The organism is Streptomyces sp. NPDC002734 (assembly GCF_040295685.1).
Taxonomy (GTDB): domain Bacteria; phylum Actinomycetota; class Actinomycetes; order Streptomycetales; family Streptomycetaceae; genus Streptomyces.
Map to the genome: position 1 here is coordinate 1 of NZ_JBEOVU010000012.1, position 114,546 is coordinate 114,546.

Annotated in this window: 105 protein-coding genes, 3 pseudogenes and 1 riboswitch (1 of these 109 only partly in view); of the genes and pseudogenes, 33 read left to right on the forward strand and 75 right to left on the reverse strand. The window is 72.5% G+C overall.

The window, feature by feature from the left end; all coding sequences use genetic code 11:
- Positions 1–153: 153 nt before the first annotated feature.
- From ABT026_RS12935 to hisI, 12 genes are all read right to left on the reverse strand, one after another.
- Entirely contained in the window at positions 154–1,050 is an 897-nt protein-coding gene (locus ABT026_RS12935; RefSeq protein ID WP_351114285.1) for an SDR family NAD(P)-dependent oxidoreductase, read from the reverse strand.
- Positions 1,051–1,221: 171 nt separating this feature from the next.
- A complete protein-coding gene (lgt, locus tag ABT026_RS12940) occupies positions 1,222–2,235 on the reverse strand; it encodes a prolipoprotein diacylglyceryl transferase (RefSeq protein ID WP_351114286.1) in 1,014 nt (337 codons plus the stop codon).
- Between the two features lie 84 nt (positions 2,236–2,319).
- Complete coding sequence (locus ABT026_RS12945) at positions 2,320–3,093, reverse strand: DsbA family protein (protein WP_351114287.1); 774 nt, start codon at positions 3,091–3,093, stop codon at positions 2,320–2,322.
- Between the two features lie 94 nt (positions 3,094–3,187).
- Positions 3,188–4,009, reverse strand: coding sequence for a tryptophan synthase subunit alpha (gene trpA / locus ABT026_RS12950; RefSeq protein WP_351114288.1), 822 nt, complete (start codon positions 4,007–4,009; stop codon positions 3,188–3,190).
- Positions 4,006–5,292, reverse strand: a complete 1,287-nt coding sequence (trpB, locus tag ABT026_RS12955; protein ID WP_351114289.1) for a tryptophan synthase subunit beta — start codon at positions 5,290–5,292, stop codon at positions 4,006–4,008. Before trpB ends, trpA begins: the two co-directional genes overlap by 4 nt.
- A gap of 13 nt (positions 5,293–5,305) precedes the next feature.
- Positions 5,306–5,620: a tryptophan biosynthesis modulator TrpM gene (trpM, locus tag ABT026_RS32155; protein ID WP_502967963.1), complete on the reverse strand. Its 315-nt coding sequence runs from the start codon at positions 5,618–5,620 to the stop codon at positions 5,306–5,308.
- 10 nt (positions 5,621–5,630) lie between these two features.
- Positions 5,631–6,440 (reverse strand): indole-3-glycerol phosphate synthase TrpC, encoded by an 810-nt coding sequence (trpC, locus tag ABT026_RS12960; protein ID WP_351114290.1) that lies wholly within the window; start codon positions 6,438–6,440, stop codon positions 5,631–5,633.
- Positions 6,441–6,598: 158 nt separating this feature from the next.
- Positions 6,599–6,991, reverse strand: a complete 393-nt coding sequence (locus ABT026_RS12965) for a DUF2752 domain-containing protein (RefSeq protein WP_351114459.1) — start codon at positions 6,989–6,991, stop codon at positions 6,599–6,601.
- A gap of 437 nt (positions 6,992–7,428) precedes the next feature.
- Positions 7,429–7,659, reverse strand: a complete 231-nt coding sequence (locus ABT026_RS12970; protein WP_351114291.1) for an HGxxPAAW family protein — start codon at positions 7,657–7,659, stop codon at positions 7,429–7,431.
- Between the two features lie 99 nt (positions 7,660–7,758).
- Positions 7,759–8,412: a TIGR02234 family membrane protein gene (locus tag ABT026_RS12975; protein WP_351114292.1), complete on the reverse strand. Its 654-nt coding sequence runs from the start codon at positions 8,410–8,412 to the stop codon at positions 7,759–7,761.
- A gap of 78 nt (positions 8,413–8,490) precedes the next feature.
- On the reverse strand, positions 8,491–9,984 hold the full coding sequence (locus ABT026_RS12980; RefSeq protein WP_351114293.1) for an anthranilate synthase component I: 1,494 nt from the start codon (positions 9,982–9,984) through the stop codon (positions 8,491–8,493).
- A gap of 11 nt (positions 9,985–9,995) precedes the next feature.
- A complete protein-coding gene (hisI, locus tag ABT026_RS12985; RefSeq protein ID WP_351114294.1) occupies positions 9,996–10,400 on the reverse strand; it encodes a phosphoribosyl-AMP cyclohydrolase in 405 nt (134 codons plus the stop codon).
- Positions 10,401–10,560: 160 nt separating this feature from the next.
- Here hisI and ABT026_RS12990 point away from each other — a divergent pair, with 160 nt between their 5' ends.
- A complete protein-coding gene (locus ABT026_RS12990) occupies positions 10,561–11,193 on the forward strand; it encodes a TIGR03085 family metal-binding protein (protein ID WP_351114295.1) in 633 nt (210 codons plus the stop codon).
- Between the two features lie 56 nt (positions 11,194–11,249).
- Here ABT026_RS12990 and hisF read toward each other — a convergent pair whose 3' ends face one another.
- From hisF to hisD, 8 genes are read right to left on the reverse strand one after another with little or no spacing between them, the layout of a single operon-like run.
- The gene (hisF, locus tag ABT026_RS12995) at positions 11,250–12,005 is read right to left on the reverse strand and encodes an imidazole glycerol phosphate synthase subunit HisF (RefSeq protein WP_351114297.1); all 756 of its coding nucleotides are present in this window, start codon (positions 12,003–12,005) and stop codon (positions 11,250–11,252) included.
- A gap of 49 nt (positions 12,006–12,054) precedes the next feature.
- Complete coding sequence (locus tag ABT026_RS13000; protein ID WP_351114299.1) at positions 12,055–12,453, reverse strand: RidA family protein; 399 nt, start codon at positions 12,451–12,453, stop codon at positions 12,055–12,057.
- Positions 12,450–13,184: a bifunctional 1-(5-phosphoribosyl)-5-((5-phosphoribosylamino)methylideneamino)imidazole-4-carboxamide isomerase/phosphoribosylanthranilate isomerase PriA gene (gene priA, locus ABT026_RS13005; protein WP_351114300.1), complete on the reverse strand. Its 735-nt coding sequence runs from the start codon at positions 13,182–13,184 to the stop codon at positions 12,450–12,452. Before priA ends, ABT026_RS13000 begins: the two co-directional genes overlap by 4 nt.
- Before the next feature lie 2 nt (positions 13,185–13,186).
- Positions 13,187–13,828 carry an imidazole glycerol phosphate synthase subunit HisH gene (gene hisH / locus ABT026_RS13010; RefSeq protein ID WP_351114301.1) on the reverse strand — a complete coding sequence of 214 codons (642 nt, stop codon included), beginning with the start codon at positions 13,826–13,828 and terminating at the stop codon, positions 13,187–13,189.
- 4 nt (positions 13,829–13,832) lie between these two features.
- Positions 13,833–13,988 (reverse strand): CG2302 family histidine operon protein, encoded by a 156-nt coding sequence (locus ABT026_RS13015; protein ID WP_351114302.1) that lies wholly within the window; start codon positions 13,986–13,988, stop codon positions 13,833–13,835.
- Between the two features lie 5 nt (positions 13,989–13,993).
- Positions 13,994–14,587: an imidazoleglycerol-phosphate dehydratase HisB gene (hisB, locus tag ABT026_RS13020; RefSeq protein ID WP_351114303.1), complete on the reverse strand. Its 594-nt coding sequence runs from the start codon at positions 14,585–14,587 to the stop codon at positions 13,994–13,996.
- Positions 14,584–15,735: a histidinol-phosphate transaminase gene (locus ABT026_RS13025; RefSeq protein WP_351114460.1), complete on the reverse strand. Its 1,152-nt coding sequence runs from the start codon at positions 15,733–15,735 to the stop codon at positions 14,584–14,586. The genes hisB and ABT026_RS13025 overlap by 4 nt, the downstream gene beginning before the upstream one ends.
- Positions 15,736–15,740: 5 nt before the next feature.
- On the reverse strand, positions 15,741–17,066 hold the full coding sequence (gene hisD, locus ABT026_RS13030) for a histidinol dehydrogenase (protein WP_351114304.1): 1,326 nt from the start codon (positions 17,064–17,066) through the stop codon (positions 15,741–15,743).
- A gap of 173 nt (positions 17,067–17,239) precedes the next feature.
- Between hisD and ABT026_RS13035 the strand changes: the two genes are divergently transcribed.
- The 3 genes from ABT026_RS13035 (at position 17,240) to ybaK (ending at position 20,348) form a co-directional block, all read left to right on the forward strand.
- Entirely contained in the window at positions 17,240–18,832 is a 1,593-nt protein-coding gene (locus ABT026_RS13035) for an oxidoreductase (RefSeq protein ID WP_351114306.1), read from the forward strand.
- Between the two features lie 147 nt (positions 18,833–18,979).
- Complete coding sequence (locus ABT026_RS13040) at positions 18,980–19,720, forward strand: LON peptidase substrate-binding domain-containing protein (protein ID WP_351114308.1); 741 nt, start codon at positions 18,980–18,982, stop codon at positions 19,718–19,720.
- Positions 19,721–19,847: 127 nt separating this feature from the next.
- The gene (gene ybaK / locus ABT026_RS13045) at positions 19,848–20,348 is read left to right on the forward strand and encodes a Cys-tRNA(Pro) deacylase (protein ID WP_351114309.1); all 501 of its coding nucleotides are present in this window, start codon (positions 19,848–19,850) and stop codon (positions 20,346–20,348) included.
- Positions 20,349–20,497: 149 nt separating this feature from the next.
- On the opposite strand, the gene ABT026_RS13050 is transcribed toward ybaK, so the two are convergent.
- From ABT026_RS13050 to ABT026_RS13065, 4 genes are all read right to left on the reverse strand, one after another.
- Positions 20,498–21,292, reverse strand: coding sequence for an AAA family ATPase (locus ABT026_RS13050; protein ID WP_351114310.1), 795 nt, complete (start codon positions 21,290–21,292; stop codon positions 20,498–20,500).
- 34 nt (positions 21,293–21,326) lie between these two features.
- The gene (locus ABT026_RS13055; RefSeq protein WP_351114311.1) at positions 21,327–22,169 is read right to left on the reverse strand and encodes an ABC transporter permease; all 843 of its coding nucleotides are present in this window, start codon (positions 22,167–22,169) and stop codon (positions 21,327–21,329) included.
- A 70-nt stretch (positions 22,170–22,239) separates the two neighbouring features.
- Positions 22,240–23,211 (reverse strand): ABC transporter ATP-binding protein, encoded by a 972-nt coding sequence (locus tag ABT026_RS13060; protein ID WP_351114461.1) that lies wholly within the window; start codon positions 23,209–23,211, stop codon positions 22,240–22,242.
- Positions 23,212–23,341: 130 nt separating this feature from the next.
- Positions 23,342–24,649: an NYN domain-containing protein gene (locus ABT026_RS13065; protein ID WP_351114312.1), complete on the reverse strand. Its 1,308-nt coding sequence runs from the start codon at positions 24,647–24,649 to the stop codon at positions 23,342–23,344.
- A 262-nt stretch (positions 24,650–24,911) separates the two neighbouring features.
- On the opposite strand from ABT026_RS13065, the gene ABT026_RS13070 reads away from it, so the two are divergent.
- Positions 24,912–25,079, forward strand: a complete 168-nt coding sequence (locus tag ABT026_RS13070) for a hypothetical protein (protein WP_351114313.1) — start codon at positions 24,912–24,914, stop codon at positions 25,077–25,079.
- Positions 25,080–25,207: 128 nt separating this feature from the next.
- Here ABT026_RS13070 and dnaE read toward each other — a convergent pair whose 3' ends face one another.
- On the reverse strand, positions 25,208–28,747 hold the full coding sequence (dnaE, locus tag ABT026_RS13075) for a DNA polymerase III subunit alpha (protein WP_351114315.1): 3,540 nt from the start codon (positions 28,745–28,747) through the stop codon (positions 25,208–25,210).
- Positions 28,748–28,925: 178 nt separating this feature from the next.
- Here dnaE and ABT026_RS13080 point away from each other — a divergent pair, with 178 nt between their 5' ends.
- Positions 28,926–29,609: a hypothetical protein gene (locus ABT026_RS13080; protein WP_351114316.1), complete on the forward strand. Its 684-nt coding sequence runs from the start codon at positions 28,926–28,928 to the stop codon at positions 29,607–29,609.
- Positions 29,610–29,779: 170 nt separating this feature from the next.
- Entirely contained in the window at positions 29,780–30,589 is an 810-nt protein-coding gene (locus ABT026_RS13085; protein ID WP_351114317.1) for a thioredoxin domain-containing protein, read from the forward strand.
- Between the two features lie 548 nt (positions 30,590–31,137).
- On the opposite strand, the pseudogene ABT026_RS13090 reads toward ABT026_RS13085, so the two are convergent.
- Positions 31,138–31,745 (reverse strand): annotated as a pseudogene (locus ABT026_RS13090) (transposase); the annotation flags it as partial.
- A 98-nt stretch (positions 31,746–31,843) separates the two neighbouring features.
- Between ABT026_RS13090 and ABT026_RS13095 the strand changes: the two are divergent.
- Positions 31,844–32,463: pseudogene (locus ABT026_RS13095) on the forward strand (phosphatidate cytidylyltransferase).
- A gap of 72 nt (positions 32,464–32,535) precedes the next feature.
- Here the strand turns inward: ABT026_RS13095 and ABT026_RS13100 are convergent.
- From ABT026_RS13100 to ABT026_RS32160, 5 genes and pseudogenes are all read right to left on the reverse strand, one after another.
- Complete coding sequence (locus tag ABT026_RS13100; RefSeq protein WP_351114318.1) at positions 32,536–33,285, reverse strand: ATP-binding cassette domain-containing protein; 750 nt, start codon at positions 33,283–33,285, stop codon at positions 32,536–32,538.
- On the reverse strand, positions 33,282–33,737 hold the full coding sequence (locus tag ABT026_RS13105) for a hypothetical protein (protein WP_351114319.1): 456 nt from the start codon (positions 33,735–33,737) through the stop codon (positions 33,282–33,284). The genes ABT026_RS13100 and ABT026_RS13105 overlap by 4 nt, the downstream gene beginning before the upstream one ends.
- 134 nt (positions 33,738–33,871) lie before the next feature.
- Positions 33,872–35,155 carry a DUF7224 domain-containing protein gene (locus ABT026_RS13110; protein ID WP_351114320.1) on the reverse strand — a complete coding sequence of 428 codons (1,284 nt, stop codon included), beginning with the start codon at positions 35,153–35,155 and terminating at the stop codon, positions 33,872–33,874.
- A 61-nt stretch (positions 35,156–35,216) separates the two neighbouring features.
- Positions 35,217–35,642, reverse strand: coding sequence for a hypothetical protein (locus ABT026_RS13115; protein WP_351114321.1), 426 nt, complete (start codon positions 35,640–35,642; stop codon positions 35,217–35,219).
- 262 nt (positions 35,643–35,904) lie between these two features.
- Positions 35,905–36,048 (reverse strand): annotated as a pseudogene (locus ABT026_RS32160) (IS1380 family transposase); the annotation flags it as partial.
- Positions 36,049–36,430: 382 nt separating this feature from the next.
- Here ABT026_RS32160 and ABT026_RS13120 point away from each other — a divergent pair.
- The 3 genes from ABT026_RS13120 (at position 36,431) to ABT026_RS13130 (ending at position 40,148) form a co-directional block, all read left to right on the forward strand.
- Positions 36,431–36,739, forward strand: coding sequence for a hypothetical protein (locus tag ABT026_RS13120; protein WP_351114322.1), 309 nt, complete (start codon positions 36,431–36,433; stop codon positions 36,737–36,739).
- A gap of 435 nt (positions 36,740–37,174) precedes the next feature.
- Positions 37,175–38,845, forward strand: coding sequence for an alkaline phosphatase D family protein (locus ABT026_RS13125; RefSeq protein ID WP_351114323.1), 1,671 nt, complete (start codon positions 37,175–37,177; stop codon positions 38,843–38,845).
- A gap of 328 nt (positions 38,846–39,173) precedes the next feature.
- A complete protein-coding gene (locus ABT026_RS13130) occupies positions 39,174–40,148 on the forward strand; it encodes a zinc metalloprotease (RefSeq protein ID WP_351114324.1) in 975 nt (324 codons plus the stop codon).
- A gap of 19 nt (positions 40,149–40,167) precedes the next feature.
- Here the strand turns inward: ABT026_RS13130 and ABT026_RS13135 are convergent, their stop codons facing one another.
- Positions 40,168–40,737 carry a dienelactone hydrolase family protein gene (locus ABT026_RS13135; RefSeq protein ID WP_351114325.1) on the reverse strand — a complete coding sequence of 190 codons (570 nt, stop codon included), beginning with the start codon at positions 40,735–40,737 and terminating at the stop codon, positions 40,168–40,170.
- Between the two features lie 60 nt (positions 40,738–40,797).
- On the opposite strand from ABT026_RS13135, the gene ABT026_RS13140 reads away from it, so the two are divergent.
- Positions 40,798–41,919 carry a mechanosensitive ion channel family protein gene (locus ABT026_RS13140; RefSeq protein WP_351114326.1) on the forward strand — a complete coding sequence of 374 codons (1,122 nt, stop codon included), beginning with the start codon at positions 40,798–40,800 and terminating at the stop codon, positions 41,917–41,919.
- Between the two features lie 39 nt (positions 41,920–41,958).
- On the opposite strand, the gene ABT026_RS13145 is transcribed toward ABT026_RS13140, so the two are convergent.
- The 4 genes from ABT026_RS13145 to ABT026_RS13160 all read right to left on the reverse strand — a co-directional run bounded on the left by ABT026_RS13145 (position 41,959) and on the right by ABT026_RS13160 (position 44,572).
- Positions 41,959–42,441: a GNAT family N-acetyltransferase gene (locus tag ABT026_RS13145; protein WP_351114327.1), complete on the reverse strand. Its 483-nt coding sequence runs from the start codon at positions 42,439–42,441 to the stop codon at positions 41,959–41,961.
- Positions 42,438–43,382, reverse strand: a complete 945-nt coding sequence (locus tag ABT026_RS13150; RefSeq protein WP_351114328.1) for an RluA family pseudouridine synthase — start codon at positions 43,380–43,382, stop codon at positions 42,438–42,440. Before ABT026_RS13150 ends, ABT026_RS13145 begins: the two co-directional genes overlap by 4 nt.
- 87 nt (positions 43,383–43,469) lie before the next feature.
- Complete coding sequence (lspA, locus tag ABT026_RS13155) at positions 43,470–44,048, reverse strand: signal peptidase II (protein WP_351114329.1); 579 nt, start codon at positions 44,046–44,048, stop codon at positions 43,470–43,472.
- A 68-nt stretch (positions 44,049–44,116) separates the two neighbouring features.
- A complete protein-coding gene (locus tag ABT026_RS13160) occupies positions 44,117–44,572 on the reverse strand; it encodes a TraR/DksA family transcriptional regulator (RefSeq protein ID WP_351114331.1) in 456 nt (151 codons plus the stop codon).
- A gap of 650 nt (positions 44,573–45,222) precedes the next feature.
- Between ABT026_RS13160 and ileS the strand changes: the two genes are divergently transcribed.
- Positions 45,223–48,375, forward strand: coding sequence for an isoleucine--tRNA ligase (ileS, locus tag ABT026_RS13165; protein ID WP_351114332.1), 3,153 nt, complete (start codon positions 45,223–45,225; stop codon positions 48,373–48,375).
- A gap of 170 nt (positions 48,376–48,545) precedes the next feature.
- On the opposite strand, the gene ABT026_RS13170 is transcribed toward ileS, so the two are convergent.
- From ABT026_RS13170 to rsmH, 16 genes are all read right to left on the reverse strand, one after another.
- The gene (locus ABT026_RS13170) at positions 48,546–49,769 is read right to left on the reverse strand and encodes a DivIVA domain-containing protein (RefSeq protein ID WP_351114333.1); all 1,224 of its coding nucleotides are present in this window, start codon (positions 49,767–49,769) and stop codon (positions 48,546–48,548) included.
- Between the two features lie 55 nt (positions 49,770–49,824).
- On the reverse strand, positions 49,825–50,109 hold the full coding sequence (locus ABT026_RS13175; RefSeq protein WP_108953862.1) for a YggT family protein: 285 nt from the start codon (positions 50,107–50,109) through the stop codon (positions 49,825–49,827).
- A gap of 47 nt (positions 50,110–50,156) precedes the next feature.
- Positions 50,157–50,816, reverse strand: a complete 660-nt coding sequence (locus ABT026_RS13180; protein ID WP_351114334.1) for a cell division protein SepF — start codon at positions 50,814–50,816, stop codon at positions 50,157–50,159.
- 128 nt (positions 50,817–50,944) lie between these two features.
- The gene (locus tag ABT026_RS13185; protein ID WP_351114335.1) at positions 50,945–51,679 is read right to left on the reverse strand and encodes a YggS family pyridoxal phosphate-dependent enzyme; all 735 of its coding nucleotides are present in this window, start codon (positions 51,677–51,679) and stop codon (positions 50,945–50,947) included.
- 6 nt (positions 51,680–51,685) lie between these two features.
- Positions 51,686–52,417: a peptidoglycan editing factor PgeF gene (gene pgeF / locus ABT026_RS13190; RefSeq protein ID WP_351114336.1), complete on the reverse strand. Its 732-nt coding sequence runs from the start codon at positions 52,415–52,417 to the stop codon at positions 51,686–51,688.
- Between the two features lie 10 nt (positions 52,418–52,427).
- A complete protein-coding gene (ftsZ, locus tag ABT026_RS13195; RefSeq protein WP_351114337.1) occupies positions 52,428–53,660 on the reverse strand; it encodes a cell division protein FtsZ in 1,233 nt (410 codons plus the stop codon).
- Between the two features lie 279 nt (positions 53,661–53,939).
- Positions 53,940–54,758, reverse strand: a complete 819-nt coding sequence (locus ABT026_RS13200; protein WP_351114338.1) for a cell division protein FtsQ/DivIB — start codon at positions 54,756–54,758, stop codon at positions 53,940–53,942.
- Between the two features lie 72 nt (positions 54,759–54,830).
- Positions 54,831–55,925, reverse strand: a complete 1,095-nt coding sequence (gene murG / locus ABT026_RS13205) for an undecaprenyldiphospho-muramoylpentapeptide beta-N-acetylglucosaminyltransferase (RefSeq protein ID WP_351114339.1) — start codon at positions 55,923–55,925, stop codon at positions 54,831–54,833.
- A 6-nt stretch (positions 55,926–55,931) separates the two neighbouring features.
- Positions 55,932–57,308, reverse strand: a complete 1,377-nt coding sequence (ftsW, locus tag ABT026_RS13210; protein WP_351114340.1) for a putative lipid II flippase FtsW — start codon at positions 57,306–57,308, stop codon at positions 55,932–55,934.
- 157 nt (positions 57,309–57,465) lie between these two features.
- Positions 57,466–58,926: a UDP-N-acetylmuramoyl-L-alanine--D-glutamate ligase gene (gene murD / locus ABT026_RS13215; RefSeq protein WP_351114341.1), complete on the reverse strand. Its 1,461-nt coding sequence runs from the start codon at positions 58,924–58,926 to the stop codon at positions 57,466–57,468.
- Entirely contained in the window at positions 58,908–59,978 is a 1,071-nt protein-coding gene (mraY, locus tag ABT026_RS13220) for a phospho-N-acetylmuramoyl-pentapeptide-transferase (protein ID WP_351114462.1), read from the reverse strand. Before mraY ends, murD begins: the two co-directional genes overlap by 19 nt.
- Entirely contained in the window at positions 59,978–61,396 is a 1,419-nt protein-coding gene (locus ABT026_RS13225) for a UDP-N-acetylmuramoyl-tripeptide--D-alanyl-D-alanine ligase (RefSeq protein WP_351114342.1), read from the reverse strand. Before ABT026_RS13225 ends, mraY begins: the two co-directional genes overlap by 1 nt.
- Positions 61,397–61,400: 4 nt before the next feature.
- Positions 61,401–63,074, reverse strand: coding sequence for a UDP-N-acetylmuramoyl-L-alanyl-D-glutamate--2,6-diaminopimelate ligase (locus ABT026_RS13230; RefSeq protein ID WP_502967964.1), 1,674 nt, complete (start codon positions 63,072–63,074; stop codon positions 61,401–61,403).
- A 46-nt stretch (positions 63,075–63,120) separates the two neighbouring features.
- Positions 63,121–65,100, reverse strand: a complete 1,980-nt coding sequence (locus tag ABT026_RS13235; RefSeq protein ID WP_351114345.1) for a peptidoglycan D,D-transpeptidase FtsI family protein — start codon at positions 65,098–65,100, stop codon at positions 63,121–63,123.
- Positions 65,097–65,669, reverse strand: a complete 573-nt coding sequence (ftsL, locus tag ABT026_RS13240) for a cell division protein FtsL (protein ID WP_351114346.1) — start codon at positions 65,667–65,669, stop codon at positions 65,097–65,099. The genes ABT026_RS13235 and ftsL overlap by 4 nt, the downstream gene beginning before the upstream one ends.
- A 25-nt stretch (positions 65,670–65,694) precedes the next feature.
- Positions 65,695–66,660, reverse strand: a complete 966-nt coding sequence (gene rsmH / locus ABT026_RS13245; RefSeq protein ID WP_351114347.1) for a 16S rRNA (cytosine(1402)-N(4))-methyltransferase RsmH — start codon at positions 66,658–66,660, stop codon at positions 65,695–65,697.
- A 428-nt stretch (positions 66,661–67,088) separates the two neighbouring features.
- On the opposite strand from rsmH, the gene ABT026_RS13250 reads away from it, so the two are divergent.
- From ABT026_RS13250 to ABT026_RS13270, 5 genes are all read left to right on the forward strand, one after another.
- Positions 67,089–67,640 carry a beta-class carbonic anhydrase gene (locus tag ABT026_RS13250; RefSeq protein WP_351114348.1) on the forward strand — a complete coding sequence of 184 codons (552 nt, stop codon included), beginning with the start codon at positions 67,089–67,091 and terminating at the stop codon, positions 67,638–67,640.
- A 279-nt stretch (positions 67,641–67,919) separates the two neighbouring features.
- Positions 67,920–68,903, forward strand: coding sequence for an AAA family ATPase (locus ABT026_RS13255; protein ID WP_351114349.1), 984 nt, complete (start codon positions 67,920–67,922; stop codon positions 68,901–68,903).
- A complete protein-coding gene (locus tag ABT026_RS13260) occupies positions 68,903–70,252 on the forward strand; it encodes a DUF58 domain-containing protein (protein WP_351114350.1) in 1,350 nt (449 codons plus the stop codon). The genes ABT026_RS13255 and ABT026_RS13260 overlap by 1 nt, the downstream gene beginning before the upstream one ends.
- The gene (locus tag ABT026_RS13265; protein WP_351114351.1) at positions 70,249–72,609 is read left to right on the forward strand and encodes a transglutaminase TgpA family protein; all 2,361 of its coding nucleotides are present in this window, start codon (positions 70,249–70,251) and stop codon (positions 72,607–72,609) included. The genes ABT026_RS13260 and ABT026_RS13265 overlap by 4 nt, the downstream gene beginning before the upstream one ends.
- 155 nt (positions 72,610–72,764) lie before the next feature.
- Complete coding sequence (locus ABT026_RS13270) at positions 72,765–73,991, forward strand: cytochrome P450 (protein ID WP_351114353.1); 1,227 nt, start codon at positions 72,765–72,767, stop codon at positions 73,989–73,991.
- A 161-nt stretch (positions 73,992–74,152) separates the two neighbouring features.
- Here ABT026_RS13270 and ABT026_RS13275 read toward each other — a convergent pair whose 3' ends face one another.
- The 8 genes from ABT026_RS13275 to ABT026_RS13310 all read right to left on the reverse strand — a co-directional run bounded on the left by ABT026_RS13275 (position 74,153) and on the right by ABT026_RS13310 (position 82,926).
- On the reverse strand, positions 74,153–75,415 hold the full coding sequence (locus ABT026_RS13275; protein WP_351114355.1) for a cytochrome P450: 1,263 nt from the start codon (positions 75,413–75,415) through the stop codon (positions 74,153–74,155).
- On the reverse strand, positions 75,412–76,029 hold the full coding sequence (locus ABT026_RS13280) for a GTP-binding protein (protein ID WP_351114356.1): 618 nt from the start codon (positions 76,027–76,029) through the stop codon (positions 75,412–75,414). The genes ABT026_RS13275 and ABT026_RS13280 overlap by 4 nt, the downstream gene beginning before the upstream one ends.
- Positions 76,010–76,366: a DUF742 domain-containing protein gene (locus ABT026_RS13285; RefSeq protein ID WP_351114357.1), complete on the reverse strand. Its 357-nt coding sequence runs from the start codon at positions 76,364–76,366 to the stop codon at positions 76,010–76,012. Before ABT026_RS13285 ends, ABT026_RS13280 begins: the two co-directional genes overlap by 20 nt.
- Positions 76,363–76,779: a roadblock/LC7 domain-containing protein gene (locus tag ABT026_RS13290; protein ID WP_351114358.1), complete on the reverse strand. Its 417-nt coding sequence runs from the start codon at positions 76,777–76,779 to the stop codon at positions 76,363–76,365. The genes ABT026_RS13285 and ABT026_RS13290 overlap by 4 nt, the downstream gene beginning before the upstream one ends.
- Positions 76,780–76,900: 121 nt before the next feature.
- Positions 76,901–78,703 (reverse strand): ATP-binding protein, encoded by a 1,803-nt coding sequence (locus ABT026_RS13295; RefSeq protein ID WP_351114359.1) that lies wholly within the window; start codon positions 78,701–78,703, stop codon positions 76,901–76,903.
- Positions 78,704–79,314: 611 nt separating this feature from the next.
- Positions 79,315–79,926, reverse strand: coding sequence for a TetR/AcrR family transcriptional regulator (locus ABT026_RS13300; RefSeq protein WP_351114360.1), 612 nt, complete (start codon positions 79,924–79,926; stop codon positions 79,315–79,317).
- 11 nt (positions 79,927–79,937) lie between these two features.
- Positions 79,938–82,022, reverse strand: coding sequence for a YhgE/Pip family protein (locus ABT026_RS13305; RefSeq protein ID WP_351114361.1), 2,085 nt, complete (start codon positions 82,020–82,022; stop codon positions 79,938–79,940).
- The gene (locus ABT026_RS13310; RefSeq protein ID WP_502967965.1) at positions 81,994–82,926 is read right to left on the reverse strand and encodes an ATP-binding cassette domain-containing protein; all 933 of its coding nucleotides are present in this window, start codon (positions 82,924–82,926) and stop codon (positions 81,994–81,996) included. Before ABT026_RS13310 ends, ABT026_RS13305 begins: the two co-directional genes overlap by 29 nt.
- Positions 82,927–83,148: 222 nt before the next feature.
- Here ABT026_RS13310 and ABT026_RS13315 point away from each other — a divergent pair, with 222 nt between their 5' ends.
- The 4 genes from ABT026_RS13315 to ABT026_RS13330 all read left to right on the forward strand — a co-directional run bounded on the left by ABT026_RS13315 (position 83,149) and on the right by ABT026_RS13330 (position 87,123).
- Positions 83,149–83,607, forward strand: coding sequence for an SAV_6107 family HEPN domain-containing protein (locus ABT026_RS13315; RefSeq protein ID WP_351114364.1), 459 nt, complete (start codon positions 83,149–83,151; stop codon positions 83,605–83,607).
- Positions 83,608–83,682: 75 nt separating this feature from the next.
- The gene (locus ABT026_RS13320; protein ID WP_351114365.1) at positions 83,683–84,450 is read left to right on the forward strand and encodes a methyltransferase; all 768 of its coding nucleotides are present in this window, start codon (positions 83,683–83,685) and stop codon (positions 84,448–84,450) included.
- Between the two features lie 675 nt (positions 84,451–85,125).
- Positions 85,126–85,524, forward strand: a complete 399-nt coding sequence (locus ABT026_RS13325) for an SCO2097 family morphological protein (protein ID WP_351114366.1) — start codon at positions 85,126–85,128, stop codon at positions 85,522–85,524.
- 96 nt (positions 85,525–85,620) lie between these two features.
- Positions 85,621–87,123 carry a phytoene desaturase family protein gene (locus ABT026_RS13330; RefSeq protein ID WP_351114367.1) on the forward strand — a complete coding sequence of 501 codons (1,503 nt, stop codon included), beginning with the start codon at positions 85,621–85,623 and terminating at the stop codon, positions 87,121–87,123.
- A 155-nt stretch (positions 87,124–87,278) separates the two neighbouring features.
- Here the strand turns inward: ABT026_RS13330 and ABT026_RS13335 are convergent, their stop codons facing one another.
- From ABT026_RS13335 to ABT026_RS13360, 6 genes are all read right to left on the reverse strand, one after another.
- Entirely contained in the window at positions 87,279–88,178 is a 900-nt protein-coding gene (locus ABT026_RS13335; protein WP_351114368.1) for a magnesium transporter, read from the reverse strand.
- Positions 88,179–88,218: 40 nt separating this feature from the next.
- Positions 88,219–89,157 (reverse strand): methylenetetrahydrofolate reductase [NAD(P)H], encoded by a 939-nt coding sequence (gene metF, locus ABT026_RS13340; RefSeq protein ID WP_351114369.1) that lies wholly within the window; start codon positions 89,155–89,157, stop codon positions 88,219–88,221.
- Between the two features lie 82 nt (positions 89,158–89,239).
- Positions 89,240–89,863 carry a thiamine phosphate synthase gene (thiE, locus tag ABT026_RS13345; protein ID WP_351114463.1) on the reverse strand — a complete coding sequence of 208 codons (624 nt, stop codon included), beginning with the start codon at positions 89,861–89,863 and terminating at the stop codon, positions 89,240–89,242.
- A 255-nt stretch (positions 89,864–90,118) separates the two neighbouring features.
- Positions 90,119–90,484: an Rv2175c family DNA-binding protein gene (locus ABT026_RS13350; protein ID WP_351114371.1), complete on the reverse strand. Its 366-nt coding sequence runs from the start codon at positions 90,482–90,484 to the stop codon at positions 90,119–90,121.
- Between the two features lie 83 nt (positions 90,485–90,567).
- A complete protein-coding gene (locus tag ABT026_RS13355; RefSeq protein WP_502967968.1) occupies positions 90,568–91,743 on the reverse strand; it encodes an NAD(P)/FAD-dependent oxidoreductase in 1,176 nt (391 codons plus the stop codon).
- A 65-nt stretch (positions 91,744–91,808) separates the two neighbouring features.
- The gene (locus ABT026_RS13360; RefSeq protein ID WP_351114373.1) at positions 91,809–92,183 is read right to left on the reverse strand and encodes an avidin-fold protein; all 375 of its coding nucleotides are present in this window, start codon (positions 92,181–92,183) and stop codon (positions 91,809–91,811) included.
- 49 nt (positions 92,184–92,232) lie between these two features.
- Positions 92,233–92,344: riboswitch (TPP riboswitch) on the forward strand.
- Between ABT026_RS13360 and thiO the strand changes: the two genes are divergently transcribed.
- The 8 genes from thiO (at position 92,341) to ABT026_RS13400 (ending at position 100,338) form a co-directional block, all read left to right on the forward strand.
- Entirely contained in the window at positions 92,341–93,684 is a 1,344-nt protein-coding gene (gene thiO / locus ABT026_RS13365; protein WP_351114374.1) for a glycine oxidase ThiO, read from the forward strand. It overlaps the preceding riboswitch by 4 nt.
- The gene (thiS, locus tag ABT026_RS13370) at positions 93,681–93,893 is read left to right on the forward strand and encodes a sulfur carrier protein ThiS (protein ID WP_351114375.1); all 213 of its coding nucleotides are present in this window, start codon (positions 93,681–93,683) and stop codon (positions 93,891–93,893) included. The genes thiO and thiS overlap by 4 nt, the downstream gene beginning before the upstream one ends.
- A 1-nt stretch (position 93,894) precedes the next feature.
- Positions 93,895–94,707 (forward strand): thiazole synthase, encoded by an 813-nt coding sequence (locus ABT026_RS13375; protein ID WP_351114376.1) that lies wholly within the window; start codon positions 93,895–93,897, stop codon positions 94,705–94,707.
- Between the two features lie 72 nt (positions 94,708–94,779).
- Complete coding sequence (gene pknB, locus ABT026_RS13380) at positions 94,780–96,711, forward strand: Stk1 family PASTA domain-containing Ser/Thr kinase (RefSeq protein WP_351114377.1); 1,932 nt, start codon at positions 94,780–94,782, stop codon at positions 96,709–96,711.
- Positions 96,712–96,810: 99 nt separating this feature from the next.
- A complete protein-coding gene (locus ABT026_RS13385) occupies positions 96,811–97,092 on the forward strand; it encodes a hypothetical protein (RefSeq protein WP_351114378.1) in 282 nt (93 codons plus the stop codon).
- A gap of 11 nt (positions 97,093–97,103) precedes the next feature.
- Positions 97,104–97,502, forward strand: coding sequence for a hypothetical protein (locus tag ABT026_RS13390; protein WP_351114464.1), 399 nt, complete (start codon positions 97,104–97,106; stop codon positions 97,500–97,502).
- 251 nt (positions 97,503–97,753) lie between these two features.
- Positions 97,754–99,859: a TerD family protein gene (locus ABT026_RS13395; RefSeq protein ID WP_351114380.1), complete on the forward strand. Its 2,106-nt coding sequence runs from the start codon at positions 97,754–97,756 to the stop codon at positions 99,857–99,859.
- Between the two features lie 122 nt (positions 99,860–99,981).
- Entirely contained in the window at positions 99,982–100,338 is a 357-nt protein-coding gene (locus tag ABT026_RS13400; RefSeq protein ID WP_351114381.1) for a hypothetical protein, read from the forward strand.
- A 400-nt stretch (positions 100,339–100,738) separates the two neighbouring features.
- Here the strand turns inward: ABT026_RS13400 and ABT026_RS13405 are convergent, their stop codons facing one another.
- The 5 genes from ABT026_RS13405 to ABT026_RS13425 form a co-directional block, all read right to left on the reverse strand.
- On the reverse strand, positions 100,739–101,701 hold the full coding sequence (locus ABT026_RS13405; protein WP_351114382.1) for an extracellular catalytic domain type 1 short-chain-length polyhydroxyalkanoate depolymerase: 963 nt from the start codon (positions 101,699–101,701) through the stop codon (positions 100,739–100,741).
- A 137-nt stretch (positions 101,702–101,838) separates the two neighbouring features.
- Positions 101,839–103,122: a hypothetical protein gene (locus tag ABT026_RS13410; protein WP_351114384.1), complete on the reverse strand. Its 1,284-nt coding sequence runs from the start codon at positions 103,120–103,122 to the stop codon at positions 101,839–101,841.
- A 2-nt stretch (positions 103,123–103,124) separates the two neighbouring features.
- Positions 103,125–103,409, reverse strand: coding sequence for a hypothetical protein (locus ABT026_RS13415; RefSeq protein WP_351114385.1), 285 nt, complete (start codon positions 103,407–103,409; stop codon positions 103,125–103,127).
- Entirely contained in the window at positions 103,406–106,102 is a 2,697-nt protein-coding gene (locus ABT026_RS13420; protein WP_351114386.1) for an SUMF1/EgtB/PvdO family nonheme iron enzyme, read from the reverse strand. The genes ABT026_RS13415 and ABT026_RS13420 overlap by 4 nt, the downstream gene beginning before the upstream one ends.
- Entirely contained in the window at positions 106,099–106,911 is an 813-nt protein-coding gene (locus ABT026_RS13425) for a class I SAM-dependent methyltransferase (protein WP_351114387.1), read from the reverse strand. Before ABT026_RS13425 ends, ABT026_RS13420 begins: the two co-directional genes overlap by 4 nt.
- A gap of 515 nt (positions 106,912–107,426) precedes the next feature.
- Here ABT026_RS13425 and ABT026_RS13430 point away from each other — a divergent pair.
- On the forward strand, positions 107,427–108,302 hold the full coding sequence (locus ABT026_RS13430) for a deoxyribonuclease IV (protein ID WP_351114388.1): 876 nt from the start codon (positions 107,427–107,429) through the stop codon (positions 108,300–108,302).
- A 9-nt stretch (positions 108,303–108,311) separates the two neighbouring features.
- Here the strand turns inward: ABT026_RS13430 and ABT026_RS13435 are convergent, their stop codons facing one another.
- Positions 108,312–108,959: a sulfite oxidase-like oxidoreductase gene (locus ABT026_RS13435; protein WP_351114389.1), complete on the reverse strand. Its 648-nt coding sequence runs from the start codon at positions 108,957–108,959 to the stop codon at positions 108,312–108,314.
- Between the two features lie 203 nt (positions 108,960–109,162).
- Between ABT026_RS13435 and bfr the strand changes: the two genes are divergently transcribed.
- Positions 109,163–109,657: a bacterioferritin gene (gene bfr / locus ABT026_RS13440; RefSeq protein WP_351114391.1), complete on the forward strand. Its 495-nt coding sequence runs from the start codon at positions 109,163–109,165 to the stop codon at positions 109,655–109,657.
- Between the two features lie 13 nt (positions 109,658–109,670).
- On the opposite strand, the gene ABT026_RS13445 is transcribed toward bfr, so the two are convergent.
- Positions 109,671–110,021 (reverse strand): (2Fe-2S)-binding protein, encoded by a 351-nt coding sequence (locus ABT026_RS13445; protein WP_351114393.1) that lies wholly within the window; start codon positions 110,019–110,021, stop codon positions 109,671–109,673.
- Positions 110,022–110,200: 179 nt separating this feature from the next.
- Complete coding sequence (locus tag ABT026_RS13450) at positions 110,201–111,553, reverse strand: class II 3-deoxy-7-phosphoheptulonate synthase (RefSeq protein ID WP_351114394.1); 1,353 nt, start codon at positions 111,551–111,553, stop codon at positions 110,201–110,203.
- Positions 111,554–111,852: 299 nt separating this feature from the next.
- Between ABT026_RS13450 and ABT026_RS13455 the strand changes: the two genes are divergently transcribed.
- Positions 111,853–113,826, forward strand: coding sequence for an anthranilate synthase family protein (locus tag ABT026_RS13455; RefSeq protein ID WP_351114395.1), 1,974 nt, complete (start codon positions 111,853–111,855; stop codon positions 113,824–113,826).
- Here the strand turns inward: ABT026_RS13455 and ABT026_RS13460 are convergent.
- Positions 113,772–114,546 carry the 3' portion of a 2-hydroxyacid dehydrogenase gene (locus tag ABT026_RS13460; protein ID WP_351114396.1) on the reverse strand. It continues 242 nt past the right edge of the window, so 775 of the gene's 1,017 nt are visible here — the last part of the coding sequence; its start codon lies beyond the right edge, outside the window; its stop codon occupies positions 113,772–113,774. The genes ABT026_RS13455 and ABT026_RS13460 overlap by 55 nt on opposite strands.

The window sequence follows — 114,546 nt, forward strand, 5'->3', positions numbered from 1 at the left end:
GGGGCGGGGGGGCGGGGCCATTGCGGCGGGGGGGGCGGGGGGGGGGGGGGGGGGGGGGGGGGGGGGCCGGCGGCCCCCCCCCACCGCGGGGCCGCCCACCGCGGGCCGGGGCCCTGCGGCCCGGGGCACTGCGGCCCGGGGCACTGCGGGACCTCACGCCACCGGTCCGGCCACCGCGGCCGTGTGGGTCTCGCTGAGCCGGCGCACGGCCTCGGCGATGCGGGGGTCGGTCGCCGCACGGAACGGTGCGACGGGGTGCGCCTGGGGGCCGATGACGAGACCGGTGCGGCCGGTCAGCGTGGGGTCGGTGGCTGCGGTGACCGAGGACCTGGCCGCGGCGGACGCCGTACCGGCCGTGGAGCGCCGGAACCGGCGGCGCACCAGCGGCCACAGCAGCCGCAGCGGCGGGGAGACGACCTTCGGGACCAGCGTGCCGTCGGTCATGGCGGTCGCCGCCCCTCCGGGATCGGCGGCGAAGACCGAGACGCCTGTGCCGTCCAGCCGCTTCGCCAGGTCGAGCGTGTAGGCGAGGTTCGCGAGCTTGGCGCGCCCGTACCGGTGGAAGCCGTAGTAGCCGCCCGGCGGCTCGACGGCGTCGAACACGCGCCTGGCGACACCGACCGCACCGGAGGTCACGTTCACGATCCGGCTCGGGGCTCCGGCGGTGAGCGTGGGCAGCAGCAGTTCGGTGAGCAGGTACGGCGAGAGGTGATTGACGACGAACGACGCCTCCAGGCCGTCCACCTGCCGCCGCTCGGCGAACATCGCACCGACGTTGTTGACCAGTACCGTGAGCGGTTCCCCCGACGTCGCGTGACCGGCGGCGAGGGTGCCGGCCAGTTCGCGGACCTGGTCGAGCGAGGCGAGGTCGGCGGCCAGGAACCGGGCCGGACGCGCCGGATCCGTCGCGTTGATCCGTTCGACCGCCCCGGCCCCGCGCCCGGCGTCCCGCCCGACCACGGTGACCGCGAATCCCGCCCGGGCCAGTCCCAGCGCGGTCTCCAGACCGATGCCTCCCGTGCCGGCCGTGACCACAGCTGTCTTCGACATGTGTCCCCTCCACCACCCGGAAAAACGGATGCTTCATCCGCTTGATCGGAGACTAGCACGATCGGATGACTCATCCGTTTCAGTGGGGGCGGCCGGGAGCGGACAGGAAACGACGACGCCGCGCCCCCGGGAAGCGGGGGCGCGGCGTCGGTGTCGTTCGGGGCGGGGTGGTTACTTGCCCTTGGCCTCGGTCGGGTCCGCGGCGGCCTTGGACGCCTCGGTGGCGCCGCCGGCGGCCGCGTCGGCGGTCTCGGCCTCGTCCTCCGCCGTGGCGGAGCTGTCCTCGTCGGCCTCGTCGGTACCGGCCGGGGAAGCGGCGTCGGAGTCGGCTCCGTCCTTCGCCTTCCCGTCCGCGCCGGTGCCGTCCGTCGCCCCGGGCTCCACGACCGCCTCGCGGCCCGGCCGCTTCCGCGCGGAGAGGACCAGGTACAGGACCGCCAGCAGGAAGACCGCCAGCGCGGTCCAGTTGTTCAGGCGCAGGCCGAGGACGTGGTGCGCCTCGTCGACCCGCATGTACTCGATCCAGAACCGGCCCACGCAGTACGCGGCGACGTACAGCGCGAACGCGCGCCCGTGACCGAGCGTGAAGCGGCGGTCCGCCCAGATGACCAGCAGCGCGACGCCGATGCACCACAGCGACTCGTACAGGAAGGTCGGGTGGTAGTAGCCCGGAACCCGGCCGTCGAGCGAGGAGGTGATGTGGACCGCCCACGGGAGGTCCGTCTCCCGCCCGTACAGCTCCTGGTTGAACCAGTTGCCCCAGCGGCCGATGGCCTGGGCGAGGGCGATGCCCGGCGCCACCGCGTCGGCGTACGCCGGCAGCGGGATGCCGCGCTGCCGCGCGCCGATCCAGGCGCCGACCGCGCCGAACGCGATCGCGCCCCAGATGCCGAGGCCGCCCTCCCACACCTTGAAGGCGTCCACCCAGTCACGACCCTCGCCGAAGTACAGCTGGTAGTCCGTGATCACGTGGTAGAGACGGCCGCCGACCAGGCCGAACGGCACGGCCCACACCGCGACGTCGGCGACCGTGCCCGGCCGTCCGCCACGGGCGACCCAGCGCCGGTTGCCGAGCCAGATGGCGACGAAGACGCCGATGATGATGCAGAACGCGTAGCCGCGCAGCGGGACGGGACCGAGGTACAGCACCCCGCGCGACGGGCTGGGAATGTAGGCAAGTTCCATGGCAGGGACGACGCTACCGTGCCGGGCCGCCGGGAGGGCGGGCGGCCCGGCTACGGCTCCATAACGGGCCGGACCCGGGACGGGTCACTGCGCGGCCTTCGCCTCCACCAGCTGCTTGAACTTGGCCGGCGTCATCGAGCGGTCCTCGTAGATGTTCTTGCCGTTGAGCAGGACCGTCGGCGTGCCGCTGAAGCCGCCCTCACGGAAGGCCTTGTCCGACTCGCGGACCCAGCTGTCGTGGGTGCCCTCGTTCACACAGGACCGGAAGGCGGCCGTGTCGAGATCGGGGACCTTGTCGGCCAGCTCGATCAACTTCTTGTTGTCGGCCAGCGCGTCGTCCGTCTCCTCGGGCTGGGCGTCGAAGAGCACGTCGTGGTACTCGGCGAACTTCCCGGCGTCCTGGGAGCAGGCGGCCGCGTTGGCGGCGCGCAGCGAGCCGCTGCCGCCGAGGTTGCCGTCGATCAGGGTGACCAGGTGGTACTCGGCCTTCAGGGAGCCCGCCTCGGTCAGCTCGTGCACCGTGGACCGGTAGGCCGTCTCGAAGGCCTTGCAGGCCGGGCAGCGGAAGTCCTCGTACACGACCATCGTCGACGGGGCGTCGGGGCGGCCGACCGGGATGGCCAGCTTCTCCTTGCCGCCCGCCCCGGAGGGCGCGACCGCGGGGCCCTCGGCGTCGCTGGTGTCGCCCCCGGAGTTGGCGGCGACCACGCCGACGACCGCCGCGAGACCGAGGACGCAGACCACGGCCGCACCGACGATCATGGCGCGGCGGCGCTTGTCCGCGGCCTTCTGCTTCTCGCGCTCCATCACCAGGCGCTGGCGCGCATTGCGCTTTCCGTCTCGGTTCTTCTCACTCACATGGGGCAGAACGAACCGGGGAGGCGCTGCGCGCCTCCCCGGTCCTATGTCCACCCGTTCGAGTGAGCGGCGTCGCCGCCGCTGACAGCGGGGGCTACGCCCGCCCGCGCACGCCCTCCGCCAGGTCGGCGGCGAGTTCCCGCACGGCCTTCAGCCGGGCCTCGGCGTCGTCGGCGGTGTCGAGCATCCGCTGCACGAACGCCGAGCCGACGATCACGCCGTCGGCGAAGCCGGCCACCTCGGCGGCCTGGGCGCGGTTGGAGACGCCGAGGCCCACACAGACCGGCAGGTCGGCCCTGGTGGCACGGGTGCGCCCCACCAGGTCCTGCGCCTGCGCGCCGACCGACGCGCGGGTGCCGGTGACGCCCATCAGCGAGGCCGCGTAGACGAAGCCGCTGCCGGCCGCGGTGATCTCCGCGAGCCGCGCGTCCTTGCTGGACGGGGCGACGACGAAGACGGTGGCCAGGTCGTGCTTCTCCGCGTGCTCGCGCCACAGCGCGGACTCCTGCACCGGCAGGTCGGGCAGGATGCAGCCCGCGCCGCCGGCCTCGGCGAGCTCGGCGGTGAACCGCTCGACGCCGTAGCGGTCGATCGGGTTCCAGTAGGTCATCACCAGCACCGGCTTCCCGGTGGCCTGGTGCGCCTCGCGGACGGTGCGCATCACGTCGGCGATCTTCACGCCGCCGCGCAGCGCGATGTCGTCGGCGGTCTGGATGACCGGGCCGTCGAGGACCGGGTCGCTGTGCGGCAGGCCCACCTCGACGACGTCGGCGCCGCCCTCGAAGACGGCCTTGATCGCGTCGATGCCGCCGTCCACGGTCGGGAAGCCGGCCGGGAGGTAGGCGATGAGCGCGGAGCGGCCCTCGGACCTCGCGGCGGCGAGGGTGTCGCTCAGCAGCTGTCGGTTGCCGGTCACTTGGCGTCCCCCTCGATCTCCGCGCCGTTGCCGGCCTCGTCCGCGGCGACCTCCGCGTCGGTGTCGTACAGCCCGAAGTAGCGGGCGGCGGTGTCCATGTCCTTGTCGCCGCGGCCGGACAGGTTGACCACGATCAGGCCGTCGGGGCCCAGCTCGCGGCCGACCTCGAGTGCTCCGGCCAGGGCGTGCGCCGACTCGATCGCCGGGATGATGCCCTCGGTGCGCGACAGCAGGCGCAGCGCCTGCATGGCGGCGTCGTCGGTGACCGCCCGGTACTCGCCGCGGCCGCTGTCCTTGAGGTAGGCGTGCTCGGGGCCGATGCCCGGGTAGTCCAGGCCGGCGGAGATGGAGTACGGCTCGGTGATCTGCCCCTCCTCGTCCTGGAGGACGTAGGAGCGGGAGCCGTGCAGCACCCCGGGCTCGCCGGCGGTGAGGGTGGCGGCGTGCTCGCCGGTCTCCAGGCCGTGGCCGGCCGGCTCGCAGCCGACCAGGCGGACGCCCTCGTCGGGGATGAAGGCGTGGAAGAGGCCGATGGCGTTGGAGCCGCCGCCGACGCAGGCGACGGCGGCGTCGGGCAGGCGCCCGGCGCTCTCCAGCAGCTGCCGCCTGGCCTCCACGCCGATGACGCGGTGGAAGTCGCGGACCATCGCCGGGAACGGGTGCGGACCCGCGACCGTGCCGAACAGGTAGTGCGTGTGGTCGACGTTGGCGACCCAGTCGCGGAACGCCTCGTTGATGGCGTCCTTGAGGGTGCGGCTGCCGGACTTCACGGCGACCACCTCGGCGCCCAGCATCCGCATCCGGGCGACGTTCAGCGCCTGGCGCTGCGTGTCGATCTCGCCCATGTAGACGGTGCACTCGAGACCGAACAGGGCGCAGGCGGTCGCGGTGGCGACGCCGTGCTGCCCGGCGCCGGTCTCGGCGATGACCCGGGTCTTGCCCATGCGCCGGGTCAGCAGGGCCTGGCCGAGGACGTTGTTGATCTTGTGCGAGCCGGTGTGGTTGAGGTCCTCGCGCTTGAGGAAGATCCGCGCGCCGCCCGCGTGTTCGGCGAAGCGGGGCACCTCGGTCAGCGCGCTGGGACGGCCGGTGTAGTGGGCCAGCAGGTCGTCGAGTTCGCGGGCGAACTCGGGGTCGGCCTTGGCCTTGTCGTACTCGACGGCGACCTCGTCGACGGCGGCGACCAGCGCCTCCGGGATGAACTTGCCGCCGAAGTCGCCGAAGTAGCCGGCGGCGGTGGGAACGGTGCCCTCGGGATCGGGCACGAAGAACTGACTGGACATACGAAGGATTACCTCACAGGTGATCACGGATGATGCCGGACGGACGTCGGGGTCTTCCCCCGCGCCATCGCATCCCGTTCACCTGTCCGGGTTCGTCGCCGATGACGTACCGGACCCGCCGGCCGTGGACGCGCCGGGCCGGCGCCCTGCAGCCGCGCGGCTTGCAGCCGCGGGCCAGCCGCGCGAAGCGCCCCTCGCCCGGACTGGCCGGGCAGCAGGAGCACGACGCTGTGCAGCACGCGGCCGGGCCCGGCTCCGGGGCGCGGGCCTGACGGCACGCGCCCTCGGACACACGGTCCTCGGTCGACGGCTGCACGGCGGTGGTCATGCGGGCTCCCTCAGGCGCGCCCGTGCCGGATGGCCGGGTGCTCGCCCGCCGCCACCAGGTCCGCGACCGCGGTTCTGGGGTCCTTGCCGATCACCAGCGACTCGCCGACCAGCACGGCGTCCGCGCCGGCGTTGGCGTAGGCGATCAGGTCGTGCGGCCCGCGGACGCCGGACTCGGCGACCTTCACGATGTGCGGCGGGATCTCCGGCAGCACCCGCTCGATGGTGGAGCGGTCCACCTCGAGGGTCTTGAGGTTGCGGGCGTTGACGCCGACGACCTTGGCGCCGGCGTCCAGCGCGCGCTCGACCTCGTCCTCGTCGTGCGCCTCGACCAGCGCGGTGAGCCCGATGGACTCGGCCCGCTCGATCAGCGACTCCAGGGCGTCCTGCTCCAGGGCGGCGACGATCAGCAGCGCCAGGTCTGCGCCGTAGGCGCGCGCCTCCCAGAGCTGGTAGGAGGAGACGATGAAGTCCTTGCGGAGCACGGGGATGTCCACCCGGGCCCGGACCGCCTCGAGGTCGGCCAGCGATCCGCCGAAGCGGTGCTTCTCGGTCAGCACCGAGATGACCGCGGCGCCGCCCGCCTCGTAGTCGGCGGCGAGAGCGGCCGGGTCCGCGATGGCGGCCAGCGCGCCCTTGGAGGGGCTGGACCGCTTGACCTCGCAGATGACCTTGACGCCGTCGCCGCGCAGGGCGGCGGCGCCGTCCTTGGCGGTGGGGGCCTTGGCCGCGCGCTCCTTGAGCTCGTCGAGGCCGACGCGCGCCTGCCGCTCCGCGAGGTCGGCCCGCACGCCCTCGATGATCTCGTCGAGCACACTCACGCGAGCGGCCCCCTTCCGTGACGGTGGTCGGTTCCGTTCGATACCGATGGTCACTTGCGATGGTATCCGCCAGGCGCCCCGCGTCCCGCATCAGGCGGCGGCCGGTCCCACTACCTGGACGTTTCCGGCCCAGGGGCATCAGGTGTGCGGACCCACCCTCATGGGTGCAGCCATCCCCCGAACGGCAGATTGCGCACGAGGGTGAACACGGCGAGCACGGTCCCGAGGGCCCACAGGTGTGCCGGCCGCACCGTGACCCGCGTCGGCAGGCCCCGGGCGGTGCGCACCGCCCACACGCTCCAGGCCACCGCGAACAGCAGGTAGCCGACGACGGCCGGGGCGTTGGCGTGCAGCGCCGCGACCAGGTCACCGTGGGCGAAGGCGTGGGCGCTGCGCAGGCCGCCGCAGCCGGGGCAGTACACGCCGGTGAGGGCGAGCAGCGGACAGGCCGGATAGTGCCCGGGCCGGTTCGGGTCCACGGCCCGCACGTATGCGAAGGCCCCGACGACCGCGCCGAGCACGGCGACGGGAGGGGCCAGCCGCCGCCACAGGGGCCCGGCGGGTGTGGCGGGCCGCCGGACAGCTCCCGTCTCGGAGGCTCCCCCCGCCGCGGCCTCGGCGGGCGCGAGGTGCCCGGCGGGCGCGGGGTGCACGGGGTGCGCGGCGGGGGCGGGCGTCGCGTCCGCGGCCTTGCGCGTGGGCGTGTCGCCGGGTCCGGCGGCGGCCGGCGGCGGCGCGACGGGCGACTCCGTGGCGGCCGACGGCGCGGCGGGCGGCTCCGCGGCGGGGCCCGCCCCCGGGGCGGGCGGCGCGTCGCCGGACGGCTGCTGGGCGAGGGGGCGCGGGGTGCCGGTGGTCACCCCGGCATTGTGCCCCGCACCGGCGCGCCGCGCGGCGCGGGAACGCGTCAGGGGCGGTCCGGAGGTCCGGACCGCCCCTGATCGGCGGTGTCGCGAGGTCGACGGGGCGCTGCCGCGCCCGGCGTGGCTCAGGCGTTCTCGGCGACCTGGTGCACCGGGTGCACGTGCTCCGCCTGGCCGAGGCCGGCGCGGCGCATCAGGCCGCCGACGACCGCGCCGAGCAGCGTGAGACCGATGCCGACCCAGAAACCGACCGGCTGCGCCATCACGATGAAGACGGATGCTACGCAGAACCCGACGAAGGCGATGATGACGCCGGTCCAGGCGGCCGGGGTGTGACCGTGGTTGCTGCCCGCCATGACTTGCTCCTCGTTGACGCGTGTACGTGTGGTGAGCGGGACGCTCACGTCACATTCTTCCCCACCCGTACCGCGGGGCGCGTCCCGGGGTGGGCGCGTTCAGGCCCCGGTGGGGTCCTCGCCGCGGTCGAGGGCCTTCCAGAGGTCCTCCGGACGCTCGGGGTCGGCGGGCGCCTGGGACGCCGCCGCACCGGCCGCGCGCCGGGGGCGCGGGACGCCGGCGCCGCGCTCGTAGCGGGACGACATGCCCGGCCAGCTGCTGCCGCGCCACAGCGCGAGCAGCCCGGCGATCAGGATGAGCAGGCCGCCGGCCGCGGCGACGTACGGCCAGGAGGTGTGGGTCAGCCCGGTGACGGCGGCGGTGGCGTCGCCGGAGACCTGGGCGGCCTTGTCCTCGAGCGCGGACCGGCCGGAGGCGCCGAGCAGGGCCGCCGCGACGGTGCCCGCGCCGCACAGGGCGAGCAGCGCGGCGACCAGGACTCGGCCGGCGCGGCGGACGGCGAAGACGGCGACCATCGCGGCCAGCCCCACTATCGCGAGAGCGGCGGGCGCGCCGGTGACGTCGCTGCCGGTGGCGGTCAGCGGGAAGTCGCCGCCGGCCACCTCCGCGGCGCCCTCGGCCCATGGCTGCCGGCTGGCGAGCAGCGCCACGGCCGCGCCGACGGCCCCGCTGAGCAGGGCGACGGCGAGACTGCGGCGGCCCGGGCGGGCGGACGCGGCGGTTTCGGGGCGGGAGTCAGCACTGGAGGTCACCCCTCCACTATGGCCCCGCCGGGCCCGCCCGTATGCCCCCCGTGGGCCGCCCGGGGGCCAGGTGTTAGCGACATCACCTCACGCGCCGGTCCGGCCGGCCCCCAGTCGGTTGGCGCTGTGGACGGCGCGCAGCACCGCGGCGGCCTTGTTGCGGCACTCGGTGTCCTCGGCCACCGGGTCGGAGTCGGCGACGACTCCCGCGCCGGCCTGCACGTAGGCGGTGCCGTCGCGCAGCAGCGCGGTGCGGATGGCGATGGCGGTGTCGGAGTCCCCGGCGAAGTCCAGGTAGCCCACCGCGCCGCCGTACAGGCCGCGGCGTGAGGGCTCCAGCTCGTCGATGATCCTCAGGGCGCTGGGCTTGGGCGCGCCGGACAGGGTGCCGGCCGGGAAGCAGGCGGTGAGCACGTCGAAGGCGGTGCGGCCCGGTGCGACGCGGCCGGTGACGGTGGAGACGATGTGCATCACGTGCGAGTACCGCTCGATCGACATGAAGTCGACGACCTCCACGGAGCCGGGCTCGCAGACCCGGCCGAGGTCGTTGCGCCCGAGGTCGACCAGCATCAGGTGCTCGGCGCGCTCCTTGGGGTCGGCCATCAGCTCGTCGGCGAGCGCCTGGTCCTCCTGCGGGGTGGCGCCGCGGTGGCGGGTGCCGGCGATGGGGTGCACCACGGCGCGGCCGTCCTCGACCTTGACGAGCGCCTCCGGGCTGGAGCCGACGACGTCGAAGCCCTCGAACCGGAAGAGGTACATGTAGGGCGACGGGTTGGTGGCGCGCAGCACCCGGTAGACGTCCAGGGCGCTCGCCGTGCAGGAGGTCTCGAAGCGCTGGGAGGGGACGACCTGGAAGGCGTCGCCGGCCCGGATGCGTTCCTTGATGTCCTCGACGGCCTTCTGGTACTCGACGCCGCCCCACAGCGCGGTGTACTCGGGCAGCGCCGCGTCGGGCAGCGCGACCGGCGGCTGGGCCAGCGGGCGGGCGAGGTCGGCCTCCATGGCGTCGAGGCGGGCGACGGCGTCGGCGTGGGCCTCGTCGACGCCGGTGTCGAGGTCGTTGTGGTTGATGGCGTTGGCGATCAGCAGGACGGTGCCGTCCCAGTGGTCGAGGACGGCCAGGTCGCTGGTGAGCAGCATGGTCAGCTCGGGCAGCTTCAGGTCGTCGCGTTCGCCGGGGCCGATCTTCTCCAGGCGGCGCACGATGTCGTAGCCGAGGTAGCCGACCATGCCGCCGGTGAACGGCGGGAGCCCGTCCTGGCGGGGGGTGTGCAGGGTCTCCACGGTGGTGCGCAGCGCGGCCAGCGGGTCTCCCTCGGCGGGGACGCCGACGGGCGGCGTGCCGAGCCAGTGGGCCTGGCCGCCGCGTTCGGTGAGGGTGGCGGCGCTGCGGACGCCGACGAAGGAGTAGCGGGACCAGGAGCGGCCGTTCTCGGCGGACTCCAGCAGGAAGGTGCCGGGGCGCTCGGCGGCGAGTTTGCGGTAGAGCGCGAGCGGGGTGTCGCCGTCGGCGAGCAGCTTGCGGGTGACGGGGATGACCCGCCGGTCGGCGGCGAGGGTGCGGAACGTCTCGAGGTCCATGGCCGTGGACCCTACTGATCCGCGGCGGCTCCCGCCTGCGTGTCTTCCTCCTTGAGCAGCACGTCGGCGTCGAAGCAGGTGCGGTCGCCGGTGTGACAGGCGGCGCCCCTCTGGTCGACGCGGATAAGCAGGGTGTCGCCGTCGCAGTCGAGGGCGACGGACTTGACGTGCTGGACGTGGCCGGAGGTGTCGCCCTTGACCCAGTACTCCTGGCGGCTGCGCGACCAGTAGGTGCAGCGGCCGGTGGTGAGCGTGCGGTGCAGCGCCTCGTCGTCCATCCAGCCGAGCATCAGCACCTCTCCGGTGTCGTACTGCTGGGCGATGGCGGGGACCAGCCCGTCGGGGGTGCGCTTGAGCCGGGCGGCGACGGCGGGGTCGAGACCGGTGGGGGCTGCGGGGGTGGCGCTGCTGCTCATGGGTCCATTCTGCCGCGACCGGCCGGCGGTGCGGGCACGGCGTCCGGGGGCCGGACAGGGACCTGACGCGGGCCGGACGGGGCAAAACGCGGGCGGGAACGCGGGCCGGACGCGCCGACGCGTCCTGTGCGGCGGGGGCCGGCCGCCGTAGGGTGGGGGCATGTCGACGTTTGCCAAGCGTGAACGGCTGCTTCTGGCCGACCTGTTGGAGACGGCGGGGCCCCAGGCCCCCACGCTGTGCGGGGAGTGGACGGCCCGCGACCTGGCCGCGCACGTGGTGGTGCGCGAGCGCCGCGCCGACGCGGCGGGCGGCATACTGATCAAGGCGCTGGCCGACCGTCTGGAGCGGGTGCGGGCGGAGTTCGCCGCGAAGCCGTACGAGGAACTGATCCAGCTGATCCGCACCGGGCCGCCGCGGATGTCGCCGTTCTCCCTGAAGCAGGTGGACGAGGCGTCCAACACGGTGGAGTTCTACGTCCACACCGAGGACGTGCGGCGGGCGGCGGAGGGCTGGACGCCGCGGGAGCTGGATCCGGTGTTCCAGGACGCGCTGTGGAGCCGGCTGGAGCGGATGGCGCGGCTGCTGGGGCGGCGCGCGCCGGTGGGTCTGGTGCTGCGGAGGCCTGACGGGCGGACGGCGGTCGCGAACCGGGGGGCGCCGGTGGTGACGGTCACCGGGGAGCCGTCGGAGCTGCTGCTCTTCGCCTTCGGCCGCCAGAAGGTGGCCGACGTCGTCCTCGACGGCGACCCGGACGCCATCGCGAAGGCCCACACCACCCCGCTCGGGATCTGACGCCGCGCCCGGCGCGTGCCGTCCCCCGGCGGGGAACGGCACGCGCGGGGCCGGGGTCAGCGGACGGGGTGGCCGGCCTCGGCGAGGGCGGACTTGACCTCGCCGATGCGCAGGTCGCCGAAGTGGAAGACGGAGGCGGCGAGCACCGCGTCCGCCCCCGCGCCCACCGCGGGGGCGAAGTGCTCCAGCCGCCCCGCCCCGCCGGAGGCGATGACCGGCACCGTCACGTGCTTGCGCACCGCGGTGATCATCTCCAGGTCGTAGCCGTCCTTCGTGCCGTCCGCGTCCATGGAGTTGAGCAGGATCTCCCCCGCTCCCAGCTCCGCCGCCCGGTGCGCCCACTCGACCGCGTCAATGCCGGTGCCCCGCCGCCCGCCGTGCGTGGTGACCTCGAAGGACCCGCTGTCGGTGCGCCGCGCGTCGACCGACAGCACCAGCACCTGCCGCCCGAAGCGCTCGGCGATCTCCCGGATCAGTTCGGGCCGCGCGATGGCCGCGGTGTTGACGCCCACCTTGTCGGCGCCGGCCCGCAGCAGCTTGTCCACGTCGTCGGCCGTGCGCACGCCGCCGCCCACGGTGAGCGGGATGAACACCTGCTCCGCCGTGCGCCGCACCACGTCGTAGGTGGTCTCCCGGTCGCCGGAGGAGGCGGTGATGTCGAGGAAGGTCAACTCGTCGGCGCCCTCGGCGTCGTACACCTTCGCCATCTCCACCGGGTCACCGGCGTCGCGCAGGTTCTGGAAGTTGACGCCCTTGACGACCCGGCCGTTGTCGACGTCCAGGCAGGGGATGACTCGGACCGCCAGGGTCATGGGAATTCACGGCTCCTCACACGAAGAAAAACGAAGAAAAGAAGAGGGCTCAGCCCGCGCGGTACGCCTCGAGTTCGACCTCGACCAGGATCCGCGGGTCGACGAACCCCTCGACGACCACCAGCGTCGTCACCGGCCGTACCGCGCCGAAGACCTCCTGGTGGGCGCGGCCCACCGCGTCGACGTCGCGGCGGTGGGTGAGGTACAACCGCGTACGGATCACGGAGTCGGGGCCCAGCCCGAACTCCTCGATCGCCCGCAGGGCGTTGCCGATGGCGGCCCGCGCCTGCTCGTAGGGGTCGCCCTCGCCCGCGAGGACGCCGCCCCGGAAGGCGGTGGTGCCGCCCACCAGCACGCGGTCGCCCGCCGCGACGGCGCGCGCGAAGCCGATCTCCTCCTCCCAGGGGGTGGGTTCCGGACTCTGCGCGCGCCGCACGGCCTCGGTCATCGGGACACAGCCTCCAGGGCCTCTTCGAGGGTGAACGCCTTGGCGTACAGCGCCTTGCCGACGATGGACCCCTCGACGCCGAGCGGGACCAGCTCGGCGATGGCACGGAGGTCGTCCAGCGAGGAGACCCCGCCGGAGGCGACGACCGGCCGGTCGGTGCGGGCGCAGACGTCCTTCAGCAGCTGCAGGTTGGGGCCCTGCAGGGTGCCGTCCTTGGCGATGTCGGTGACGACGTAGCGGGCGCAGCCCTCGGAGTCCAGGCGGGCCAGCGTCTCGTAGAGGTCGCCGCCGTCGCGGGTCCAGCCGCGGCCGCGCAGCGTGGTGCCGCGCACGTCGAGGCCGACGGCGATCTTGTCGCCGTGCTCCGCGATGATCTTGGCGACCCACTCGGGGTCCTCCAGCGCGGCGGTGCCGATGTTGACGCGGGTGGCGCCGGTGGCGAGCGCGGCGGCGAGCGAGTCGTCGTCGCGGATGCCGCCGGAGAGCTCCACCTTGATGTCCATGGCTCGGGCCACCTCGGAGATCAGCGCCCGGTTGTCTCCGGTGCCGAACGCGGCGTCGAGGTCGACCAGGTGGAGCCACTCGGCGCCGGCCGACTGCCAGGCCAGGGCGGCCTCCAGCGGGGAGCCGTAGGAGGTCTCGGTGCCGGACTCGCCGTGGACGAGGCGGACGGCCTGGCCGTCGCGCACGTCGACGGCGGGGAGCAGTTCGAGCTTGGCGGTGTCAGCCATGTCTAGAGGGTTCCGATCCAGTTGGTCAGCAGCTGCGCTCCGGCGTCGCCGGACTTCTCGGGGTGGAACTGGGTGGCCCACAGCGCGCCGTTCTCCACGGCGGCGACGAACGGCTTGCCGTGGGTGGACCAGGTGACCTTGGGCGCGGCGATGGACGGGTTGTGCGACTCCAGCGCCCAGTCGTGGACGGCGTAGGAGTGCACGAAGTAGAACCGCTCGTCCGGGCCGAGTCCGGCGAACAGCTCGGTGTCCTCGGGGGCCTGGACGGTGTTCCAGCCCATGTGCGGGACGATGTCGGCCTGGAGCGGCTCGACGGTGCCGGGCCACTCGTCGAGGCCCTCGGCCTCCACGCCGTGCTCGATGCCACGGGCGAAGAGGATCTGCATGCCGACGCAGATGCCCATGACCGGGCGGCCGCCGGCGAGCCGGCGGCCGACGATCCAGTCGCCGCGGGCCTCCTTGAGACCCTGCATGCAGGCGGCGAACGCGCCGACGCCGGGGACCAGCAGGCCGTCGGCGTTCATCGCGGTGTCGTAGTCGCGGGTGATCTCGACGTCGGCGCCGGTGCGGGCGAGCGCCCGCTCGGCGGAGCGGACGTTGCCGAACCCGTAGTCGAAGACGACGATCTTCTTGGGGCTGCTCATGCTCCTACTTCCAGTACAGGACGCCGGCGATGATGCTGATGGCGGCGCCGATGGAGAGGACGGCGATCAGGCTCGTCGGCATCTTCTGCTTGGCGAAGGAGATCACTCCTCCGAGCAGGAAGAGACCGAGGAGGATCAGCGCGGTGGAGAGTCCGTTCATCGCTGTTACAGCGCGCCCTTCGTGGACGGCAGGATGCCCTCGGCGCGCGGGTCGCGCTCGGAGGCGTAGCGCAGCGCGCGGGCCAGCGCCTTGAACTGGCACTCCACGATGTGGTGGGCGTTGCGCCCGTACGGCACGTGGACGTGCAGGGCGATCTGCGCCTGCGCGACGAAGGACTCCAGGATGTGCCGGGTCATCGTCGTGTCGTAGGAGCCGATCATCGGCGCCATGTTCTCCGGCTCGGTGTGCACCAGGTAGGGGCGGCCGGAGAGGTCGACGGTGACCTGGGCGAGGGACTCGTCCAGCGGCACGGTGCAGTTGCCGAACCGGTAGATGCCGACCTTGTCGCCGAGCGCCTGCTTGAAGGCGGCGCCGATGGCGAGGGCGGTGTCCTCGATGGTGTGGTGCGAGTCGATGTGCAGGTCGCCCTCGGTGCGCACGGTCAGGTCGAACAGGCCGTGCCGGCCGAGCTGGTCCAGCATGTGGTCGTAGAAGCCGACGCCGGTGGAGATGTCGGTGCGTCCCGTCCCGTCGAGGTCGATCTCGACCAGGACCTTGGTCTCCTTGGTGGTGCGCTCGACGCGCCCGACGCGGCTCATGAGTTCTGCTCCTCGTTCTGCTTCTTCACGTCTTCCTCTGCCAGCGTGCGTACCGCCGCCAGGAAGGCGTCGTTCTCGGCGGGCGTTCCCGCGGTCACCCGCAGCCACCCGGGCACGCCGTTGTCCCGCACCAGCACGCCGTGGTCGAGGATGCGCCGCCAGGTGGCGTGCGCGTCGTCGAACCGGCCGAACTGGACGAAGTTGGCGTCGGAGTCGGTCACCTCGTAACCGAGTCCGCGGAGCTCGGCGACCAGGCGGTCGCGCTCCTTCTTCAGCTGCTCGACGTAGCCGAGCAGGGTGTCGGTGTGTTCCAGGGCGGCGAGCGCCGTGGCCTGGGTGACGGCCGACAGGTGGTACGGCAGCCGGACCAGCTGGACGGCGTCCACCACGGCGGGGTGGGCGGCGAAGTAGCCCAGGCGCAGACCCGCGGCGCCGAACGCCTTGGACATGGTCCGGGAGATCACCAGGTGCGGGCGCCCCTCCAGCAGCGGCAGCAGCGAGCTGCCGTGGCTGAACTCGACGTAGGCCTCGTCGACCACGACGATCGACGGCTTGGCGGCCTGCGCGGCCTCGTACAGGGCGAGCACCGCCTCGGCCGGCACGGCGTTGCCGGTGGGGTTGTTGGGCGTCGTGACGAACACGACGTCCGGCCGGTGCTCGGCGATCGCCTTCTCGGCCGCGGGGACGTCGACGGTGAAGTCGTCGTTGCGGGGGCCGGAGATCCAGCCGGTGCCGGTGCCGCGGGCGATCAGGGCGTGCATCGAGTACGAGGGCTCGAAGCCGATCGCGGTGCGGCCGGGTCCGCCGAAGGTCTGCAGCAGCTGCTGGAGGACCTCGTTGGAGCCGTTGGCGGCCCAGACGTTCTCCGTGCCGACCGGGGGGCCCGCGGTGTCCGTCAGGGCCGTGTCGTTGAGGTAGTCGGCGAGCCGGGTACGCAGCTCGACCGCGTCCCGGTCCGGGTAGCGGTTGAGGTGGCGCGCGGCCTCGCGGACCCGCTCGGCGATGCGCTCGACCAGCGCGTCGGGCAGCGGGTAGGGGTTCTCGTTGGTGTTCAGGCGCACCGGCACGTCGAGCTGCGGCGCGCCGTAGGGGGACTTGCCGCGCAGCTCCTCGCGTACGGGCAGGTCGTCGATGCGGATCTCGCTCACGTCGCTCACTTGCCCCCGGGTACCTTCCAGTCGAACCGCGCCTTGATCGCCGCGCCGTGGGCCGGGAGGTCCTCGGCCTCGGCGAGGGTGACGACGGTGTGCGCCACGTCGGCCAGCGCGTCTCGGCTGTAGTCGACGATGTGGATGCCGCGCAGGAAGGACTGCACGGACAGGCCCGAGGAGTGGCAGGCGCAGCCGCCGGTGGGCAGCACGTGGTTGGAGCCGGCCGCGTAGTCGCCCAGCGAGACCGGGGACCAGGGGCCGACGAAGATCGCGCCGGCGTTCTTCACGCGGTCGGCGAGCGCGGCGGCGTCGGCGGTGATGACCTCCAGGTGCTCGGCGCCGTAGGCGTCGACCACCTTCAGGCCGTCCTCGATGCCGTCGACCAGGACGATCGCGGACTGGCGGCCGGCCAGCGCCGGGGCGATCCGCTCGGTGGTGTGCTTGCTCGCCTCGACCTGCGGCTTCAGCTCGCGCTCCACCGCCTCGGCCAGCTCCTCGGAGTCGGTGACCAGCACCGCGCCGGCCAGCGGGTCGTGCTCGGCCTGGCTGATCAGGTCGGCGGCGACGTGGACCGGGTCGGCGGTGTCGTCGGCGAGGATCGCGATCTCGGTCGGGCCGGCCTCGGCGTCGATGCCGATCTTCCCGGTGAAGTACCGCTTGGCGGCGGCGACCCAGATGTTGCCGGGGCCGGTGACCATGTCGGCGGGCGGGCAGGACTCGGTGCCGTACGCGAACATCGCGACGGCGGTGGCGCCGCCGGCCGCGTAGACCTCGTCGACGCCCAGCAGGGCGCAGGCGGCGAGGATGGTGGGGTGCGGCAGCCCGCCGAACTCCTTCTGCGCCGGGGAGGCCAGCGCGATCGACTCGACGCCCGCCTCCTGGGCCGGCACCGTGTCCATGATCACGGAGGACGGGTAGACCGCGCGGCCGCCGGGCGCGTACAGGCCGACCCGCTGGACCGGCACCCACTTCTCGGTGACCGTGCCGCCGGGGGCGACCTGGGTGGTGTGGGTGGTGCGGCGCTGGGCGCGGTGGACCATGCGGACGCGCCGGATCGACTCCTCGAGGGCGGCGCGGATCTCCGGGTCCAGGCTCTCCAGCGCCTCGGCGAGCGCGGCGGCCGGGACGCGCACGGACTCCAGGCGCACGCCGTCGAACTTCTCGGCGAAGTCGATCAGTGCCGCGTCGCCACGATGATGCACGTCCTCGCAGATCGGCCGCACCTTCTCCAGGGCGGCGGACACGTCGAAGTCGGCTCGGGGCAGCAGGCTGCGCAGGGCGGGGCCCTCGGGGAGGGCGTCGCCGCGCAGATCGATTCGGGAGATCACGGCTCCAATTCTCTCAGACCCGAAAGGTGGAACGGCGTCACGTATCAACCGCTGATACGGCCGCCGCCCGCCGGGGCGGACAAAAGATCACCGTTACGCAAGGTGTCCGCGCGGTCACGTTCGGGCATGACCGCTGTACGACCAGGGGGCACCGGGAGGAGGGAGTGAGTGCCGTGACCGAGGGTGGCCCCGTCGTTCCCGACGGAATCCGTGAGCCCGGCCCGCCGCGCGACCTGACGGCGGCGGAGTCGGGGATGTGGCTGGCGTTCCGCGACGGCAGCGTCTACGACCTGCGCCACGGCGACCCCGTAGTGGACGACCCGCACGGCCGTCACCCGTGGGGCCCCGAGCGCACCGTGCGTGCCCGCGTCGTCTGCTGGCTGCTGCTGGACGGCCCGCCCGCCCTGGCCGGGCGGGTGGCCGCGCTGAAGCTGGTCGGGGTGCGGGTCACCGGGTCCCTGGACCTGGCGGGCGGCACGGTCGAGCCCTACGTGGAGATGGCGGACTGCCGCTTCGACGACGAGATCCTGCTCCCGGAGGCCAAGTTCACCACCGTGCGGCTGGAGAACTGCGCGATCCCCCGCCTGGAGGCCGCCCGCCTGCACACCGAGGGCGACCTGCACCTGCCGCGGTGCCGCTTCGCCCGCGGCATCCGGCTCTCCGACGCCCGCATCGGCACCGACCTGCTGCTCAGCCAGGCGGTGGTGCGGCACGACCGGCACGGGCGCTCGGTGTCCGCGGACGGCATGAAGGTCGGCCAGGACCTGCAGGCGGACCTGCTGGAGTCGCACGGCGAGCTGGGGCTGCGTTCGGCGGAGGTGGGCGCCTCGCTGAGCCTGCGTGGCGCGCGCCTGGCCAACCCCTACGCGCGGCTCGCGCTCAACGCTCCCCAGCTGACGGTGGGCCGCGCCCTGTACCTGACGCCCGCGGGGGTCGGATCCGCCCTGCTCGGCGGGAACACCCCGGCGCGCGGGATCCGGGTCCAGCCGTTCGACTGCCTGGGCGGGGTCCGCCTCGACGACGGGCGGTTCGGCGACTCGGTGGACCTGCGGGCCGCCAGGTTCACCCTGACGGCCGAGCAGGAGCTGTCGCTGCGCCGCGTGCAGACGCCGGAGCTGCGGTTCCTGCCGGTGCGGCCGCGGCGGGGTCGGGTGGTGCTGTCCGGGGCGCGGGTGGTGAACCTGGTGGACCGGGCGGAGAGCTGGCCGGGGCCGGGCCGCCTGCACATGGGCGGGTTCTGCTACGAGAACCTGGTGCCCCAGGGCCCCTTCACCCTGGAGCAGCGCCTGGAGTGGCTGGTCGCGGCGACCCCCGAGTACAGCCCGGAGCCCTACGAGTTGCTGGCGGCCGTGCTGCGCGGCGGCGGCGAGGACGAGGACGCCCGCGAGGTGCTGCTGGCCAAGCACCGGCGCCGCCGGGAGACCCTCCCTCCGGCGGCGAAGCTGTGGGGCTACCTCCAGGACATCGCGGTCGCCTACGGCTACCGGCCGGCCCGGGCGGCGACCTGGCTGGCGGTGCTCTGGGCCGCCAGCACCCTGCTGTTCTCCCGCTCCGAGCCGACGCCCGCCCGGGCGGAGGAGCACCCGGAGTGGTCTCCGGCGCTGTTCTCGCTGGACCTGCTGCTGCCGGTGATCGACCTCGGGCATGCCACCGCCTGGCATCTGCGGGGCGTCTGGCAGTGGCTGGCCGCCGTGCTGATCCTGCTCGGCTGGGTGATGGCCACGGCGGTGGCCGCCGGGTTCACCCGGCTGCTGGGCCGGCTCTGAGGCCCGCCCGGCGGCCGGGTGGGGCTCGACCGTGACCGGCCGGACCGGGGCCGCGGCCGGCTTCCGGCGCCGCGCGCGGGGTCCGGCACGGCGGGCGGCCGACCGCGGCGCGGGGTCCGGCCGTCGCGCGCATTAGGCTTTTGCGCCGTGACCACCCTGCGGCTGCCGCTGTTTCCCCTGAACATGGTCCTGTTCCCCGGGCTCGTGCTTCCCCTGAACGTCTTCGAGGAGCGGTATCGCGCCATGATGCGCGACCTGCTCCTGGTGCCGGAGGAGGCGCCGCGCCGGTTCGCCGTGGTCGCCATCCGGGACGGCCACGAGGTGGCGCCCAGTGCTCCAGGCATGCCCGACCCGACCACGCCGCCGGAACGGGGCCCGGCCGCCGGTTTCGCCCCGGAGCCGGGCAACTCCTTCCACTCGGTGGTCTGCGTGGCCGACGTGGCTACCATCCGCGAGCGCGCCGACGGCACCTACGAGGTGCTGGCCACCGGCACGAAGCGGGCCAGGCTGCTCTCGGTGGACGCCTCGGGGCCGTACCTGACGGGCGAGCTGGAGGAGCTGCCGGAGGAGGAGGGCGACGGCGCGGGGACGCTCGCCGAGGGGGTGCTGCGCTCCTTCCGGCAGTACCAGAAGCGGCTGGCGGGGGCGAGTGAGCGGTCGCTGACCTCGTCGGCCGAGCTGCCGGACGAACCGTCGGTGGTGTCGTACCTGGTCGCCGCGGCGATGGTGCTGGACACCCCGACCAAGCAGCGGCTGCTCCAGACCCCCGACACGGCGTCGCGGCTGCGGGACGAGCTGCGGCTGCTGCGCCGGGAGGCCTCGATCATCCGCAGCCTGCCCTCCCTCCCGGCCGGCGACCTGACCCGCACCCCCACCAGCCTCAACTGATCCGGCGGCCGGTGCGCGCGGTTCGCACCGCGGACGGCCCCCGCGCGCACTCCGCGCCCGGCACTACGCTGCGCGGGGACGCGTCCCGGCCCTTCACCGGGCGCGCGGAGCCGCACAGGACGGGAAGATGGCGAAGAAGTCGAAGAAGCAGCAGTCCGGCGGCACGCCCGCCACGGTCGCGCTGACCGAGGCCGGCGTGGCGTTCACCGTGCACGCCTACGAGCACGACCCCGCGCACCCCTCCTACGGCGAGGAGGCCGCCGAGGCGATGGGCGTGTCGCCGGAGCGGGTGTTCAAGACCCTGGTCGCGGACGTGGACGGCTCGCTGGTGGTGGCCGTCGTGCCGGTGGCCGGGTCGCTGGACCTGAAGGCGCTGGCCTCCGCGGTGGGCGGCAAGCGGGCGGCGATGGCCGACCCCACGCTGGCCGAGCGCACCACGGGGTACGTCCGGGGCGGCATCTCGCCGCTGGGCCAGCGCAAGCGGCTGCGGACGGTGCTGGACGCCTCCGCCGAGGGCCACGTGACGATCTGCGTCTCCGCCGGCCGGCGCGGCCTGGAGGTCGAGCTGTCCCCCAAGGACCTGGCCACCCTGACCTCAGCGGTACTCGCCCCGATCGGGCGGGCGTAGGGACCAGGGCAGCAGGGCGGCAGGGCAGCAGGGCAGCAGGGCAGCAGGGCAGCAGGGCAGCAGGGCAGCAGGGCAGCAGGGCGATCCTCCCAGCCGTCGCGTCCGGCCCGGGCGGAACCGGGGGCCGGGCCCGAGCCCGGCGGCGGGGCCTACTTCTGGAGACTGACCGTCGGCGCCGGGTCGTCGCCGTCGTCCCGCAGGTCGCCGCCGGACTCCTCGTCCTCGCGCGGTACGAGGAGCGCCGTGAGGGTCAGGTGGGTCAGCAGGGCGACCACCGGCCAGGCGGCCAGCGCGCTGATGGCGTGGAGTTCCAGCGGCGCGTCGAACCGGACGCCCTCGCCCACCTGGCGGGCGTGCGCCGCCACGTCGCTCGTGGGTCCGAGCGACATGCCGATCTGCCAGGCCACCAGCGACCCCAGCAGCCCGCCGAGGCAGAGCCCCACGACCACCGGCACGCCGCCGCGCCGCGCGAGCAGGAACACCGGCACCGCGCTGAGCAGTCCGAACCCCGCGGCCAGCAGGGTGAACGTTCCGGCCGCGCCGACCGACTGCTCGCCCTCGATGTCCGCGAGGAAGGCCACCCACCGGCCGTCGGCCACCTCCCCCACCAGCGGCACCCGCGGCGCCAGCCAGACCCAGAGCAGCCCCAGCAGCAGTCCGGCCGCGGTGAGCGCGCCCAGCACCAGCGCGGCCTGCCGCAGCTCGGTGCGCAGGCCGGGGCCGTCCTCCAGGTACGCCCGCAGCGCGGAGCGCGGCGCGTACCGGTGGGAGCCGCCGGCCGGCTCGCCGGCCGTGGCGCCCTCGCCGTGCCGCTCGGCGGCCTGCGACCCGCCGGGCGCCGGGGAGTCGCCGTGCACCGTGGCGCCGTCGGCGGTGCCGTCCTGGGCGGTGCCGTCCTGGGAGGAGGACTGCGGGTGCGGAGGAGGAGTCAGAGGTGCGGTCACCCTGACATCGTGCCAGGCCGGGCCGGACGGCGCGTCACCGGACGGCGGCCCTGCGGTAGGCCCAGGTGGCCACGGCCAGCGAGATGACGCCGACGACGGCGCAGACGGCGAGGTCGCCCAGCACGAGGGCCCAGTCCGGCCGCGCCCCGAAGGAGCGGGTGAACGCCTCGACCGCGTAGGTGGAGGGCAGCAGGTCCCGGGCCAGGGCGACCGCCTGCGGCATCCGGGAGGCGGGCAGCACGCCCAGCAGCAGCGCCGCGGACATGCCGAGCTGCCCCAGCAGGGTGGCCAGCTCGGGCCGGGGCGCGAGCAACCCGCAGGCCGCGCCGAGCCCGGCGAGGGCGGCCCCGGCCAGCGGGACCACGGCGGCCAGCACCCACAGGTGGGTGAGCGGCAGGCCGAAGAGCAGGCACCCGAAGACGGCCGTGACCACGGTCCCCGGGACGGTGAACGAGGCGTAGGCGGCGGCCGCGCCCAGCACCACCGCGGCGGGCGGCACGGGGAGGGTGGCGTAGTGGTCGAGCCCGCCGCCGGCCCGCAGCTGGCCGAAGTACTGGGAGAGCAGGTTGAGCGCCACGAAGGCGACGACCAGCACGGAGGAGCCGGCGACCACGGCCCGCGCCTCGTCGCCGCCGTCCACCACGCCGCGCATCAGGATCATGATGCCGACGGACTGGAAGGTGGCCACGAACAGCAGCGGGATCCGCGCGACCCGGGCCCGGGAGAGCTGGGCCCGGTAGACGGCGTCGAGGGCCGGCCACAGCCTGGTCCGGGGCCCGAGCTCGGCGCACGCCATGGGGGCGGCACCCGTCGGCTGCGGGGCCGCCGCGGGCGCCGGTACCGTGCCCGGCCGCGTCTCGGCGGGTACGACGCTCACAGGCTGCTCCTCATCGTCGACGCGGTCGCGGGCGTGCCCGGGGCCGCGGTCCGCACGCCGTCCGGGGTCCTCACGCCTTCACCAGTCCCCGGGACTCGCCGCCGAGCGCCAGGTAGACGTCCTCCAGGCTCGGCGTGGCCAGGGTGAAGTCGTCCAGCGCGGCGAAGGCGGCCCCGCCGGTGACCGCTCCGACGGCGGCGCGCGCCTCGTCGGGGGCGAGCCGCAGGGTCCAGCGGCGCCCGGACTCGACGGCGCGGCCGCGCAGCGCGGCCACCTCGGGCACGTGCAGCGGGGCGTTCTCCCGCCAGACCAGGTCGACGCGGACCTCGTCGGCGACGCGCTCCTTGAGGCCGGAGGGGGTGTCGCAGGCGATGACCCGGCCCCGGTCGAGCACGGCGACCCGGTCCAGCACGGTCTCCGCCTCGATGACGTTGTGGGTGACCAGCAGCACCGTCGCCCCGCGCTCGGCGCGGCGGCGGTCGACGGCGGACCAGACGGCGCGGCGGGCGACCGGGTCCATGCCGGTGGTCGGCTCGTCGAGGACCAGCAGGGGGCGCTCGCCGACCAGCGCGGTGGCGAAGCAGGCGAGCCGGCGCTGGCCGCCGGACAGCTTGCGCAGGGCCCGGCCGGCGAGGGGGGCGAGGCCGAGTTCGTCGAGGACGGCGTCCCGCTCGGCGCGCGCGGCGCGTACGTCGAGCCCGCGCAGCCGGCCGGTGGTCTCCACGGCCAGCGAGACGGTCAGCTCGTCCAGGGCGGTGGACTCCTGGCCGAGGTAGGCGAGGATCCGCGAGGCGCGTTCGGGATGGCGGACGATGTCGTGGCCGTAGAGGGTGACGCTGCCGCGGTCGGGCCGCATCAGCCCGGTGATCTGCCGGACAAGGGTGGATTTGCCGGCGCCGTTGGGCCCCAGCAGGCCGAAGATCTCACCGCGCCGGATCTCCAGGCTGACGGCGTCGGTGGCCCGCACCTCCGGGGTGCCGGGCGCGCCGCGGCGGCCACGGCCGGCCGGGTAGGTCTTGGTGAGGTCACGCACCGCGCACACGGCCTCGGGGCGAGGGGACGGCGGTGCGGAGCGTGCGTTCACAAGGGATGAGCCTACGGGGTGCCCGACTCGGCCCGAAATTCAACCCCGCCGCCGACGGCGCCCCGCCCGGCGCCCGGCGGGGTGCGGTTCACTCGGCGACGGCCGGGCGCTCGGCCCCGGTGTGGCTGTCGACCTCGCGCCAGAACCCCGCACGGATGGCGTAACGGTCGTGCTCGTCGATCTGGTCGTCCTTGTGCGCGAGCAGCCCGAAGCGGGCGGCGTAGCGGAGCAGTTCGCCGTCGACGCGGTGCGGGATGCGGGGGTACTCCGCGGAGAGCTTTCCCAGGCAGGCGGTGTCGGTGACCCGCTGGATCCAGCGGCGGGCGAAGACCTGGCCGACCTCGTAGGCGTCGCCGCCGACGCTGGTGATGTCCTCCTCGTGGTCGGCCCACCGCTGCTCGGCGCTGGTGAGCTGGGCCAGCGTGGGCAGGGTGGCGGCCTCGGGGGACTCGGGCGGCGTGCCGGGGCGCTCGACCCAGCCGCGGTCGGAGGACCAGCGCAGGGTGGCGGTGGCGGGCTGCGGCGCGGGGGCGGCGGTGACCGGGGGGCCGGGGGCGCGCAGGGCGGCGAGGTCCTTCGGGGTGGGCACGCCCTTGGTGGCCGGTACCCGGTCGGCGCCCCCGTCGCCGTCGCCGTCGACGGCGTTGCCGTTGGGCGGGCTTCCGTTGAGGGCGCCGCCGTTGTGGGGGCCGCCGTTGTGGGGGTTTCCGTTGACGGGGGCGGGGTGGGAGCCGTCGGGGGCGGGGGGCCGCCGGTCGGCCTGGGCCGGGGGTTCGCCGGGCGGGGCGGAGAGGATGGCGGCGATCTCGGGCCGCGGCGCGGGCTGCGGCGGGCAGGCCCCGGTCAGGTCGCGGGCGCGGACGGCCTGGGTGATCCAGGCCCGGTCGAGGACACGGCGTTCGTCGGCCTCGGCGACCAGGTCCTCGGACTGGTTGTAGTTGTTGTCGGCGGCCTGCACGGCCCAGAGGTGGACGGCGACACCGTGCTCCTTGGCGGACATCATCCCGGGCAGCAGGTCGCCGTCGCCGGTCACCAGGACGATGTCGGAGCAGGCGCGGTTGCGGGCCAGTTCGGTCAGTTCGGCGTGCATGGCCGCGTCGACGCCCTTCTGTGCCCAGCGTCCCTCGGAGCGCGTGAGGGCGCCGAGGCGGACGGTGACCCGGGGCATCACCCGCAGTCTGCGGTGCTCCGGCTGCGGGACCCGGTCGGGGGCTCCGTCGAACCAGTAGATGCGCAGCAGGGGTTGCCGGGTGTCGGCCTCCGCGCGCTCGCGCAGGCCCTGGATGAGGGCGGCGTGGTCGACGGAGATGCGGGACCGCGAGGGCTCTCCGGCGAGGAGGCTGGCGGCGGCACCCAGCAGATATCCGGCGTCCACCAGGACGATGCAGCGGTCCACGCGGTCACCCTCTTTCCTCTGTCCGGGGAGGTGTGCTTCGGGCTCGCTTCGAGTCTGCCCCAGCACGGGGGTCCACACGGCCCGAACTCGATCTTCGGCGTGGCGTTTGGCCGTGCGGCGCCGGGCCGCCGCGCTCCTTGGCGGCGCTACGCCCCAACGGGCCTGTCACAGACGGTAGTCGCCCGACATGCGTGCGTGAGCGGCCTGTGTGAGTCTGAATTCGGCTCTGGCCCACCGATTCCCCCACAGGAGGAAGATCACCATGGCCAAGAACAAGAACACCCGCAAGCCCGCCCAGCGCGCCGCCCGGTCGGACCGTCCGCAGCACCGCTCGGACGAGGCCGCGCCGCACCAGTCCACGGTCGCGCAGGTCCAGGGCAGCCCGGCGGACGTCGCGCGCAACAAGCAGCGCCGTTTCGGCCACAACTGACGCACGTCTGACGCGCACATCGCGTCCTGAGGGGCCTGCCCGGGTTCGCACCGCGAGCCGAGGCGGGCCCCTGAAGCGTTCCGCGGCCGGAGCCGGGGAGCTCGCCCCGCCAGGCGGGGGGAGCCGGTTCAGCCCGCCAGGCAGGACGGGCCGAGCAGCACCTTGAGGTCGCCGTAGAGGGCGGGGTCGGGCTTCACCCGGTGCCGGTCCAGGCGCAGCACCGTCGTCTTGCGCGGGCCCTGGAGCTTGATCCGCACCTCGCTGTCGCCCTTGTGGCTGGAGAGGATCTCCCCGAGCCGGGTCACCATGGGCGGGGTGACGCGGGTGGCCGGGATGGTGAGCACCACCGGCGCGTTGGTCCCGGCGTTGGACAGGTCGGGGACCATCAGCTCCATGGCGACCAGCCGCGGCACGTCCTCGCGCTTGTCGAGGCGGCCCTTGACGAAGACGACGGCGTCCTCGACGAGCTGGGTGGAGACCAGCTGGTAGGTGGCGGGGAAGAACATGCAGTCGATGGAGCCGGCCAGGTCCTCGACGGTGGCGATGGCCCAGGCGTTGCCCTGCTTGGTCATCTTGCGCTGGATGCCGGAGATGATGCCGCCGATGGTGACGACCGCGCCGTCCCCGTAGTCGCCGCCGGTGAGCTGCGCGATACCGGCGTCCGCCTTGTCGGACAGGACGTTCTCCAGGCCGAAGAGCGGGTGGTCGGAGACGTACAGACCGAGCATCTCCCGCTCCTGGGCGAGCAGGTAGGTCTTCTCCCACTCGTCGGTGGAGAACTCGACGTCGAGCCCGAAGCCCGGTTCGTCGGCGCCCTCGTCGCCCATGCCGCCGAAGAGGTCGAACTGGCCCTCGGCCTCCTTGCGCTTGACCTGGACCACGTTGTCGATCATCGGCTCGTACTGGGCGATCAGCCCCTTGCGGGTGTGCCCCATGGAGTCGAAGGCGCCGGCCTTGATCAGCGACTCGGTGGTGCGCTTGTTGCAGACCACGGCCTCGACCTTGTCGAGGTAGTCGGGGAAGGAGGAGAACTTCCCCTTGGCCTTGCGGGTCCTGATCACCGAGTCGACGACGTTGGAGCCGACGTTGCGGACCGCGGAGAGGCCGAAGAGGATCACGTCGTCGCCCTGGGCGGCGAAGTTGGGCTCGGACTCGTTGACGTTCGGCGGGAGCACCTTGATGCCCATGCGGCGGCACTCGTTGAGGTAGACCGCGGACTTGTCCTTGTCGTCCTTCACCGAGGTGAGCAGACCGGCCATGTACTCGGCCGGGTGGTTGGCCTTGAGGTAGGCCGTCCAGTAGGAGACCAGGCCGTAGGCGGCGGAGTGCGCCTTGTTGAACGCGTAGCCGGCGAAGGGCACCAGCACGTCCCAGAGCGCCTGGATCGCCTCGTCGCTGTAGCCGTTCTTGCGGGCGCCGGCCTGGAAGATGGTGAAGTTCTTGGCCAGTTCGTCGGGCTTCTTCTTGCCCATCACGCGACGCAGGATGTCGGCCTCGCCGAGCGAGTAGCCGGCGACGATCTGGGCGGCCTTCTGCACCTGCTCCTGGTACACGATGAGGCCGTAGGTGACCGCCAGGACCTCCTCGAGGGGCTCCTCGAGCTCCTTGTGGATCGGCGTGATCTCCTGCTGCTTGTTCTTGCGGAGCGCGTAGTTGATGTGCGAGTTCATGCCCATCGGGCCCGGCCGGTACAGGGCCGAGACGGCGGAGATGTCCTCGAAGTTGTCGGGCTTCATCATGCGCAGCAGGGAGCGCATGGGACCGCCGTCGAACTGGAAGACGCCGAGGGTGTCGCCTCGCTGGAGGAGCTCGAAGGTCGTCGGGTCGTCGAGCGGGAGGCTCAGGAGATCGATGTCGATCCCCTTGTTGGCCTTCACCATCTTGACGGCGTCGTCCATGATCGTGAGGTTGCGCAGGCCAAGGAAGTCCATCTTCAGCAGGCCGAGCGACTCGCAGCTCGGGTAGTCCCACTGCGTGATGGTGACGCCGTCGGTGTGCCGGACCCAGACCGGGACGTGGTCGGTGATGGTCTCGCTGGACATGATGACGCCGGCGGCGTGCACGCCCATCTGCCGCACCAGGCCCTCGACGCCCATGGCGGTGTCGATGACCTTCTTGACGTCCGGCTCGTTCTCGTACATCGACCGGATCTCGCCGGCCTCCGAGTAACGGGGGTGCTTGGGGTCGGTGATGCCGGAGAGCGGGATGCCCTTGCCGAGGACGTCGGCGGGCATCGCCTTGGTGAGGCGGTCGCCCATCGCGTACGGGTAGCCGAGGACGCGGGCGGAGTCCTTGATGGCGTTCTTGGCCTTGATCGTGCCGTAGGTGCCAATCATGGCGACCTTGTCGGCGCCGTACTTCTCGGTGACGTAGCGGATCACCTCGACGCGCCTGCGCTCGTCGAAGTCGATGTCGACGTCGGGCATGGAGACGCGCTCGGGGTTGAGGAAGCGCTCGAAGATCAGGCCGTGCGGGATCGGGTCGAGGTCGGTGATGCCCATCGCGTAGGCGACGATCGAGCCGGCCGCGGAGCCGCGGCCCGGGCCCACCGCGATGCCGTTGTCCTTGGCCCAGTTGATGAAGTCGGCGACCACCAGGAAGTAGCCCGGGAACCCCATCTGGATGATGACGTCCATCTCGTAGTCGGCCTGCCGCTGCCGGTCCTCGGGGATGCCGCCCGGGTAGCGGCGCTCCATGCCGCGGCGGACCTCCTCCTGGAACCAGGTGACCTCGGTGTAGCCCTCCGGGATGTCGAACTTCGGCATGAGGTCGCGCTTCTCGAACATGCCGGTGGTGTCGATCTGTTCGGCGACCAGGAGGGTGTTGCGGCAGCCCTCCTGCCAGGCGTCGGAGGAGTCGATGGCGTACATCTCCTCCGTCGACTTCAGGTAGTAGCCGGTCCCGTCGAACCTGAAGCGGTCGGGGTCGGAGAGGTTCTTGCCGGTCTGGATGCACAGCAGCGCGTCGTGGGCGGTGGCCTCGTGCGCGTAGGTGTAGTGCGAGTCGTTGGTGACCAGCGGCGGGATACCGAGCTTCTTCCCGATCTCCAGGAGGCCTTCGCGGACCCGGTGCTCGATGTCGATGCCGTGGTCCATCAGCTCCAGGAAGTACCGGTCCTTGCCGAAGATGTCCTGGTAGTCGGCGGCCGCCTTGACCGCCTCGTCGAACTGGCCGAGCCGCAGCCGGGTCTGGACCTCGCCGGAGGGGCAGCCGGTGGAGGCGATCAGCCCCTCGGACCACTGGGAGATGGTCTCCTTGTCCATCCGGGGCCACTTCTGCAGCCAGCCCTCCTTGTAGGCGTCCGAGGAGAGCCGGAAGAGGTTGTGCAGGCCGGTGGCGTTCGCCGCCCAGATGGTCTTGTGGGTGTAACCGCCGGAACCGGAGACGTCGTCGCGCTTCTGGTGCGGCTGGCCCCACTGGATCTTGCGCTTGTTGCGCCGCGACTCGGGGGCGACGTACGCCTCGATGCCGATGATCGGCGTGATCCCGGCCTTCTTCGCGCTGTGGAAGAAGTCGTAGGCCCCGTGCAGGTTGCCGTGGTCGGACATGGCGATGTGCGTCATGCCCATGTCCTGGCAGGCCTGGAACATGTCCTTGAGCCGCGCGGCACCGTCCAGCAGCGAGTACTGGGTGTGGACGTGCAGGTGCGTGAAGGGCGGCTTCGACACGGGTGGGGCCTCCTGAGGAGCACGGGTCGGGGGGTGCGCGTGGTCCGACGGGTCGGTCTCGAATTCTATGCCCCGCCGCCGACAACCCGGGGCATCGGGAACCTTCCCGGCTCCGGCCGGTGGCCACCGTCACCTTTTACCAGTCCTTTAACCAGCGGCGTGCCAGACTTTCCGCGAGATGGACAGGTCCCGGGCCCCCCTGAGAGCCGCGCGCGCGGTGCTGTTCACGGCACTGGCCGTGACGGTCGGCAGCGCGTCCCACGTGCTGCTCTCGGGCGCGCCGCTGCCGCTGTCCACCGTGGCCGCGGTCTGCGCGGCCGTCTTCGTCGCGGCCTGGGCGCTGGCCGGCCGGGAGCGGCGTTTCGGGTCGATCGCGGCCCTGCTGGTCCCCCTGGAACTCGCCGTCGACACGGTCTTCACCTCCGGCCAGCACGCCTGCTACGGCGCGGCCGGGGGGCCGGTGACCGGTCCCCTGCACTCCGTCGGCCTCGACCTGCTCTGCGCCGGGACCCCGGTGGGCGCGTCCCTGACGCCCGCGGCCTCCCCGGAGGGCGCCGCCGCGGTGCTCGCCGGGAGCGGGCCGGGCGCGGCCTGGGCGCTGCTCGCCTGCCACGTCGGGGTGGGGCTGCTGGCCGCCGCCTGGCTGAGCCGCGGCGAGCGCGCGCTGGGCCAGGTGCTGCGTGCCGTCGCCGCGACCACCTTCCGTCCGCTGCTGGTGGCCTTCGCCACCGTCGCCGCGCCCGCCGTCCGCGTGCCGCGGCCCGTCGTCCGCGCCACCGCGGCCGGGGCCCCGCGGATCCGGTACCTGGTGCGCTCCCGCGGGCTGCGCGGGCCTCCCGCCGCGTACACCGCCGCCGCCTGACCCGCGGCGCTCCCGCGCGGTTCCCCCTGCCTGGCCCCGCCGGGCCTCGTCATCGGGTCGTCCCCGCGTACGAGCGCGCCCTGACGCGCCCGCGTACGCCGTCGGCCTCACCGGTTTCCGCAGTTCCTCAGCTTGATCAACTCCTTCCTTCCCCCTTACAGGAGAACCCCATGAGCCAGCGCAACTCCCAGGCCGCCAAGAACGCCGCCCGCGAGCGCCTGCGTCAGGAGCGCGAGCGCGATGCCAAGCGCGCGAAGACCAAGCGCCAGGTCGTCGTGGCCGTGTCCGTCGTGGCCGGCCTCGCGATAGCCGGCGGCGTCGCCTACGGCATCGCCCAGGCCAACAAGCCCGAGCGCTGGGACATCGCCGAGGACGCCAAGCTGATCGCACCCGCCAACACCAGTGGCAAAAACGGTCTTGAGGTGATCATCGGTGACACCGACGCCAAGAAGACGCTGAAGATCTACGAGGACCCCCGCTGCCCGGTCTGCGCCGCCTTCGAGCAGAACGCCGGCCCTGCGGTTAAGAAGGGTGCGGAGGACGGGCAGTACAAGATCCAGTTCATTGGGGCATCTTTCCTCGATGACAAGCTCACCGGCGAGGGATCCAAGCATGCTCTCAACGCTCTCGGCGCGGCGCTGAATGTCAGTCCCGATGCCTTCTTGGACTACAAGGCAGCGCTCTACTCCGCCAAGTGGCACCCGGAGGAGACGACCGACAAGTTCGCCGATGATGAATACCTGATTAAGATCGCCGACACCGTAGACAGCCTGAAAAGCAACAAGGAATTCCAGAAGGACGTCAACGAGGGGACCTATGATAAGTGGGCGCTCGAACTCTCTGACGTCTTCAAAAAGGACAAGATCCAGGGCACCCCTACGCTCAAGATGGACGGAAAGGTCATCACAGGCCCCGACGGCAATGCACCTATGACTGAGGCCGACTTCCGACAGGCTATCGCCACAGCCTTGAAGGATTGATTCCTCATCACGGGATGACTGGGTTCGTTGGTACGGCGTGCCAGGATGCCAAGAAGGATGTACGGATCCTTCATGGTGGGCCGCCGACCGAGTGGGCATCCCATCAGCACCGAAGAATAACTACGCTTGCCCATACGGCTACTGAGACCGTAGGGCGGTGTTGCGTGGAGAAGGGCAAGGCAGAGAGGTTGACCCGTGCTAGCAGACAGTCAGTTTGGAGCCCCGTACGGTCAACGGCCCTGTCCCGTAATCGGTGGCGCCTATGGGTGACCGGTCTTGTTGGTAAGACCTGCGGTCCGCGCAATGCAGGTGTTCTGGAATATCGGCCAGACTGAAGGTGCACGTCAGCGGGTTACAGTCTGGCAACGCGGCCGAATTCGCCTACCCTCGGTCTTGCATGACGGTCCGCCGACGGAGTCGGTGGACCGTTTCGCTTTCGGCGGTTGGTGGAGCGCAGGGGCCAACGACCCGAGTGTTGCCTGGGGTGGGCGCCGGGTTTCACGCTCCAGGGTGGGGCCGCTTTTCGTAGGGATAGGCGAATTCGCTGGTCAGGCGGAATTCGACAGAAGGGCGAGCCGTTCAAGGGCGCCGGCGATCTCACTGCCCCAGGGCCAGTGGCGGGCGAGGCGGAGGATGCGGCGCGGCCGGTGGTGACGAGCTGGGCGGCTGCCGCAAAGAGGCGAAGCCGCGGGCAACAGAGTTCTCCGAGCCTTGCCTGGCCGGTCAGGGGGAGCCTCGGCATCCAGGCCAGCGGGTCGAGCGCGATATGCACGATCGCCTGCCAGATCCGTTCTGGGCGGTGCGGTGTGGTGCGGTGCGGTGCAGGGACAGGTTGCGCTGGCCAGTAGCCCGGGCGGCCCTGATCCGGTCCTCCGCGCGGGCCCGTAGCCGGTGACGGGCCTCGAGCTCCGCGATCCGGCCGGTTGGCGGTGTTCGTCGCGAAGCAGGTCAGCCGGATGCCCCCGCGGACCGCGCCGTCCGCCTCACCGGCCGGCGTCCAGGCCGATGCGGGAACCTTCAGGACATGTTGATGGATCGCGGCCGTTGTCACCATGCCGACCGAGCAGGACAGCCACCGGCCCCGCCGGGTCAGCCAGTCGACGAACTCGCGCGTGCCACCCGCCGAGTCCGTGCGGATCAACGTCCACCGTCCCTGCACAGCACGGGGCCGCGCGTCAGAGCACCGCGGGGCATGCGATCCCGGAGCACGGGGCATTCGTGCCGCAAGGCGACGCCGTCCAGCACACCCGCCCCATGCCCGTCGTCCGAGAAGCCGCAGGAGCCTATGTCCGACGCCTCCCAGCCGCCCCCGCCACGCCGCACGGGCCCGAGGAACCGCGGCAGCGGAAGAAGAGCGCGGGACGCGACCTCGGCGCGGCGATAGGGTCGACCTCGGACTGGGCGTCGTCCTGGTCGCGCTCTTCGTCGTGAATGCCGTCTTCGTCGGGGCCGCGGTGGCCGTCGGCCTGTGGGAGCTGAACTCGCGGTTCGCCGAACGCAAGGGGATCAAGGCGCCGCAGGTGCCGTTGATCGTCGGCGGCGCGGCGATGGTGATCGCCGGATACGCGGCGGCCCCCGAGGGGCGGATGGCGGCCTGCTCGGCGCGATCGGCTTCTCCATGGTCGCCGGTGTGCTCTGCATGACGCTGCTGGTGGACGGAAGCGTCTGGTTGCAGGCCCTGCTGCTGGGCACGGCCGTCGCGATCAGCGCCACGCTGGGCGACCTCGGCGAGTCGATGATCAAGCCGGACCTGGGCATCAAGGACATGGGCGCGCTGCTGCCGAGTCACGGCGGCGGGCATAGGCCGCCTGGACTCCCTTCTCCCCACGGGCCCCGTGGTCTGGCTCCTGCTGGAGATCTTCGTCGGCATCTGAGCGTTCGCTCGCTGTGAAAGCCCCGTCACGCCCCAAGGGCGGAGCGGGGTTTCCGTCCTTCGCGAAGTTTCTTCAGATGGTGCCCTGGAGGCCCATGAGTATGGAGTAGGCGGACTCCGCCCGGCGGCCCGGAGCGGCGTCGGGGCCCGCGTGGTCCAGGAAGCTCCTGGTTCCGCCGTGGTGGATGATGCGGCCGCTCTTCATGAGGGAGACGGTGTTCGCCTCGTCGGCCAGGTCGGCCACATCGTGCGTAGACATCAGTACCGGTACGCGCCCGGCGACCTTACGCACCACGTCACGGAAAACCGTGCGCTGGTGAGGGTCAAGGCCGGCCGTGGGCTCGTCGAGAAGGATGACCAGCGCGTCGTGCGCAAGGGCGCAGGCGATGCCCACGCGGCGCAGCTGCCCTCCGGAGAGCCTGGCGGTCTTCTGACCGCTCTGGTCGCCGAGGTTCACCTGCTCAAGGGCCTCCCGGGCTCGTTCCCACGCGCCGGCGCGGCTCTCCCCCTTCAACCACGCCACGTACGCCACGTACTCGCGGGCGGTCAGCTGACGCGACGTCGGCACTCGCTGGGGCAGCCAGGCCACCTGACGACGGTATTCGCGGCTGGCCGAGGTGAGGGGTGAGTCCTTGAACCTCACCCTGCCGGCCAGGGGAGCGGCCGTTCCGGCCAGCAGGGACAGGGTGGTCGACTTTCCCGCCCCGTTGGGGCCGAGCAGGATCGTCAGGCCTTCGCCGGGGATCTCGTAGCTGAAGTCGATGAGGACCGGCCGCTCCCAGCGGTGGTAGCGGAAGGTGACGTGGTCGAGCAACAAAGTCATCGGGCGGTCCTTGGTGCGCAGCAAATGAGGGTGAGAACTCCGGCCAGGAAGACGGCGACGGATCCGACGGCGGCGTGGGTGACGTGGGGCCCCTCGGTGACCATGACCCACGGGTAGGGGTCGTTGCGGCTCCGACCGCCGACGAACATGGCCTGGATCGACCAGAACACAGGGAGCAGGGGAGCGCGGTGGCCGATCAGAGGCCAGGCGCACATCGAGAGCCCGCAGAAGAGCAGGTTGTTCCGTGCGGCCGCCAAAGTGGCCGGCGACCCCAGGAGTGACATCCCCGCCGCCACCGCTGTCGCCAGGAGCGCGAAACCGGATACCAGCAGGATGTCCCTGGTGTCGAGACGGCGGACGGCGGCGCGCTCCACCGCGGGCATCCGACGCTCGAGGCAGACGACCAGGGCAACGCTCGGAACGAGGGCGACGAAGTTGCTCAGTTCCGTCATCGTCCCGTGGTGCCCCAGGAAGGAGGGAAATGCGAGCACCACGCCGCTGGTCACGCCGACCCCCGCGAGAAAGGTGATCAACGCGCAGGGCAGCACACCGACGGCGCCACGTTGTCGTAGCCACCACAGCATGGTCAGTGACCTGCCGAGCAGGCGGACCGGATCTGCCGGGCATACCAGGCCTTCCGTTCCTCCAGAGACAATTCGTTCACCTTGTCCGTCTCCGAAAGGAGTTGCTCTCTGCTCTGCCCCTCACTGAATCCACCGGTCTCCCGGGAGAGCCATTCCAGGTAATGGTCCTGAACCCCGATGGTCTCGGCCACCCACAGGGTGGGGTAGTGCATGGTGTTCCAGTCGGGACTCTCGCAGGGCATACCGACCACGGAGATGGCGATGTTCTCGCGGAGCGCCTGATCGGCCTCTTCCGGTGCGAGCGCGAGAGTCCAGCTTTCCCCCTCGGTGTCGATCCGCTGGTTCGCGGCCACGGTGATATCGGTGATGCGCTCCGGCTCCTCCACTAGGACCCCAGCGGCTTTCAGGCGTTCCGTCATTCCCTTGAGCCCTGTCCGGACCTCGTTGATGTGAGCCGCTCCCGCTTCGGGCAGGCAGACTTCGGGTTCCTCTCCCACGCACGTCACGGGAGCCAATCCCTGGGACGCGGGAGGCATGGAGCGCCAGTCCATGGTGATGGCGTAGGCGGTGAGCAACCCGCCCGTCGCGACGACAAGAGCCAGGGCGACGGAACCCACCTTGAGACGGCGAGGGCCCGCCAACGCGACGCAAGCGACGGACAGGCAGACCGTGGGGAGGAGCACGGCCACGGTCATGGCCGGTGAATAGGCCTCACCGAAACCGAGCCAGGAGATCGACCCGGTGACATGGTGTGCCCAGTAGTGATCCGTGCCCAGCGGAAAGCTGGTGCCGACGAACACCGCCACCGAGAGCAGGGGAGCGGAGTACAGCGCGTGCAGCCGTCGGCCGACCACGAATCCGATGACGGAGTGCGCGATGAGCAGGACCACCACGATGGCCAGAAGCTGGAGGGTGTAAAAGTCAGGCGGGGCTCCGACCAGCCACAGTCCGGCTGCCATGATCCCGGCGGTGGGAACCGACAGGCACGCCACGGTAATAAGGACCGGTTGGAGCGCGACCCGCCAGGTCGGCACAGCGGCGCCCAGTTCCCATGTGCCAAGGGCCTTCAGCCGGGTCGCTTCCACGGCAGTCAGTCCGGCCGCGGCCGCGGCCGCCATTGGTGCGGGCGCATGGACCGCATACGAGGCAGCCTGGGCCGCCCAAGGCATGGCGACGAGCTGCTCGATGTGCCGCGTACTCGTGAGGAAGACGTACGAGAAGAAGAGGCCGACCAACGGGAGAGCAGGCACGGCCGGATGAGTGCGAAGAGCGGTGGGGAGTCGCATGAGGCCCTTGTAGAAGTGCGAAGCCGGGCCTCCGCGCGTCAGGCGCGGAGGCCCGGCGGGATCAGTCAGCCAGTGTGGTGTCGACTTCAACCTTGGTCACGATAAGGGCGCAGCTCATGCACCCGGAACCGATCTTGTCGATCTCGAAGTAGTAGCTGTCGTAAGGCAGGCCCGACTCGGTCGCAGTGCTCTTGTAGCCGTTGCCGTTGAAACAGTTGGTGAAGGTGGAGGTGTCGTGCTTGGTGTCGCTGCCCCAGTCGATCTGCTGCCAGAGCGCGATGTCGGTGCTCTTCCTGCCGTAGACGTCCGCGCAGTCGGTGAAGTTGATTTCGTTGTACGACTCGTCCACCCACTGCTGGGACAGCTTTCCTTCGGCCCCTCCCCAGTTGCTCGCAGTCCACGCCCATGCGCCGGTGGTGGTGCTGAACGCCAGAGCAGCGGCGGCACCGAGGACGACAGAGGCTCTGCGTAGACGTTTTCCAGCCATCGGAAAGTACCTCCCCTTCCTTCCGGCCGTCCGAGACGGGCCTCGAACTGAAGACCGAAAAGCGAGGAAACTGTAACAGTGATCTTAAGGTTGCGGGGAGGTTAACCTCGAAATTTTATGATGGTCCGCCTACTGAATCGGTGGCCCGCTTCTGTGCTGCGGGTAGGCTGAGGGCCCGAGTGTCGTCTCGGGTGGACGCCGGGTTCCATTGCTCCGGATGGTGCGGTGCTGTCGTAGAGGCGGCGACTCCGCTGGCCATCCGTGGTTCGGGAGGAGCGCTAACCCGGTCCCGAGCAGTGATGATGCGGCTGGTCCAGGGCCAGCGCCGGGCCAGGCGGAGGATCCGTCGGCGGCCGGCGGTCACGAGCTGCCTGGCCGCGGAGAACAGGCGAAGCCGCAGGCGGCGGAGTGCCTGCAAGCTGCCCTATTCACTTGCATGTGCCGAAGCCATGGCCGCCCAGCTTGACCAGCCAACTCGGACAGGATGCCTGAGTTGGCTGGTCACGGCCAATTGGGTGCACCCCGCACCTCAGACAACATACAGGTTAGCGGCTTGCCAGTGAATCATGGCGAGGAGTCCAGCATGGGGCTACAGATCACCTCAAGCGATCCCAATGCCCGGACGCGTGCAGGGTTCGACGCAAGGACTGATCAAACAAAATAGCGATCCATTACGCGATCGCAGTACCTCGGGCTATGTCCCGCGGATACCCGTCAGCCCCATCCTGGCGCCAAACGGCTATATATACGGTAATCCCCTCAGGTGCACTCCAATTGAATCCGTTGCAATGATCTTTACCCCCCGTCTCCTCACCCTTAAAAACCATATTTCCGGTGGAATCGGAATACATGACCTGAATTACGGCGCGGTAGCCATCAGCGGCCTTGTCGCAAATTTCGAGCAATTCCCCTTCGTGCATGAAGGCACCGTGAGCAAACTCGACAAATTCTCCGTTGAGACTGCCGGTACTGCCGACACCCACGTTGGTGCCCGCAAAAGCGGTTCCGGATCCAACCGTGACGGCAAGCGTAAGCGCACCGACGGCAGCAAGGGCCGTTTTCAACTTGAAGCCGAGCATATTCCCCCACATTCATGAACTGTTGGCTGGTTGACCCATGATGGCCACCCACCGGAGCAATTTATATACTGCCAAGTTGCACGGTCAAGGGGGCGGCATAAGGTTGTTTTGTAAGTCCGCATCTCGGCCCGCACATGACCACTGTGCTGTCTCCGCGCCGCTCTTGCGCCTATGTGGCGGTCGCTCCCCTGCCCCTCTGCGCAGACACTTCGGGACCGGTCCTGCGAGGACCGGACCAGCGCCACTGCGCCCTGCTTGCACCCTTCGGGGTAATCATTCCGCTTTGCCGCCTAAAATCACTGACGACACCGTGATGACCTCGGCGGAAAAGGTAGAACTCAAGCGTCTGCGGCTCACGCAACTCAGGGCCGGTGGCCGAATAGCTGTGGAAGAGCGGGCGAACTCTTGTGAGTTCGCTCGCTCTTGCATGTACGCGTCAGTAGCCTCCGGCCCATGAGCCGACAGAGACCGACCTCGGACGCCCTCGCCCCCGTCTTCCCCTCCCCCGCCGCCTCCCCCAGCCGCCGCACGGTGGTCAAGGCAGCCGCGGCCGGCGCCGTGCTGGCCGCGCCGCTGGCCGCCGCCGCGCCGGCCCTGGCCGCCACCGCCGCCCCCGCCTTCCTGCACGGCGTGGCCTCCGGCGACCCGCTGCCCGACGGCGTCCTGCTGTGGACCCGGGTCACCCCCTCGCCCGAGGCGACGCCGGGGTCCGGGGCCGGGGAGGACACCCCGGTGGAGTGGGTGATCGCCACCGACCGGGCCCTGTCCGGCGTGGTGGCCCGCGGCACGGTCACCGCCACCGCCGCCTCCGACCACACCGTCAAGGCCGACGTGCGCGGTCTGCGCCCGGCCACCGACTACTTCTTCCGCTTCACCGCCGGCGGCGTCCACTCCCCCGTCGCCCGCACCCGCACCGCGCCCGCCGCCGACGCCGCGGCGACCGGCCTGCGCTTCGGCGTGGTCTCCTGCGCCAACTACGAGTCGGGCTACTTCTCGCCGTACCGGCACCTGGCCGGCCGCGGCGACCTGGACGCCTGGCTGCACCTGGGCGACTACATCTACGAGTACGCCAGCGGCGCCTACGCCTACGGCGGGGTGGTCCGCCCGCACCGGCCCACGCACGAGATTCTCACCCTCGCCGACTACCGGATGCGCCACGCCCGGTACAAGACGGACCAAGACCTCCAGGCGCTGCACGCCACCGCCCCCTGCGTCGCCATCTGGGACGACCACGAGATAGCCAACGACACCTGGTCCGGCGGCGCCGAGAACCACACCGAGGGCGCCGAGGGGACCTGGGCGGCCCGCCGGGCGGCCGCCAAGCAGGCCTACTTCGAGTGGATGCCGGTCCGCCCGGCGATCGCCGGCACCACCTACCGCCGGCTGCGCTTCGGCAAGCTGGCCGACCTCTCGCTGCTGGACCTGCGCAGCTTCCGCTCCCAGCAGGTCTCCTCGGCGGGCGGTTCGGTGGACGACCCGGACCGCACCCTCACCGGCCGCGCCCAGATGGACTGGCTGAAATCCGGCCTCTCCGCCTCGGACACCACCTGGCGGCTGGTGGGCAACTCCGTCATGATCGCGCCGTTCTCGGTGGCGCAGCTGCCGGAGTTCGTCCGCGAGCCGCTCGGCGAGCTGCTGGGCCTGCCGGACCTCGCCATCAGCGTGGACCAGTGGGACGGCTACACCGACGACCGCAAGGAGCTCATCTCCCACCTGCGCACCGGCGGCATCCGCAACACGGTCTTCCTGACCGGCGACATCCACATGGCCTTCGCCAACGACGTACCGGTCGACGCCACCACCTACCCGCTGACCGCCTCGGCGGCCACCGAGTTCGTCGTCACCTCGGTGACCTCGGACAACCTCAACGACTACGTGGGCGTGTCGGAGGGGACGATCACGGCGGTCGCCTCCCCGGCCATCCGTGCCATGAACCGGCACGTGAAGTTCGTCGACACCGACCAGCACGGCTACGGCGTGTTCTCGGTGACGCCCGAGCGGGCGCAGATGGACTACTACCGCGTCTCCGAGCGCGCGGATCCGGCCGCCACCTCCCACTGGGTGCGTTCCTACCGCACGCTCAGCGGCACGCAGAAGGCGGAGCGGACCTATGACCCGGTGTAGTCGACGCGCGTAACATGCAGGGGCGATTTTCAGCCACCGCGACCGAGGGTCGCCCCCCGTTACAGGCACATGACAGGTCCGTACCACCTTCTTGTCATGACCGAACCAATTCGGACACTTGGGCCGCCCGCGGTCGCCCCACGCCGCGCCGCCCCCTCCCTCCACGGAGGCGGCGGCGTTCGGCATGCCCGATTTCCCCGGTCTGCACCCCGTCCCATCAGGCCGGATCCGCACCTGTCCGGCCTCGCCATGTCCACGTAATGTCCGGGCAGCGGCCAGGAAGATCCCTGCGCGCGCCCCGTCCCTTCGCACGAGCAAGGAGCTCACCATGCGTGCGTTCGCCCGGATATCCCCCCAGATGCGCCGTCGTCTCATCGGCGCCGCCGCCGTGGCCGGATCTCTCGTCCTGGCCCCGGTCTCCGCCCCCACCACGCTGGCCGCGGCCCCCGCCGCCAAGGTCGCCTCCGCCGAGAACTGCGCCGACACCGCCGGCGCGGCCGCCCGTGTCGCCAAGGGTCACACCGACAAGGTGGACCCGAACGGGGTCACCGCCGCCAAGGCCAAGGCCATGCAGGCCGACCTGGAGAAGGCGCTCGCCGACAAGAAGACGGCCCCGTCGGCCGCCGCGGTCTCCGCGACCATCCCGGTGTACTTCCACGTCATCACCGACGGCTCCAAGGGCGCGCTGACGACCACCGAGATCAACAACCAGATCAGCGTGCTGAACAACGCCTACGCCGGCCAGGGCACGGGCAACGTCTCCACCGGCTTCTCCTTCTCGCTGGCCGGCGTCGACACGACCAACAACGCGAGCTGGTACAACCTGGCCGACGGCTCCTCCGCGGAGAAGGCCATGAAGACGGCCCTGCGCAAGGGCGGCAAGAACGCCCTGAACATCTACACCGCGAACCTCAGCGGCGGCCTGCTCGGCTGGGCGACCTTCCCGACCTCCAGCATCGGCTCGCAGGACGGCGTCGTCATCCTGGACGAGTCGCTGCCGGGCGGCACCGCGGCCAACTACAACCAGGGCGACACCGCCACCCACGAGGTCGGCCACTGGCTGGGCCTGTACCACACCTTCCAGGGTGGCTGCAACGGCAACGGCGACTACGTCTCCGACACCCCGGCCGAGTCCAGCCCGGCGTACGAGTGCCCGACCGGCCGTGACACCTGCACCAAGGCCACCGGTGCCGACCCGATCCACAACTTCATGGACTACACGTACGACTCCTGCATGTACCAGTTCACCACCGGCCAGGTGACCCGCATGCAGCAGGCCTGGACCGCCTACCGCGCGGGCTGACCTGCCGGCTGAGCAAGAACTAGAGCGCGTCGAGGAAGCCGAGCGCCACCCTCCAGGTGGCCTCGGCCGCCTCGGCGTCGTGGTCCGGAAGACCGGGGTCGGTGTAGAGATGACCGGCCCCGGGATACCGGTAGATCTCCACGTCCGCGCCGGCCCGGCGCATCTGCAGGTACCAGGAGCTCAGCCAGTCGTCCGTCTCGAACGGATCGGGCTCCGCCACGTGGAGCTGCACCGGCAGGTCGTCCACCGCGGTGTTCGCCGCGAGGTCCGAGGTGCCGTGCAGGAGCAGCAGACCGCGCGCCTTGTCGTCGCCCAGCGCCAGGGTCTGCGCGGTGGCCGCGCCCAGCGAGAAGCCGGCGTACACCAGCCCGCGCTCCGAGTAGGGTGCCGCCGCCAGCACCGCCCGCTTCAGCAGTTCGTCCGCGCCGATCGCGGCGTGGTGGTCCATGCCCTCCTCGACCGTGTCGAAGACCCTTCCTCCGAAGAGGTCCGGGGTCCACACCTGGTGGCCCGCCGCGCGCAGCCGGTCGGCCGCCTCGTGGACGGCGGGGCGCAGACCGTAGGTCGAGTGGAAGAGCATCACGTTCATGAGTCAATGCTCACACGACCTTCGCGTTCGGCTCCTCCCGGTCCGGGATAAGCGCGCCGAATGGAGAACGTCATGCGCCCGCTCATCGTCATCGGCGGCTCGGTCCTCCTCACCCTCGTCATCGGGTGGGCCACGGACCTGCTGCTCCGCAAGGCCGACGAGCGCCACCCGGAGACCCCGGCCTGGGGTCTGCTGAGGCGCGCTCGTATCCCCTACCAGATCGCCCTGTGCGTCGCCCTGCTGCGCGCCACCTACGACGAGGCGCAGATCGGCGGCTCGTACCGGGTGCTGATCGGCCGCGCCATCACCCTGGTCCTCATCGGAGCCACCGCCTGGCTGCTGATCCGCATCGCGGCGGCGATCGTGGAGGCCACCTACGACCGGTACGCCAGGGTCCACCGTGATCCGGCGCGGGTGCGCCGGGTGCGCACCCAGGTCGAGCTGATCATGCGGGTGGTCACCGCGATCGTCGGTGTGGTCGCCGTCGCCGCGATGCTGCTCACCTTCCCCGCGATGCGCGCGGCCGGCACCTCGCTGCTGGCCTCCGCCGGACTCCTCGGCATCGTCGCCGGTGTCGCCGCCCAGTCCACCCTGAGCAACGTCTTCGCCGGTCTGCAGATCGCCTTCGGCGACATGGTCCGCATCGGCGACACCGTGGTCGTCGAGGGCGAGTGGGGCACCGTCGAGGAGATCACCCTGACCTTCCTGACCGTGCGCACCTGGGACGAGCGCAGCTTCACGATGCCGGTGTCCTACTTCACGTCCAAGCCGTTCGAGAACTGGTCGCGCGGCGGCAGCCAGATGACCGGCGTCGTCTACTGGCACCTGGACCACCGGGCCCCGGTGGAGGCGATGCGCGACAAGCTCCGCGACATCCTGCGCCACTGCCCCGCCTGGGACGGACGCGCCCACGGCGTACAGGTCACCGACACCACGCCGACCACCATGGAGGTCCGGGCGCTGGTCACCGCCAAGGACGCGGACGACATCTGGACGGTGCGGGTCACCGTCCGCGAGGAGATGCTGCGCTGGCTGGTGGCCGAGCACCCCTACGCGCTGCCGCGCATCGTCACGGCCACGCCGGAGACGCCGATGAACCTGCCGCTGCCCACCGCCGAGCAGAACGGGCGGCCGGAGCGCGCCGCGCGCGACGTCATGCCGAAGCCCCGGCTCGAGAAGTGAGCCGGGGCCGCGGGGGGCACCCCTGAGCGTTCGCGTGGGCTACAGCGTCCGCCGCATCGACCGGTGCGGGATGCCGGCGTCGTCGAAGACCGGGCCGTATGCCTGGTAGCCGAGCCGTTCGTAGAAGCCCAGGGCGTGCACCTGCGCCCCGAGGTCGACCACGCCCAGTCCGCGCTCGCGCGCCGCGTCCTCGATGCCCCGCACCAGCGCCACGCCGACGCCGAGCCCGCGGGCCTCGGGCAGCACCGCGAGCCGGCCCAGCGAGCCGACCGACGGGTCCCCGCCGGTCTTCTTCGCCGCCACCTCGCCGTACAGCAGCCGGCCGGTGCCCAGCGCGGCGCCGTCCTCCTCGCGGACGGCCAGCACGTGCACGGCGTGGGCGTCCAGCGCGTCGTACTCGATGTTCTCGGGGACACCCTGCTCGACGACGAAGACCTGCTTGCGGACCCGGAAGCAGGCCTCACGCCCGGCCGGGTCGTCGACGACCCGGACCACGACGGACCGCGCGGTGGGGGCGCTCACGCGTAGGTCTCCTCACGCACCCTGTCGAGGGCCTGGCTCAGGTCCTCGGGGTAGTCGCTGGCGAACTCGACCCACTCGCCGGTGCCGGGGTGCTCCAGGCCGAGGCGCACGGCGTGCAGCCACTGGCGGGTCAGGCCGAGCCGCTTCGCCAGCGTCGGGTCCGCCCCGTAGGTGAGGTCGCCGACACAGGGGTGCCGGTGGGCCGACATGTGCACGCGGATCTGGTGCGTGCGGCCGGTCTCCAGCTTGACGTCCAGCAGGGACGCCGCGCGGAAGGCCTCGATGAGGTCGTAGTGGGTGACCGACGGCTTGCCCTCGGCGGTGACCGCCCACTTCCAGTCGCTGCTGGGGTGGCGGCCGATGGGCGCGTCGATGGTGCCGCTGGTCGGGTCCGGATGGCCCTGCACCAGGGTGTGGTAGCGCTTGTCGACCGTGCGCTCCTTGAACTGGCGCTTGAGCGACGTGTACGCGTGCTCGGACTTGGCGACGACCATCAGGCCGGAGGTGCCGACGTCCAGGCGGTGCACGATGCCCTGGCGCTCGGCGGCGCCGGAGGTCGAGATCCGGTAGCCGGCCGCGGCCAGCCCGCCGATCACGGTGGTGCCGTTCCAGCCGGGCGAGGGGTGCGCGGCCACGCCGACCGGCTTGACGATCACGACGATGTCGTCGTCGTCGTGCACGATCTCCATGCCCTCGACGGGCTCGGCGACCACCTGCACGGGGGCGGGGGCCTGGGGCATCTCCACCTCGAGCCAGGCGCCGCCGGAGACGCGCTCGGACTTGCCGACGACCACCCCGTCGACCAGCACCTTGCCCGACGCGGCCAGCTCGGCCGCCTTGGTACGGGAGAAGCCGAACATCCGGGAGATGGCGGCGTCGACGCGCTCGCCCTCCAGGCCGTCCGGCACGGGCAGGGTTCGGATCTCGGGAATCGTACTCACCCGTCGAGTATGCCGGACAGGTGACGCGGCACGGCGCGCGGCCATGTGCGGCCTCTCCCCGGGGAGAGGCGGCCACCGCGTCGCGCGTCAGTCCTTGTGGACCGTGCCGTCCGGGTCCAGGCCCTTGAAGGAGAGCAGCACGATCAGGATGCCGCCGCAGACGATCGCCGCGTCCGCCAGGTTGAACACCGCGAAGTGCTTGGGCGCGACGAAGTCGACCACCGCGCCCTCGAAGACGCCCGGCGAGCGGAAGATCCGGTCGGTGAGGTTGCCCAGCGCACCGCCCAGCAGCAGTCCGAGGGCCACCGCCCAGGGCGCGCTGTAGAGCTTGCGGGCGAGACGGAAGATCACCACGATCACGGCGGCCGCGATCACCGTGAAGATGATGGTGAACGCCTCGCCGAAGCCGAAGGCGGCGCCCGGGTTGCGGATCACGTCCAGGCGCAGCCACTCGCCGAGCAGCTCGACGGAGCGGTTCCCCGGCTCCAGTTCGGCCACCACGATCAGCTTGCTGACCAGGTCGAGGACGTACGCCAGTACGGCGACGAGGACGAGCGCGGTGATGCGCCGCTTGCCCCGCGGGGGCTGCCGCTCCTCGTGCTCCTCCGGGGCTGCCGCCTCGTCCGGAGTCTCCGGCGTACCGATGATGCGCTCCGCCTCTGCCACGTGAGTCCTTCGACCTGGTTACCTGACTGGAAGGAGAGCGTACGACACGGCCGCGGCGACCGCTGTGGTCAGTGCCTCCTCTCCTGCTTCTGCTTGCACTCGACGCACAGCGTGGCGCGCGGGAAGGCCTGCATGCGGGCCTTGCCGATGGCGTTTCCGCAGCTCTCGCAGCGGCCGTAGGCCCCGGCGTCCAGCCGCTCCAGGGCGTGCTCGGTCTGGGTCAGCGTCTCGTTGGCCGCCGCCGCCAGCGCCAGTTCGTGCTCGCGGGTGATGTTCTTCGCACCGGTGTCGGCCTGGTCGTCGCCGGCCCCGTCGCCGGAGTCGCGCATCAGCCGGGCCAGGGCGCGCTCGGCCGAGGCGATCTCCTCGCGCAGTCTCGCGGCCTCGCCCTCGAGTTCGGAGCGGGCCTCCTCGACCTCTTCCCGGGTCCACGGGTCCTCGCCGGGGCGGACCGCCAGGTCTCCCGGCTCCACCCGGACCTTCGCCACCGCCGCCGCCGTGGCCGCACTCTTCCCGTTGGTCACGCCCCTGCCTCTCGTCCCGGGCGCGGCCGACGCCGCACCACGCTGCCCGACCCGCTCGGTCCGGCCGCCGCTCACGCGGCGGCGCCCTTCTTCCCGCCCTGCCGCGGTTCAGTCGCCCGCGGCCCCTCACGTGCTGTGATGCTGCTCGCGAATCGTGCTGGGACCATAGATCGGCCCGGCACCGGCGGCAACGGGGCTCGCCGCTGCATGCGTTGTGCCCATCTGCGGCCCCGGTATGCGCGGCACGGGGGCCGAACGGGTGCCCAGGCCGGCGGAGGCTCCCGGGGCCTGGGGAAAAGCCGTCACCGTCACCCGCTGTCGCCCCTTACACTGGCCGCAGCGACAAGGCGTGGATGGGACGAGTAGCGTCGCCCGCAGCCCAGAGCGACCCGGGGACGGTGGGAGCCCGGGGGCGAGCACGACGTGAAGATCACCCCGGAGCCGCCGGAAGAACGCCCGGAGCACCCACAGGCAGGACGCAGGGGCCCGGGCCGGTAGACCCGGCAGTCGTGACCCGAATGAGGGGGTCACCGGGCGCGCGCGAGCACGCACCGGCGGCCAAGGAGGGTGGTACCGCGGGACCGCGCCGACGGCGCACGGCTCTCGTCCCTCCGACGGAAGGCAGCAACGTCCGTTGGAGGAAGCCGCTGATGACAGCGCCGACGTACCGCCAGGTCCCCGCACAGGTCGACCTGCCCGCGCTCGAGCACTCCGTGCTCGACTTCTGGCAGGACCAGAAGATCTTCGCCAAGTCGCTGGAGCAGTCCGAGGGCCGCCCGGAGTGGGTGTTCTACGAGGGCCCGCCCACCGCGAACGGCATGCCCGGCGCCCACCACATCGAGGCCCGCGTCTTCAAGGACGTCTTCCCCCGCTTCCGCACCATGCGCGGCTACCACGTGGCCCGCAAGGCGGGCTGGGACTGCCACGGCCTGCCCGTGGAGCTCGCGGTGGAGAAGGAGCTCGGCTTCACCGGCAAGAAGGACATCGAGAACTACGGCATCGCCGCGTTCAACGCGAAGTGCCGGGAGTCCGTCACCCGTCACACGGACGCCTTCACCGAGCTGACGACCCGCATGGGCTACTGGGTCGACCTCGACGACGCGTACCGCACCATGGACCCGGAGTACGTCGACTCGGTCTGGTGGTCGCTGAAGGAGATCTTCAAGAAGGGCCACCTGGTCCAGGACCACCGTGTCGCCCCCTGGTGCCCCCGCTGCGGCACCGGCCTGTCCGACCACGAGCTGGCCCAGGGCTACGAGACGGTCGTCGACCCCTCGGTCTACGTCCGCTTCCCGCTGACCTCCGGCCCGCTGGCCGGCCAGGCCTCCCTGCTGGTGTGGACGACCACCCCGTGGACGCTGGTCTCCAACACCGCGGTCGCCGCCCACCCGGAGGTGACCTACGTGGTCGCCACCGACGGCAGCGAGAAGCTGGTCGTCGCCGAGCCGCTGGTCGCCAAGGCCCTCGGGGAGGGCTGGGAGACCACCGGCGAGAGCTTCACCGGCGCCGAGATGGAGCGCTGGACCTACCGGCGTCCCTTCGACCTGGTGGAGTTCCCGGCCGGTTCCGAGGCGCACTACGTCGTCAACGCCGAGTACGTGACCACCGAGGACGGCACGGGTCTGGTCCACCAGTCCCCCGCGTTCGGTGAGGACGACCTCAAGGTCTGCCGCGGCTACGGCATGCCGGTGGTCAACCCGGTCCGCCCCGACGGCACCTTCGAGGAGGACCTCCCGCTGGTCGGCGGCGTCTTCTTCAAGAAGGCCGACGAGGCGCTGACCGCGGACCTCCAGGAGCGCGGGCTGCTCTTCCTGCACCTGCCGTACGAGCACAGCTACCCGCACTGCTGGCGCTGCCACACCGCGCTCCTCTACTACGCGCAGCCGTCCTGGTACATCCGCACCACCGCGGTCAAGGACCGGCTGATCGAGGAGAACGAGAAGACCAACTGGTTCCCCTCCAGCGTCAAGCACGGCCGCTTCGGCGACTGGCTGAACAACAACATCGACTGGGCGCTCTCCCGCTCCCGCTACTGGGGCACCCCGCTGCCGATCTGGCGCTGCGAGGAGGACCACCTGACCTGCGTCGGCTCCCGCGCCGAGCTCACCGAGCTGACCGGCGCCGACCAGTCCGGGCTGGACCCGCACCGCCCGTACATCGACGACGTCACCTTCGCCTGCCCGGAGGAGGGCTGCGCGCACACCGCGGTCCGCGTCCCCGAGGTCATCGACGCCTGGTACGACTCGGGCTCCATGCCGTTCGCCCAGTACGGCTACCCGTACGAGAACAAGGAGCTGTTCGAGAGCCGCTACCCGGCGCAGTTCATCTCCGAGGCGATCGACCAGACCCGCGGCTGGTTCTACACGCTGATGGCGGTCGGCACGCTGGTCTTCGACAAGTCGTCCTACGAGAACGTGGTCTGCCTGGGCCACATCCTCGCCGAGGACGGCCGCAAGATGTCCAAGCACCTGGGCAACATCCTCCAGCCGATCCCGCTGATGGACCAGCACGGCGCCGACGCGGTGCGCTGGTTCATGGCGGCCGGCGGTTCCCCCTGGGCGGCCCGCCGGGTCGGCCACGGCACCATCCAGGAGGTCGTTCGCAAGACGCTCCTCACCTACTGGAACACCGTCGCCTTCCAGGCCCTGTACGCCCGCACCGCGGGCTGGGCGCCGAGCGCGGCGGACCCGGCGCCGGCCGAGCGGCCGATCCTGGACCGCTGGCTGCTCTCCGAGCTGCACGCCCTCACCGACGGCGTGACGAAGGCGCTGGAGTCCTACGACACCCAGCGGGCCGGCAAGCTGCTCTCCGCCTTCGTGGACGACCTGTCCAACTGGTACGTCCGCCGCTCCCGCCGCCGGTTCTGGCAGGGCGACAGGGCCGCCCTGCGGACCCTGCACGACGTCGTGGTGACGGTCACTCAGCTGATGGCCCCGCTCACCCCGTTCATCACCGAGCGGGTCTGGCAGGACCTGGTCGTCCCGGTGGTCCCGGACGCCCCCGAGTCGGTCCACCTGTCCGCCTGGCCCGAGGCCGACCTGGACGCGGTGGACGCCGAGCTCTCCCAGCAGATGACGCTGGTGCGCCGCCTGGTGGAGCTGGGCCGGGCCACGCGTGCCGAGTCGGGCGTCAAGACCCGGCAGCCCCTCTCGCGGGCGCTGGTCGCGGTCTCCGGCTTCGAGCGGCTCGGGGAGGAGATGCGGGCGCAGATCACCGAGGAGCTCAACGTGGCCGCGCTGGCCTCGCTCTCCGAGGTGGGCGGCTCGCTCGTCGACACCACGGTGAAGGCCAACTTCCGCGCGCTGGGCAAGCGGTTCGGCAAGCGGGTGCAGGAGGTCGCCAAGGCGATCGCGGCGGCGGACGCGGCGGCACTGTCCGCCTCGCTGCGGGAGACGGGCTCCGCCTCGGTGGACGTCGAGGGCGAGACGGTCGCCCTCTCCCCCGAGGAGGTCATCGTGACGGAGACGCCGCGCGAGGGCTGGTCGGTCGCCTCCGACTCGGGCGCGACGGTCGCCCTGGACCTGGAGATCACCGAGGAGCTGCGGCGGGCGGGCCTGGCCCGTGACGCGATCCGGCTGATCCAGGAGGCCCGCAAGAACAGCGGCCTGGACGTCGCGGACCGCATCGCGCTGCGGTGGACCTCCGCGGACGCCACGGTCGTCGAGGCGCTCACCGCGCACGCCGGACTGGTCTCCGACGAGGTCCTCGCCACGGACTTCGCCCAGGGTGAGGCCGACGACACCTTCGGCGCGGACTTCACCGACGAGGGCCTGTCCCTGACCTTCCGCCTCCGCAAGGCGTAGGACCCCGCCTGTACCGAGGCCCGGCTCCCCGCGACGGGGTGCCGGGCCTCGCTGCACCAGCGGCACGACGGTGCCCGCCGCACAGCGAAAAGGGCGGTGCCCCGAACCCTGAGGTTCGGGGCACCGCCCTACCGAACGCCGACGACAGGCGTACCGCTAAGCGCGGCCCGTCAGTTGTCGTCCTCGTCGATCAGGAACCCACGCATCGGCGAGGGAGCCTGGCCCATCGGGCCGGGACCCTGCGGCCGCACCGGCGCCATCGGCTGCGTCATGGCCGGCGACATCTGCGGCTGCCCGTTGCCCGGACCACCGCCGAAGGCGGAGGACGGACCCGGACCACCGTTCATCGGACTGCCGCCGAACGCGGACCCGGCGCCGGCCGGAGCCATCGACGGGGCCGGCGGCGGGGGCGGCAGCGACGGGGCGCCGCTGGGAGCCGGCGTCCGCGGCGGGGCCAGCGTGTCGTCCGCCTGGGACTCCAGCTGACGCAGCTGCGACTCCAGGTAGGACTTCAGCCGCGTGCGGTACTCGCGCTCGAAGCCGCGCAGGTCCTCGACCTTGCGCTCCAGCGTGGCGCGGGCGGACTCCAGGGAGCCCATCGCGACGCGGTGCTTCTCCTGCGCGTCCCGCTCCAGCGCGTCGGCCTTGGCACGGGCGTCACGCTCGAGACCCTCGGCGCGGCTGCGTGCCTCGCCGACGATCTTGTTGGCCTCGGAACGGGCCTCGGCGATCGCCTGGTCGGCGGTCTGCTGGGCCAGCGACAGGACGCGCGCGGCGCTGTCGCCACCGGGGCCCTGGCCGGGACCGCCCATCGGGCCGCCGGGACCGCCCATGGGGCCGCCCATCGGACCGGGGCCGTGCATCGGCTGACCCATGGGACCGGGGCCACCCTGGCCCATCGGACCCGGGCCGCCCTGGCCCATCGGGCCGGGACCCTGCGGACCGTGTCCGCCGGGGCCCTGAGGGCCGCCGTGGCCCTGGGGACCGCCGTGACCCTGAGGGCCGCCGCCCGGGCCGGCGGGAAGCTGCGGGGCACCGCTCGGCAGCTGCGGCGGGCCACCCATGGGGCCGCCGTGCTGCTGCGGGGGTCCTGATATCCCGGCGGGCACAGGTCCACCGGGACCGCGCATGCCCTGACCCTGGTCCTGGGGGCCGCCGGGGCCCTGCGGGCCGCCGGGTCCGTCGGGACCCTTGCGCATGCCCTGCTGGTTCTGCGCGGCGGCACGGGTCGCCGCGGCCAGCTTGGCGCGCAGGTCCTCGTTCTCCCGGAGCAGTCGGGTCAGTTCGGCTTCGACCTCATCGAGGAAGGCATCGACCTCGTCTTCGTCGTAGCCTTCCCTGAGGCGGACGGTCGTGAACTGCTTGTTCCGCACGTCCTCGGGGCTCAACGGCATCTCTTCACCTCAACGTAGTCGTCGGCTTTCGGCAGGAACGTCATTCACATCGCGCTCACAGCCGGCTCACGACGGAGATCAGGATGTAGACGATGATCATCAGTACGAAGAAGGACAGATCGAGCGCCACGCCCCCGAGACGCAACGGCGGGATGAACCGCCGCAGAAGCTTGAGCGGTGGATCGGTGACAGTGTAGGTGGCCTCCAATACGACCACCATCGCCCTTCCGGGCTGCCACGAGCGGGCGAACTGGAACACGTAGTCCATGACCAGCCGGAAGATCAGCACAAGGAGGAAGCACATCAGCGCGATGTAGACCACGTCCCAGAACACGCTCATGATTTGCTGCTTCCCTCTCCCCTGTGTCCTGCGTCACCCGATATGTCTCAGCTCTGGTTGAAGAACCCGCCCTCTGCGATGCGGGCCTTGTCCTCCGCCGTGACATCGACGTTAGCAGGAGACAGGAGGAACACCTTCTGCGTCACCCGCTCGATGCTGCCGTGAAGACCAAACACCAAACCGGCCGCAAAGTCGACAAGTCGCTTCGCGTCTGTGTCGTCCATCTCAGTCAGATTCATGATCACCGGCGTGCCCTCACGGAAGTGTTCCCCGATGGTACGGGCTTCGTTGTAGGTCCGCGGGTGAAGAGTGGTGATCCGGTAGGGCTCCCGCTCCGACACGACCTTGGGCATGACCACCGGCGCGCTCTTCTCCAGACTCTGACGTTCCTGTGTGATGGACGCCACGGGGGCGATCCGCGCGGGTCGGCTGGTTTCCGCCGCGGGGGCGGCGGTCACCGGAGCCGGTTCGCGCGGTGCCGGGGGCTGCACCACTCGCACCGATTCTTCCCTTTGGGGCTGGTGCGAACCATGGGACGAGTGTGAACTGTGCGACGTGTGTACTGATTCGTGTCGGTGACGGTCACGCTCCGGCTCGGGATCGAGCTCCGGTTCGAAGTCGTCGTCGGGGTCGAAACCCCGGCCGTCGTACCCATCGTCCTCCACGAGGCCGAGGTAGACCGCCATCTTGCGCATCGCGCCGGCCATGCTCTGAGTCCTCCGCTCTGTGGTGGATCGGCTGACGACTGCCACGTCCCCGCGATCCACGAGGTCGTTCTGCCCGCCATTCGGCGGTAAAGACCATATTTTCTGTTGTGGTCCGACTCTTGGCGACGTTACCCGAGCCCGGGACGGACTCCGAGCACCGCGCTGCCGACGCGTACGTGTGTCGCCCCGGCCGCCACAGCCTCTTCGAGGTCCGCACTCATCCCGGCCGACACCATGGTTGCAGTCGGATGGGCTCGGCGCAGGGCAGTCGACAAATCCATCAGTCTGTCGAACGCGGCCCGTCGACGTCCCGCGTACGGACCGCTGAGCGGGGCGACGGTCATCAGTCCGCCGAGCCGAAGACCCTCCGACGAGGCGATCAGCGCGGCCAGTTCCTCGACCCCGCCGGGCGCCACGCCGCCGCGTTCCCCGCGCTCCTTCTCCTCGGCGTCCAGCGCGACCTGGATCAGGCAGCCGATCTCCCGGCCTCGGCGCACCGCCTCCTTGGAGAGGGCGGTGACGAGCCGGGCGCGGTCGACGGACTGCACCATGTCGGCATAACCGGCCACAGAACGGACCTTGTTGGTCTGCAACTGGCCGACGAAGTGCCAGGAAAGGGGCAGATCGGCACAGTCCGCCGCCTTCGGGGCGGCGTCCTGGTCCCGGTTCTCGGCCACCTGCCGCACCCCGAGCTCCGCCAGGATCCGCACGTCGCTCGCCGGGTACGTCTTGGTGACCACGATCAGGGTCACCTCGTCATGTGCCCGCCCCGCGGCGTCGCACGCCGCGGCGATCCGGTCCCGGACCCGGGCCAGGTTCGCCGCGAGTTCCTCGCCGCGCTCTTTCGTTCCGCTCTCCGTCATGCCTCTTCAGTCCAGCCAGACGTACCCGGCGAGCCGGCCGGTGGTCCGGTCGCGGCGGTACGAGAAATGATCACGCGACTCCATGGTGCACACCGGCGACCGCCCGGCGTCACGCACCCCCAGCCGCGCCAGCTGTGCGTGCACCCCTGCGGCCACGTCGACCGCGGGCGTGCCCCAGGAGGTCTCGGCGTACGCGGCCGGTTCGACGGCGGCGACCTCATCGCGCATCCGCTCCGGCACCTCGTAGCACCGCCCGCACACCGACGGTCCGGTCCGGGCCACGATCCGGGAGGGGTCGGCGCCCAGCTTCGTCATCGCCTCGACCGCCGCCGGGACGACGCCGGCCACCATGCCCGGCCGCCCGGCGTGCGCCGCGGCGACGACGCCGGCCACCGGGTCGGCGAGCAGGACGGGGACGCAGTCGGCGGTGAGGACCGCCGGCGCCAGGCCCGGGCGGGCGGTGACCAGGGCGTCGACCGACGGGATGTCCGCACCCTCGCCCCAGGGCCCGTCGACCTCGGCCACGTCGGCGCCGTGGACCTGGTTCATCCAGACCACCCGGCCCGGGTCCAGACCCAGACAGCGGGCGGCCCGGCCGCGGTTGGCCAGGACGGCCGCGGGGTCGTCGCCGACCGCGCCGCCGAGGTTGAACTCCTCATACGGAGCGGCGCTCACCCCGCCCCACCTGTCGGTGAAGGCGAAGTGCGCGCCGCTGACGCTCTCGCGCTGATCTATCACTTGGGGAGTGTCACTTCAGGAAGTCCGGGACGTCGAGCTCCTCGGCCATGCTGTCCGGGTAGCTGCGGGACTGCGGGAGCGGGGGAACGACCGGCGTGACCGGGGTGGCGGCCGGACGCTGCTCGGCCACCGGCTCGGGGGCCGGGGCGGCCGGAGCCGGGGTCTCCTCCTTGGGCGTCACGCTGCCGAGCGACCCGAAGGACGGGCGCGCGGGCTCGGCGGGCCGCGACGGGGCGGCCGGCTCCTCGCGCTTGGCGGAGGCCGAGCCGAGGACGTTCTCCCGCTTGGCGGGCGGCTGGCCGCCGTCGAACCCGGCGGCGATCACGGTGACCCGGACCTCGTCGCCGAGCGCGTCGTCGATGACCGCGCCGAAGATGATGTTGGCCTCGGGGTGGGCCGCCTCGCTGACCAGCTGGGCCGCCTCGTTGATCTCGAACAGGCCGAGGTCGGAACCGCCGGAGATGGAGAGCAGGACGCCGCGGGCGCCGTCGATGGACGCCTCGAGCAGCGGCGAGGAGATGGCCATCTCGGCGGCGGCCACCGCGCGGTCGTCGCCGCGGGCGGAGCCGATGCCCATCAGGGCGGAGCCCGCCTCGGACATCACGGACTTGACGTCGGCGAAGTCGAGGTTGATGAGACCCGGGGTGGTGATCAGGTCGGTGATGCCCTGGACGCCGGAGAGCAGGACCTGGTCGGCCGACTTGAAGGCGTCGAGGACCGAGACCTGGCGGTCCGAGATGGACAGCAGCCGGTCGTTGGGGATGACGATGAGGGTGTCCACCTCGTTGCGGAGCTCGGCGATGCCGTCCTCCGCCTGGTTCGCGCGGCGGCGCCCCTCGAAGGTGAACGGGCGGGTGACCACGCCGATCGTCAGCGCACCGAGCGAACGGGCGATGTTGGCCACGACGGGCGCGCCGCCGGTGCCGGTGCCGCCGCCCTCGCCGGCGGTCACGAAGACCATGTCGGCCCCCTTGAGGACCTCCTCGATCTCCTCGCGGTGGTCCTCGGCGGCCTTGCGGCCGACCGCCGGGTTGGCGCCGGCGCCGAGTCCGCGGGTGAGTTCGCGGCCGACGTCGAGCTTGACGTCGGCGTCGCTCATCAACAGCGCCTGAGCGTCGGTGTTGATGGCGATGAACTCGACGCCCTTGAGACCGACCTCGATCATCCGGTTGATGGCATTGACACCACCGCCGCCGACACCGATGACTTTGATGACTGCGAGGTAGTTCTGCGGTGCTGCCACGTCGAAGGCCTCTCGCCTCGAGTTACGTGCCGGACGCCTCGCGGGTTCCCCGCGGTGCGCCGGCTGATGCCGAATGGGACGGTCCGAACGCCGACCCGAACCCTAACGGTGAAGTTTAGGGTTACCAGTGTGTCTGTTCCCTGGACTATTCCGAACAGGACACTAGGTCGACAAGTGGCGCACGTTCAACGAACACGCCGAACCTCCCGCTTTTCTTTTCACCCTATGTGATCAAGCGCGTGACTGCCCAGTCCGGGTGCTGGCCTGCGCTGATGTGCGTCAACTCGCTGATGACGCAGGGGCGGAGGGGACACTGACGTCGAAGTGCCGGGCCCGCGGGGTTGCCTTCATCAGGGCCTGCAGGGTACGGGCTTTCGCCGCGCCGTCCTCCGGGCTGCCCCAGCGGACGGTGCGTCCGTCCTTCAGTTCCAGCGAGAAGGCGTCGAAGGTACGGACCTTGACCCTCCGGGTGGAGCGGGCCACCTGGTCCGGGATGTCGCGGGCGACCCGGACCGCCTCGCGCACCAGCCGGTCGCGGCCGAACCGGCGCAGCGTCGAGGTGGCGGACCGCGCGGAGGACGGGTCGAGTTCGAGCAGCGGCACGGAGCCGGGGGCCTTGGGCAGGGTGGCGAACCGGACGCCGGTGGCGTCGACCTCGGTGAAGCCGTCGCCCTCCGCGAGGATCAGCACGGCGGTGCGCTCGGTCACCCGCAGGGTGACGCCGTGCGGCCAGTCCCGGTCCGCCTCCACCGACTTCACCCGGGGCAGCGCCCCGCGCACCCGCGCCTCGACCGCCTCGGTGTCCACGGAGGCCAGCGGCAGCCCGTCGGGGACGGCGGCCGCGCGGCGCACCTCGTCCTCGCCGAGCACGCGGGTGCCGGCGACTCCCACCTCGCCGACCCGCAGCCACGCGGAGCCGTACAGCAGCCAGACGACGCCGGCGGCCAGCAGCGCCGCCACCGCGCCGGCGACCACCAGGGTGCGCCGGCTCGGCGGGGCGGGGAGGCGGCCGCGCCAGGAGGGGCCGCCGGGCCCGGCCTGTTCTGCCGGGTCCGGGCGGCGGTCACCGCGTTCGGCCTCCGTCGTCGCTGCGGCCACGCTCCCTGCCCTCCGTCGTGCTGCGTCGTGCGTACTGCCGGGTCCGCTCCCCGCCCCACCGCCCGCGGGCGGTCAGGCGCGACGGGCCTCGGCGATGGCCTCGTGGACCATGCCGACGAGGAGCTCGTCGGCGTCCCGGCGGCCGAACTCCGCGGCGGCGCGGGACATCTGGTAGAGCTGGTGCGGGTCGGTGAGCACGGGCATGACGTTCTGCAGGACCCAGTCCTCCGTCAGCTCCGCGTCGTCGACCAGCATGCCGCCGCCCGCCTTGACCAGCGGCTGGGCGTTGAGCCGCTGTTCGCCGTTGCCGATGGGCAGCGGGACGTAGGCGGCCGGCAGGCCGACGGCGGAGAGCTCGGCGACGGTCATCGCGCCGGCGCGGCAGAGCATCATGTCCGCCGCCGCGTAGGCGAGATCCATCCGGTCCAGGTAACTCACCGGGATGTACGGGGGCATCCCCGGCATCTGGTGGACCTGGGGCAGTTCGTTCTTCGGGCCGACCGCGTGCAGGATCTGGACGCCGGACTGCTGCAGGCGCGGGGCGATCCGCTGGACCACCTCGTTGAGCCGGCGGGCGCCCTGGGAGCCGCCGGTCACCAGCAGGGTGGGCAGGTTGGGGTCGAGCCCGAACGCGGCGCGCGCCTCGGCGCGCACGGCGGCGCGGTCGAGGGTGGCGATGGAGCGGCGCAGCGGGATGCCGATGTAGCGGGCCCCGCGCAGCTTGCTGTCCGGGGTCGCGACGGCGACGCGGGAGGCGTACCGGGAGCCGATCTTGTTGGCCAGGCCCGGGCGGGCGTTGGCCTCGTGGACGACGATCGGCACGCCCAGGCGCTTGGCGGCCAGGTAGCCGGGCAGCGCGACGTAGCCGCCGAAGCCGACCACGGCGTCCGCCTTGGTGCGCTCCAGGATCTCCTCGGCGGCCCGGATGGTGCCGCGCAGCCGGCCGGGGACGGTGATCAGCTCAGGGGTGGGCTTGCGCGGCAGCGGGACCGCCGGGATCAGCGCCAGCTCGTAGCCGCGTTCGGGCACCAGACGCGTCTCCAGACCGCGTTCCGTGCCCAGGGCCGTGATGCCCACGGTCGGGTCCTGCCTGCGCAGGGCGTCCGCGAGGGCGAGCGCGGGCTCGATGTGGCCCGCGGTTCCTCCGCCGGCGAGTACGACATGCACCGAAATTCACCGCTCTCCGGACGAACGCGCCGTGGCGCGCCGTCGCATCGTGTTCCATCGACGGGGTTCCCGGACCGGCCGGTTCTTCCCCGCCCGCTTTTTACCAAAGCGGGGTTGGCGCATCGCAAGCGCCGCCCGCGCGGCGGGCTCGTCACGCGCGAACGCGATCAGCAGCCCGACGGCGAACATGGTTGGCAGCAGGGCGGATCCGCCGTAGGAGAACAGCGGGAGCGGGACGCCGGCGATCGGCAGCAGGCCGAGCACCGCACCGATGTTGATCATGGCCTGGGCCGTGATCCAGGTGGTCACGCCTCCCGCGGCATACCGTACGAAGGGGTCCTCCGTGCGTCCGGCCACGCGGATGCCCGCATAGCCTAGAGCGGCGAAGAGGGCGAGCACCGACAGCGTCCCCGCCAGACCCAGTTCCTCGCCGGTGACGGCGAAGATGAAGTCCGTGTGCGCTTCCGGGAGTTGTCCCCATTTTTCCACACTCGCGCCCAGGCCCGAGCCGAACAGGCCGCCGTTGGCGAGCGCGTAGAGGCCGTGCAGCGCCTGCCAGCACCGGTCGTCGGGGCCGGGGTCGGTGGCGCCGAGGCACGCGAGGCGGGCCATCCTGTTGTCGCTGCTGGTGATGAAGTAGACGCCGATGGCGCCGGCCACGGACAGCACCCCGGCGAACAGCCGGGTGGGGGCTCCGGCCAGCCACAGCAGGCCGAAGAGGACCGCGGTGAGGATGATGGCGGTTCCCATGTCCCCGCCGATCATGATCAGGGCGAGCAGCAGGAACGCCACCGGCACCAGCGGGACCAGCAGGTGCTTCCACTGGGTCAGCAGCCGCTTGTCCTGCTTGCGGGCCATCAGGTCGGCCCCCCACAGGACCAGGGCGAGCTTGCCGAGCTCGCTCGGCTGGATCTGGAAACTGCCGCCCAGCGGGATCCAGTTCTGGTTGCCGTTGACCGCCACTCCTATCCCGGGGATCTGCACCAGGATCATCAGGAAGACGGAGCAGGCCAGGGCCGGGTAGGCGAGCGCCCGGAGCAGCTTGGTCGGCATCCGGGAGGCCACGAGCAGGAGCACGCCGCCGATGACGGCGGCGAGCAGCTGCTTGCGGAAGAAGTAGGCCCCGGGCAGCGAGTAGCGCAGCGCGGTGATCTGCGAGGCCGAGTAGACCATCACCAGGCCGAGCACGGTGATCAGCGAACTGCCGCCCAGGATCAGGTAGTAGGCGGTCAGCGGCCGGTCCCAGGCCTTGCGGGCCCGGGTGACCGCGCGCCGCACCGGGTTCTCCCGCACCGGCTCGGCGGGCCTGGCCGCGACGGGCGCCGGCACGCGGGCGCTGCGGCGGCCCGGGCTCGCGGGTCGCTTCGTCCCGTTGCGTTCCATGGCACCCCTTCCGATCGGCGACCGATCCAACCACGCCTTCCCCGGCGCCCGTGTCCGACCCGCCGTGCCCGGCGGGCCCGGCGGTCGTCCGCCGGGTACGGTCCGGCGCGGCGGACGCCGAAGGGCGGCCGGGGAGTCCCCGCGACCGCCCTCCGGGTCAGGCCAGTTCGCCGACGGCCCTCTCGAACGCCTCGCCCCGGGCGTTGTAGTTGACGAACATGTCCATGGAGGCGCAGGCGGGCGCCAGGAGCACCGTGTCGCCCTCCTGGGCGAGGGCACGGGCCTCGGCGACCGCGGCGGCCATCGCGCCCTCGTCGGTGCGGTCGAGCTCGACCACCGGCACCTCGGGCACATGGCGCTCCAGCGCCTCGCGGATCAGCGCGCGGTCGGCGCCGATCAGCACCACCGCCCGCAGCCGGTCGGCGGCCCGGGTGACCAGTTCGTCGAAGGTGGCGCCCTTGGCGAGTCCGCCGGCGATCCACACCACGGAGCCGTAGGAGGCCAGGGAGGCCTCCGCCGCGTGGGTGTTGGTGGCCTTGGAGTCGTCGACGTAGGAGACGCCGTCCACGTCGGCGACGTGGGCGATGCGGTGGGCGTCGGGCCGGAAGGCGCGCAGCCCGTCGCGGACCGCCCCGGCCGGGACGCCGAAGGCGCGGGCCAGCGCGGCCGCGGCCAGCGCGTTGGCGATGTTGTGCGGCACCGACGGCCGGACGTCGGAGACCTCGGCGAGTTCCTGGGCGTTCTTCTGCCGGTTCTCGACGAAGGCCCGGTCGACCAGGATGCCGTCGACGACGCCGACCTGGGAGGGACCGGGGGTGCCGAGGGTGAAGCCGACGGCGCGGCAGCCCTCCTCGACGTCGGCCTCGCGGACCAGGTCCTCGGTGGCCTTGTCGGCCACGTTGTAGACGCAGGCGACCTGGTTGCCCTCGTAGACGCGGCCCTTGTCGGCGGCGTACGCCTCCATGGAGCCGTGCCAGTCGAGGTGGTCGGGCGCCAGGTTGAGGACCGTGGCGGAGTGGGCGCGCAGCGAGGGCGCCCAGTGCAGCTGGTAGCTGGAGAGCTCCACGGCGAGCACGTCGTACGCGGTGTCGCCGAGGACGGCGTCCAGCAGGGAGACCCCGATGTTGCCGACGGCGGCGGTGCGCAGTCCGGCGGCCTCCAGGATGGAGGCGAGCATCCGCGTGGTGGTGGTCTTGCCGTTGGTGCCCGTGACGCAGAGCCAGGGGGCGGGGGTGCGGCCGTCGAGGTCGCGCAGCCGCCAGGCGAGCTCGACGTCGCCCCAGACCGGCACGCCGGCCTCGCGGGCGGCGGCGAACAGCGGCTTGTCGGGCCGCCAGCCGGGCGCGGTGACGATCAGCTCGGCGCCGTCCGGCAGTGTGTCGCCGTCGCCGAGGCGGACGGTGACGCCCAGCTCGGCGAGCTCGGCGGCCTGGGCGCGGGCGCGCTCGTCGTCGCCGTCGTTGACGACGGTGACGTGCGCGCCCAGGTCCGCGAGGACCTTGGCCGCCGGGACGCCGGAGACTCCGAGCCCGGCGACCGTGACGTTCTTCCCCCGCAGATCCCCTCCCTGCCGCAGGCCCCGCCACTCCTGGCCGTGGGTCACTTGTTCGCCGCCCATCCCGCGTAGAAGACGCCCAGTCCGACGATGACGCACATGCCCTGGATGATCCAGAAGCGGACCACGACCAGGACCTCGGACCAGCCCTTGAGTTCGAAGTGGTGCTGCAGCGGCGCCATCCGGAAGACCCGCTTGCCGGTCATCTTGAAGGAGCCGACCTGGATGACCACCGACATGGTGATGAGGACGAACAGACCGCCCAGCAGCGCGAGCAGCAGCTCGGTGCGGGAGCAGATCGCCAGGCCGGCCAGCGCGCCGCCGAGGGCCAGCGAGCCGGTGTCGCCCATGAAGATCTTCGCCGGGGAGGTGTTCCACCACAGGAAGCCGAAGCAGGAGCCCATCAGGGCCGCGGCGACCACCGCGAGGTCCAGTGGGTCCCGTACCTCGAAGCAGGCGCCCGGGTTGGTGAGCGTGCCGGCGTTGGCGCAGGACTCCTGGAACTGCCAGATGCCGATGAAGGTGTAGGCGCCGAAGACCATCACCGAGGCGCCGGTGGCGAGGCCGTCGAGGCCGTCGGTGAGGTTCACGCCGTTCGACATGGCGAGGATCATGAACAGCGCCCAGACCACGAACAGCACCGGGCCGATCGACCAGCCGAAGTCCTCGACGAAGGAGATCCGGGTGGAGGCCGGGGTGTTGCCCCGGATGTCCGCGAACTGCAGCGAGAGCACCGCGAAGGCGACGCCCACGATGAGCTGGCCGGCCATCTTCGCCTTGGCCCGAAGGCCGAGCGAGCGCCTCTTGACGATCTTGATGTAGTCGTCGAGGAAGCCGACCAGGCCCATGCCGGCCATCAGGCCGAGGACCAGCAGACCGGAGAGCGTGAGCTCGTTGCCGGTGATCAGCTTGGCCGCGAAGTACGCGATGATCGTCGCCAGGATGAAGGCGATGCCACCCATGGTCGGCGTGCCGCGCTTGCTGTGGTGCTCGCGCGGGCCGTCGTCGCGGATGTACTGGCCGTAGCCCTTCTTGGCCAGCAGCTTGATCAGCAGCGGGGTGCCGATCAGAGTCAGGAAGAGGCCGATGACTCCCGCGAACAGGATCTGATTCATCATCGGGCGGCGACCTCACCCTCGAGCAGCGCCTCGGCGACCTTCTCGAGCCCCACCGACCGGGAAGCCTTCACCAGGACGACGTCCCCCGGTCGCAGCTCGCTGCGCAACAGGTCGATCGCCGCCTCTGCGTCGGACACGTGCACCGACTCCTCACCCCACGAACCCTCGTTGTATGCGCCCAGTTGCAGCCAGCGGGCCTCCTGGCCACCGACCGCGACGAGCTTGCCGACATTGAGCCGGACGGCGAGCCGTCCGACGGCGTCGTGCTCGGCGAGAGCCTCGTCCCCGAGCTCGGCCATCTGGCCGAGCACCGCCCACGTACGGCCCCCCTTGGCCCGTGCGGTCTCACCCATGGCGACGAGCGCGCGCAGGGCTGCTCGCATGGACTCGGGGTTCGCGTTGTAGGCGTCGTTGACGACGGTCACGCCGTCCGGGCGCTCGGTGACCTCCATCCGCCAGCGGGAGAGGGAGCCCGCCTCGGAGAGCGCGAGGGCGATCTCTTCCGCGGACATGCCCAGCTCATGGGCGACGGCGGCCGCGGCGAGCGCGTTCGACACGTGGTGCTCACCGTACAGGCGCATTGTCACATCGCTGCACCCGGAGGGTGTGTGGAGGCGGAACGCGGGGCGTCCGGTGTCCGTGAGTCGGACGTTCTCGGCACGGACGTCCGCTTCGTCCGCCTCGCCGAAGAAGACCGTCTTCGCCGTGGTTCGGGAGGCCATGGCCTTGACGTACGGATCGTCCATGTTCAGCACGGCGATGCCGCCGTCCTCGGCGGACGGCAGCGACTCGACCATCTCGCCCTTGGCCTGGGCGATCTGCTCCCGGCCGCCGAACTCGCCGATGTGGGCGCTGCCCACGTTGAGCACGACGCCGATCCGGGGCGGGGTGAGGCCGCACAGGTAGCGGATGTGACCGATGCCGCGGGCGCCCATCTCCAGCACCAGGAAACGGGTTTCCTCGGTGGCGCTGAGCGCGGTGAGCGGGAGTCCGATCTCGTTGTTGAGCGAGCCCGGCGTCCAGACGGTGGGCGCCTTGCGGCCGAGCACCTGGGCGATGAGGTCCTTGGTGCTGGTCTTCCCGGCGGACCCGGTCAGGGCGACGAGGGTGGCGCCGAGGCGGGTCACGACATGGCGGGCGAGGGCGCCGAGGGCGGCCTGGACGTCGTCCACGACGATCGCGGGCACGCCGACGGGGCGGGCCGCCAGGACGGCGACCGCACCCGCCTGGACGACCTGCGCCGCGAAGTCGTGGCCGTCGACGCGTTCGCCCGTGAAGGCGGCGAAGAGGCTTCCTGGCGTCACGTCACGGGAGTCGCGGACGACCGGTCCGGTGACCTGGACGGACGGATCCGGTATGTCGTGCGTCTGCCCGCCGACGGCTTCTGCGATCTCGGCGAGGGAGAGGGCGATCACTGGTTCATCCCTGGGTCTTCTGGGGTGCCTGGGTCTTCTGGATGGCTTCGCGGAGGACCTGGCGGTCGTCGAAGGGCCGGACGACGCCGGCGATGTCCTGGCCCTGCTCGTGGCCCTTGCCGGCCACCAGCACGGTGTCGCCGGGCCCGGCGAGGGCGACGGCGGCCGCGACGGCCGCGGCCCGGTCCTCGAAGACCCGGACCTCGCCGCGCTCGTGGGCGGGCACCGAGGCGGCGCCCTCCAGCATCGCGGCGAGGATCGCCAGGGGGTCCTCGGAGCGGGGGTTGTCGGAGGTGAGCAGGGCGGTGTCGGCGAGACGGGCCGCGGCGGCGCCCATCGGGCCGCGCTTGGTCGTGTCGCGGTCGCCGCCGCAGCCGATGACCACGTGCAGGCGGCCCTCGGTGACCAGGCGCAGGGCGCGCAGCACCGACTCGACGGCGTCGGTCTTGTGGGCGTAGTCGACGACCGCCAGGTAGGGCTGGCCGGCGTCGACGCGTTCGAGGCGGCCGGGGACGCCGGGCACCGCGGCGACGCCGTCGGCGGCGGCCTGCGGGTCGAGTCCGGCGGCGGACAGCGCGACGATCGCGGCGAGGGTGTTGGCCACGTTGAACCAGCCCGGCAGCGGGGCGCGGGCGGTGATCCGCTCGCCCTTGGGGCCGACCGCGGTGAAGGTGGAGTCCATGGCGCCGGTGCGGACGTCCTCGGCGCGCCAGTCGGCGTCGGGGCTGCCGTCGGCGGAGTAGGTGATCACCGGGACGCCGGCCTCACGGGCGAGGCGGCGGCCGTACTCGTCGTCGGTGTTGACCACGCCGAGGCGGCTGCGCTCGGGGGTGAACAGGCTCGCCTTGGCCTGGTAGTAGTCCTCCATGTCCCGGTGGAACTCCATGTGTTCCGGGCTGAGGTTGTTGAAGACCGCCACGTCGAAGACGCAGCCGTCCACCCGGCCCAGCACCAGGGCGTGGCTGGAGACCTCCATGGCGACGGCCTCGACGCCGCGTTCGCGCATCACCGCGAACAGGGCCTGGAGGTCGGTGGCCTCGGGGGTGGTGCGCTCGGACTTGATCCGCTCGTCGCCGATGCGCATCTCGACCGTGCCGATCAGCCCGGTGGACCGCGCGGTGCGCAGACCGCCCTCGATCAGGTAGGCGGTGGTGGTCTTGCCGGAGGTGCCGGTGATGCCGATCTGCAGCAGCGCGTCGCCCGGGCGGCCGTAGACGGTGGCGGCGAGTTCGCCCATCCGGCCGCGCGGGTCCTCGGTGACGAGGACCGGCAGCCCGGTGGCCGCGGCGCGTTCGGCGCCGGCGGGGTCGGTGAGCACGGCGGCCGCGCCGAGGGAGGCGGCCTGGGCGGCGAAGTCCGCGCCGTGGGCGCGCGCGCCCGGCAGGGCCGCGTACAGGTCGCCCGGCCGCACCGCGCGCGAGTCGTGGGTGATGCCGGTGACCTCGGCGCCGCTCGCCGGGTCCGGGGCGCCGAGCGCCCGGGCCAGCTCGCCGAGGGGGGTCGCGGCGACCCGCGCGGGCCTCGGCGGCCCCGCGGGTTTCTGGTTGTGGGGGGACTGATCAGCTTGTGGCACGGCGGTGAGCGTACCGGGCGCGGGGGTTCCGGAGCGAAGCGAGGGGCCGGGCGGGGCGTGACCGGATCCGTCGGCGGGGCCGGGACCGGAGGTGATCGTCGTCACGGGCGTTCCTGCTGTTCTGGGTCGTGCTGACGGTGTGCGGCGGAGCTCAGGGCTTGAAGGTGACGGGCAGTCGGGCGGGTTCCTTCCCGGTGGGCGGGACCTGGAGGGTCTTCAGGGCGAACTCCATGACCTGCTTGTACACGGGGCCGCAGATCTGTCCGCCGAAGTGGCTGCCCTCGGTGGGGTTCTGGATGACGCAGTAGACGGTGACCCTCGGCTTGTCGGCGGGCGCGAACCCGGCGAAGGAGGAGGTGTAGCCGCTGTAGTTGCCGGTCCTGGGATCCACCCGGTTGGCGGTGCCGGTCTTGCCGGCCACCCGGTAGCCGGGGATGCGGGCCCTGGTGCCGGTGCCCTCCTCGTCGTCGACCACGGACTCCAGCATCCTGGCGAGGGTCCTGGCGGTCTTCTCGCTGACCACGCGGGTCCTGCGCGGCTCCTCCGCGGGGGTGAAGCCGCCGTCCGGGCCGCGGGTGCCGCGGACCAGGGTGGGCTGCACCCGCACGCCGTCGTTGGCGACCGTGGAGTAGACGGAGGCCGCCTGCAGGGCGTTGACGGACACGCCCTGGCCGAAGGGGATCGTGTACTGCTGCGAGGTGGACCACTCCCCGGGCGGGGCGAGGATGCCGGAGGTGGCGCCGGGCAGGCCGAGCCCGGTGGGCTGTCCGAGGCCGAACTTGCGCAGGTAGGAGTGGAGGACCTGGTTGGCCTCCTTCTGAGTGTCGCCGAGCTGGCCGGTGGCCATGATGGTGCCGATGTTGCTGGACTTGGCGAGCACGCCGTTGAGCGTGAGGTGCCAGGTCTCGTGGTCGATATCGTCGCGGAAGAGCCGGTCGCCGCGGTGCAGCCGGTTGGGGACCGTGACGTGGGTTCCCGGGGTGGCCACGCCCTCGTCGAGCACCGCGGCCATGGAGATCACCTTGGCGGTGGAGCCGGGTTCGAAGGCGTCCTCCACGGCGGCGTTGCGCAGGGCCTCGGGGTCGGCCTTCGAGAGGTCGTTGGGGTCGAAGCCGGGGGCGTTGGCCATGGCCAGGATCTCGCCGGTGCGGGTGTCCTGGACGATGACGTAGCCGCGGTCGGCCTTCGAGGCGGCCACCTGGTCGCCGATGGCCTTCTGGGCGGCCCACTGGATGTCGCGGTCGAGGGTGAGCTCGACGGTGGAGCCGGGCACCGCCGGCTTCTCGCTCCCTCCGGCGGTGGGCACCTGCCGTCCGCCGGACTGCGCGTAGCGGATCTTCCCGTCCCGGCCGGCCAGGCTCTCCTGCATCTGCCGCTCGATGCCGCCGCCGCCCCGGCCCTCGGCGTCGACCCAGCCCAGCACGGAGCCGGCCAGGTCGCGGTTGGGGTAGACGCGCTTGCTGCTGGGCGCGGAGAAGACGCCGGCCAGCACGTTGACCACACCGGAGTCCTCGCCCTCCTGGCGGGCGAGTTCGGCCTTGAGGTCGGCGATCTGCTGCCACTCCTGCGGGGTGCGGCGACGGGCCAGGAGGACGTACATGGTGTTCTTCGTCCGCAGCTTGCGGGCGATCTCCGCCTGCTCCTCGTCGTCGGCCTCGAGCACCTGGGCCAGCAGCTCGGCGGCCCGCTCGGGCGCGTCGTCGATGCCGGTGGCCTTGCGGGTGAACATCGTCGGGTCGGCGGTGATGTCGTCGGCGTCGACGCTGCTGGCCAGGGCGACGCCGTTGCGGTCGGTGATGTCGCCGCGCTGCGCCTCGACCTTCTGGTCGACGTAGCGGTTCTGCTGGGCCTTGGCCGTGTAGGTGCTCGCGTCCACCGCCTGGACCTGGAGCAGCCGCACCAGGAAGGCGGACAGCACCAGGGTCAGGGCGAGGCCGATCAGGCGGAGCCGGGGGCGCGGGCTGCCGAGCCGCAGCGGCTTGGGGCCGGACGGGCGGCGCGGCGGCGTGGGCCGTCCGCCGCGGCCGCCGGACCCGGACGGGCGGCGGGCGGCCGACCCGGCGGACCGGGCCTGCCGCCCGGGCGCGGGGACGCGGCGTCGCTGGGCTTGCCTGTCGGGCACTTCCGTCACCTGCCGGGGGTCGGAGAACTCGGTTCGGTGGAGGCGGCGTTCGGGGAGGACGTGGCCGCCCCCGCCGCGGTTCCCGGCGCGGTGGGGGACGCCGGGCCGGAGGCCTTCGGTTCCCCGCTTCCGGACGGGGATGCCGATCCGCCGGGTCCGGCGGCCGCCGTCGCCGAGGCGGACGGCGATGCCTGCGCGGGCGGCGAGGGGACGCCGGTGGCGGCCTGCGGCCTGCCGCGGACGGTGCCGTCGGGCTGGAGGAAGGCGGGGTCGCCGCCGGGGACCATGCCGAGCTCCTGGGCGCGGCGGGCCAGCGCGTCGGGCGCCGCGTAGGCGTCGACGTCGCGCTGAAGCGCCTGCTCGTCGTCGGTCAGGGTCTTGGTCTCGCGGCGCAGGTCGGAGAGGCGGAACGAGCCCTCGCTGAGCGCCGAGTTGAGCAGCAGCAGGGTGATCAGCCCGCCGCCCAGCAGGGCGACCACCAGCAGCACGAACGGCGTGCGGGCGGCCTGGCTCCCCCGGGTGGGCAGCAGCGCCGCCAGCCGTGCCGCGCGACCCCGCAACGGTGGTTTCCCGCTCATCCGTCCTCCCCTTGCCCCTCGGTGGTCACCGGACGTCCTCCCTGACGCGCTCCGCCCCGCGGAACCGGGCCGGGGCGGCCCGCCGGTTCTCGGCGATCTCCTCCTCGGTGGGCAGCTCGGCCCCGCGGGTGAGCAGCTTCAGCCGGGGCTGGTACTCCTCGGGCACGACCGGCAGTCCGGGCGGCGCCGTGGAGGCGGCGCCGGCCGCGAAGACCTGCTTGACCAGCCGGTCCTCCAGCGAGTGGTACGACAGCACGCCGATCCGCCCGCCGACGGCGAGGGCCTTCACCGCGGCGGGGATCGCCCGCTCCAGGACGCTCAACTCGCCGTTGACCTCGATGCGCAGGGCCTGGAAGGTGCGCTTGGCGGGGTTGCCGCCGGTGCGCTTGGCGGCCTGCGGCAGGGCGTCGCGGATCAGCTGCACCAGCCGGGCGCTGTTGGTGAACGGCTCCTTCTGGCGTTCGCGCACCACGGCGGAGACGATCCGCTTGGCCTGCTTCTCCTCGCCGTACGCGCGCAGGATCCGCACCAGTTCGCCCGGCGGGTAGGTGTTGAGGACCTCGGCGGCGCTGATGCCGGTGGTCTGGTCCATGCGCATGTCCAGGGGGGCGTCCTGGGCGTAGGCGAAGCCCCGGTCGGCCTCGTCCAGCTGCATGGAGGAGACGCCAAGGTCGAAGAGGACGCCCTGGACGCCGTGCGCGGAGGGGATGCCTAGGCGGTCCAGGACCTCGGGGAGCTCGTCGTAGACGGCGTGCACCAGGGTGGCCCGGTCGCCGAAGGGGGCGAGCCGCTCGCCGGACAGGCGCAGCGCCTCCTTGTCGCGGTCCAGGCCGATCAGCCGGACCTCGGGGAACCGGGTGAGCATGGCTTCGCTGTGCCCGCCGAGGCCGAGGGTGCAGTCGACCACGACCGCTCCCGGCCGCTCCAGCGCGGGCGCCAGGAGATCCAGGCACCGCCGGAGCATCACAGGGACATGTCGGCTCTCGCTCAAGGGGCCCTCTCAGGTCCGCGTGGCGATACGCGCAACCGGGTCACCGCCCGCTCGCGGAGGGGAGGCCCGCCGGCGCCAGGAGCGTCGGCCGGCCAGGAGCGGGAGGAGGCCGAGCCGCACGTACGCGCCGCGCACGTGGGGAGATCCCGGGCGTCCTCGGCCCGGGTGCTCCGGAATTCGGTCCAGCGGGGAGGGCATCGCGTGTCTCGCCTCCCGCTTCGCGTCACTTTAGTCCACCCTGTCTGCCGGTCAATCAACTGCCCTGCGCGTCGTCCCGCCCGGGGGCGGTGCCGCCCCCGCCCTACAGGAATCACCCGTGCGGCGCAGTGCACTCCACCCTTGTGGGTTACCTCACACAGAAGATCGACGGTTCCGTTTGTCCCCTTCCGCAAGTGTCGGGGCGGGAAGCGGCCAGTAACGTCTTCCTCATGTCGACTTCTGCTTCTGCCGGCTCCGCCGCCCCCTCCCCCGGCGCCGACACCACCGGCCCCGTGACCGACCGCCTGGTCGAGGCGAACCAGAACTACGCCGCGGCCTTCACCGACCCCGGCATGGACGCCCGCCCGGTGCTGCGCGTGGCGGTCGTCGCCTGCATGGACGCGCGCCTCGACCTGCACGCGGCGCTCGGTCTCGACCTGGGCGACTGCCACACCGTGCGCAACGCGGGCGGCGTGGTCACCGACGACGTGATCCGCTCCCTGACCATCAGCCAGCGCGCGCTGGGCACCCGCAGCGTCGTGCTGATCCACCACACCGGCTGCGGCCTGGAGTCCCTCACCGAGGAGTTCCGGCACGAGCTGGAGATGGAGGTCGGCCAGCGTCCGACCTGGGCGGTGGAGGCTTTCCGCGACGTCGACCAGGACGTGCGGCAGTCCATGCAGAAGGTGCGCACCTCGCCGTTCCTGCTCCACACCGACGACGTCCGCGGTTTCGTCTTCGACGTGAAGACCGGTCTGCTGCGGGAGATCGACGGCTCCTGACGGCCCGGGCGGGCGTCCTGTCCGCCCCGTGCCCCGTGTCACCTCGGCTTTTCTCAGGCGCCCGGTCCGGGATTCCTCCCGGGCCGGGCGTTCGGCGTCCCCCGAACGGGTGGCAAACCCTGCGAAAGTCGCCCGAGTCGTCCCCAGGCCGCCCCCGGTCCGGACCGGTCTTGTCCACACGTCCTGACAGGCAGGACTCCGGCGAACAAGAATGCGGACGGGGGCACGCGAACACGCCGTTGCTCAGGGGACATGACATTGGGGCCGAAGGGGGCCGGGGTGACGACCTATGACGACCGAGGGAACCTTTCCGATCTGACCGCGACGACGGAGCGGATTCGCGGCGCGGTCGAGCAGGTGATCGAGGGCAAACCGGAAGTCGTGCGGCTGGCGCTGACGGTGCTGCTGGCCGAGGGGCATCTGCTGATCGAGGACGTGCCGGGCGTCGGCAAGACGATGCTCGCCAAGGCGCTGGCCCGTTCGGTGGACTGCTCGGTGCGGCGCATCCAGTTCACCCCGGACCTGCTGCCGTCGGACATCACCGGCGTCTCCATCTGGGACCAGCAGCGGCGGGACTTCGAGTTCAAGCCGGGCGCGATCTTCTCCCAGATGGTGATCGGCGACGAGATCAACCGCGCCTCTCCCAAGACGCAGTCGGCTCTGCTGGAGTCGATGGAGGAGCGGCAGGTCACCATCGACGGCCAGACCTATCCGCTGCCCAGCCCGTTCATGGTGGTGGCCACCCAGAACCCGGTCGAGATGGAGGGCACCTACCCCCTGCCGGAGGCGCAGCGGGACCGGTTCATGGCCCGCGTCTCCATCGGCTATCCGAGCGCGGAGGCCGAACTGCGGATGCTGGACGTGCACGGCGGGGCGCCCCCGCTGGAGGACCTTCAGCCGGTGGCGCACGCGCACGACATCGTGAAGCTGATCGAGGCGGTCCGCGAGGTGCACGTCTCGGATGCGGTCCGCCGGTACGCGGTGCAGCTGGTCGCGGCCACCCGCGTCCACCGGGACCTGAGACTGGGCGCCTCGCCGCGCGCCACGCTACACCTGCTGCGCGCGTCGAAGGCCGCGGCGGCGCTGGCCGGGCGGGAGTTCGCGCTCCCGGACGACGTGCAGGCGCTGACCGAGGCGGTGCTGGCCCACCGTCTGCTGCCGAACGCCCAGGCCCAGCTGGCCGGGCGGACGGCTGAGACGGTGGTGCGGGAGATCCTGGTGCAGACGCCGGTGCCCTCCGCTCCGGGCGCGCGGGGCCTGTGATGCAGCCGGGGGGCCGGCGGGCCGCGCGCGGCCCTGGAGGGATGCGGGTGGCGCTGGCGGGGCTGACCACCCGGGGGCGTTCGTTCCTCGCCGCGGGGGTGGCGGCGGGGGTGTGCGCGTACGTGCTGGGGCAGCAGGACCTGCTGCGGGTGGGGCTGCTGCTGGCGGCGCTGCCGCTGCTGTGCGCCGTCGCGGTGCACCGGACCCGGCACCGGGTGACGTCCTCGCGCACGCTGACGCCGGTGCGGGTGCCGACGGGCGCCGAGGCGCGGGTGCGGCTGCGGGTGGACAACGTCTCCCGGCTGCCCACCGGGCTGCTGATGCTCCAGGACCGGGTGCCGTACATGCTGGGCCCGCGGCCCCGCTTCGTGCTGGACCGCGTCCAGCCGGGCGGGCAGCGCGAGGTGTCCTACCGGGTCCGCCCCGACCTGCGGGGCCGGTATCCGCTGGGTCCCCTGGAGCTGCGGCTGGCGGACCCGTTCGGGATGTGCGAGCTCACCCGCTCGTTCGCCGCGCACGACATGCTGACGGTGGTGCCGCGGGTGGAGGCGCTGCCGCCGGCACGGCTGGGCCGCGGGGCCCAGGGGTTCGGCGACGGGCGGCAGCGTTCCATGGCGGTGGCCGGCGAGGACGACGTGCTGCCGCGCGGCTACCGGTACGGCGACGACCTGCGCCGGGTCCACTGGCGGTCCACCGCGCGGTACGGCGAGCTGATGGTCCGGCGGGAGGAGCAGCCGCACCGCGCCCGGTGCACGGTGCTGCTGGACACCCGGCGGGAGGCCTACCGGGGCGCGGGCCCGGGCTCGGCGTTCGAGTGGTCGGTGTCCGGCGCGGCCTCGGTGCTCACGCACATGCTGCAGCGCGGGTACGCGGTGCGGCTGCTGACCGACACCGGAAATCTGGTGCCCGGCGAGGCGGGAGCCTCCTTCGGGGCCGCCGGCGCCGAGACCGCCGAGGCGGCGGGGCTGCTGATGGACACCCTGTCGGTGATCGGCCACTCCGACGGCGAGGGGCTGACGGCGGCGCAGGAGGTGCTGCGCCGCAGCGGCGACGGACTGCTGGTGGCGTTCCTGGGCGCGCTCGACGAGGAACAGGCGGGCGCCGTCGCCCGGATGCGGCATCGCACCGGCGGCGCGCTCGCCTTCCTCCCGGAGGACGACGAGGAGGACGCCGAGCCGGACTCCCCGGTGGACGCGGGGGCGGCAGCCGCCGCCCCGGACGCCGAGCGGGTGCTGCGCGAGGCGGGCTGGACGGTGGTGCGGGCGCCGCGCGGGGCCTCGATGGCGGCCGTGTGGCGGCAGGCGGACCAGCAGCGGACGGGTCTCGTGGACGGCGGTGAGCGGCGATGAGCGTGCGGACGAGGACGACGCTGGCCGCAGCGGCGGCGACGCTGCTCACGGCGATCGCGCTGATACCGCTGACCGAGGAGGGCACCTGGTACGCCAAGGCCGTCGTCGCGGTCGCCCTGCTGGCGGGCGTGGGCGCGACGGCCAGGCGGTTCTCCGCGCCCCGGCCGACGGTCGTCGTCGTCGAACTGACGGCCTCGCTGTCCCTGTTGTCGTTGTTCTTCGCCCGGGAGCAGGCGGTGGCCTGGCTGCTCCCGGGCCCCGAGGCGGTGACCCGCCTCGCGGTCCTGGCGCGGCAGGGGCTGGCGGACGTCACCGAGTACGCGAACCCGGCGCCGCTGACCCCCGGCATCGCGCTGCTGCTGGTCGGCGGCGTGCTGCTGATCGCGGTGCTGGTGGACACCCTGGCGGTGACCTACGCGCTGGCCGCCCCTGCCGGGCTGCCCTTGCTGGCGCTGTACTCGGTGGCCGCGGGCCTCGCCGAGGAGGGCGGCGCGGGGGCGTTCGCGTTCGGCGCGGCGGCGGTCGGCTACCTGGTCCTGCTGCTGGCCGACGGCCGGGAGCGGCTCACCCGGTGGGGCCGCACCTTCGGTGGTCCCCCGGCGGACGCCGCGGGCCGCGGGCAGCGGCCCGGACGGGTAAGAGGGCAGCGGACCGGGCGCCGGATCGGGGCGGCCGCGCTGGGAGTGGCGCTGCTGGCTCCGGCCGCCCTGCCCTCGCTGGGCACCAGCCTGGTGAGCGGCCTCGGCTCGGGCAGCGGCTCGGGGACCGGGGGGCGCGGCACCGGCAACTCGGTGGACCTGCTGGTCGCGCTGCGCGACAACCTCAACGACTCCGACGACCGCACGGTGCTGACCGTGCGCACCACCTCCCGCCGCACCAGCGACATGTACCTGCGGATCGCCTCGCTGGACGAGTTCGACGGCACCACCTGGAAGGCCTCGCCGCGGCGGACCGTGCCGCTCCCGCCCCGCTTCCCCGACCCGCCGGGCCTGGGCCGGCAGGTGCTGCGCAAGGAGGTGACCAGCCGGATCACGGCCGCCGGCTGGTACGAGCAGCGGCACCTGCCGATGCCCTACCCGGCCACCTGGGCCGAGGCGCTCGGCCAGTGGCGGCTCGACCCGCTGAGCCTGACCGTCAGCGGCGACGCCGGCGCCACCACGGAGGGCGAGACCTGGCAGGTCTCCAGCCTGGAGGTCCTGCCGACGCGGGAACAGCTGGCCTCCGCCCCGGCGCCGGGCCCCGAGCTGCGGAACTTCACCGACCTCCCGTCGTCCCTGCCCGACGAGGTCGGCGAGACGGCGCGCGCGGTCACCGAGGACGCGGGCAACGCCTACGAGCAGGCGGTGGCCCTGCAGGAGTGGTTCTCGGTCACCGGTGACTTCACCTACGACACCGAGGTCGAGGTGGGCGAGGACCCGGACGCGATCACCCGGTTCCTGGACACCCGCCAGGGCTTCTGCGTCCACTTCTCCTTCGCGATGGCCGCCATGGCGCGTTCGCTGGGCATACCGGCCCGGGTCGCGGTCGGCTTCGCCCCGGGCGCCGAGCGGGGCGACGGGAGCGTGGAGGTGAACCTCCAGGACGCGCACGCCTGGCCGGAGCTGTACTTCGAGGGCGTGGGGTGGACCCGGTTCGAGCCCACGCCGACGCGGGGCACGGTCCCGGAGTACACCCGGCCGGAGACCACGCCGGGCGGTGCGACGCCGACGCCCTCGGCGGCTCCCGAGGACGACGAGCTGACGGCGCCCAAGCCGAAGCCCTCCAGCAGCGCGAGCTGCACGCCGGAGCTGCGGCGTCTGGACGCCTGTCCGGACGAGGACGAGCCGGCGGCGGCCGCCGGCGGCGGGCCCCGGTGGCCGCAGGTCCTGCTGTGGTCGCTGCTCGCCCTGGTCGTCGTGCTGGTGCCGCTGTCGCCGATGCTGTGGCGCACCCGGGTACGCGGGCGACGGCTCGGCACCCCGCCGCGGGACGAGGCGGACGTGGCCGCTCACACGCTGCGGCTGTGGCGCGAGGTCACCGACACCGCCTGGGACCTCGGCACCGTCCCGGACGGCTCGCTCACGCCGCGCCGGGCGGCGGAGCGCGTCGCGCGGACCGGCGGGCTGGACGGGCCGAGGAAGGACGCGGTGCACCGGCTGGCGACGGCGGTCGAGCGGGTGCTCTACGCGCCGCGGGCCCGGGCGGTGCCGGAACTGGTGGCCGACGCCCGGGCGGTGGTCGAAGGGCTGCTTGCCTCGGCGACCCGCCCCGCGCGCCTGCGCGCCGCCCTCGCCCCGCGTTCCGCGGTCCGCGTCCGCCGGGCCCTCGCCGCCCGTGCGGCAGGAGTCCGCGCCCGGTCGGCCCGGCGCGCGGCCTGACGGTCGCCGCCGGCGCCGCCGCCGTCGGCGCCGTCGGCGCCGTGAGGGCCGAACGGGCTCAGGAGGAGGTGGAGTTGGGAGTCCGGGGAGCTGTTCCTCCCTGACGGTTCATCAACTAGCTTGTGGATCAACAGCATCACGACCCAGGGAGCTTCATGTCGACCGCGCAGCAGGTGCCCGACATCCTTTCGCCGGAGTTCGCAGCGGACCCCTATCCCGCGTACCGCGTCTTCCGTGACAGCGCGCCCCTCCTGTGGCACGAGGCAACACAGAGCTACGTCGTGTCGCGCTACGAGGACGTCGAGCGCGTCTTCAAGGACAAGCAGGGCCAGTTCACCACCGACAACTACGACTGGCAGATCGAGCCCGTGCACGGGAAGACGATCCTGCAGCTGAGCGGACGCGAACACGCCGTGCGGCGTGCGCTGGTGGCTCCCGCCTTCCGCGGCACCGACCTGCAGGAGAAGTTCCTGCCCGTCATCGAGCGCAATTCGCGCGAGCTGATCGACGCGTTCCGGCACACCGGCTCGGCGGATCTGGTCACCGACTACGCCACCCGCTTCCCGGTCAACGTCATCGCCGACATGCTGGGCCTGAACAAGGGCGACCACGAGCGGTTCCACCGCTGGTACACGGCTGTCATCGCGTTCCTCGGCAACCTGTCGGGGGACGCCGAGGTGGCCGCGGCGGGTGAGCGGACCCGGGTGGAGTTCGCCGAGTACATGCTGCCGATCATCCGTGAGCGCCGTGACCGTCCGGGCACCGACCTGTTGTCCCAGCTCTGCGCCGCCGAGGTGGACGGCGTCCGGATGAGCGACGAGGACATCAAGGCGTTCTGCAGCCTGCTGCTGGCCGCCGGGGGCGAGACCACGGACAAAGCCATCGCCGGCATCTTCTCGAACCTGCTGCGCCACCCCGACCAGCTCGCCGCCGTCCGGGAGGACCGCAGCCTGATCCCCCGGGCCTTCGCCGAGACCCTGCGGTACACCCCGCCGGTCCACATGATCATGCGGCAGTCGGCGGAGGAGGTGGAGCTGAGTGGCGGCACGCTGCCCGCCGGGGTCACCGTCACCTGCCTGATCGGCGCAGCCAACCGCGACGACAGGCGCTACAGCGACCCGGACCGCTTCGACATCTTCCGCGACGACCTCACCACCACGACGGCGTTCTCCGCCGCCGCCGACCACCTGGCCTTCGCGCTCGGCCGGCATTTCTGCGTCGGCGCGCTGCTGGCGAAGGCCGAGGTGGAGACCGGCGTCGGCCAGCTGCTCGACGCCATGCCCGACGTGCGTCTCGCCGAGGGTTTCGAGCCCGCGGAGCAGGGCGTGTTCACCCGGGGTCCGGCACGTCTCCCCGTCCGGTTCACCCCGGTCTCCGGCTGACCTCCCGGATCGCCGCGAGCCGCCCCGGGCGCCTGCCCGGGCCCTGTGCCCGAGCCGCCGCCCGGGCGGGGAGCCCGGGTCGCTCGCGGGGCGGAGAACCCGAGCCGCTCGCGGGGCGGGGCATGACCGCTCCGCGAGCGCCCCGCCTCGGGCGCGTGGCCCTACCGCACGACCGGTGTGAAGTGCACGGGAAGCTCGGTGAGGCCCCGCATCCAGATCGACGGGCGCCAGGTCAGCTCCTTCGGATCGACGGCCAGCATCAGGTCGGGCAGCCGGTCCAGCAGGGTCTCGACGGCGGTGCGCGCCATGATGTCCGCCAGCAGCGGGGCGGGATAGGGGCAGCGGTGTTCCCCGTTGCTGAAGGACAGGTGGGCGGCGTTCTCGGCCCCCACGTGTCCCTCCGGCCAGATCTGCGGGTCGCTGTTGGCCGCGGCGAGCCCCAGGACCAGGCAGTCGCCGGCCCGGATCTGGCGGCCGCCCAGCTGCACGTCCCCGGTGGCCCACCGCCCGATGAAGTTCTGCGTGGGCGTGTCCAGCCACAGCACCTCGTTGAGCGCCTCGCCCACGCTGAGCCTGCCGCCCGAGACGTTCACGGCGAACCGTTCGTCCGTCAGCAGCAGGCGCAGTGTGTTGCCGATCCAGTTCCCGGTCGGCTGCTGCGCCGCGGCGATCACCGAGATCAGGTCCTGGACGATCTCCTCGTCCGTCAGGCCCGCCGGGTGGGCGAGCATGCGGGAAGTGACGTCGGGGCCCGGAGCGGCCCGCTTGTCGTTCACCAGCTGCCGCAGCCGCTCGGCCACGCGGCCGTACGCCGCCACCGGGTCGTCGCCCTCCGCCGCGTCCAGGGAGATGCGCAGGTCGTCCACCAGCTGCCGGGTGTCCGTACCCGAGGCCGGCATGCCGCACATCTGCACCACGGCCCGCATCGGCAGGGCGTGCGCGTAGCCGGTCATGAGCTCGGCGTCGCCGCTGCCGGCGAAGCGGGCGATCAGTTCGTCGGCGATCAGCCGGCAGTTGAGCGCCAGCTCGAACTGGTCGACGCCCTCCAGGGCCTGCGTGATCACTCCGGCCCGCCGCCGGTGCTCGTCCCCCTCGGTGAACAGCACCGAGGGCTGGTACCCGACGAACGGCAGCAGCGGCCAGTCCTGCGGGATTCCTCCCCACTGGTTCCAGCGCCGCGAGTCGCGAGCGAACAGCTCGTCGTGCTGGGTCACGTAGGTGACCTCGGAGTAGCCCAGCACCAGCCAGGCGGGGATGTCGCCCTCCAGCAGCACCGGTGCGACGGGGCCGTGCTCCCGGCGCAGGGCGCGGTAGAGCTGCGACGGCGACTGCTGGTACTCCAGCCCCGTCAGGCGGACCGCTTCCTGGTGGGCGGGGCACGCGGACGGCGCGCCGTGCGGGGCCGGGTGTCCGGATGCGGTCACGGTGTCGCCTCCTTGGCCATGGCCAGGTCGTAAAGGTGGTCCACGAGAGTGATCAGCACGTCCTTGGCCGACTGTCGGTCCCGCGCGTCGCACTCGACCATCGGCACGCGCGCCGGCAGGGCGAGCGCCTGGCGCACCTCGTCGAGGGAGTACCTGGCCCCGTCCTGCTCGAACCGGTTGACGGCCACCACGAAGGGGGTGCCGTGGTGCTCCAGCCTGTCGATCGCGTACCAGGAGTCGTCCACCCGGCGCGTGTCGACGAGGACGACCGCGCCCAGCGTTCCCGAGAAGAGCCGGTCCCACAGGAACCAGAACCGCTCCTGGCCGGGTGCGCCGAACAGGTACAGCACCATGCGGTCGTTGAGGCTGATCCGTCCGAAGTCGAAGGCGACCGTCGTCGTGTGCTTCCGCGAGGCGGGATCGGTCTCGTCGACGCCGACGCCGGCCTGGGTCATCACCTCTTCGGTGTTCAGCGGCCTGATCTCGCTGACGGAGCGGACCAGGGTCGTCTTGCCGACGCCGAAGCCGCCCACGACGACTATCTTCAGTCCGGTCTCCGCCCGGTCCGTCAGCGGTAGGCGCAGGGAGGGCAACTCAGATGTTGCGGAGCCCATGAAGCACTTCCTTGAGCAGTTGCGAATCGGGCAGGTCGGCGACGGACGCCGCCGCCCGCGGGTGGCGCGCCGTGACGCGGCCGGCGTCCAGCAGGTCGGCGAGCAGGATGCGCACCACCGTGATCGGCAGGCGCAGCTCCGCGGCGACCTCGACGACGGCGGTGGGGTGACGGCACAGCTCCAGGATCCGGACGTGCTCGGACTGCATGCCGGCCGTCGGCTCGCACTCGCTGACCAGGAGGGTGACCAGGTCGAGGGGTTCGTCGGCGTGGTGGCGTCCCCCGGTCACCGTGTAGAGCCGGTCGGGGTCGCCCGTGTCGACGGGTTCGCGCCTCACGCTGTGCCGTCCCTGGCCGGGTCCCGTGGCTCGGCCCGCAGGTGCTCGCCGATCTGCTCCACCAGTTCCGTCATCTGGTGGCCCACGACTCCCGGGTCCGCGTCCTCGTCGGCGACGACCGCCAGGTGTGCGCCCTCGCCGGCCTCCACGACGAACAGCAGACCGCCGTGGAACTCGGTCATCGAGTGCCGTACGCCGCCGGTGCCGTCGCCGAATTCCATCGAGGCGCCCTGGGCGAGGGCCTGGATGCCGGAGCAGATGGCGGCGAGCTGGTCGGCCTGGTCGACGGACAGGTGCTCGCTCCAGCACAGCTTCAGTCCGTCGCGGGACAGGACCAGTGCGTGCCGGGTGCCGGGGGTGCGTTCCTGCAGGTTCTGCAGGAGCCAGCTGAGGCTGTTGTCGGTGGTCTGCATGCGGGGTGTCGGGGCGGTGGTGCCGGAATCCTCCGGCACCACCGCCCCGGTCCTCCAATCTCACGGGTTCGGAGCAGGACGGCGCCCTGGTCCTGCAGGCACGGGGGGGAAGGGTGTCGCGCTAGCGGGCGACGGGGGGTTCGAGGCCGGACGGTCCGCCGTCGGTCTCGCCGCCGGTCCGGCGCGCGCGGTGGAAGGCGCCGAACCGGGAGCCCACGTCGCGGCCGGACCGCCGGTCCGACCGGGCGCCGTCGGCCGGCCCGGCCGCCCTGCGGCGCTGCTCGCGCTCCCTCGCGGCGTCGGCCATGGTCCGTCCGGGCGCGCGGACGGGCAGCCCGTTGGGTGTGCTGGTGCCGCTCGGGCGGCTTCCGCCCTGTTCGGGCGCCCCGGCCGTCCGGCCCCGCTCCGGGCGGGCCTCCGGCGGGGTGTGCTCCTGCGCCGGCCGGGCCGGGAGCCGCTCGACGGCCTCGGCATGCCGGGGCCGTCCGGTCCTGCCGTGTTCGGCCTCGACGGTGCCCGGCTCGACGGGCACGGCCGGGGTGGGCGCGCCCGGGGTCGGCGTCGTGGGGCGGCCGCGCGTCACGGCCTCGCGCCGCTGTGCGAGCAGGTGGAGCGGCAGCAGGACAACGACCCCGGTGCCGCCGCGGGACGACGGCCGGTAGTTGACGCTGATGCCGTACTTCACCGCGATGCGGCCGACGACCGCCAGGCCGACCCGGGTGCCCTGCAGCGAGGCGAGGTCGGTGACGCGCCCGGTCACGGCCTCCTCGGCGCGGCGCATGGCGGCCTCGGCCATCCTCAGGCCGCTGTCCTCGACGGTGACGACGATGCCGGCGCTGTGGTGCTCGGCGTAGACGTGCACCTCGTCGATGGGCGGGGAGAAGTTGGCGGCGTTGTCCATCAGCTCGGCGAGCAGGTGCATCACGCTCTCGGCCGCGTGGCCGGAGATCGCCGCGGCGGTGGAGCAGTGCAGACGCACCCGCCGGTACGCGGCGATGCGGCCGACGGCGCCGCGCAGGATGCTCTCCATGACGATGGGCTTGTTCCACGCGCGGCTGGACCGGCCGCCCATGAGCAGCGCCAGCCGGTCGGTCATGAGGCCCAGCTGCGAGGTGCTGTGGTCCAGCTTCAGGAGGTCGCCGAAGACCTCCTCGCCGTGACGTTCCTGCATCTCCCGCAGGTCCGCGAGGATCTGGACGGCCTTGGCCTGCACCCGGCCGAGCGCCTTGGCCGACGCCGCCTGCGCGGCGGCGGCCCGCCGCTCGCTCAGCGCGAAGGCGCGGATGCAGTCCTCGGCCCCGGCGCGCATGGCGGGGTGCGAGGGCAGTTCGACGCCGGCGAGCACGGTGTCGGCGGAACGGCCCTCGCGCAGCCCGGCGACGGCCGTCGGCCACGTCTCCCTGCCCAGCCGCTGCAGGTCGGCCTCCACCCGGTCCAGTGCGGACCTGGTCTCCAGGTACTGGGCCTCCACGGCGGCGGCGCGCTGAGCGCTCCGGCCGACCGCGACGGCCACCGCGGCGGCGAGCCGGCGGAGTTGCGGGTCGGGGAGCACCCGGGTGTCGTCCAGGCCCGCGGTCGCGTGCGGGTCGTCGGTGAGGGCCGGCAGGGTCACCGTGAGCAGGTGCGAGACCTGCCCCGTCAGGCAGTCCGCCTGCGCCCGCAGCCGGGCGGCCTCGGCCTCCCGCCGGGCCGCCGAGGCGGCGGCCCGTAACAGGTGCCGGCGGCCGGCGAGGACGGTGACGCCCAGGATCACCCAGGCCGCACCTCCCACGGCCAGGACCCAGGGGAGGGCGTCGGGCGGTGCGGTGGCGGCCGCCGCACCGACGGCCGCGGCCGTCACCAGCAGCAGCGCCGAACACGTGGCGGACGAGGGGGAGAAGGCCTTGACCCGGTCTTGCTGGCCGGGCGGAGCAGGCACTGACATCGGACGGGTCCCTCGGTCAGGGGGATCTGGCGGTAGGGCAGGACGGCCGGTGCTCGACGGTCCCTCGGCCGGGTGCGCGAGAGGAACGGAGCCATTTCGGCCGCACAGGGCTCATGCTAGCCACCCTTCGGGGTGCGTTGATCGGCATGGCGGAACTGCTTGCGCGGAATGGGATTTCGTCGCGATGTCAACGGGAACGAACGGGCCCGTGGTAAAGGCGGCCTCCCCCGGACAGGCTCCACAACTGGAAGGCCGCGCTCACTGACACCCCGTCAAATAACCTCAGCTGACCAGCAGTTGTACACATCGCATCGGATGTGATCGATTTTCGGCCAAGTTCGCTCAGTGTTGCTCTCCGAACGCTCCCTCACGACGGCTCGGCCCACGCTCCGGGGCGGCGCGGCCGGCCCCGACCGGGGGGCGGCTTCGGGTCCGGGTACTCATGCCCGGATGAGTACCCGCACGGATGCGGCGGGCGGTCGGCACCGGCAGAGTCACGGCTCGGGGGCGGGCACCGCGCCGCCGGTACCGCCGACACGGGGCGGCGGTACCGGTGCGCGTGCCGCCCCGCGCCGCCCGCGCCGGCACCGCCCGCGCCGGCACCGCCGGCGTCAGCCCCGGCCGGCGACACGCCCCTGCAGCAGCAGCGACAGCGCTCCGTGCACGTCGTCCAGCGACCGCTCCGGCTGGAACGCCAGCCAGTCCAGCGCCGCGACGAGGACCATGCCCACCAGGGCGGCCGCCGTCAGCGAGACGTCGATCTCGTCGCTGAACTCCCCGGCCTCGACGCCGTCCCGCAGCACCCCCTCGACCACCGCGACGGCCTCCTTGCGGACCACCATCAGGGTCTCCTGCCAGGCCCGGTTGGTGCGCCACAGCTCGGCGACGTAGAGCTGGGTGAAGGCCGGGTAGCGGTGGATGAAGACCAGACCGGCCCGGATCATCGCGTCGAGCGCGTCCACCCGGCTGCCGCCGCTGCGCGCGGTCTGCTCGGCGGCCTCGCGCAGGGAGGCCGTCAGGAGCCCGACCCCGTGCCGCAGCAGCTCCTCGAAGAGCACGGACTTGCTGGCGAAGTTGTAGTAGACGGTGCCCTTGGCGACCCCGGCCCGCTCGGCGATCTCGTCCACCGTGGTGGCGGAGAAGCCCTGCTCGGCGATGAGGGTCACGGCCGCCTCGTAGAGCTTCTGCTTGGTGGCGGCGCGGCGGCCGGTGCTGCTTTTCATGCCGTCGATTCTCACAGACTCAGCTCCGGGCGCAGGCGGTCGAAGGTCCATACCTGCTTGCGGCGGGCTGCCAGCGAGGTCAGCACGAGGGCTCCGGCGGTGTAGGCGAGGAGCACCGCGCAGGCCTCCAGGACCGGGGCGGTGTCGCCGCCGGTGATCAGTCGGCGCAGCGCCTCGACCACGTGACTCATCGGCAGGTAGGGGTGGATCGCGCCGAAGAACCCGGGGCTGGTCTCCACCGGGTAGGTGCCGCCGGCCGAGGTCAGCTGGAGCATCAGCAGGGCGAGCACCAGGATGCGGCCGGCCGCGCCGAAGCGGGCGTTGAGCCATTGGACGATCGCTGCGAAGCAGACGGTGACCAGCAGCAGGAAGCCGACGGTGGCGGCGCCTCGGGCGGTGCGCAGGCCGATCCCCCAGTGCAGGACGGACATCAGCGCGGTCACCTGGAGGACGCCCAGCGCCGCCACCGGCAGCCAGCCGGCCACGGCGATCCGCCAGGCCGGTGCCCCGGCCGCCAGGGCCCGGCGGTTGAGGGGCTGGATCAGCATGTAGGCGACCATCGCGCCGACCCACAGGGCGAGCGGGATGAAGTAGGGCGCGAAGGCGGTGCCGTAGTTGTCGGCCTGGTGGAGCTTGGAGCTGGCCAGGCGCACGGGGTCGGCCATCACCTCGGTGCGGCGGTCGCGCTCGGCCGTGTCGAGGTCGGGGATCTTCCCGGCGCCCTCGTGCAGGCCGCCGGCGAGTTCGCCGGAGCCGTCGACCAGCCGGTAGATGCCGCCGTCGAGGCGGTCGGCGCCCTTCTTCAGCGCGCCGACGCCCTCGTCGAGGTTCGCGGCGCCCTTCTCGGCGCGGCCGAGGCCTTTGTGGAGATCCCCGGCCCCGGCCGCGACCGCCTTCGCGCCGCGGTCCAGCGCGTTGATCCTGCTCACGGCGTCGTCGAGGTCCTCGGTCAGCCGGGGGGCCCGGTCGGCGAGGGCGTCCGCCTGCTTCTCGAGAGCGGCGAGGTGCTTGTCGAGTGCGGTGAGGTGGTCCTTCTGGCCGGTGACCAGCTTGTCGACGTCCGCGGCGACGGCTGCCGCGTCGACGGCGGCGTCCCTGGCCTTCTTCAGGTCGGGGCAGGCCGGGTCGGGCAGCGGGGAGACCTCGCAGCGGGTGTGGTGGACGTCGGTGAGGGTCGCGGAGGCGGTGGCGGTGGCGCGGGCCGCCCCGGGCGCGGCGTCCGCCAGGGAGCCGAGGTTGGCGCGGATCGCGGCGGCGGAGTCCGCCACCAGGCGGGCGGTGTCGGCGATGGTCTGCTCGTTCTTCTCCAGGAAGGGGCGCACGGTGTCCGCGACGCCGTTGACCTTGCCGGCCAGCGTCCCGGTACCCGCGGCCACCCGGCGGGCGCCGGAGGCCACGTCCTCGGAGCCGCCGTGCAGCCGGGTCAGGCCCTTGTGCAGGTCCTCGCTGCCGGTGCGCGCGTCGCCGAGGCCGCCGGCCAGGTCCTGGGAGCCCTTCTTCGCCTTCTCGATGCCGCCCGCCAGGTCGTCGGCGCCGGTGGCGGCCTCCTCGGTGGCGTCGTGGATGTCGGAGAAGGAGACGAAGATGTGGTCCAGGAACCCGCGGGTCGCCTTGGTGGAGGCGGCGGTGCGGACCTCGGCGAAGACGGTGCGGGAGATCTGGCCGACGATGTAGTTGTTGGCGTCGTCGGTGCGCACCTTCAGCGCGCCGGCCCGGGGATCGTCGCTCCCTCCGGAGGCGATGCGCTTGCTGAAGTCCGCGGGGATGGTGAGCGAGAGGTAGTACCGGCCGCTCTCCACGCCCGCGCGTGCCTCCTCGGGGCCGACCTGGCGCCAGTCGAAGACGCCGCTGTCGCGCAGTCCCTCGGCGATGTCGTCACCGGCCGTCAGGTGTTCCCCCTCGGCGGTGGCGCCCCGGTCCTGGTTGACCAGCGCGACGGGGACGCGATCGAGGTTGCCGTAGGGGTCCCAGAAGGACCACAGGTACAGCGCGCCGTACAGCAGCGGCAGCAGGATCATGGAGACCAGGGCGGCCCGGGTCAGCCGGCTGCGGCCGAACCGCCGCAGCTCAAGCGCGGCCAGTCGCGGGGTGCGCATCCGCGTCCTCCTCGGCGATCGGGGCCTCGACGGCCTTCTGCGGGTCCTGTCGGGGGGTGTCGTCCGTGGCCTCAGCAGGGACAGGGGTGTCCCCGGCCCGGGCGTCCTCGGCGGTGTCGGGTGACACCGGTTGCGGGGTGGCCCCGCCGCCCGGGTCCTCGGGTGTTCCGCTCGGGGCGTCAGAAGCGGCGGGGGCAGGTGCCCCGCGGCGGATCAGGCGGCGCAGGCGTCCGGGCGCGGGCGGGGTGTCCTCGGGGGCGGCCGGCTCGCCGACCGGCACCACGAGGTCCGCCTCGCGCGGGGCCTCGCGGAACGAGGCCAGGACGGTCGTGCCGCCGGCGGCCAGCGCGGACAGCATCGCGGCCACCTCCTCCCGTTCGGGGCCGGAGAGGCCCAGGTCGGCGTCGTCCACCGCGATCACCTCGGGGCGTCCGGGCCGGCCGAGCAGCGCGAGGGCCACCGAGAGCCGCAGCTCCTGTGCCCGGGAGAGGTCCCGCACCGCCGTGCGGCTCCCCTTCGGCAGGTCGTCCGGCGCCAGTCCCACCGCCCGGAGCGCCGCGTCCGCGCGGGCCGCGTCCTCGGCCGCCCTCGCCCGCGGCGAACGCAGCAGTCCGCGCACCAGGTCGGCCGCCGGTCCCCCGTACCGGCGGCCGACCAGTGCCCGCTCGCGGAGGTGCTCCGCGACGGTCAGTGCGGGATCGAGGTCCGTCACGCCGGGCATGTGGGCCACCCCGGACACCCGGCGGACCCGCGCCGTCCGCCGGGGCAACTCCAGCCCGGCCACCCGGGCCGTGCCCTCGGCCGTGCGCATCCGCCCGGTGAGGGCCAGCAGCAGCGCCGTGCGGCCCGACCCCGTGGGGCCGGTGACGGCCACCAGCGTGCCCGGCGCGGCCTCGAAGGTCACGCCCCTGAACGCCCATCCCCGGGGCCCCTTGACCCCAAGCCCCCGGGCGGCGACGCCCGTGCTGGGCGGCTGCCCGTCCCCCTGCCGGCTCACTCGCATGCACCTCGGCTTTTTTGCACTGACTGGTCAGTGCAAAAACTAACCCGAACCGGCCCGCCGGGCAAAACCGCAGGTCAACGCGATTGTCAGTGGCAGGCCCCAGGATGGGACCAGACAGGACAGATGCTGTCGTACGACGACAGGAGGTTCGTTATGACCCACCCGGTGGCCCGCCGGGCGTCCGCACCGCCCGCCGGCCTCGACCTGCTCGACCGCGCCCGCCGGGGTCTGGACGGCGCTCTGCTCCTGGCCACACCCAACGAGCGGTACGCCGCGGCCCACCTGGCCGCCCTGCGCGGGGCCGCGGCCGTGCTCGCGGTGCGCGTCACCCCGCTGCCCGAGCCCCGCCGCGGCCGCCGGACGCCGATACGCAGCGCCTGGGAGGTGCTCGCGGAGGCCGCGCCGGAACTCGCCGAGTGGGCCTCCTTCTTCGCCGCGGGGGCGGAGCGCCGTGCGCGGGCCGAGGCCGACCTGCCGCACGCCGTCTCCGCCCGGGAGGCCGACGACCTGATACGCGACGTCGCCACGTTCCTGCGTCTGGTGGAGCGGGCGACAGGGCTGACCGGCCCGGACGCCCATTAGGGTGGGGACATTCGCCTGCCCCCCACGCTCCTGTGGGCGGGCGGCCACCGATCGCCCGCCGAGGAGTCAATCGCCGTGTCGGACCCGATGCGCCCCCGCGCTTCTCTCCGTACCGCCGTGGTCTGGGAGGTCCTGAGGGACGCCCTGGACCGCCGAGTCAAATCCGGCGGCGACCCGTCGCTCGACGTCCTCGACACCGGCGGGGGCAGCGGCAACTTCGCCGTGCCCGTCGCCGCGCTCGGCCACAGGGTCACCGTCGTCGACCCCAGCCCCGACGCCCTGTTCGCGCTGGAGCGCCGTGCCGCCGAGGCGGGAGTGGCCGACCGGGTGAGAGGGGTTCAGGGGGACGTCCACGGCCTGTTCGACGTCGCGGACCGTTCCTCCTACGACGCGGTGCTCTGCCACGGCGTGCTGGAGTACGTCGACGACCCCGCCGAGGGGCTGCGCAACGTGGCGGCCGCCCTGCGCCCCGGGGGGCTGCTGAGCCTGCTCGCGGCGGGCCTGGGCGGCGCGGTGCTCTCGCGCACCCTGGCCGGCCACTTCAACGAGGCGCGGCAGGCGCTGGAGGACCCGGACGGCCGCTGGGGCGAGCAGGACCCCGTCCCGCACCGCTTCACCGTCGACCGGCTGACCTCGCTGGTCGAGGCGAGCGGTCTGCGGGTGGGCGCTGTGCACGGCGTGCGGGTGTTCTCCGACCTGGTCCCCGGCGTCCTGGTCGACACCGAGCCGGGCGCCCGGGAGGCGCTGCTGCGCCTGGAGGCCGCGGTGGCCTCGATGGAGGCCTTCCACTCGGTGGCCACCCAGCTCCACGTCCTGGCCGAGGCGTCTCCGTCGTCGTCCTGACCGCCCCCGCGGCGTCGTGGCGTCACTGCGGCGTCCTCGGCGGCACCGCAGCGTCCCAGCCGTCCCCGCAGCGTCGTGGCCGTCCCCGCGGCACCGTGGCGTCCCCGCGACGTCGTGGCGCCGTGGCCGCACTGCGGCGCCGTGGCCGCACTACGGCGTCCCAGCCGTCCCCGCAACGTCCCAGCCGCCCCCGCCGGCGTCGTGGCCGTCGCCGCGGCGATCTCACCGGCACCGCACGGGCCGTCGTCGATGTCGCCGCCTGGCCGGTTCGCACGGTCCGGCAGGGCTCTCCGGGGCCCGCGCGGAGGTCGTCGCCGGCACCGGCGGGACCGTCGTGGACCGCCCGGACCCGGCCCGGCGCCGGGTCCCGGCCACCCCGCGTCCGGTGTCCCGCACGGCTTCCGGGCCGGCATCCCCGCCGTGATCAGCGGCGCGGCACCGGGCGGACTCCGTCGTGACCCCTGCCGACCGGCCGCGAGACCCGTATGATCGGTGGCAGACCGCCCGGCATGACTGGCGGGCCCGCGGGGAATGAAGGTTCCACGGGCCGGCCCCGCCATGACCGGAACCGGTTGCCAAATGGCGTAGAGGGGCGGGTTTCACGGGGGCGATTCCCTGCCTATCCTGGAGGGGACCCCCGGTCGCCCCGGCGACTGCACGATGAGGAGGACTCCCGTGCCGCTCTCGGAGCACGAGCAGCGCATGCTCGAGCAGATGGAGCGAGCGCTGTACGCCGAAGATCCCAAGTTCGCGACAGCGCTTGAGGGAAGCGGGCTGCGCACGTACACCCGGCGACGGGTCTACCAGGCGGTCGCGGGCTTCCTCGTAGGTATCGCGCTCCTCATGACCGGAATGGTCGCCCAGCAGATCTGGATCGGCGTGGTGGGCTTCCTCGTCATGCTGGGGTGCGCCGTTCTCGCCGTCACCGGCTGGCGCAAGGGCCCCAAGCCCGGCGAGCAGCCGGCCGATGCCCCGGGCACGCCCGGAGCCGCGGCGACGGCGCGTAAAAGGTCCGTGATGGATCGCATCGAGCAGCGCTGGCAGCGCCGCCGGGACGACCAGCAGGACCGTTGACCGACAGCTTCCAGGGGCGTCCGCCGAGGCGGGCGCCCCTTCGGCATGCCGGTACCCACCGAAATGGGCAGGTCCGGGCGGCCTAGACTCCCCCGCATGGGACGGGTAGCAGTGATCGGCGCCGGCATGGGCGCAATGGCGGCCGCCGCGCGTCTGGCCGTGGCCGGCCACCGCGTGACGGTGTACGAGCGGACGGACACCTACGGCGGCGCCCTGCGCCGCCGGGAGCGCGACGGTTTCGCCTTCGACACCGGTCCGGGCCTCCTCCCGCTGCCGGCCGTGTACCGCGACCTGTTCGTCAAGACAGGCAGGCAGCCGCTGGAGGACTGCGTCGAGCTGGTCCAGACGGACCCCTCGGCCCGCCACCTCTTCCCCGACGGCACCCGGGTGGACCTGCCCAACGCCTCCCGGGCGGGCGTGGTGGCCGCCCTGGAGCGGAGCGTCGGCAGGGGCGCCGGGGAGCGCTGGGGCGAGTTCCTGGTCCGCGGGCGGGAGGCCTGGGACCGCACCCGCCGCCCGCTCCTGGAGGAGCCGCTGTGGCCCAACTGGGATGTGCTGGCCGACCGTGAGCCCTACCCGTCCGTGCCGCACCGGCGCCTGCTGCGGACCCGGCGGGCCGCCACCCTCGCCCAGGTGGGCGAGTGGGAGCTGGGCGATCCTCGGCTGGCGCGGCTGCTGGAGAGCCACGCCCTCGCCCACGGCCTGGACCCGCGGACCGCTCCGGCGAGCGCGGCGGTGCTGCCGTACATGGAGCACGCCTTCGGCGTCTGGTACGTCCGCGGAGGGCTGTGTGAGCTGGCCCGCGCCGTCTACGAGCGCTGCCTGGCCCGGCGGGTCGAGTTCCGCTTCGGCGCGGAGGCGGTCCGGGTGGTGGAGAAGGACGGCCGGGCGGCCGGTGTGGAGCTCGCCGACGGCACGCTCGAGGAGGCCGGCCACGTGGTGGTGGGTGTGCGCCCCGGCCTCGTGGCGGGCCCCCACACGTCGGCGGCCGAGGGCGAGGTCGCGCCGGGCCCGGCCGACGGACCGGCACCGGGCCGGCTCACGGTGCTGGTGGCCCTGCGCGGCGCGCGCGAGGCGGACGCGGTGCACCGCACCGTGGTCCACTCCCCCGACCGGGACGCCGAGCTGGAGGCCCTCGCCGGCGCTTCCCCGGCCGGCGACCGGGCCTCCGTGGTCCCGACGGTCACCGTGCTGCGGCCCGACGACCCGGCCCTGCGGCCCGACGACGCCCACGAGTCCGTGGTGCTGACCGCGACGGTGCCGGCCGGCACGGACGCGCGGGAGGCGGAGCGGCGGGCGGAGCTGATGCTGACGGCCGCGGAGAGCGTCCTGCCGGGGCTGCGCGAGCGGCTGCTGTGGCACGAGGTCCGCACCCCGGCGGACGTCCGGCGGGAGACCGGAACGGAAGGCGTCCCCGCCCCCGCCCTGGCCGGCGGCGGGGCCGCGCTGCTGCGTCCCGGCAACGCCACCGGGCTGCCGAACCTGTACCGGGCGGGCGGCTGGGCCCACCCCGGCGGCGGGCTGCCGCACGCCGGGATGTCCGGGGCGCTCGTCTCCGGCCTGGTCGTCGAGGGCCCCGCCTTCCGCGGCTCCGTCTGACCCGGGCACGGCCCGCCGCGCCACCGCGCCACCGAGGTCGACCCCTCGGTGAGCGGTCGTCCCGCGGCCCGGCGCCACGACGCGATGCCCTTGCCCCGCAACGACGGAGGGCCGGCCCCCACCCGGGGACCGGCCCTCCGTCGCGCGCGACCTGCTCAGTACCGGTACTGCTCGTCGTACCCGTACGGGTACGGCTGCTGCTGTTGCTGTTGCTGGGGCTGCGGCTGCTCGGTCCCGTAAGGGTCCTCGGCGCCCCGCTGCTGCGGGACCCAGACTCCGCCGGGCGGCGTGGTGTCGGTGTAGCCGCTGTACGACGTCGCGTCGTACCCGCCCTGCTGCTCGTAGCCCTGCTGCTGGCCGCCGTACGTGGTGTCGTATCCGTACTGGCCGCCCTGCGTGGCGTAGGGGTCCGCGTAGGCCTGGTACTGCTGCTGGTCGTATCCCGTGCCGGCGTAGGTGTCGTAGGCGCCGTACCCCTGCCCGTCGGCTCCGGCGGACGCGGCGGCGGGGTACGCGCCGGTGTCGTAACCGGAGTTGTCGTAAACGCCGTAGGAGCCGGTGTCCTCCTGCGCCGTCTGCGACGGGTACGCGGTGGCGCCGGCGGCGGCCTGGTAGTCGTCCACGGAGGGCGCGGCCGGCTGCTCGTCGTCCTGACGGCCGCGGAGTCCGCCACGGTCACCGTGTGCGTCACGGTCACCGTGTGCGTCACGGTCACCGTGTGCGTCACGGTCACCGTGCTCGTCGCGGTCGTCGCCCTCGAACTCCTCCCACTCCTCGTCGTCCCGGCCGGCCCGACGGCGGGCGGCGGGCAGCGCCCAGCCCTGCGAGAAGCCGCTGCGGAACGACAGCGTGACGAAGGTCTGCCCCACCGCGAAGGCGAGCGCGCCCAGGCCGATCATCGCGACCGACGCGGCCAGCACACCGATCACCACGCCGAGGAAGCCGACGAACGCCAGCACGCGCCACCGCAGTTTGGCCTTGTACTGCAGCAACACCTCGCCCAGCAGCCACAGTGCGACGATGCCGAACGCGATGTAGAGGACCGTCCAGCCCATGTAACGCCCCTCTCCCTAGGAACGGGGCAGTCTGACGGACTCAGACGCTCCCGGTCCAGCCCCGCACCGGGTGGTGCAGGCCCAGGTTCTCGTAGATCTCCAGTGTGGCCGTCGAGTTGTTGAGCGTGATGAAGTGCAGTCCGGGCACACCCTCGGACAGCAGCCGCGCGCAGAACTCCGTGGCGAACTCGATTCCCAGGGAGCGTACAGCGGCCGGATCGTCTTTGGCTGTGAGGATCCGCTCTTTCAGCCGGGCGGGAATCACGGCGTTGCTCAGAGTCGGCAGCCTCTCCAGCATACGGATACTGGTGACCGGAAGCACCTCGGGGATGATGGGCGTCTCGCAGCCGGCCGCGGCCACCTTGTCGCGGAACCGCAGGTACGACTCGGGCTGGAAGAACATCTGGGTGATGGCGTAGTCCGCCCCCGCACGGCACTTGTCGGTGAAGTGCCGCACCTCCGTCTCCCAGTCCGGGGAGCGCGGATGCAGCTCGGGGAAGGCCGCCACACCTACACAGAAATCCCCCGACTCCTTGATGAGTTCGACGAGTTCGGCGGCGTAGTGCAGGCCCTTGGGGTGCGCGACCCACTCGCCCATCGGGTCGCCGGGCGGGTCGCCGCGCAGCGCCAGCATGTTGCGGATCCCCGCGTCGGCGAACTGGCCGATGATGTTGCGCAGTTCGGAGACCGAGTGGTCGACGGCGGTCAGGTGCGCGACCGGGGTGAGCGTGGTGTCGGAGACGATCTGCTCGGTCTCCTTGACCGTCCCCGCGCGGGTGGACCCGCCGGCGCCGTAGGTCACCGACACGAAGTCGGGCGCGACGGCCTCGACCCGGCGGAGCGCGCTCCACAGGTTCCGCTCGCCCTTCTCCGTCCGGGGCGCGGAGAACTCGAACGAGACGATCTGCTGCCCGGAGGCGAGCATGTCACGCACGGTGCGCGCGCGGTCCGTCCGGGTTGACGCGGTTCCTAGGGCCATGGTTCGCAGGTTAGCCAGACCGCGGCCCCTGTCCCAAAGACTGTCCGCTCCCCGGACAGCCGCGCCGCCCCGGCGGCGCAGGTCAGCGGTCGCGCAGGCGGGCGGCGAGTTCCGCGGTGGCGGCGGCCGGGTCGGAGGCGGCGGTGATCGCCCGGACCACGACCACGCGCCGGGCGCCGGCGTCCAGCACCTCGTCGAGGGTGGTGAGGTCGATGCCGCCGATCGCGAACCAGGGCCGCTCCACGCCCAGCGCGGCGACCTTGCGGACCGCGTCGAGCCCGGCGGCCGGGCGCCCCGGCTTGGTGGGGGTGGGCCAGCAGGGGCCGACGCAGAAGTAGTCGACGCCCTCCTGGGTGGCGGCGGCCTCCGCCTCGGCAACCGAGTGCGTGGAGCGGCCGATGAGGACGTCAGGGCCGAGGATCGCGCGGGCGGCCGGCACCGGGAGGTCGCCCTGGCCCAGGTGGAGCACGTCGGCCGCGGCGGCGTGGGCGACGTCGGCGCGGTCGTTGACGGCGAGCAGCTTGCCGTGGCGGGCGCAGGCCTCGGCCACGGTGCGCAGGTGCTCGAGCTCCTCGGCGGCCTCCAGGCCCTTGTCACGCAGTTGGACGATGTCCACTCCCGCGGGGAGCACGGCGTCGAGGAACTCGGCGAGGTCGCCGCGGTCGCGGCGGGCGTCGGTGCACAGGTAGAGGCGGGCGGCGGCCAGCCGGGCCCGGGCGTCGGTGGCGACGACACCGGCAGTGGCGGTGGCGCGGTCCGCCGAGGCGGCGGCGTGGCCCTCCGTGGCGGTGGCGCTGAGGTCGGTGGCGGTCTCGGGCACGGTGCGGTCCCCCCGGATCGTGGTGGTGGCGGCGCCCGGTTCCGCGGAACGGCGGACGGGGCGCGGGACGGCCGCCCCGGACGGGGGCGGCACTGGAACGGCCGCCCCCGGGTGGGGGCGGCCGTCGGTGGTGCGTAGGTGTCAGACGGCGAGCGCCTGGGCGCGGCGCTTCACCTCCGTGCCACGGTTCTCGCTGAGGGCCTGGGCGGGAGTGCCCGGCAGGGACTCGTCAGGGGTGAAGAGCCACTCCAGCATCTCCTCGTCGGTGAAGCCGTCGTCCCGCAGCAGCGTCAGCAGGCCGGTGAGGCCCTTGACCACCTTGTCCCCGTCGATGAAGGCGGCGGGGACGTACAGCGCGCGGTTCTCACCACGGCGTACGGCGATCAGCTGGCCTTCCTTCACCAGCTGCCGCACCCGCGTCACCTCGACGTCCAGCTTCTCGGCGATGTCGGGGAGGGTGAGCCACTCGGGAACGAGAGCTTCGATCTTCGCGTCAATCTCGGTCACAGGACCAAGCGTGCCATCCGGGACCGGGAGGGGGAAGTCGGGCCCCCTCCCGGGTGGTCCGTCCGGGGCACCCGCGCGTCCCCTCAGCCGCGGGCGGCGGCCTTCAGCGGACGGGCCGGATCGCGGACCAGGTCCGGGTCGACCGTGGCGCCGGACTCGATCAGCTTGCGGCCCTGGGTGAGGTCGCGGGGCCGGCCGACGGCCAGCAAGGCGACCAGCCGCCCCTCGCGCAGCCAGCACACGCTCCACGCCGGGTCCTCGGGCGCGCCGCGCCACAGCGTCGTGTCCGCCGCCGCGTGATGACCGGCGTACTGCACGAACCGCCCGAACTGCTCGGACCAGAAGTACGGCACCGGGTCGTAGGGAGCGGCGGGCGTCTCGTCGAGGATGCCCTCGGCGACCGTGCGGGCGCCCTGCAGGGCGTTGTCCCAGTGGTGGATCAGCAGCCGCTCGCCGTAGCGGGCGGAGGGGAAGGAGGCGCAGTCGCCGACCGCGTAGACGTCCGGCGCGGAGGTCCGCAGCCGCGCGTCGGCGAGCACCTCGCCCTGCGGCCCCAGCTCCACCGCGCCCGCGAGCCAGGCGGTGGCGGGGCGTGCTCCGATGCCGACGACCACCGCGTCCGCCTCGAGGCGCCGGCCGTCGGCGAGGAACACCGCGCCGGGCTCCACCCGCTCGACCCGGGCGCCGGTGTGCAGGGTGGCGCCGCTCTCGGTGTACCACTCGCCCATCGGACGGGCGACCTCCGCGGGCAGCGCGCCGGAGAGCGGGCGTCCGGTGGCCTCGACCACGGTCACCTCGCAGCCGGCCGCCCGGGCGGCGGTGGTGAACTCGGCGCCGATCCATCCCGCGCCGACCACGACCACGGAGTCGTGGCGCTCCAGCACGGGGCGCAGCCGCAGCGCGTCGTCGAGGTTGTGCAGGACGTGGACGCCCTCGGCGCCCTCGGTGCCGGGGAGCCGGACCGGGTGGGCGCCGGTGGCGGCCACCAGCACGTCGTAGGCCACGGGTCCCTGGTCGGTGTCGATCTCCTTGTCGGCGACGCGTACCCCGGTGACCTCGCAGCCCAGCCGCAGGTCGATGTCGAGGCCGGCGAAGTCGACGTCGAAGGCGGCCGCGCCGTCGCCCTCGGCCCCGCCGAGCAGGACGCCCTTGGAGAGCGGGGGGCGGTCGTACGGCGGGTGCGGTTCCGCGCCGATCAGCGTTACGGGGCCGATGAAGCCCTGTTCGCGCAGCGCCTCCGCCGTCCGGACCCCGGCCATTCCGGCGCCGGCGACGACCACCCGTCGTCCGGCCCGTTCCCGCCTCTGCTCGTTCACGCCCTCGTTCACTCCCTCACCATAGACATCGGCCGCCCGGACTCCGGACGGATCTCCTCCACGACACTGGTGCCGCTGCCCGGCCGGGACTCCCACTGCCAGGTCTCCTCCAGCCGGACGCGTCCGTCGGGCAGCTCGACGATCCGCGAGAGGCAGTGCCCGGAAGCGGTGGCGCCGTCCACCGTCAGCTGGACGTACCGGAAGTCGACGCGGTCCTCCTCGCGGGTTCCGACCAGGTACCCGCGGGCGATGTCGCCACCCTGATAGGTGGCCCACACCTGGCCCTCGCTCTCGTGGTAGCGGAACCGGGTGGCGGAGCCGACCTGGCCGGGGTCCTGGTCGTGCACGGGGGCCATCAGCAGGCCGTCGAGGGAGCGGGGCACGGGTGACTCTCTTTCAGCGTCTCGGGGGCAAGGGCTAGGGTGGCGACGGTAAGACACCCGCGGGAGCCCGGACGCACCGGGCTGAGAGGGAGGCTGGCGGCCTCCGACCGTACGAACCTGATCCGGGTCATTCCGGCGAAGGGAGGAGCTGGACGCCATGACGTCCGACGTACTGGTGGTGGGCGGCGGCATCATCGGCCTGGTGACCGCCTGGCGGGCGGCGGGCCGTGGCGGCGCCGTCGCGGTGGTGGATCCGGAGCCGGGCGGCGGGGCGGCCAGGGTGGCCGCCGGAATGCTGGCCGCGGTCACCGAACACCATCACGGCGAGCAGGAGTTGCTCGCCCTCAACCTCGAATCGGCCCGCCGCTGGCCCGCGTTCGCCGAGGAACTCGCCGAGGCGTCCGGGACGGACGTGGGGTACCGGCCCTCGGGCACCCTGGCGGTCGCCCTGGACTCCGACGACCGGGCGGAACTGCGGGAGCTGCACGACCTGCACCGGCTGCACGGGCTGTCCTCCGAGTGGCTGTCCGGGCGGGAGTGCCGCCGGCTGGAGCCGATGCTCGCGCCCGGTGTGCGGGGCGGGCTGCGGGTGGACGGCGACCACCAGGCCGACCCGCGGCGGCTGGCCTCCGCGCTGCGGGTGGCCTGTGAGCGGGCCGGGGTGGTCTTCCACCGGCAGCGGGCGGTCCGGCTGCGGGTCTCGGGCGCAGGGGCGGCGGGCCCGTCGGGCGAGGGCGGACGGGCCGAGGGCGTGGTCCTGGAGGACGGCACCGCCCTGTCCGCGGGGCGCGTGGTGCTGGCCGCCGGGAGCCTCAGCGGTGACCTGGACGGCGTGCCCGAGGAGGTCCGGCCGCCGGTGCGGCCGGTGAAGGGGCAGGTGCTGCGGCTTGCGATCCCGCCGGTGTACGCGCCGTTCCTGTCGCGGACGGTGCGGGCGGTGGTGCGCGGCAGCGCGGTGTACCTGGTGCCGCGGGAGAACGGCGAACTGGTGGTGGGGGCGACCAGCGAGGAGCTGGGCTTCGACACGACGGTCACCGCGGGCGGTGTGTACACGCTGCTGCGCGACGCCCGTGAACTGCTGCCCGGCATCACCGAGTTGCCGCTGACCGAGACCCTGGCGGGGCTGCGGCCGGGCTCCCCCGACAACGCGCCGCTGCTGGGTCCCACCGGGCTGGAGGGCCTGCTGCTGGCCACCGGCCACTACCGCAACGGGGTGCTGCTCACCCCGGTCACCGGGGACCTCATGGCCGAGACGCTCGCCACCGGGGAGCTGCCGGAGCGGGCCCGCGCCTTCGCGGCGGATCGTTTCGCCGCCGCCGGAGGCAGGCCGGGCGCCTGGCAGCCGGCCGGCACCGGCGAGGAGGCCACGGCACGCGAGGTGGCCGCAGCATGCGACGTGGCCGCGACGCCCGACAGGACCGCGGCGCCCGACAGGACCGCGGCGCCCGACAGGACCGCGGCGTCCGACAGGACCGCAGGGGACAAGGAGGTCGCGGCATGAGCGCGCCAATCACCGTCCGGGTCAACGGCAGCCCCCGGCAGCTGGACGCCGGAACCGCGCTGGACGCCGTCGTCGCGCTGCTGACCCCCTCCAGGTCCGGTGTGGCCGCGGCCGTCAACGAGACGGTGGTGCCGCGTGACCGGTGGGCCGGCACCCCCCTCGCCGACGGCGACCGGGTCGAGGTCCTCACCGCCGTGCAGGGAGGCTGACGTGAACGCGCAGACAGAAGATCACGACGTCCCACTCGTCCTGGGCGACCTGAAACTCACCTCCCGGCTGATCATGGGAACCGGCGGCGCGAGCGGCCTCGACGCGCTGGAGCGGGCCCTGGTGGCCTCCGGCACCGAACTGACCACGGTGGCGATGCGCCGGGTGAACCCCGCGAGCCACGGCTCGGTGCTCTCCGTCCTCCAGCGCCTCGGAATCCGCGTGCTGCCCAACACGGCCGGCTGCTTCACCGCGGGCGAGGCGGTGCTCACCGCCCGGCTGGCCCGGGAGGCGCTGGGCACCTCGCTGGTGAAGCTGGAGGTGATCGCCGACGAGCGCACCCTCCTCCCGGACCCGGTGGAGCTGCTCGAGGCCGCCGAGACCCTGGTCGACGACGGGTTCACGGTGCTCCCCTACACCAGCGACGACCCGGTGCTGGCCCGGCGTCTCGAGGACGTCGGCTGCGCCGCGGTGATGCCGCTGGGCTCGCCGATCGGCTCCGGCCTCGGCATCCGCAACCCGCACAACTTCGAGCTGATGGTGGAGGCGGCCGGCGTCCCGGTGATCCTCGACGCCGGCGCGGGTACCGCCTCCGACGTGACCTTCGCCATGGAGCTGGGCTGCGCCGGTGTGATGCTCGCCTCGGCGGTGACCAGGGCACGGGACCCGGAGCGGATGGCGCGGGCGATGCGCCTCGGGGTGGAGGCGGGGCGGCTGGCCCGCCTGGCCGGACGGATTCCGCAGCGACGTTTCGCCAGGGCCTCGTCACCGGCGGAGGGCCTGGCCGAGCTCGATCCGGAGCGCCCGGCGTTCTGAGGGGGCGCGCGGCCGGGGTTCCGCTTCCGCCGGACGGCTCCGGCCCCCTCGCGCCCCTCGTAGACTCCCTGCGTGGACACGACCCTTCAGGACCCGCTCCTCGGCCGCGTACTCGACGGCCGCTACCGGGTCGACGCGCGGATCGCGGTCGGCGGCATGGCGACCGTCTACCGTGCGCTGGACACCCGCCTCGACCGCGTGCTCGCCCTCAAGGTGATGCACCCGGGCCTGGCGCACGACGCCGCCTTCGTCGACCGGTTCATCCGTGAGGCGAAGTCGGTGGCCCGTCTCGCGCACCCCAACGTGGTGCAGGTCTTCGACCAGGGGACCGACGGGGGTTACGTGTACCTGGCGATGGAGTACGTCGCCGGCTGCACCCTGCGCGACGTCCTGCGCGAGCGGGGCGCGCTGCAGCCGCGGGCCGCGCTGGACATCCTGGAGCCGGTGCTGGCCGCCCTCGGCGCCGCCCACCGGGCCGGCTTCGTCCACCGTGACATGAAGCCGGAGAACGTCCTGATAGGGGACGACGGCCGGGTGAAGGTCGCCGACTTCGGCCTGGTCAGGGCGGTGGACACGGTCACCGACACCACCGGTTCGGTGATGGGCACCGTCTCCTACCTGGCTCCCGAGCAGATCGAGCAGGGCACCGTGGACCCCCGGGTCGACGTCTACGCCTGCGGCATCGTGCTCCACGAGATGCTGACCGGGGCCAAGCCGCACCGCGGGGACTCCCCCGCGCAGGTGCTCTTCCGCCACCTCAACGAGGACGTGCCGCCGCCGTCGGCCCTGGTGCCGGGACTGGCCGGCCCGCTGGACGAGCTGGTCGTCACGGCCGCCGCGCGGGCCGCCGCGGACCGTCCGTCCACGGCGGCGGAGCTGCTGGCCCAGGTGCTGGCGGCCCGCGCGACGCTGACCGCGGAGCAGCTGGACGCCGTGCCGCCGGCCGCCCGCGCCGAGGAGCACGACCGTTCCGCGGACCGCACCTCGGTGCTGTCCCGCCCGGTGATGCAGCGCCCGCTCCCGGTGAACGAGGACAACGAGGCCACCGCCGTCGTCGAGCGCACCACCCGGCTCGGCTCCGGGGGCCTGCCGCCCTCCGGCGCGCGCGGTCGCGGCCTGGGCCGCCGGGGCCCGCTGGCGCTGCTCCTCGGAGTGCTCCTGCTCATCGGCGTGGGCGGCGGTGTCTGGTACATCAACTCGGGTCAGTTCACCGAGGTCCCCCCGCTCCTCGCCAAGACCGAGGCGCAGGCCCGTGACCGGCTGTCCGAGTCCGGCCTCGAGGTCGGCGACGTCTCCCGCCGGTTCAGCGACACCGTCGAGCGCGGCGCGGTGATCTCCACCGACCCCGGCGTCGGTGAGCGGGTCCGCGGCGGCGGCGCGGTGTCCCTCGTCGTCTCCTCAGGACCCGAGGTGGTGAAGGTCCCCTCCGTGGAGGGCCGCCCCCTGGACCAGGCCCGCGAGGCGCTGAAGGACCAGGGTCTCAAGCCGGGCATGGTGACCCGCGCGTTCAGCGAGAGCATCCCGAAGGGCTCGGTCGTCTCCACCGACCCGGAGGCCGGCACGGAACGCCGCGCCGGCACGGCGGTGGCGCTGGTCGTCAGCAAGGGCGCCCCGGTGGACGTCCCCGACGTCACGGGGTCGGAGCTCGACGAGGCACGGTCGGATCTGGAGGCCGCGGGCCTGAAGGTCCGGATCGACCCCGAGGAGATCCACTCCCCGCACGAGCGCGGCCAGGTCGCCCGCCAGTCCCCCGAGCCCGGCGGCCGCGCCGGCGAGGGCGACACGGTGACCCTCACCCTCTCCAAGGGCCCCGAGATGATCGAGGTCCCCGACGTCACCGGCATGTCCGCCGACGAGGCCACGGCCGAGCTGGAGGAGGCGGGCTTCGAGGTCGACGAGGACCGCGGCCTGTTCGGCATCTTCGGCGACACGGTGAAGTCCCAGTCCCCCGAGGCCGGCGACAAGGCCCCCAAGGGCTCCACGGTCACCGTCAAGATCCGCTAGCCCCCTCGGAATACTCATACGGATCAGCGCTCGCCCGGAGGAACGAAGTCCTCGGCAGGAGGACCACCACCCCTGCCACCGAGCGGTATGGTCGACGGTATGGCAACCAAGAAGTACACCGTCACGCTGCCGGAAGAACTGGCCGAGGCCATCCGCGAGGAAGTTGGCCCCGGTGGCTTCAGCCGCTATGTGACGCATGCCATAGAGCGGCAGCGCGAGCAGGACCGGCTCGGGGAACTCGTCGACTGGCTGGAGACGGAGTACGGCCCTGTCACCGAGGAGGAACTGGCCGCCGCCGAGGCCGAACGCCGGGGGATCGAGCGCGCCCATGCGGAGCGGGCGCGGGCGGAAGGCGCTGCCGGGCAACAGGACGCCGCGTGAAGAAGACCCCGCTGGCCAACGAACCCGTCTACCTGCTCGACTCGGAGGGCCTGTCCCAGACGGTGCACGGAACAGCCGCTATGAAGGGACGCCTGAAGGCGGCCCGACTGGCCGGGATTCGCGTCATGACCACCTCAATGACGCTGATCGAGGCGTACGACGTGCGGACCAACATTCCGGCATGGCACTGGGCTCTCTCCCTTCTGCACGTCGAGTCGGTGACCGAGGACATCGCCAAGGAGGCGATCAACCTGCTCAAAGAAGCCGGCCTCCACGGGCACAAATACGCCGTTGACGCAGCCTTGGCCGCCGTCGCCCTGCGGCAGCCGGGGCCGGTCACCATCTTCACTTCCGACGAGGACGACATGCGCAAGCTGTGCGCCGACCGCGTCCTGATCGTCAAGCTCTGAACCCTCGCGGTCCGCCGGGACCCGCCGTCCCCGCACCCGCCGAACGCCGGAGTCACGCGGGCTTCGCCGTCCCCTCACTCACGTACGCCGCACATCCGCAAGCTTTTTCGGAGTAGGGGGCGTCTGCCGGATCCTAAGTGGTAGGAAGGTCGGATCCGATTTTTCACCACGGCGTGGGGACGCCGTGTGTATCAAGAGTCGGCGCGGATCAGGGGGAGAGACGCGTCGACCAGCACGTGGGGGGACCACTCATGCACGAGATGACCAAGGGCGCCAACGTCGCGCTCGCCTCTCTCAGCGAGGACACCGGCTCCGTCGTCGTCAGCCTCGGCTGGTGCAGCACGTCCGGGGACGGCGACGCCGACGTGTCGGTCCTGCTGCTGGACGAGAACGGCAAGGTCGGCGGGGAGCAGGACTTCTACTTCTACAACCATCCGGCGGCCTCGGACGGCAGTGTCCAACTGCTCGGCAAGACGCCTACGGGCGACGGCAGCGAGGACCGCATCAGCCTGGACCTCACGGCCGTCCCGGAGCGGGTGGAACGCGTCGTCATCGCCGCCAGCCGGTACGAGGGCGCCCGCTTCGGCGACCTGGACGACCTGCGGCTGACGATCGCCGACCGTGCCGGTGAGTCGCTGCTCGGTTTCTCCATCCCCGACGCGGGCGTCGAGAGCGCGTTCCTCTTCGGGGAGCTCTACCGACGGTCCGGTGAGTGGAAGTTCCGCGCCATCGGGCAGGGTTACGAGACGGGCCTCGGCGGCCTGGCCACCGACTTCGGCATCGACATCGACGACAGCCCGGAGGGCGACCCCGAGGAGCCGGAGCAGCACTCCGACGCCCCCGTGGACGTCACCGCCACGCAAACGGCGACCGCTGCCGGCTCCGAGCCCGGCGCCGCCCTGCTCCCGGCCCCGCGCGCCGAAGAACACGCCGCCCCGGCCACCGCCCCCCCGACCACACCCACCGCCCCCCCCGCGAAGCCCGCCGTGACGCGCCGCCCGCGGACGGCGAAGCGCAAGGTCACGATCCCCGAGACGATGCGCAAGTCGCTCGCGGAGAGCGAGAACTGGCAGCAGTCCCGCCTGTTCCCCGCGTCCTCCGTGAAGAGCGACCGCGAACGCGAGATGCGGGCGACGTCAGTGCTCCTCTCGGTGATGGCGCAGGTTCCGGAGTTCGGCCGCAGGCTCACCGCCGCCTTCGGCGCCCCGGCCGGCCGGATGGAGACCTTCACCGAGGCCACACTGCCGCACGGCGAGACCCCCAAGCGCCCCGACGGCGTCATCCGCGTCGAGCGCGCGGGCCGGATCTGGACCGGGCTGGTGGAGACCAAGACGAACGGCAACCCGCTCAAGCCCGAGCAGGTCCAGGCCTATGCGGACATCGCCGCCCGCCGTGGCTATGAGGCCGTGATCACTCTGTCCAACGACGTCGCCCTGGACGGTCGCCCGCTCGTCGAGGTGAAGATCGACCGGCGCAGAAAGAACAAGGTCGCCCTCTGGCACCTCTCGTGGACGGAGGTCGCGCACCAAGCACAGATGCTCATCCGCCACGAAGGCGTCGTCAACGCCGCCCACGCGTGGCTCCTCCAGGAACTTCTCCACTACCTCCGGCACGAGAACTCCGGCTGCCACGGCTTCCAGAACATGGGCCCGGCGTGGGTGCCCGTACGCAAGGGCATCGACGACGAGACGCTCGTGCCTGGCGACAGCCGCGCGGTCGCCGTCGTCGAGAGCTGGGAACGTCTCATCCGGCAGATCTGCCTCCGACTGGGCGGCGAGCTCGGCCAGAGGGTGCTGCCGGTGCAGCGCGCCAAGCGCGGCGTCGACCCGGACAGCCGGCGGGCCGCCCTCGCCGACGACCTCTGCGACAAGGGCCGACTCCACGCGGGACTCCGCATCGACGGAACGCCAGGCGTCCTGGCCGTCACCGCCGACCTGCGCACCGCCAAGCTGCGCACCTCCATGGACCTGCCGACGGACGAACAGGGTTACCCCCTCGCCCGCGCCAAACGCCTGGTCAAGCAGCTCGCCGAAGCCCCCGCCGACCTGCACGTCGAAACCCTCCTCGACGGAGACTCTCCGGGCCCGCGCGGCACCCTCGAACGCCTGCGCCCCGAGCCCGGCGACCTGCTGCCGGGGAACGGCGCGCGCATCACCGGGTTCCGCCTGTCGCTCCTGCGGAGCATGGGCAGCGGCCGGGGCAGCGCCGAGTCCGGCTTCATCCGCAGCGTCGACGAGGCCGTCGACCGCTTCCACCAGCACGTCATCACCCACCTCGACCTCCGTCCCACCACCCGCCGACGCCGGACCCCGGAGGGCGCGGACACCGGCCTCGGCCCCGCCGGCCAGAACGTCTGACGGCTGCTACGCGAAACGCTCCCGCAAGATCACGATGCCCCAATAGCATTGCGCCTTCTCGAAGGTGGAACTTTCGCTGATCTTCCCGTTCATACCTTCACTACTTGAGGGGGGACCTCTCCATGTCCGACAGCACCACGCCTCCCGGCACCCCACCGCCCGCCGCTCCTGTCCCATCAGATGTGGCCTACATCGCCATACGCTCCCCCTGGGACGTCGCCAAGTCCCGGGGAGACGTGGGAGGCTGGCTAGGCCTGTTCGGTATCTTCGTCGTCATATCGGTGGTACTGGCCATCGTCGCGAGCAACACCGCGCCCGACTGCCCCTTCATGGATTCCTGCGTCGAAGAGATCGCCGAAACCACGGGCGAGGCCACCCTGGCCTGGGCCTGGTCGACACTGACCGGTTCCGCGGCGTTCCTCTTTCTGGGCATAGCCCTGTGGCGCTGGCCGACCGAGTACCACCGCGTCTCGAAGTAACCACCGCATACGACGGCTGGTGCTGTTCAGGACCTGCGTTCCGCGCCCGAGGCATCGCCTCCCCGCAGCGATGTCAGCACCAGCCGCCCGTACCGCGTGGTGAGTACTCCCGCCGCAGCGGCGACAGACGCGCCGAGCGGCAGGCCCAGAACGGTGAGAACGCCGAGAGTGCCGCTACGACCCGGCTCACCGGCCTCGGCCGGCGCGAACGGTTCGGCCTCCTGCGGCCCGCGGGACGGCGGTCTGACGGCACGGGGCAGCCGCAAAGGCACGGCGGCAGCGGTCGGCCCTTGGCCGGTTTTCCCGCAACGCAGCGCCATCAGGGAACCTTGCCGTCGAGGTGACCCGGAGGACCCGACGGGAAGGCGCGTCGGGCCCCGAGGCCGCCGCACGGCCCGCGTCATCCCTGGTCGTCGCTCCGGTCGAGACCAAGGAAGGCAATGGCCATGGACTCCATGCCGGAGGTCGGGAAGTCGTGCCGCCCGCCCTCGACGCTGATCACCTCGAGGGGCGGCTGCCCGCCGTCGTCGTCGTAACGGGTGCGGGTCCAGCCCGGCTTCGGCTTGTCGGTGAGCACCGGCTCCGGGCTCACCCCCAGCACGTCGGTCCACTGTTTGATCTCTTCACCGAGGTTCTTGTGGTTCAGGATGTCGTCCTCGATGCCGTGCCACAGCTGCACCCGCGGTCGGGCCCCCTTGTAGCCCGGGTACGCGTCCCGCACCAGATCACCCCACTTCCGCGGGGTCTCGGTGTGCCGACCGCTGGAGCACTCCTCCCACCCGTCCGACCCGTAGTCGTCGACGGGGAAGCAGCCGAACGGCACGCCCATGAAGACCGACCCGGCCTTGAAGAGATCCGGGTAGTCGGCCAGGAGCACGTTGGTCATGTTCGCCCCGGACGAGGCGCCGGTGACGTACACCCTCCCGGCATCGGCCTCGTGGTGCTCCTCGGCGTATTCCACCATCGAGACGATGCTCGTCGGGTCGCTGTCGCCGTCGCGCTTGAGCGCCTGCGCAGAAGCCGAGTCGAAACACTGGCCCTCGGAGTTGGCGTCCGGGTAGACGACGATGAACCCGTACCGGTCGGCCAGCTGGGCGAACGCCGTGCCCGCGTGGAAGCCGGGCGCCGAGCCCGTGCACGGGTGGATCGCCACCAGCACCGGCGGATGCGCCCCGGCGCTGTTCGGCACGTACTCGTACATGCGCAGACCGCCCGGGTTCTTCCCGAAGTCGGTCACCTCGGTGAGGGAGGCGGGCTTCTTGCCCGGTTCCGCCGACGCCTGACAGGCGGCAAGCAGGGTGACCACCCCGGCGAACGCCGCCAGCAGGGCGACGCCTCTCCGTGTTCTTCGTCGGACCGTCACGTGGCCGCCCTCTCCTTGTCGGGGACGTCTGAATTGCGACAACCAGCACGAGGGAGCCCACGTGCCCTTCGGCTGCAGATGCTTCCGAGTCGACCACGAATGACACGCACCCGATAAGGGCGTCACCCGGGTGGGAACTAGTTGTCGCCTCCCCGCAGCGACGCCAGCACGAGCCGCCCGTACCGCGTGGTGAGCGCCCCCGCCGTGGCCGCGACGGACGCGCCGAGCGCGATGAACAGGTGCGCCATCGACTTGTCGTCGAGCACCTGGAGGACGCCCAGGGCCGTGCCGAGCGGCAGGCCCAGGATGGTGAGGACGCCGAGAGCGCCGCTGATCTGCTGGCTCTCGCGGGTCTGGACGAGCCGGCTGTAGTCGGCGGCCTCGGCGAGGATCTCGGCGAACCGCTCCGGAAGCCGGTGCTGCCGCTGGAAGGCCAGCAGGAGGTCGTTCGCCGGGCCGTGTGCGGTGAGGTGCTGCCGCCAGTACGTGCTGCGGAACACGGCGATGTTCCGCTCCAGCGCCGCGACCCGCCCGGCGAGCCCGGCTGCGTCGAAGACCTCGGAGAGCTGGTCCGTCAGCACGTCGATGTGGTCCCGCTGCAGCATCCCCAGCAGCAGGGCGTCGAGGTAGACCGTACGGAAGTGCAGCGCCGCGAACGCGTAGAAGTCGCCCTCCCCGGTGTCGGCCCGGTGGCCCAGGAACGCGGCTCCCTGCCGCAGCACCAGCGCGCTCCAGTCGGCGGAGATCCGCACCACGTCCTTGAGCAGGTCGTCGGTGCACTCCGGCGGTACGGGGAAGTCCTCGGCCGTGGAACGGGACGCCAGCTGCCACAGCCACTGGTCCGCCGATGCGGGCACCCGGTCGTCGGGGCCGGCCCGCAGGGCAGAGCGGTGCGCCGCGGTCGGCGACATGAACGCGATCGGATACGGACGCGTGATCGCGAACGGGGATCTGTCTCCCGGGAGTTCGGCCGCGCCCTCCAACAGCCTCGCCGGGTCGAAGCGCCCGCTCAATGGATCGGTGCGGTCCCCGGGCCTCCCTGACAACGCCCGCAGCACCGGCAGCAGCGGGTCCTCCACGGTGAAGTGCAGGATCGCCAGACCCTGTTCCGCCCCGACCGTCGTCGACGCGCACAGCAACTCGACGCCCAGTAGCCGCATCCCGTCCTGCTTGACGTCCAGCGGCTGATGCCAGCGCCGGGGCCGGCCGGGGACCCCGTACAGGGCCCGTGCCGAGGCGGGCGTGAAGTACGTCGACCTGGTGGCCGTGTCCGTCCGCCGACTGCCCAGCTCGAACGGGAACGGTCCCTCCGCCCAGTCCGGCACACCCGGCAACCGCACCGGAAGGACCACGGCCAGCTCTTGGCGGGCACCGGGCGGCGCGTCGTGTAGCGGGAGCGGCGGCCCGTTCGGAGTGCTCATGCTCACCCGTAGTACTCGGCCGGGTCCGGCTGGTCCAGCCGGATGACGAATTCGGCCCGGTCGGGGCTTCGTCCGTCAACGTGGAAGCGCACCCGTTCGCCCGTGCGGATCGTCCGGAACCCCTCCGTCACGATCTGCCGGTAGTCGAAGCTGTAGTACCGCTCCTCCTCGTCGTCGAGGACGATGTACGCCCCCATCGATCCGGTCGGTCCTCCGCCACTGGGCCGCCGGTCGACGATAGTCCCGTACCGCGCCGGGCTGCCGCGGAGGTCGTCGACGTCACTCACTTCCGGATCGCCTCCGCCTCGTCGATGGCCAGGTCCTCCACGCACCGGAAGCCGACCGCGTTGCTCGCCCCGCGCTTGCGATAGATCCCCTTGCTGCTGGTCTGCACGGCACGCAGGGGATTGTCGTAGCTGCCGCCGCAGATGACCGCCTCTCCCGGGTCGGAAGGGCTGGTGGAGGTCCATTCCCAGCAGTTGCCCACCATGTCCGTCACCCCGAACGGCGACCGGTTCCCTGGCCGCTCGTCGACCGGTGTCACCGCGGCCCGGCGCACGGCGTCGTCCGCGAAGTCCCGGTACCAGGCCTGGTACGTCACCACCGGCTTGCCCACCCAGGTGTCGGCGCAGTTGATCCGAATGCCGTCGGCCTCGTCGCCCCATGGGAACAGCCGCCCGTCACCGCCGCGGGCCGCAGCCTCCCACTCCAGTGAGCTCGGCAGCCGCTTCCCCTCGAACGCGGCGAAGGCGTACGCGCTCCACCAGCTGACGCAGGTGGCGGGGTAGTCGTCGAAGCGCGGGTTCTCGTAGTAGTCCGGGTGACGCATTCGCTCCGTCCACGGCCGGTGGGAGAAGCCGGCCGGCTGATCGGGATGGTCCCAGCGCGACGTACCGTCCTCCTCCAAGGCCTCCAGGAACCTGCGATACCGCGCCACCGTCACCGCGTACCGGTCGAACCTCACCGGACGCTCCACCCGCCGGATCATCAGCCGCTCAGCCGGACCGACCAGATACGCCCCGGCGGGCAGCACGCAATCGTCCGTATCCGTAGCCGCACCCGCGGAAACCTCCGCCAGGAATGCCCGTACCTGCTCCGTGAGGAAGACCCCGTCAGCGATGTCCGCTGCACCCTCCCGGTGAGCCGGATCGGCGAGATACCGCGCCGCCAGCAGTTCCTGGTACGCCGTGTGCGCGAACGCGACCCGCTCCGGCCCCGCAGGGCGCAGCAGAGGCGCGAGCACGCACGCCTCGAGGTCCAGCCGCCCGTCCCTGAACGCGCCGGGCCCCAGCCACCGGTGCAGGTCGAGCAGGGAGAACACGGTCCGGTCCTCCAGGAACGTCCGCCCGAACGCCTCCGGCAGCCGGCCCTCCAGCTGCGGCTGTCCCGCCTCCTCCAGGGTTCGCGTGAGGTGCGTCCCCAGCGCGCCCGCCAGCGACGTACCCGGCTCCAGATCGAGAGCGGACGTCAGCCCCCGCTCCAGCGGCGTGGTGTCGGGTTCGGTGAGCCTCACGACATGGAAGTGCGGGACGCGCGCGGGGTCGACCCCATTCGCGTACATCTGCTCGACCAACTGCTCGGAACGGCCGGCGCCGCTGTCCAGGAGCTGCCGTACCTGCGGCGAGTCGGCGAGGAAGGCCACGCGCGAGCTCATCACCACGGCCGACTCGGCGGACAGCACGGCGGCGAGATCGCTGAAGAGCCGCAGGAACCCGGCGGGACTGGCCTCCTCAACCCCTTCGTCCACGGCGTCCAGCACGCACAACGCCATGCCCGACCGGATCAGGAAGAGGAAGAGGTCGTACGCGCGCGAACGCTCCGACCCCATCGCGGGCGCCAGCAGTCTGGCCGCGTACTCGGAGAACGGCTCGTCCTTCGGCTTCAACCCGAGGTCGAAGTAGAACCGGAACCGGCGCAGGCCAGGATCCAGCACCAGCGAGCGCAGCAGCGTGCTCTTGCCGCTTCCCGGACGACCGGTGACCAGCACGTTGGCGCTGCCCTGGGCCAGCCGAACCAGCAGCTCCGCAGCGTCACCGGTCCGCTCCACGCCGGATTCCCCGGTGAGCGGGTGGGTCCGCAGCATCGCCGCGGAGACCGGACTTCGGGATTCCGCCGGGGCGAGGATGGCGGCCAGCGGAGCCAGATGGGCGTCGATCTGCACGATCGTGTCGACGAAGCCCCCGTACGGCACGATCCGCACGTCGGTGCCGAGCAACTGCTGCAACGCCCGCCCTCCCGGACCGCCGCTGACGCCACCGTCGTCGTCACCTTGGTCGGGCTCGTCCACGTCCAGCACCACGAACCGGGTGAGCTTCGGCAGCCGCGTCCGCAGCAGCTCTCCGTCCCCGGAGGAGAGGACGGCACGAAGGTCGTCGGCGTCCTGGGAGACCAGCAGTTCCACGTACTCCAGCCGCATTCCCGCCTCCCGGCAGAACAGCTGGTACACGGTGTCCGCGCTCAGCACGAACCGCTTGGCCTGCTGGTATCCGAGCGTCACGTACAGCCCGGCGAGGAACTCGCTCCGGCGCGCGACCTCCGGCGCCATCTGTGGCTCTCCGCCCAGGAGTGCCGCGCTTCCCGTGCTGGTGAACCACACCAGCACGTCCACCAGCCGGCGAACCGCAAGCAGACCGTCCTCTTCGCTGATGTCATACCCGTCGTGCGTCGACCGGTTGCGCAGCCGGCGGATGTCGTCCAGGGCGTTGAGCACGTTGCCGCTACGAATGTGCGGACGGCAGCCCTTGACCAGGTCGTTGAGCGCCTTCGACGACGGATCGCCTGCGATGTCGTGGTGCCGCCACAACTCCTTGAGCAGCTTCTCGGTCAGCTTCCCGACCAGGGCGACCGCATTCTCCGGATACCCGTCGCGCAGCGACCGTAAAGGCCGCTCCAGGTCGAGCCCCAGCCGCTCGGCAATCCGGGAGTGGTCGTCCAGTTCGGCCCGGAGCCGCCGCAGCCGCTCGTCGACGACAGTACTCACGCCTCCTCCTCCCTCCGGTCGGCGTCACCTGCGGCCGTCTCCTCACCTAGCCGTCGCCCGACCACGAACGCGAACGTGTCCGGGAACGCCAGCACCGGCTCGGGATGGGCCGCCTTGATCTCCTCGACGCCCTTCTCGATCTCGGCGTCGCTGAAGGTGGAGAGGAGCGACATGTACCGGGCCCGCACCATGCCGAGATACCGCTCGCGGTCGATCCGCAGCTCGTGCTCGACGAAGCCGAGCTCTGCCTCGAGACCTGCCGCACGCAGGTGCTCCACGATGCCGAGCGGATCCGGCTGCAGCTCCTCGAACCGGTCGAGAGCCGCCTGGAACAACGGGTACTTGATGGCTGCCGGCAGCATCACCACCAGCAGCCGCCCGCCCCGCGCCAGCCGCTCGGCCAGCCCTCGCAGTGTGCGGCCCGGATCGGCCAGGTGATGCACCGACTCCTTCAACCACACGGCGTCGAGTCGCTCGTAAGGCACCTCGACCCGGCCCTCGGCCACTTCCTCGGCAGACGCGGCGAGAGGGACCAGCTCGGGCGGGGGCGGCGTGCCCAGCCCACGCAGCATCGCCTCCGACGGATCGACGCAGAGCACAGGCTGCCGCGGCTTGACCTGCCGTGCGACCTCCTTGGCGAACAGACCGGTGCCGCAGCCGATGTCGGCGATCCGGTCCTCGGGCCCGAGCACCAGGGCCTCCGCGATCCGCGCCGACATCCAGGGCACGTACTCAGGACCGTAGACCCAGTGCTCGTCGTACTCGGCAGCAAGCTCGTCGTAGTGCCCCCGCACGTCGCGCTGTTCCACGATCCCCCTCGTCCCACCCCAGGTGACGGCCCCTGCCGCCCGAACCACCAGGCAGGCTACCGCCTCGTCACAGGGGCGGACAGGGTGAAATCCGCCTGCCCCGAGCCCTGTTCACTGGTGCCGGTCGTGAGGGAGAAGAGGGCCAACTCGGCCCGGACCGTCTTGCGGGGCGAAGGCCCCTGAATCACACCCCAAGTTGGTGGGGCTGGCGCTGCGGTGGCTGGAGACGGGGCACAGCGTGGGCGATCTTCGGAGGCATCTGCTGCGGGGGATGCCGACGGACGGGTCCGCCGTGCTGCGGCCCGGGGGCTGGTGCGGTATCTGTCCGGGCCCGGGTGGGTCTGACGGGATGCCCCGCCCGGCATGTGTACCGTTCTCGGTGCCGGCTGTGCCCCGTTTTCGGCGCTACAGGGCTCAAAAACGGACACGGCACCTCGTGGTTCGGCGGCGTGAGGTCTCGCGCGGGGCGCGGGGCGGCCGCGAGGGCAGGACGACCGCCGTGGCACCCTGGACGGGTGAAGCACGCGTTCCGCAACCCCATCGGCGGCCATGTCCCCGTCGCCGGCGGCCTCAGCACCGTCGGCCTGTCCTACGCCCGCGACCTCGGCGCGGAGACCGTGCAGGTCTTCGTCGCCAACCCCCGCGGCTGGGCCACCCCCACCGGCAACCCCGCGCAGGACGAGGCGTTCCGCGCCGCGTGCGCGCAGGAGTCGATACCGGCGTACGTGCACGCCCCGTACCTGATCAACTTCGGGTCGCACACCGAGGCGACGGTGGAGCGGTCGGCGGAGTCGTTGCGGCACTCGCTGCGGCGGGGGCGGGAGATCGGGGCGCTCGGGGTGGTCGTGCACACCGGGAGCGCCACCGGCGGGCGCGAGCGGGCCGTGGCCCTGAAGCAGGTGCGGGAGCAGATGCTGCCGCTGCTGGAGGAGCTGACGCACGACGACGACCCGTTCCTGCTGATCGAGTCGACGGCCGGGCAGGGGTCGTCCCTGTGTTCGAAGGCGGAGGACTTCGGGCCGTACTTCGAGGCGCTGGACGCGCACCCCAAGCTGGGGATCTGCCTGGACACCTGCCACATCTTCGCTGCCGGGCACGACCTGACCGGTGCGGACGGTATGCGCGAGACGCTGGACGAGCTGGTGGCGACGGTCGGCCCCGGCCGGCTCAAGCTGATCCACGCCAACGACTCCAAGGACGTCGTCGGCGCGCACAAGGACCGCCACGCGAACATCGGCGAGGGGCACATCGGCGAGGACCCGTTCCGGGAGCTGATGCGTCACCCGGCGACCGAGGGCGTGCCGCTGGTGATCGAGACGCCGGGCGGCAAGGAAGGGCACGCGGCCGACGTGGAGCGGCTGAAGAAGCTGCGGGAGCAGTCGCAGCCGTAGGACGGCGAGCTACAGGTCCGGGCCTTCGCCGGGTTCCTCCTGGTAGGAGTACCGCTGTTCCTTCCAGGGGTCGCCGACGTTGTGGTAGCCCCGTTCCTCCCAGAACCCGCGCCGGTCGGCCGTCATGTACTCGACGGCGCGGACCCATTTGGGGCCCTTCCAGGCGTACAGGTGGGGCACGATCAGGCGGAGCGGGAAGCCGTGCTCGGCGGTGAGGAGCTCGCCGTCCTTGTGGGTGGCGAAGATGCTCCGCTCGTCGGCGAAGTCCGACAGCCGCATGTTGGAGCTGAAGCCGTACTCGGCCCACACCATCACATGGGTGACGTCGGGCGCGGGCGGCGCGGTCTCCAGGACGACCCGGGCGGGCACGCCGCTCCACTCGGCGCCGATCATGCTGAATTTGGTGACGCAGTGCAGGTCGGCCACCACGGTGCTGCGCGGGAGGGCGCCGAACTCGGTGTGGTTCCAGGAGTGCTTGGCCGCGTCCGCGGTGGCGCCGAAGACCTGGAACTCCCACCGCTCCGGGCGGAACCGGGGCACCGGGCCGTAGTGCGTCACCGGCCAGCCGCGCTGCAGTCGCTGCCCGGGCGGAAGTTCCGGCTGGGGAAGTCCCGGCTGCGCCGCTTCCCCGGACGCGTGTTCCTCCGGCTGACCCATGTCACCCATCCTGACAGACCCCTCACGGGCCGGAGGAACCGCCTCGGCCGACCGGGGGGCAAAAAGGAACAAAGACGGGTAAGTGTGCACTTACTGGACGTGAGGGCGGCGGGTTGCCATCATGCGGGCGCAGCAGTCTCGCAGCAGCAGCACGCGTCACGCAGCACCCGTCACATTGATCCGCGTCTGGAAGGACCCGCCGCATGCAGGGCGACCCCGAGGTCATCGAGTTCCTCAACGAGCAGCTGACCGCCGAGCTGACGGCGATCAACCAGTACTTCCTGCACTCCAAGCTCCAGGACCACAAGGGCTGGACGAAGCTGGCCCGGTACACCCGCGCGGAGTCCTTCGACGAGATGCGGCACGCGGAGCTGCTCACCGAGCGCATCCTGATGCTGGACGGGCTGCCGAACTACCAGCGGCTCTTCCACGTCCGCGTGGGCCAGACGCTCACCGAGATGTTCGAGGCGGACAAGCAGGTGGAGGTCGAGGCGATCGACCGGCTGCGACGCGGCGTCGAGGTCATGCGGGCCAAGAACGACATCACCTCGGCCAACATCTTCGAGGCGATCCTCGCGGACGAGGAGCACCACATCGACTACCTGGACACCCAGCTGGAGCTGATCGAGAAGCTGGGCGAGCCGTTGTACATCGCGACGGTGATCGAGCAGGTCACGCCGGACTCCTCGGCGGGCTGAGCCCTGCGCGGGCTCAGGCGGCCTCGGGGTACGCGCGCGGGATCACGGGCACGACCGGGCGGGGCAGCGTCTCGATGCCCTCGACGGGAGCGCCAGGGCCCTCGCCAGGACCGCCAGGACCCGCGGGGCCCTCGGCGGGCAGCTCGCCGGGCGCGGCCAGCGCCTCGGAGGGGCGGCCCTGCTCGATGAGCTCGCGGCGGGGGCAGGCGCCCCGGCCGAGGATGGCCTGGATCCGCTTGACGCAGCCGCCGCAGTCGGTGCCGGCCTTGGAGGCGGAGGCGATCTGACGGGGGGTGCACGCACCGGCCTCCGCGTGGCGCTTGACCTGCTCCTCGGTCACGCCGAAGCAGCTGCACACGAACACGTCGCTCCACCCCCGTCCTGGGATCGTCTCGTCGATGGGGCCTCGCGGAGCGGAATCCGGAACCGCAGGTTCCGCTTGGTGAGGCAAACCTAACCTAACCCACCGTTTCGCGCCCGGGAAGACCGATGGGGCGCGGATCCCTGTGATCCGCGCCCCATCGTCATCCCGTCGTCAGCAGGTCACTGCGAGCGGTACATCTCCGCCACCAGGAACGCCAGGTCCAGCGACTGGCTGCGGTTGAGCCGCGGGTCGCAGGCCGTCTCGTAGCGCTGGTGCAGGTCGTCGACGAAGATCTCGTCGCCGCCGCCCACGCACTCGGTGACGTCGTCGCCGGTGAGCTCCACGTGGATGCCGCCGGGGTGGGTGCCGAGCTCCTTGTGGACCTCGAAGAAGCCCTTGACCTCGTCGAGCACGTCGTCGAAGCGGCGGGTCTTGTGGCCGGAGGCGGCCTCGAAGGTGTTGCCGTGCATCGGGTCCGTCACCCAGGCGACCGTCGCGCCGGAGGCGGTGACCTTCTCGACCAGCTCGGGGAGCTTGTCGCGGACCTTGTCCGCGCCCATCCGGACGATGAAGGTCAGCCGGCCCGGCTCACGGTCGGGGTCGAGGCGCTCGATGTACTGGAGCGCGTCCTCCGCGGTGGTGGTGGGGCCGAGCTTGATGCCGATCGGGTTCTGGATCTTCGATGCGAACTCGATGTGCGCGTGGTCCATCTGCCGGGTCCGCTCGCCGATCCAGACCATGTGGCCGGAGACGTCGTAGAGCTTGCCGGTGCGCGAGTCCACCCGGGTCAGGGCGGTCTCGTAGTCCATCAGCAGCGCCTCGTGCGAGGCGTAGAACTCGACGGTCTTGAACTCCTCGGGGTCCGTCCCGCAGGCCCGCATGAAGTTCAGCGCGTTGTCGATCTCCCGGGCCAGCTGCTCGTAGCGCTGGCCGGAGGGGGACGACTTCACGAAGTCCTGGTTCCAGGCGTGCACCTGCCGCAGGTCGGCGTAGCCGCCGGTGGTGAAGGCGCGCACCAGGTTGAGCGTGGAGGCGGAGGCGTTGTACATCCGCTTGAGGCGCTCGGGGTCGGGGATCCGGGACTCCTCGGTGAAGTCGAAGCCGTTCACCGAGTCGCCGCGGTACACCGGCAGCGTCACGCCGTCGCGCGTCTCCATCGGCTTGGAGCGCGGCTTGGAGTACTGGCCGGCGATCCGGCCGACCTTCACCACCGGCACGGAGGCCGCGTAGGTGAGGACGGCGCCCATCTGGAGCAGCGTCTTGAGCTTGGCACGGATCTGCTCGGCGCCGACGCCGTCGAAGGACTCCGCGCAGTCGCCGCCCTGGAGCAGGAACGCGTCCCCCTTGGCGACGGCCGCGAGCCGGGCCTTCAGCTGGTCGCACTCGCCGGCGAACACCAGCGGCGGGTAGCTCTCGAGCTCCGTGACGACCTTGCTCAGGGCCTTCTGGTCGGGATACTCCGGCTGCTGGGCAGCGGGCAGGTCTCGCCAGGTGGGCACGAAGGTAGCAGGGCTCTCAAGGTTCACGGTCACGTCAGCAAGGGTACGGGCTCGCCTGCGGCACGCCGACGGTAGCCCACACTGTGGGACGCTCCGTCCATTCCCGGCACATCCGCCGCCGCGCTCGGGTAGGGTTCCCGCCATGTCAGCACACGCGCAGCACCTGCAGCGGCATCTGCAGCAGCACCTGAACTGGTGGTGGACCGCTCCTTCGGCGGCCCACTGACTGCGCGTATCCACACTTCGCGAAGGCCGCCCGAGGGGCGGCCTTCGGCGTTTTCGCGACCGGGCCGCTCCTCCCCCACCACTCCCACCACGGAGGAGCACCCGACATGGACCTCTCGCTGCTGCCCGGCGACGGCCGCCCGTTCGCCCTGTTGCGCCGCCGCACCCCCGGCCGTGACCACGACCTCGTCGAGCTGCTGGTCGGCCCGGTCGCCGAGTACGAGAAGCTGGCCGACCTGCCGGAGCGGGCGCTGGCCCTGGTGCCGTTCCGGCAGATCCGCGAGCGCGGCTTCGACGTCCGCGACGACGGCACGCCGCTGCTGGCGCTGACCCCCGAGGAGTCGTACGAGATCCCGCTCGCCGAGGCGCTGGCGCAGCTGCCCGCGCACGAGGTGCGGGTGGAGGACGGCGGCTTCGACCAGGACGACGCCTCCTACGCGCGCACCGTGGAGCGCGTGCTGCGTGAGGAGATCGGACGCGGCGAGGGCGCCAACTTCGTGATCCGTCGCACCTACCGGGGCCGGATCGACGGCTTCGGGGCGGTGGACGCACTGGCCCTGTTCCGGCGGCTGCTGGAGGGTGAGCGCGGCGTGTACTGGACGTTCGTGGTCCACACCGGGGACCGCACGCTGGTCGGGGCGAGCCCGGAGGTGCACGTGCGGATGTCCGGGCAGGCCGTGGTGATGAACCCCATCAGCGGGACCTACCGCTACCCGGCCGGCGGGCCCACCCCGGAGGACCTGCTGGAGTTCCTGGGAGACGCCAAGGAGACCGAGGAGCTGTCCATGGTGGTGGACGAGGAGCTCAAGATGATGTGCACGGTCGGCGACATGGGCGGGGTGGTGGTCGGGCCGAGACTGCGCGAGATGGCGCACCTGGCGCACACCGAGTACGAGCTGCGCGGCCGCTCCACGCTGGACGTCCGCGAGGTACTGCGGGAGACCATGTTCGCCGCAACGGTGACCGGCTCGCCGGTGCAGAACGCCTGCCGGGTCATCGAGCGGCACGAGCCCGACGGCCGCGGCTACTACGCGGGCGCGCTCGCCCTGCTGGGCCGGGACGCGGGCGGCGCGCAGACCCTGGACTCCCCCATCCTGATCCGCACCGCGGACGTCGCCGCCGACGGCACGCTGCGGGTGGGCGTCGGGGCGACGCTGGTGCGCGGCTCCGACCCGGCCGGCGAGGTGGCCGAGACGCACGCCAAGGCGGCCGGGGTGCTGGCCGCCCTCGGCGTGCGCCCGGGGCGGCCCCGGGAGGAGCGGACGGCTCCCCGGCTGGGCGAGGACCCGCGGGTGCGGGCCGCGCTGGACGCCCGGCGCACGGCGCTGGCGCCGTTCTGGCTGCGGATGCGGGAGCGGGCCGAGGACGGTGGCGCGACGCTTTCGGGCCACGCGCTGGTGGTCGACGCGGAGGACACGTTCACCGCGATGCTGGCCCACCTGCTGCGTTCGCTCGGCCTGACGGTGACCGTGCGCCGCTTCGACGAGCCGGGGCTGCGCGAGACGGTGCTCGCCCATCCGGGTCCGGTGGTCCTGGGCCCCGGCCCGGGCGACCCGGGGGACGCCGCCGACCCGCGGATGCGGTTCCTGCGTGACCTGGCCGCCCGGGTGCTCCGTGAGCGTCCGCACGGGGTGCTGGGCGTGTGCCTGGGCCACGAGCTGATCGCTGCCGAGCTGGGCCTGGAGATCGTCCGCAAGCGGGTGCCGTACCAGGGGGCGCAGACCACGCTGGACCTGTTCGGGCGGCCGGAGACGGTCGGTTTCTACAACAGCTTCGTCGCCCGCTGCGACGACGCGGCCGCCGCCGAGCTCGCCGCGCACGGCGTGGAGGTGTCCCGGGACGCGGACGGCGAGGTGCACGCGCTGCGCGGGCCCGGGTTCGCCGGGGTGCAGTTCCACCCGGAGTCGGTGCTCACCGTGCGCGGCATCGACGTGGTGCGCGAGCTGCTGGCCGGGGTGATGCGCACGGCGGGCGGCGCGGCGGGCGCGCCGGGCGGCACCGGTGACTCGGCGGGCGGCGCCGTGGCTCAGGCGGACGGCCGGGGCGCGAGCACGTTCTCCGAGCGGCGGCCGGCCAGGTAGTCCACCACGTTCGACGCGGTGGTGTGCGCGATCTGCCCCACCGCGTCGGACGTGTAGTAGGCCTGGTGGCCGGTGACCAGGACGTTGGGGAAGGTGACCAGGCGGGCCAGGGTGTCGTCGTCGACGAAGTCCAGCGACTTGTCCTGGAAGAACAGGCCCTCCTCCGCCTCGTAGACGTCCAGGCCCACCCCGGTGAAGCGGCCCGCCCGCAGTTCGGCGACCAGCGCGGCGGTGTCCACCAGGCCGCCGCGGCTGGTGTTCACCAGGATCGCGTCGTCCTTCATGATCCGCAGCGAGTCGGCGTCGATGAGGTGCTGGGTCTCGGGGAGGAGCGGCACGTGCAGGGTGATCAGGTCGGAGCGGGCCAGCAGGTCCGCGGTCGGCACGTAGGTCATGCCGAGGTCCAGGCACTCGGGGTTCTCGCGGACGTCCCAGCCCAGCAGGCGCATGCCGAAGCCGTGCGCGATCCGGGCGAAGGCCACGCCGATCTTTCCGGTGCCGATCACTCCGGCGGTGCGGCCGTGCAGGTCGCGGCCCATCAGGCCGCTGATGCGGAAGTCGAAGTCACGGGTCCGGCGGGCGGCCCGCGCTATGTGCCGGCTGCAGGCGAGCGCCAGCGCCCAGGCGTGCTCGGCGACCGCGTGCGGCGAGTAGGCGGAGACCCGCGCGACGGTCATGCCCAGCTGTTCGGCGGCGGGCAGGTCGATGTTGTTGAAGCCG

Bases quoted from the DNA above. Each gene is read 5' to 3' on its own strand.
- ABT026_RS12935 (WP_351114285.1), bottom strand. From the start codon at position 1,050: ATGTCGAAGACAGCTGTGGTCACGGCCGGCACGGGAGGCATCGGTCTG.
- lgt (WP_351114286.1), bottom strand. From the start codon at position 2,235: ATGGAACTTGCCTACATTCCCAGCCCGTCGCGCGGGGTGCTGTACCTC.
- trpB (WP_351114289.1), bottom strand. From the start codon at position 5,292: ATGTCCAGTCAGTTCTTCGTGCCCGATCCCGAGGGCACCGTTCCCACC.
- trpM (WP_502967963.1), bottom strand. From the start codon at position 5,620: ATGACCACCGCCGTGCAGCCGTCGACCGAGGACCGTGTGTCCGAGGGC.
- ABT026_RS12970 (WP_351114291.1), bottom strand. From the start codon at position 7,659: ATGGCGGGCAGCAACCACGGTCACACCCCGGCCGCCTGGACCGGCGTC.
- ABT026_RS12980 (WP_351114293.1), bottom strand. From the start codon at position 9,984: ATGGACCTCGAGACGTTCCGCACCCTCGCCGCCGACCGGCGGGTCATC.
- hisI (WP_351114294.1), bottom strand. From the start codon at position 10,400: ATGAGCAGCAGCGCCACCCCCGCAGCCCCCACCGGTCTCGACCCCGCC.
- ABT026_RS12990 (WP_351114295.1), top strand. From the start codon at position 10,561: ATGTCGACGTTTGCCAAGCGTGAACGGCTGCTTCTGGCCGACCTGTTG.
- hisF (WP_351114297.1), bottom strand. From the start codon at position 12,005: ATGACCCTGGCGGTCCGAGTCATCCCCTGCCTGGACGTCGACAACGGC.
- ABT026_RS13000 (WP_351114299.1), bottom strand. From the start codon at position 12,453: ATGACCGAGGCCGTGCGGCGCGCGCAGAGTCCGGAACCCACCCCCTGG.
- priA (WP_351114300.1), bottom strand. From the start codon at position 13,184: ATGGCTGACACCGCCAAGCTCGAACTGCTCCCCGCCGTCGACGTGCGC.
- hisH (WP_351114301.1), bottom strand. From the start codon at position 13,828: ATGAGCAGCCCCAAGAAGATCGTCGTCTTCGACTACGGGTTCGGCAAC.
- ABT026_RS13015 (WP_351114302.1), bottom strand. From the start codon at position 13,988: ATGAACGGACTCTCCACCGCGCTGATCCTCCTCGGTCTCTTCCTGCTC.
- hisB (WP_351114303.1), bottom strand. From the start codon at position 14,587: ATGAGCCGCGTCGGGCGCGTCGAGCGCACCACCAAGGAGACCAAGGTC.
- ybaK (WP_351114309.1), top strand. From the start codon at position 19,848: ATGGCGAAGAAGTCGAAGAAGCAGCAGTCCGGCGGCACGCCCGCCACG.
- ABT026_RS13070 (WP_351114313.1), top strand. From the start codon at position 24,912: ATGGCCAAGAACAAGAACACCCGCAAGCCCGCCCAGCGCGCCGCCCGG.
- ABT026_RS13080 (WP_351114316.1), top strand. From the start codon at position 28,926: ATGGACAGGTCCCGGGCCCCCCTGAGAGCCGCGCGCGCGGTGCTGTTC.
- ABT026_RS13085 (WP_351114317.1), top strand. From the start codon at position 29,780: ATGAGCCAGCGCAACTCCCAGGCCGCCAAGAACGCCGCCCGCGAGCGC.
- ABT026_RS13100 (WP_351114318.1), bottom strand. From the start codon at position 33,285: ATGACTTTGTTGCTCGACCACGTCACCTTCCGCTACCACCGCTGGGAG.
- ABT026_RS13105 (WP_351114319.1), bottom strand. From the start codon at position 33,737: ATGACGGAACTGAGCAACTTCGTCGCCCTCGTTCCGAGCGTTGCCCTG.
- ABT026_RS13110 (WP_351114320.1), bottom strand. From the start codon at position 35,155: ATGCGACTCCCCACCGCTCTTCGCACTCATCCGGCCGTGCCTGCTCTC.
- ABT026_RS13115 (WP_351114321.1), bottom strand. From the start codon at position 35,642: ATGGCTGGAAAACGTCTACGCAGAGCCTCTGTCGTCCTCGGTGCCGCC.
- ABT026_RS13120 (WP_351114322.1), top strand. From the start codon at position 36,431: ATGATCTTTACCCCCCGTCTCCTCACCCTTAAAAACCATATTTCCGGT.
- ABT026_RS13125 (WP_351114323.1), top strand. From the start codon at position 37,175: ATGAGCCGACAGAGACCGACCTCGGACGCCCTCGCCCCCGTCTTCCCC.
- ABT026_RS13130 (WP_351114324.1), top strand. From the start codon at position 39,174: ATGCGTGCGTTCGCCCGGATATCCCCCCAGATGCGCCGTCGTCTCATC.
- ABT026_RS13135 (WP_351114325.1), bottom strand. From the start codon at position 40,737: ATGAACGTGATGCTCTTCCACTCGACCTACGGTCTGCGCCCCGCCGTC.
- ABT026_RS13140 (WP_351114326.1), top strand. From the start codon at position 40,798: ATGGAGAACGTCATGCGCCCGCTCATCGTCATCGGCGGCTCGGTCCTC.
- ileS (WP_351114332.1), top strand. From the start codon at position 45,223: ATGACAGCGCCGACGTACCGCCAGGTCCCCGCACAGGTCGACCTGCCC.
- ABT026_RS13170 (WP_351114333.1), bottom strand. From the start codon at position 49,769: ATGCCGTTGAGCCCCGAGGACGTGCGGAACAAGCAGTTCACGACCGTC.
- ABT026_RS13175 (WP_108953862.1), bottom strand. From the start codon at position 50,109: ATGAGCGTGTTCTGGGACGTGGTCTACATCGCGCTGATGTGCTTCCTC.
- ABT026_RS13180 (WP_351114334.1), bottom strand. From the start codon at position 50,816: ATGGCCGGCGCGATGCGCAAGATGGCGGTCTACCTCGGCCTCGTGGAG.
- ABT026_RS13185 (WP_351114335.1), bottom strand. From the start codon at position 51,679: ATGACGGAGAGCGGAACGAAAGAGCGCGGCGAGGAACTCGCGGCGAAC.
- ftsW (WP_351114340.1), bottom strand. From the start codon at position 57,308: ATGGAACGCAACGGGACGAAGCGACCCGCGAGCCCGGGCCGCCGCAGC.
- murD (WP_351114341.1), bottom strand. From the start codon at position 58,926: ATGGGCGGCGAACAAGTGACCCACGGCCAGGAGTGGCGGGGCCTGCGG.
- mraY (WP_351114462.1), bottom strand. From the start codon at position 59,978: ATGAATCAGATCCTGTTCGCGGGAGTCATCGGCCTCTTCCTGACTCTG.
- ftsL (WP_351114346.1), bottom strand. From the start codon at position 65,669: ATGAGCGGGAAACCACCGTTGCGGGGTCGCGCGGCACGGCTGGCGGCG.
- ABT026_RS13250 (WP_351114348.1), top strand. From the start codon at position 67,089: ATGTCGACTTCTGCTTCTGCCGGCTCCGCCGCCCCCTCCCCCGGCGCC.
- ABT026_RS13260 (WP_351114350.1), top strand. From the start codon at position 68,903: ATGCAGCCGGGGGGCCGGCGGGCCGCGCGCGGCCCTGGAGGGATGCGG.
- ABT026_RS13265 (WP_351114351.1), top strand. From the start codon at position 70,249: ATGAGCGTGCGGACGAGGACGACGCTGGCCGCAGCGGCGGCGACGCTG.
- ABT026_RS13270 (WP_351114353.1), top strand. From the start codon at position 72,765: ATGTCGACCGCGCAGCAGGTGCCCGACATCCTTTCGCCGGAGTTCGCA.
- ABT026_RS13280 (WP_351114356.1), bottom strand. From the start codon at position 76,029: ATGGGCTCCGCAACATCTGAGTTGCCCTCCCTGCGCCTACCGCTGACG.
- ABT026_RS13290 (WP_351114358.1), bottom strand. From the start codon at position 76,779: ATGCAGACCACCGACAACAGCCTCAGCTGGCTCCTGCAGAACCTGCAG.
- ABT026_RS13295 (WP_351114359.1), bottom strand. From the start codon at position 78,703: ATGTCAGTGCCTGCTCCGCCCGGCCAGCAAGACCGGGTCAAGGCCTTC.
- ABT026_RS13300 (WP_351114360.1), bottom strand. From the start codon at position 79,926: ATGAAAAGCAGCACCGGCCGCCGCGCCGCCACCAAGCAGAAGCTCTAC.
- ABT026_RS13305 (WP_351114361.1), bottom strand. From the start codon at position 82,022: ATGCGCACCCCGCGACTGGCCGCGCTTGAGCTGCGGCGGTTCGGCCGC.
- ABT026_RS13315 (WP_351114364.1), top strand. From the start codon at position 83,149: ATGCTGTCGTACGACGACAGGAGGTTCGTTATGACCCACCCGGTGGCC.
- ABT026_RS13330 (WP_351114367.1), top strand. From the start codon at position 85,621: ATGGGACGGGTAGCAGTGATCGGCGCCGGCATGGGCGCAATGGCGGCC.
- ABT026_RS13335 (WP_351114368.1), bottom strand. From the start codon at position 88,178: ATGGGCTGGACGGTCCTCTACATCGCGTTCGGCATCGTCGCACTGTGG.
- metF (WP_351114369.1), bottom strand. From the start codon at position 89,157: ATGGCCCTAGGAACCGCGTCAACCCGGACGGACCGCGCGCGCACCGTG.
- ABT026_RS13355 (WP_502967968.1), bottom strand. From the start codon at position 91,743: ATGGCCGGGGTCCGGACGGCGGAGGCGCTGCGCGAACAGGGCTTCATC.
- thiO (WP_351114374.1), top strand. From the start codon at position 92,341: ATGACGTCCGACGTACTGGTGGTGGGCGGCGGCATCATCGGCCTGGTG.
- thiS (WP_351114375.1), top strand. From the start codon at position 93,681: ATGAGCGCGCCAATCACCGTCCGGGTCAACGGCAGCCCCCGGCAGCTG.
- ABT026_RS13385 (WP_351114378.1), top strand. From the start codon at position 96,811: ATGGCAACCAAGAAGTACACCGTCACGCTGCCGGAAGAACTGGCCGAG.
- ABT026_RS13395 (WP_351114380.1), top strand. From the start codon at position 97,754: ATGCACGAGATGACCAAGGGCGCCAACGTCGCGCTCGCCTCTCTCAGC.
- ABT026_RS13400 (WP_351114381.1), top strand. From the start codon at position 99,982: ATGTCCGACAGCACCACGCCTCCCGGCACCCCACCGCCCGCCGCTCCT.
- ABT026_RS13410 (WP_351114384.1), bottom strand. From the start codon at position 103,122: ATGAGCACTCCGAACGGGCCGCCGCTCCCGCTACACGACGCGCCGCCC.
- ABT026_RS13435 (WP_351114389.1), bottom strand. From the start codon at position 108,959: ATGGGTCAGCCGGAGGAACACGCGTCCGGGGAAGCGGCGCAGCCGGGA.
- bfr (WP_351114391.1), top strand. From the start codon at position 109,163: ATGCAGGGCGACCCCGAGGTCATCGAGTTCCTCAACGAGCAGCTGACC.
- ABT026_RS13455 (WP_351114395.1), top strand. From the start codon at position 111,853: ATGGACCTCTCGCTGCTGCCCGGCGACGGCCGCCCGTTCGCCCTGTTG.